Origin of the sequence: Bacillus sp. EKM420B (assembly GCF_011065565.1) — a bacterium.
Taxonomy (GTDB): Bacteria; Bacillota; Bacilli; order Bacillales; family Bacillaceae; genus Bacillus; species Bacillus velezensis.
Window position 1 is genome coordinate 857,952 of record NZ_JAAMNX010000002.1, and the last position, 115,343, is coordinate 973,294.

Consider the following 115,343-nt stretch of genomic DNA (forward strand, 5'->3'; position numbering starts at 1 on the left):
AGCGATGTCTATCTGATGAATCTGGCGGACGGAAGCCTGAAACAGATTACGCCGCACCGCGGTTCTTTCGGTTCCTGCGTGTTTTCACCGGACGGTTCTTATATCGCGATGCTGGGCCATGAGAATGAATTTCGCAATGCGACTTTAGAGAAAGCGTGGCTGTACGACGTGAAAACTGAGCGGCTGTCCTGCCTGACCGATATGCTGGATGTTCATTTGAGCGATGCGCTGATTGCGGATTCAATCATAGGAGGAGTGACGCCCCGGCCGGTATGGGCAAACGACAGGCAGGGTTTTTACGTTCTCGGGAGCGAGCAGGGAAGCACCGGTATTTATTATATCTCGATTGACGGCCTCGTATATCCGATCCGATTAGAAGAAGAGTACGTGAACGGTTTTGCTTTTCATCCCGATCAGAAAAGCTGTATCGCTGTCATTGCCAAACCCGCACAGCCTTCCGAACTTTACAGCATTTCACTTGAAAATGGGGAAGAGAGGCAATTGACATTTGACAATGATCGGTTTATAGAGGAGAGTATCATATCCGTGCCGGAAAAGCTGCAATATGAAACAAAGGACGGGCTGACGGTAAACGGCTGGTTTTTAAAGCCCGCCGTTTTTGAAGAGGGTCAAACATATCCCCTCATTCTATACATACACGGCGGGCCTCACATGATGTACGGCCATACGTATTTTCACGAATTCCAAGTGCTGGCCGCACAAGGATATGCTGTCGTGTATGTCAACCCGAGAGGAAGCCACGGCTACGGGCAGGATTTTGTCAATCGTGTCAGGGGTGATTACGGAGGCGGAGATTACCGTGATGTCATGCAGGCGGTGGATGAAGCCGTTCAGGCGTATCCGTTTATTGACAGCGGCCGTCTCGGTGTGACGGGCGGAAGCTACGGAGGGTTTATGACGAATTGGATTGTCGGACAGACAGGCCGTTTTAAAGCAGCCGTCACGCAGCGCTCCATTTCAAATTGGTTCAGCTTCCACGGTGTCAGCGATATCGGCTTCTTTTTTACCGACTGGCAGCTCGGACATGATTTGTTTGAGGAAGCGGATAAGCTGTGGGATCGTTCTCCTGTAAAATATGCATCCCGCATTTCGACGCCGCTTTTGATCCTGCACGGTGAGCGCGATGACCGCTGTCCGATAGAGCAGGCGGAGCAGCTCTTTACCGCGTTGAAGAAACTGAACAAAACGACGTCGTTCATCCGATTTCCGAAAGCTACGCATGAGCTGTCGAGGAGCGGCCATCCCGAACAGCGGATGAAACGCATCCGTTATATTTGTTCATGGTTTGATGACTATTTGTAAAAATAAAAAAACCAGGCTGTCATGCAGCCTGGTTTTATGATTAAAATACTTGTTCTACTTCAACGACACCCGGTACTTCTTCAAGAAGGGCGCGTTCAATTCCGGCTTTCAGCGTAATCGTTGAACTTGGGCAGCTGCCGCATGCGCCAAGGAGGCGAAGCTTTACAATGCCTTCGTCTACATCAACAAGCTCACAGTCACCGCCGTCACGAAGCAGAAACGGACGTAATTTATCCAATACTTCCTGTACTTGCTCTTTCATTTCAACCTCAGTCATGAGATTCGCTCCTTTCATATACATAAAACCATTATATTCACAGTAACGGTAAAAATCTAATGTTTGGTTTGCAAAGCTGCTTTCTCCATTATAGCATATTTAAACTTGAACATAAAAACCGTTTTTTATACAAAAGCTGCCCCGTCCTTTGTATACTGGTGTAAAGGGGATGATATACATGACAAAGCCGGTTACGCTCAGTGTTTACGGCGCTGAAACGCTTTGCGCAAGCTGCGTGAATATGCCGAGCGCCAAAGATACGTTTGAATGGCTGGAGGCGGCGCTGAAACGGAAATACCCGGAGCAGCCTTTTAACATGCGGTATATTGATATTGACGCACCGCCTCAGCAAAAGGAGACAGAAGAGCTTGCGGAGCGCATCAGAAACGATGAATTTTTCTATCCGCTCGTGCTGGTGGAGGATGTCATTGTGGGGGAAGGGAATCCGCATTTAAAAGATATATATGAAGAAATGGAAAAGCGCGGCTATGTGGCGGGCTCTTAAAAATGGCCGCTGATCGCAATCAGCGGCTTTTTTCTTATCAGCCGTTATGATGCTTGTACATCCATAAAAGGCCTGATTTTAATAAACGGGGCACACGCCCGATGAGCGGACGGTCGTTGACAAGACCGAAGCCCGCTTTTTTTCCGAGTGAACCGAGGACGCCTTTCAGCTTAAATTGCGGCATTGTTTCCGGCAGCTCTTCATTGTTCCAGCGTTTCAGGAGGATCTGCACAATTTGTTCCGCCTGTGCTTCAGCCAGCTGGGCGCTCGGTGCATGCGGCAGGCTCGCGCAATCACCGACGACGTAAACATGCTCATCGCCCGGAAGGTTGTGATGCGGTGTTAAAACGATGCGGCCTTGCGGGTCTTTCTCAGCGTCCAGTTCTCTGACGGCTTTATTCGGCTGAATTCCCGCCGTCCACACGATGGCATCGGCCGATATTCCTTCATCATGATTATAAACGATGCCGTCCTCCACTTTTGTAATATTCGCATTATTGATAATGGTGACGCCGTGTTCTTCAAACCATTTCTGAACGTACTTGCTGAGTCTTTTCGGAAAGCTTGATAAAATCAGGTCGCCCCGGTCAAATAACATAATCTTCAGATCGTCACGGCTCTCTCTTAATTCACTGGCAAGCTCCACGCCGCTTAATCCCGCTCCGACGATAGCGACAGATGCATTGGCGCCGAGGTTGTTCAGCTTTTGATAGGCTTCGCGTGACTGATCAATGGTCTGAATGCTGTAAGTATGTTCCGGCGCGCCGGGCACGTTATGATACTTATCCTCGCAGCCCAGTCCGATCACCGCGTCATCGTAAGAAATCGGTTCGCGGTCATGAAACAGAACCTGTTTGTTTTTCGTGTCGACGGAAGCCACCTCACCGTATTGAACATCCAGATTCGGATGCTCAGGAAAAGACACCCTGATATGATGATCAGAAATCGTGCCGGCTGCGAGCGCATAATATTCTGTTTTTAAGCAGTGATACGGGTTTCTGTCAATCAGCGTGATGGATATATCTGACGGAAGCTGGTTCGGCAGTAAGCGGTGCAGCACCCTCATGTTTCCGTAACCCCCGCCGATCAAGACCAATTTTTTCATAATGATTCCCCTTTTGCCCGAAAAATATGGTAGTCAATGTTGTTACAAAATAACGAACTATGTAAAATAACATCTAGAATTATATCGAATTTGATCTAAAACCACAATAATAGTTTTAAAATAACCTACAAATTGACCAGAAAACACGTAATAGTAAAACCTTTAACCTGAATTAATATGTTACGATAACGTTGAGCGTGAAACCGGATCTTTGACGAATAGAGGAAATTCCGTTAGGATAAGGTACATATGTGAGGTGAAACCGCATGAATCCGATGATTGAATTCTGTGTCAGCAATTTAGCGCGCGGTTCCCAGGAAGCACTTGAGATCTTAGAGAAGGATCCGAACTTGGACGTGCTTGAGTACGGCTGTTTAAGCTACTGCGGAAAATGCATGGAGTCCCTGTTCGCCCTGGTTAACGGCGAAGTGGTCACGGGGGGCACGCCTGCTGAGTTGGTTGACAACATATATACATTCATAGAAGAAAATCCGATGTTTTAATCAGAGGCTCCGAACGGGGTCTCTTTTTTATTGCGCCCCGGGTTTTGGCAAAATAAAAAATTTGTAGACAGCAAAAATAAATATTGTTATCTTAATAAAGACTTTTTTTAAATAAAATTTTAGAGGTGGATTCATTGAATATCGTTTGGGGGCTGCTCGGGGCAGTTGCTATATTAGCCATTGCTTTTTTGTTATCAGAGAAGAAAAGCAAAATTAACCTGCGAACCGTCATTGTCGGTTTATGTTTACAAATGGCCTTCGGATTCATCGTATTAAAGTGGGACGCCGGCCGGGCCGTATTTTTATGGTTCTCAAGCCGTGTGCAGCTTCTCATTGATTATGCGAACGAAGGCATCAGCTTTATTTTTGGCCCGCTGTTAAAAGTGGGCAGCAGCCCGGCTTTCGCGCTGAGCGTTCTGCCGGTCATTATCTTTTTCTCAGCGCTGATTGCCGTTTTGTATCACTTGAAAATCATGCAGCTCATCTTTCGCGTTATCGGAGGCGGACTGTCAAAACTTCTTGGGACAAGCAGAACGGAATCGCTTGCGGCGGCTGCGAATATTTTTGTCGGACAGTCTGAATCACCGCTTGCCATTAAACCGCTGATTGCGGGATTGACCCGTTCCGAGCTGTTTACGATTATGACGAGCGGCCTTTCGGCTGTAGCGGGTTCGACGCTTTTCGGTTACGCCCTGTTAGGCATTCCGATTGAATACTTGCTGGCGGCCAGCTTTATGGCGGCTCCCGCCGGTCTCGTGTTCGGAAAAATGTTAATACCTGAAACGGAAAAAACGCAGACGATAAAAGGCGATTTTAATATGGACGAAGAAGGCGAAGGCGCCGCTAATGTGATTGATGCAGCGGCAAAAGGCGCGTCCACGGGCCTTCAGATTGCTCTAAATGTCGGCGCCATGCTGCTTGCGTTTGTCGCGCTCATCGCCGTAGTGAACGGAATTCTCGGCGGAATCGGCGGCTGGTTCGGTTTCAAACATATTACATTAGAATCCATTCTCGGTTACGTGTTTTCACCGATCGCATTTGTAATCGGCGTTCCTTGGCATGAAGCGCTCGGAGCGGGAAGCTATATCGGACAGAAACTTGTGCTGAATGAGTTTGTCGCTTATTCAAACTTCGGTCCGCATATTGCGGACTTTTCTAAAAAAACGTCTACGATTATCAGCTTTGCGCTGTGCGGATTTGCCAACTTCTCTTCGATTGCGATTATGCTCGGCACACTGGGCGGTTTGGCTCCAAGCCGCCGTTCGGACATTGCGCGCCTCGGATTAAGAGCGGTTATTGCGGGAACACTCGCGAACCTTCTCAGCGCGGCGATTGCCGGCATGTTTATTTAGTAAACGATAAAAGCTCCCTGCATATGCAGGGAGCTTTTATGTATGAAAAACGGGGGATATTTGTATTGTGTCCGAGGGGAAGAGCTTTTATACTAAGTAAAAGAAAAAAAGTTGGAGGCCGATATGAATTCATTCCGTTTTACCAAGATGCACGGTCTTGGAAACAGTTATATATATGTAAATCAATTTGAAGAACAGCTGCCGGAAGAACGGCTGGATGAGATTGCCATTAAAGTGTCCAGCATTCACACGGGCATCGGCTCTGACGGAATGATCCTCATCTGTCCGTCTGAAAAAGCGCCGGTCAAAATGCGGATTTTTAATAATGACGGCTCAGAAGGGAAAAATTGCGGCAACGGCCTTCGCTGTGTGGCAAAGTACGCATACGAACATAAGCTGACAGAAGAAACGTCCTTTTTCATTGAGACGCTTTCAGGTCTTGTGAAAGCAGACATTACGGAAGAAAACGGGATTGTGCGTGAAGTCGCCGTCGATATGGGCGAACCGCGCCTCACCAAAAAAGAGCTGCCGATGCTCGGCAATGAAGATGAACGGACGATCGATGAAACCTTTGTTTTTGGAGAAACGGAGCTTTCCGGAACAGCCGTATCAATGGGAAACCCCCATATTGTTTTTCCGGTTGCGGATATCAATCAAGCGCCTCTTACAACGCTCGGTCCCGTCATTGAAAAAGACCCGAGATTTCCGGAAGGCGTCAATGTCGAATTTGTGGAAACCGTCAGCGCCGATGAACTTCATTTCCGCGTATGGGAACGCGGCTCCGGCATTACACAGGCTTGCGGAACGGGCGCCTGTGCGGCGGCTGTCGCATCCGTATTGAACGGTGTTTCCGAACGAAACCGGGATATCACCGTTCATTTAGCGGGGGGCGATCTTGTGATTAATTGGCAGGACAACGGGCACGTGCTGATGACGGGACCCGCCGAAACCGTATGCAGCGGCGTCTATTATTTGTAAACAGCTCGTTTGAGAAATACGCTTCTCAAGGTTTATAATAGATATCAGCATCCGTTTTTAAAAAAGGAGGTCTACCTATGAGTGTTCCAGTAACCATCACTGAAGCAGCGGCTTTGCATATAAAAGATATGATGAAAGAGCATGAAGAAGAAAACGCGTTTCTCCGTGTGGGCGTAAAAGGCGGCGGCTGCAGCGGCCTGTCTTACGGAATGGGATTTGAGCACGAAAAAGGCGAAAAAGACAGCATGTTTGAACAGCACGGAATCACCGTTTTGGTCGACAGCGAAAGCCTTGATATTATGACCGGCACGATCATTGACTTCAAACAGTCCATGATGGGCGGCGGTTTCACCATTGACAACCCGAATGCCATCGCTTCCTGCGGCTGCGGATCTTCTTTCCGCACGGCCAAAAACGCCGGTACGCCGGAAGAGTGCTAAGGGTCAGCCCGCCATTCTCAGGATGAAAAAATAGGACGTCTTTCTTTTCGATGGCGCTTGCACCATTGTTAAGAAAGGCGTTTCTGTTTAATAAAAGCAAAACCCGCTCAACAGAAGCGGGTTTTGCTTTTTCAAAGAGGTTATTCAATTGTATGTTTCATCGCATTGTACATATTTGCCGTATGTTCATCGGCTTTATCCCGTGACATGCGCAGCCGTTCCGCTGAAGAACCGTATCCGATTTCTAGTTTGCCCTCTTTCAGTCCTTTAAAAATCCCATCAGCGAATTCATCCAGCGGTTCTCCTTGAGTATGCAGCCCTGCTCCGCCTAAATCTGTATTCACCGCCGGAGGCGCAACTTCAATCACTTCTACAGATGAATCAGAAAGCTGATGTCTCAGACTCATTGTAAATGAATGAAGCGCCGCTTTCGTTGCTGAATAGATCGGTGCAATGGCAAGCGGTGTAAAAGCCAATCCCGAAGAGACGTTAATGACAGCCGCATCTTCTTTTCCGGCAAAAAACGGAGCGAACAGCATAGACAGGTGGAAGGGAGCTTCAATGTTCGTTGTGATTTCTTTATTAAAATAGTCCCAATTGTCCTTCGCATCCGCTTTCAGCACATGAAAACGTTGTTGAATCCCCGCGTTGTTTACTAACACATTCACTTCCGGATAATTTTCTTTCACCCAATCAAACAGTGATATACGTTCAGATGGAATACTCAAATCACTGACATAGGTAATAAGAGCCGGGAATGTTTCCTTTGCTTTTTGAAGAGCGTGCTCACGCCGTCCGGTCACGATGACTTTATTTCCCGCTTTTAAAAAACGTTCTGCGAAAGCCAATCCTATTCCGGCATTTCCGCCTGTAATCAGTATTGTATTTCCCGTCAGTTTCATATTAACTCCTCTTTTCCGATTGTTTTTACTTCAACAAACTTACGTCTCTTGAACAGAGCTTTTGATATAACGTGCAATTTTCATTTCAATCCCTTTTAAAGCCTTTGTCATTGACGACATTTCATCCAGTACTGACCGCTTGTGTCTCCTCATCATGTCAAGCCGGAGTTTAATAGGACTCTCTCCTTCAATTACCCAATCAATATATTGCTTAAAGCCTTTGATGGTCATGTGGGTATTTTTTAAACAAATCACGATTTCAAGGAGCGGCATTTGATCTTCTGAAAATAACCGCCGGCTGGCTTCATCACGTTCAATCAGCGGCAGCAGTCCCTTGTTTTCATAATAACGTAACGTTGATTCTGTCATATTACACTTTGCTGCTGCTTCACGAATTGAACAACATGTCTTCGAAAGACCTCCAACAGTATTCTTTCCTTGTCACTGGGTGATGATACGACTTAAACCATGTTTTAAGTCAATAAAAAAATGTGATGAATTCAGACATATGTCATAAAAGGAAATGGGCAGATTTTCAATAGGTTTAGGAGTGACGGCCTTCACAAAAATCCTCAAATCAATGGTTCAAATCGTACTATTTGCAAATTCGGGAAAAAATAAAGGGTATATAGAACTAAAAAATCTGAAAGATATGCTCTTAGTCAACACGTTCTAAAGTCATATTTTTCGAAAGGATATTGATTTTTTGATAGGAATAAACTAAATTGTAAAAGTATAGAATAGTTAATTTATTTTGTAAGAAAAGGATGATAATATGATAGGTCAATTGAGCAATAAAAAAATATTTTTAAGTTCTTTTTTCATCATTTTGATCTGTTCATTACTCTTCCAATTCAGTATTTCAGATAAAGTTCTGCAGTCATATTATTCTTCCGTCGGAGAAAGTACCTACGATATCGGGGAGAAAAGTGTTCGTACGATTGTCATATTTCTGCAAGGGTTTATGATCTTCACAACTTTTGTGGAAATTCTGATAGGCGGATTTCTGTTATTCGTTGCCGCTTTTATTCTCGGTACAAAAAAACCGAAAAAAATATATTTGCTTCTATATACGCTGACTTCTTTAATCTCGGCATTTAAAATGTTGATTCTTTCAGTTGTTAACTACTTAACGGCTGATTCCTCGCTTATATATTCTGCCGGCGGCACCAGCTTGAGTCTGCAGCTGCTGGATCCATTTCTGCTCATATCAATTGCGGCTCTTTATGCTGCCGCAGGAAAACTGACCGATCTCAGTAAAGGCAAGAGAATCATTTTGACTGGATGTTTTGTTTTATTAAAACTCTTTACTATTTTCTTTAATTATTTTATGGCGGATAAAATTTAGCTCGGGAGAGAGTCAATTAAGCTGAATTTTATTATAAATTAAAAAAACAGAGTAGGGAGATGTTATGATGAACTTAGTAAAATCTAATAAAAAGTCTTTCATTTTGTTTGGCGCGGCTCTTGCTGCAGCAACATTGGTTTATGCACTATTATTAACGGGAACTGAATTAAACGTAGCGGCGGCTCATGCATTCTCAGCCAATGCCGAATTAGCTTCGACTCTGGGCATCTCTACAGCAGCAGCTAAAAAAGCAATTGATATTATTGATGCGGCATCAACAATTGCTTCTATCATTTCTCTCATCGGTATCGTTACAGGCGCAGGCGCAATTTCTTATGCAATCGTTGCAACAGCAAAAACAATGATTAAGAAATACGGCAAAAAATACGCAGCTGCTTGGTAAAATCGATCAATAAATAATTGCTCTTTTTGTACAAGCTGCAAAAAGAGCCTCTCTCCCAAATACATATGTAAGGATTGAAAGTATGATAGTCAAACAAATTGCGGCTCTTATCAAATATAATACCCTGTCATCGTTTCGAAAAAGAAAGGAAGATTGGGGCATTCCTCAACTCAACAGCAAACTGCTGTCTGCCATTATTATTTCTCTGTTATGTTTATATCTCGTTTTCCTGGGATGCGGTGTTGTATTCGGGACAAAACTGATTCAGCTGCCCCTCAGCGCATGGGGGCAATTTGTTTTAATCGCCGTTTCACTTGAGCAGCTTTTTTGGGCTGCCGGCTTCTTTAAAGAACATCACAATGCCTTTCTGCTGGATACGCGCAAGGTCATTCATCAATTAAAAAAGGTGCGTTTTTTACAGCTGTTTTCTGTTTTTGCCGGCCAGGCGATCAAAAAAACCATTTTCGTATGGTATCTTTTTGTTTTTCCGGTCTTTTTGTTTTTATCAAGCGCAGGCATGACCGGGTCTGCGGCGATCATCGTATTTTTCTTGGGCTTCGTTTATTTTCTTCTCAATTTATTTTTATCTATGCTGTTTTCTTATGTTGTTTATCTTCTTACAAATATATGGAGCAAATTGTTTTACTTGAAAATCATGAAAGGCATTTTATTCAGCGTCAGCCTGCTGGTTCCGCTTGCAGTCGGGTATGCCGTTTATCTTCTCGTGTTTGGGGAGTATACCGCAAAGGATATTTCAAGCTTTACGGAGTCACCGGCTTTCCGGAACATCCTCATGAATACGCCGTATGTATGGTTAGCATTCCGCTCACATTCCGTGCTCGTTTTCGCTGCGGTGTTTGCGGCCGCCGTCCTTTTAACGGCGGGGATGTTTAAACTGTGGTCGGCCACGCTGAAGAAAATGGACCTTATTCCTTATATGTTTTTGACAAACGCTGATTTTGCGCCAAAGCTGAAATTATATAGAAATAACAAAATATTTCATGCCGTTTTTCAAAAGGATCTGCTGTTTTTATCGAGAATTGACGGGTTTTTTATCAGGAACTTCGGCAGTATGCTGTATTTGTTCATGCTGTTTTTAGGTTTTTGTATTCCGCTTCTATCGCATCACTTTATCGGGTATTCGGCAGCTGCCATCGTGTCTGCGGCGGTTATCATTGCGAACTTTTCGTATCAGCTCGTCGGAGATGCGCTCAAAACAGTATTATCAGTTGACGGGGAAATAAAAAATCAGCATCTGTTTCACCGGAATATCAAACATGCGTGGCAGCTGGTGTTTCCGAAAGTATGTATTTATAATCTCGCCGCTCTTATCTATTCGTTCATCATCACCATTTTGATTACGGTGTTTTTTCCGTCTTCCGCGGCGCTGACGATTTACTTGTTTATTGTGTTTTTATGTTCGGGTTTTTTATACAGTCTTGTCCAGATTTCAAGCACCGCCCTGTATCCTAAGAAAAACTGGGAGCATCTGTACGAAATTGGAGAAGCGGGGAAAGCAAAGACGTATAACAACTTATACAGTTCTTTCATTTTCATTGTGTCGCTTCAAATCGCTGCGATCACGTCCTATTTTATCTATAAAAAGCCGGAACTTGAAACGATGCTTATTCATTCTGCATCAGGTATTTTTGTCCTGTTCACACTATTAAACTATGGAGTCATGTTTCTGTTTCTTCGCAGAATCAATATGGCGGAAAGGTTTGCAAACAATGATTAAATTAGTGAATATACAAAAAAACTATAGTGAAAAACAGGTATTGAAAGATATTTCGTTTGAGGTGAAAAAAGGCTCAATCTATGCTTTGCTGGGGACTAATGGAGTCGGGAAAACAACGACTTTGAAAATCATTTCGGGCCTGCTTAAACCGACTTCAGGCCGCGTCATGATTGACGGCAAGGAACTGGATTCAGAAGAGGGGGGGCAAATATCGGCTGATATCGGTTTTGTGCCCGACCATGCCTTTTTGTATGATTATTTAACGGGAGTCGAATATTTGCGTTTTACAGCGGAGATGTTTCAAGTGCCGTCTCAGCGGACAAATGATTATATAAAGAATATGTTGGAGACGCTGAAGCTTTCTCAAGACGGAAATCAGCTGATTAAAACTTATTCACATGGAATGAAACAAAAATTATCAATTGCGGCAGCGCTCATTCATCAGCCAAAGATATTAATTCTTGATGAGCCGCTGACGGGCATTGATTTAATCAGCGGTAAAACGATACGGACGTTATTAAAGGAGTACGTCAAGCAGGGAAATACGGTCCTGTTATCGACTCACCTGCTGGAGCTGGCCCATTCGCTGTGCGATACGATCGGTATTATACATGAAGGCATTTTTGCGGCGGAGTATCAGTCATCCGAGCATTCATTAGAAGAGATTGAAGAATTGGCTGAGCGTATCTATACATGATGAACCGCATGTTGCCGGCAATCAGAACGTCCGCCATTCCGTTAACCGCGTCATTGCTGTTTTTTTCAGGCGGTGTGATCGCTGCGTTTTTTTCCGATCACTTTGTTTCATCAGCGTCTTACAACGGCTCGTCAGGCGCGGTTGAACTGCTGAAAAACAATGCAATCGCTTGTCTGTTTTTAGCCGCGGGTTTTTTTACCTTTGGGTTGACCTCAATCTTTTATTTATTCACCAACGGGTTTATTTTAAGCGGCTCTATTATAGAAAATCTGCATAGCGGGGTTCCTTTTTATCAGATTTTTTTACTGCTAATTCCTCATGGTATATTTGAAGTTCCTGCGTTATTATTAAGTGGCGCCATTGGTTTTAAGGGCGTTGAATTGGTCATCAGGCTGTGTTTTTCTAAGGAAAAAAAGATAATGGCTTCAATGTTCAGGCATATTGGAATATTGGTGCTGCTTATTATTTGTCTGCTGATCGCCGCTGCCATTATTGAAGCTTACATCACACCAATTTTTAAGTAAAAGGGGCAGAAATCATATGAGAAGTAAATTATCATTAATCGGTGTGCCGATTGTTATGATTATCGGTTATATCATTTCTTTATCCTTTGAGTGGCTGTTTCCTGTTCTTACTTTTGGGGTGGCAGGACTATATCTCTTTATATTTGCTCCGGTGCAAAATAAATTCATTCGTTACATCTTTTTGTTTATTTTTGTGATTAATCTGTTAGCCAGTGCGGCTCTTTATTTCGGTATTTAATAAAAAAATGACATTCATATTGAATGTCATTTTTTTTTCTTCGAGCGGCTCTGCTGCGTGTTAAAATCTGTCGCCGTTGAAAATAGAGTTTTTTACGATTACATAGTCGACATTACGGATGGCTTCGAGTGTATTGCCGCCGGCGTAAGAGATGGAAGATTGCAGATCCTGCTCCATTTCAACCAGCGTGTCCTGTAAAGACCCTTTATGTTCGACATGCATTTTTTTGCCCTCGACGTTTTTCTTTTCGCCTTTTTGAAATTCAGAAGCGGAGCCGAAATATTCTTTGTACAGCTTTCCGTCGATTTCAATCGTTTGTCCCGGTGATTCTTCGTGGCCGGCGAATAATGATCCGATCATGACCATAGACGCGCCGAATCGGATGGATTTCGCGATATCGCCGTGCGTGCGGATGCCGCCGTCAGCAATGATCGGTTTGCTCGCCGCTTTTGCGCACCAGCGAAGCGCGGCTAATTGCCACCCGCCGGTTCCGAAGCCGGTTTTAATTTTTGTGATGCAGACTTTTCCGGGGCCGATTCCCACTTTTGTCGCGTCAGCGCCCGCGCGTTCCAGCTCCCTTACGGCTTCAGGCGTCCCGACATTCCCTGCGATGACAAAGCTTTCCGGGACATGTTCTTTAATAAATTGAATCATGCTGATCACGGCATTGGAATGGCCGTGCGCGATATCAATGGTAATATAATCCGGCACCAGCTCCTGTTCTTTCAGCTCCCGGATGAATTCATAGTCATTTTCCTTCACGCCGACACTGATGGAAGAAATCAGTCCGCGCGCTTTCATATCCCGGACAAAAGCCAGGCGTTTTTCCGGCTCGAAGCGGTGCATGATATAAAAATACCCGTTTTCCGCGAGCCAGGCCGCGATGTTTTCATCTATAATCGTCTGCATGTTGGCCGGTACGACCGGAAGTTTAAATGTGTGTCCGCCCAATGTAACTGATGTATCACATTCAGATCGGCTTTCAACAATGCATTTTGCAGGAATCAGCTGAATATCTTCGTAATCAAATACATTTTCCATATATAACACCCCTAAAAGCGAATAATATAATTAAATAAAATTAAAATGTTCGTCTTTTTATAATGTACTTCGTTTTGTCAGGAATGTCAAATGATTTCATGCTGCCTCATACGCGGTCAGCTTGTCATCCATTTGCAGTTTGGTTATCATAGTAGTATTGGTTGTTGTAAGACATTTGTTACGATAGATAGATTTGCAGAAGAAGGGAGGGGCCGGTGTGGAACAAAAACAGCCCGGGCACAGCCCGAAAGCCCAGAAAATTCAGGACCGGATTATTTTAGGCACGATTTGGGTTGTGTCAGCGCTTGTCATTGCGCTCGTTGTCGGAACCGTCATGAATTATATTTGGATGTTTAAATAAAAAAGAGTCTGTGCCGGTATGACACAGACTCTTTTTTATATTATTTTTCAAACATGCTTGTAGAATGCAGTGGCTGGACGCGCGCTTTCGGGTCCATGTAAGCCTTCGCGTTGTTCACGGCTGTCGGAGCTTCGCCGAAACCGCTGGCGATCAGCTTGACTTTGCCTTCATATGTGCAGATATCTCCGGCGGCAAAGAAGCCTTCAATATTCGTTTCCATCGTGCTTTTGACGACGATGGAATTTTTCTCGATGTCAAGGCCCCAGTTTTTAATCGGGCCGAGAGAAGAAACAAAGCCGTAGTTTACGATCAGGTCATCAATTTCAATGATTTCTTTACGGTCGCCTTTCACTTCTTCGAGAACGAGCTGTTCGATCCGGTCTTCACCGACAAGTTCAGCGGGAACAAACGGTGTCAGCACGTTGACTTTAGAATTATGCAGGTTTTCGACACTGTGCTCATGCGCGCGGAATTTATCACGGCGGTGGATGATGCTGACTTCTTTAGCAATCGGCTCAAGCATGAGCGCCCAGTCAACAGCGGAATCGCCGCCGCCCAGAACAGCAACGCGTCTGCCTGCGAATTGATTGAGATCGTCAATGAAGTAGTGCAGGTTTTTGCCTTCATATTGTTCCGCTGATTCCAGCTCAAGCTTTCTCGGCTTAAATGCGCCGTTTCCCGCGGTGATAATGACCGTTTTTGAATAATGCGTTTCTGAATTCGTGACAAGCTTAAACACACCGTCCGCCTGTTTTTCAACAGATTCGACGGCCTGCTCTAAGCAGATGGTCTGATCGAACTTTGCCATTTGCTCTTTTAAGTTGTTCACAAGTTCCTGGGCGCGGATTTTCGGGAATCCGGCTACATCATAAATATATTTTTCAGGGTACAGCGCGCTGAGCTGGCCGCCAAGCTGAGGCAGGCTCTCGATGATTTTGACGCTCGCCTGTCTCATTCCCCCGTAAAAAGCGGTAAACAGGCCGACCGGGCCGCCGCCGATGACCGTAATATCATAAACCTTTGAATCCTCTTGCATACCAAATTGCCTCCTAATTGAAAATTGTTATTAATTATAACATAGAATTTGAAAGGATGACGAGTGCCGAAAACCGCCCGGCCGCTTCATTCTTGAAAAAAATTGCGGCCGCCGCTAAGATGGGGACAAATTCCAATCTGTTTTTTCCTGAATGTTTTCCGATTCTTCCGGATAGTATGGTGATATGCAGACATGTGCGGTTTTCTAAAAAATTTTATATTTCATTTCATAAAATCCCGCCAATAAGCTGAAGCTAATACAAATGTTGATTTGATTATGCGTCTAACAGCAAAAAAAAGAAGGTGGATGTGATGGCATTGAATAAACCCAAAATCGTGGTTTTAGGTGCAGGTTATGGTGGATTAATGACAGTAACAAGGCTTCCGAAGCATATCGGGGCAAATGACGCCGACATTACTTTGGTCAATAAACACAATTATCATTATGAAACGACATGGATGCATGAAGCGAGCGCAGGAACGCTGCATCATGACCGCTGCAGATATCAAATAAAAGATGTAATCAATGAATCACGGGTCAAATTTGTGCAGGATACCGTAAAAGCGATAGATGTGCAAAATAAAAAGGTGACGCTTTCACAAGGGGACATCCCTTATGATTATCTCGTCATCGGGCTTGGCGCCGTCCCTGAAACATTCGGGATTAAAGGCTTAAAAGAATTCGCTTTTCCGATCGCGAATATTAATACGTCGCGCCAGCTGAAAGACCATATTGAGCTCCAATTTGCGACATACAATACGGAGGCCGAGAAACGCCCTGACCGCTTAACCATCGTTGTCGGCGGAGCGGGCTTTACGGGAATTGAATTTCTCGGTGAACTTGCGAACCGCAAGCCGGAGTTATGCAGATATTATGATATAGATGAAAGCCTCGTCCGGATCGTCTGTGTCGAGGCCGCCCCGACGGTTTTGCCGGGATTTGATCCGGAGCTTGTCGATTACGCCGTTCAATACCTTGAGAGCAAAGGCGTTGAATTTAAAATCGGCACCGCGGTTCAAGAATGCCGCGCAGACGGTGTCACAGTCGGCAAGAAAGATGAAGAGCCGGAAGAAATCAAATCGCAGACCGTTGTCTGGGCCGCGGGCGTGCGCGGACATCCGATCGTGGAGGAAGCGGGTTTTGAAAATATGCGCGGCCGTGTCAAAGTCAACCCTGATCTTCGGGCGCCGGGACATGATGACGTTTTTATTCTCGGCGACAGCTCGCTCTTTATCAATGAAGAGACGGAACGGCCGTACCCGCCGACTGCTCAGATCGCGATGCAGCAAGGAGAAACGGTCGCCAAAAATCTGGGCGGTTTGATTAAAGGAGGCCAGCTTGAAGAGTTCAAGCCTGACATTAAAGGAACCGTCGCCTCCCTCGGTGAGCATAACGCTGTCGGAGTCGTATACGGCAGGAAGCTCAAAGGCATGCCGGCGTCCTTTATGAAAAAGGTCATTGATAACCGCTCGCTATTTATGATCGGCGGGCTGGGCCTGACGCTGAAAAAAGGGAAGTTTAAATTCTTCTGAAAACCCGCAGCCGCGGGTTTTCTCTTCTTTTAAAAAAGAGCGCTATAAAAAGCATGTAAAAGAAAAAAAAGAATGTTTCCGCTTACATAAGTTGTTATGTTACATATTCTGACTTGTTGCTTGACAAGTAAATATGATATATTATCAGAAAATTAAGAAAAAGGGTGGTCCGCATGAAAACGACAGCAAAAAGCACGGCGGCGTGTCCGTTCTGCTCAGGTAAAGGGTATTTTCAATTGCTTCTTGGCGGCTCCGAAACATGTCCCTCCTGCCAGGGAAGCGGCAAAGAGAGACGCTGATTTTTCCAGACGTTGACTTTTTTACCGCCCCCGAGGTACACTGAAAGTGCTGTAGGGGGTGGATGTTTGTGATTAGTTTGCCGGTTGTCCTGATCTCAATCGTACTATTTTTTGTACTGTTTTTCGGCATAGGCTTTCTGTTGAACATGCTGCTTAGAATGTCGTGGATTATGGCTGTTGTCTATCCGATTGTATGCCTTTTCATTATCAGCAATAAAAAGATGATCAGTTACGTGCAGGCGCCGGGGGAATCCTTTCAAAGCCTGTTTCAGCGCATCATGTCATTAGCGGTTGCGGATGTCGTGATTTTGGCGGGCGGACTGGCGGGAGCCATCATGTCAGGTATTGCCATAAAGGCGCTCAGAAAAAGAGGATATCAAATGTTTTAAGCCGCTTTCTTATTCGAGAAAGCTTTTTTTGTGTCGCGGCGCTTTTTGTATAGCACCTCACCGAGTTGGGAACAATGACTCGGAGGAGAGTGATTTCAGATTGACGATAATCAGACGCGTATTCATGATCGTGCTCTTTTTGGGCGCATGCCATGCGACATACTTTTCCATAACCGGTGTTGAAGCAAAGGATCTGACAAATTGGATGACGGAACATCGCGGCGCCGTTTTGAAAAACATCGGCACTCCGTTTCAATCCTTACAGAATCAGCCGGAAAAGAAGGCATCAGGCAGGGTAAAGCCGCTGGAAGAAGCTTTTGACTGGGAGCGCTATCCGTCACAAAAGGTGACGGCCACCGGTTATACCGCCGGAGCGGAATCTACCGGAAAATCTCCGGGTCATCCGCAGTACGGTATTACATATTCGGGCGTGAAGGTCAAACGCGATTTATATTCAACTGTTGCGGCCGATCCGTCTGTTTTCCCGATCGGGACGATTCTGTTTATACCGAATTACGGTTACGGGGTTGTCGCCGATACCGGCTCAAAAATTAAAGGCAGCCGCCTTGACCTCTACTTTGACACCGTCAAGGACGTCTATAACAATTGGGGCAAAAAAACACTTGAAGTCTACATTATTAAAAAAGGGAACGGCACAGTGACCGAGGACGAACTTGTAAAGCTGAACGAAACAAAGTCGCTGCAAGTGTTCAGAAATCAATACAAAACGGTAAAAGAATAAAAACGCTTCAGCATCCGCTGAAGCGTTTTTTAAATAAAGAAATAATCTAAAATCAATGTCAGCACAATACCGGTGACGCCGCCGAAGAACACTTCAATCGGCTGATGGCCGAGCAGCTCTTTCAATTTCTTCTGTTTTTCTTTCTCTTCCGCTTTCTGAAAGTCCTTCGCTTCGCTGACAAACCGATTAAAGTCGATGACCAGTTTATTAATGACTGTCGCCTGTTCACCCGCATGCCGTCTGACACCTGTAGCATCGAACATCGTAATGACGGCGAAAATCGCGGCGACTGCAAACAGGGGCGAGTCCAGTCCCTGTTCCAAAGCGATTCCGGTTGACAGCGCGGTGACGGCGGCGGAATGGGAGCTCGGCATGCCGCCGGTGCTCGTCACAAGAGACCAGTCAAGTTTTTTGGATACGATAAATTGAATAGGCACTTTTACAACTTGGGCAAAAATAATGGCGGCAAAACTCGCCAGTAAAGGAAAATTCATAAGTACATCCATATGCGACATCCTTTCTGTATCTGCTGATTCCGATCGTATCGAAAAACTGCAGAAAACGCCCTTAGTTTGGTAAAATAAAATCAATGAAAAATGTTTTTTCATTATACCACTTTACATAACAAATACCCACATAAGGAGTGTGTACTCATGTTTTATGCATCTGATCAACTGCGGCATCCCGAAACACTGGTCATCGGTCTTTTTCAAAAAAGCACGCTGAACGGATTTACGAAGGAATTGGATGATAAATTGGACGGTCATCTGACCCAGCTGTTAAAGGATGGTGATGTGTCCGCCAAACGCAATCGTGTATCAAAAGTATACCCTCCGGCTGCGACCGGTATGAAACGTATTTATTTTATCGGCCTGGGAAGAGAAGCGGATTATTCGTTTGAGGATACGAAAGAATGCTTTGCACGAGTATTTCAGCAGATTCATCAAGATAAAAAACAGGAAGTTTCCGTGTTGCTCGATACATTCGTCTCCGGGGAAGTGCCTGCCGCCGATGCCGCTCATGCGCTTTCGGAAAGCTGTCTGCTTGCGGTTTACGAAGTGCAGGATTATAAACATAAATCGAATGAGCCGGATCAGGAACTGAAATCAGTCTGCGCCGTGACCGAAGAAGACCTGAGGGAAGTGCAGGCCGGCCTGAACGTCGGCGCGGCATACGGCCAAGGGACGAATTCAGCCCGCACGCTTGTGAATATGCCGGGTAATATGCTGACGGCCACTGATTTGGCGTCATATGCCGCTGAGCTTGCGGCAAAATACGATTTCGAGTGTGAAATTTTAGAAAAAGATGAAATGGAAGAGCTCGGCATGGGCGGGCTGCTTGCTGTTAACAAAGGCTCATCCGAACCGCCGAAAATGATCGTTCTGAAGTATCAGGGCAAAGATCAGTGGGAAGACGTCATCGGCCTGGTCGGTAAAGGAATTACCTTTGATACGGGCGGATATTCAATTAAGCCGAAAACCGGCATCGTCGGCATGAAAAGCGATATGGGAGGGGCCGCCTCGGTATTGGGCGCAATGGAAATTATCGGCGAACTCCGGCCTGAACAAAACGTGCTCGCCGTCATACCGTCTACCGACAACATGATTTCGTCCGATGCCATGAAGCCGGATGACGTCATCGTTTCGCTCAGCGGAAAAACCATTGAGATCCTGAACACCGATGCGGAAGGGCGTCTCGTGCTTGCCGACGGCATCACATACGCCAAGCAGCACGGAGCCTCTGTCCTTGTAGACGTCGCAACGTTAACGGGCGGTGTCATTGTCGCCTTAGGGAACGAAATGACGGGCGCCATGACCAATCACGCCGCGTTTTATGAACAAGTGGCGGAATCGGCGAAAGAATCCGGCGAGCCGATCTGGCAGCTTCCGATTACAGAAAAGGATAAAAAACGGGTGAGAAACAGTCAGATGGCTGATTTGAACAATTCCCCGGGAAGAGAAGGCCACGCGATTATGGCGGGGGCATTCCTTGGTGAATTCGCGGAAAACACGCCGTGGGTTCATCTCGATATTGCGGGAACCGCGACGGCGAATAAAGCGACATGCTTCGGCCCTGCCGGCGCAACAGGCGTCATGGCAAGGACGTTGGCTGTTTTGACTGAGCGGTTTACGCCCGAAAGATAACAGCATCCCGCTGCCTTGATGCAGCGGGTTTTTTGATTTCCAAAATCTTTAGTTGACTAAAGCGCAGAATGTATGTTAACTTTAATTATCTACTACATTAGCAAACTAAAGGATTTTTGGAGGGACTCATCAATGAATGCTGTTGTTGTCGCAGTATTGCTTATGCTCGTCTTAAGCCTGCTGCGTGTCAATATTATTATAGCTTTAATGATCGGCGCGCTTGCCGGCGGGCTGACCGGCGGCTTAGGCCTCGGAGAGACGGTGAAGGCTTTTACGGACGGTCTCGGCGGAAATGCCACCGTCGCGGTCAGCTACGCGCTGCTCGGAGCATTTGCCGCGGCACTGACAAAGACGGGGCTTCCCGATGCAATGGTGGAAGCGTCTGTCAAACTAATCGGAAAAAAGGAAGATTCGCGGAAAAAAGCACTGTCAAAAGTGTTAATCGTACTGATTATTTTAATCATATCCTGTTTCTCGCAAAACGTGGTGCCCGTTCACATTGCGTTTATTCCGGTATTGATTCCGCCGCTTTTAAAAATATTTAACGAACTTGAAATAGACCGCAGGCTGATCGCGTGTGTGATGACATTCGGACTGACTGCGCCGTATATCGTTCTGCCTGTCGGATTCGGACAGATTTTCCAAGGGATGCTGAGAGATAATATGGCGTCCGCCGGTTTAAAGGTGCCGCTCAGTGATATCCCGTATGCTTTAATCATCCCGACGGCCGGGATGGTAGTCGGATTAATTTTATCCGTCATCGTCTTCCGGAAACCGAAGAAATATGAGACGAAGGAGATTGCCGGACTGTCGTCTTCTCCTTATACGAAAAAAAGCATTGCCATTGCCCTGATCTCCATTGCCGTGTCGCTTGCCGTTCAGCTCTATCTGTCACAAGTGCTCGGAGTGGAAGGTATGATCATGGGCGCGCTTGCCGGCTTGTTTACGCTGTTTATCAGCGGAGTCATGAAGCGCAATGAAGCGGATAAGCTGATCACGGACGGCATGATTCTGATGGCTTTTATCGGGTTTGTCATGCTTGTTGCGGCCGGTTTTTCAAATGTATTGAACAAAACAGGCGATGTGGCTTCCTTGGTCAAAGCATCAACAGGCTTTATCGGTCACAGTCAATCATTAGGCGCGCTCCTGATGCTGGTGGTCGGTTTATTAATCACGATGGGAATCGGATCATCATTTGCAACCGTACCCGTCATTACGACCATATTTGTCCCGCTGTGCGCTCAGCTCGGATTCAGCCCGATGGCGACGATCGCCGTAATCGGAGCGGCCGCCGCGGTCGGTGATGCGGGTTCTCCTGCAAGTGACAGTACGCTCGGGCCGACGTCAGGCCTCAGCGCCGACGGACAGCACCACCACATTTGGGATACGTGCGTACCGACATTTATTTTCTATAACATTCCGCTTGTGATATTCGGGTGGATTGCCGCGCTTGTTCTGTAAAAAAGGCTCCCGGAAAGGGGAGCCTTTTTGTATGCTGAGAACATCTTACGCCGGATTTCTGCTGAACCCCGTCGCTTTATGAATAGATCTGTATACGGCAGGCGCGATAGATGCCAATAACAGTGCTAAAATGATATCTTTTATGAAAAACCATATCATGTAAAACCAGGCCATTCCGTAGCTGATCGGAGCATGAAGCCATAATTTCAGCGCAATATACGTATAGGTCGTGCCAATGATATAAATGACGGCGGTACCGATCAAAGAGGCCCATGCATAATGCAGGCGGCCGGGTTTTTTTGTTTTTTCCAGCAGCCATCCGGCTGCAAATGCCGCCGGGATGTAAGCGAGAATAAATCCGCCGCTCTTTCCGATAAACGGCGCAAAGCCTGCTGAGAATTGAGCGAAAACAGGCGCCCCCGCGAGTCCGGCCAATGCGTATACCGTCATTGCAATGGCTGCCCGTCTGGCGCCGAGAAGCATCGCGGCTAACAGACAAAAGAAAGGCTGCAGCGATAACGGAATTCCCGCAACTTGCAAAAAAGGAGCCATTGATGTAATGTTGGCGCCGACGGCCATCAGTGCGGCAAACATGCCGATAAGCGCCATATCGCCCGCACGAAGGTTGCGTTGTTTCATTTGTTTTTCCCCCTTACACTTGTACCAGATTAGCGTAATCGAAGGGTGATTGATTGTCAACAAAGATTTAATATAGGTTTACTAAATGGAGGGAGCCATATGTTTTTCGGGAAAACGAAACAAACAAAACAGTCGGAACGGATTCCGCCAAATCAAAATGTCACAACGAAGTTTCCCGTGCTTCACGCCGGAAATGTTCCTTATTATGAAGATATGTCAAAATGGAATCTGCAAGTGTACGGGCTTGTTGACCGTCCTATGCTGTTAAGCTTTGAAGATATCAAAGCCTTTCCGGAAGCCGAAGTGAAAAATGATATTCATTGCGTCACGGGCTGGTCCCGTCTTGATAATATCTGGCAGGGAATACGCGCCAAAGACATCGCTGAGAAAGCGGGTGTGCACAAAGAAGCGGGATTCGTCATTCTGCACGCTGAAGAGGGCTGGACGGCCAACCTGCCGCTTTCTGATTTTACGCGGGAAACATCCCTGCTGGCATATGCGCATAACGGCGAGCCGTTAACGCCAGAGCACGGCTATCCGCTCAGAGGCGTTTTCCCCCATCTTTATTTTTGGAAAAGCGCAAAATGGCTGCGCGGCATTCAGTTCACAAAGGAAAACCACCCCGGCTTTTGGGAGAAAAACGGCTACCATATGAGGGGAGATCCATGGAAGAATGAGCGCTTTACATGGGATTAAGCCCCTATCCCTATATAGTTCTTAGGTACCTTATTGAAATAAGGTGCTTTTTTTATATCAAAAATCCATTGACTTTGTTTGGCAAAAAACCTATTATTTGAGGTGTCTTTTGATATTGAAAATCATTATCAATAAGGGTAGATAAAGCAATTGCCACAAAGGGGTTGAACACATAATGGACGGAAAACAACAAATAAACCGGGGGTTCGCGCCGGCCGGCCGATACGCGGTTCCGGGCACAGAAGTAAGAGAAATGCGCTCAAAAGGAGGCCGTACGTATCGTATCTTTGTCTCTTTACCTCAGGAAGAACCGCCTGCATCCGGCTTCCCCGTCATATACCTGCTCGATGCGAATTCCGTGTTCGGCACAATGGCCGAAGCTTTGCGGGTGCAAAGCCGGCGGCCTGAAAAAACAGGTGTTGTTCCGGCGGTGATTGTCGGAATCGGCTACCCGACAGATCAGCCGTTTTCCGCCGAACGGCACAGTGATTTTACGATGCCGCTTTCTGAATCAGAATTGCCGGTGCATCCGCGCGGCGCGGCATGGCCCGAACAGGGAGGGGCGGAAGCGTTTCTGGAGTTTATAGAAGAAGAAGTAAAGCCCGCGATGGAGCGGGATTATCCGATCGACAGAGGCAGGCAGACGATTTTCGGCCATTCGCTGGGCGGTCTTTTTGTGCTGCAAGTGCTTTTGACGAGGCCGGACATGTTCCAGACCTATGTTGCGGGAAGTCCGTCAATTCATTGGAACAAGCGTTTTATTCAGGAAAACGCAGAACGTTTGTCAGACCGGCTCTCTGCGGAAAATCTTCAAGTCAGCGTATTGCTGGCTGCGGGAGAAATTGAAAAAACACATAAAAGCAGAATCCCGCAGCACGCAGAGGCGCTGTACGCTTTATTATCCGGATTTGAAGATGATGGAGTCCGCGCTGAATACAGCGAGTTTGAAGGAGAGGGCCATATTTCTGTCCTGCCCGTTTTAATCAGCAGAGCCCTGCGTTTCTGCCTGAATCCGGGAGGGCTGCATACCCCGTATTCGCCCGCATGAGAAAAAACAGGCCCTTCGAACTAAATGCGGCTGATTCTAATTTTCTAATTGACTGCGTGTTTTGATTTGGATATGATTGTCTTGAATCATAATTGATAATGATAATCATTATCAATATAGAAAGGGAATGATAATATGGACGCATTGGGAATGAAAGGGAAAACAGCCGTTGTCACCGGCGCCGCTCAAGGCATCGGGGAAGCAACAGCGCTTGCCCTTGCTGAACAAGGCGTAAATGTGGCAGCTATAGATACAAATGAAGACCTGCTTCCCGGGCTTACTGACAGACTCCGGCAAAAAGGCGTGCAGGCGCAGGGGTTTGCCGCAGATGTATCTGACAGTGCGGCTGTCAATGATATCATCGCTGCCGTTGAACGTGACATGGGGCCTATTGAAATATTGGCGAACGTTGCGGGCGTGCTGCGGCCGGGTCCGGTGCAATCCCTCAGTGATGAAGATTGGGATCACACATTTTCTGTTAATACGACCGGCGTATTTCATGTATCGCGGGCTGTAAGCCGGTACATGATTGAGCGTCAAAAAGGCGCCATCGTTACGGTCGGTTCGAATGCAGCCGGCGTTCCGCGTGCTTCCATGGCGGCTTATGCGGCGTCAAAAGCGGCTGCCGCCATGTTTACGAAATGCCTCGGACTGGAGCTTGCGGCCCATCATATCCGCTGCAACATCGTATCTCCGGGTTCAACGGAAACCGACATGCAGCGGGCGCTGTGGCGGGATGAAAACGGAGCACAGGACGTTATCAGAGGTTCGCTTGATACATATAAAACGGGAATTCCGCTTCAAAAGCTGGCAAAGCCTTCTGATATTGCAAATGCCGTTTTGTTCCTGGCCTCTGAACAGGCAAGCCATATCACGATGCATGATTTATGCGTGGATGGCGGCGCTACTTTAGGCGTTTGATGTAACGAGAAGGAGGGATAATCATGACAAATCAACATGTATTGACGGAAGTGTCTGCAAAAGAGGTGCTGGACGCTTACAAGCCCGGAGCGTTCTTTTTAGCTTCCCCGAAAAGTACGCTCCTTGCAGAAGGTGTGTTTGCAAAAGTGCCGGATGCAGACGCGGAGAATCAGCTGGACTCACTGCCTGAACGTGTGAGACAGACGCTTCTTGAGGCAAAGCAAGCCGGCATCAAACATCCGATTGCGGCCGGCGCCATTCCTTTTGACGGCAGAAAAGCTTCCCGGCTTTTTGTACCGAAGAATGTCCATACGGCAGGCCCGCTTTCGTTTGCGGAATCTTCCACAGAAAAGCCGCAATCCAATACATATGACATCCGTCCCGTTCCGGAGCCTGAGGGCTTTATGAGCGGTGTGGAACAAGGCGTATTCAACATTACGGACGGCCCGCTCAGCAAAATCGTGCTGTCAAGGACGCTTCATCTGACCGCTGAAAAGGATATCGACATTCCTCAGGCCGTCAAGCATTTGGCGCAGCACAACCCGCGCGGCTATACATTCGCTGCGGATGTGACGGGAACGTCAGAAACAAGAAAAACGCTTTTCGGCGCAAGTCCTGAACTGCTGCTGTCCAAAAACGGAACATCGATTCTGTCCAATCCGCTGGCAGGTTCCAGACCTCGCAGCACAGATCCCGCCGAGGATCAGAGAAGAGCGGAAGAACTGCTGCAATCAGCAAAAGATCTGCATGAACATGCCGTAGTCGTGGCCGCCGTGGCCGCCGCCCTAAAACCGTTCTGCCGTGTGCTTGATGTGCCGGAAAAACCGTCACTCATTAAAACTGAGGCGATGTGGCACCTGTCCACCGAGGTAAAGGGAGAGCTGCGTGATCCGTCAACGACATCACTTGAGCTGGCCATCGCCCTGCATCCGACACCCGCGGTATGCGGAACGCCGACGGATGCGGCGAGAGAAGCGATTCAGGATATTGAACCGTTTGACCGCAATTTCTACACGGGAATGGCGGGCTGGTGTGATGCTGAAGGCGACGGAGAATGGATTATTGCACTCCGCTGCGCCGAAGCGGAAACAAGGTCTCTCCGGCTCTTTGCGGGTGCCGGGATTGTCGCCGGATCAAAGCCGCAGGATGAATTGGACGAGACATCGGCGAAATTCCGCACTATGCTCCGGGCGATGGGGCTTTACCAAGATGAGTTGTAAAAAAGGAGGGGACGGATCGTGCTGACTGGATTTACGCCATGGCCGGAAGAATGGGCTGACAAATACCGAAAAGACGGCTGCTGGAAGGGTGAGACGTTCGGAGGAATGCTGAAAGAGCGTGCGGCTTTATACGGAAATCAAACTGCCGTGACGTGTAAAGATGTACATTGGACCTACAAAGAATTAGATGAAAGGGCCGATCGTTTAGCGGCGGGGCTGCATAAGCTCGGAATTCAAAAGGAAGACCGCGTTGTCGTTCAGCTGCCGAATATCGCTGAGTTTTTTGAAGTGATTTTCGCGCTGTTCCGCCTCGGAGCACTGCCCGTTTTCGCGCTGCCTTCTCATAGAAGCAGTGAGATTACGTATTTCTGCGAGTTTGCAGAGGCGAAAGCATACATCATTCCTGATACGCATTCAGGTTTTGATTACAGGGCGCTGGCCAGACAGGTGAAAGACAAACTTCCGGATTTGGCGCATGTCATTGTGGCCGGCGAAGCTGAAGAGTTTCAGGAACTGAGCAGCCTGCATAGAGAGCCTGTTCAGCTGGAAGAGGTAAGCCCGGCGGAAGTCGCTTTTTTACAGCTTTCAGGAGGCAGTACGGGGCTGTCCAAGCTGATTCCGCGAACACACGACGATTACATATACAGTTTGCGCATCAGCGCGGAAATATGCGGCTTGGATCATCACAGCGTTTATTTGGCCGCTCTGCCGACAGCGCATAATTATCCGCTCAGCTCGCCGGGTGTGCTGGGAACTTTATATGCCGGAGGCCGGGTTGTTCTGTCACCGACGCCGAGTCCGGATGACTGCTTCCCGTTAATTGAAAAAGAACGTGTCACGATTACAGCGCTCGTCCCGCCGCTTGCGATGGTGTGGATGGACGCATCCGGTTCACGAAGTGATGATTTATCAAGCCTTCAAGTGCTGCAGGTGGGAGGCGCCAAATTCAGTGCTGAGGCGGCCCGCCGCGTAAAGAGCGCTTTCGGATGCACCCTTCAGCAGGTTTTCGGAATGGCGGAAGGATTGGTGAATTATACGAGACTGGATGATCCTGAAGAAATCATTGTCAATACGCAAGGCAGACCGATGTCACCTTTTGATGAGGTAAGGGTTTTAGACGATGACGGGCGGGATGTCGCCCCCGGTGAAGCGGGACATTTGTTTACACGCGGCCCTTACACGATTCGCGGATATTATAAAGCGCCTGAACATAATGAAAGATCATTCACAGCCGACGGATTTTATCAGACCGGCGATATCGTCAAACTGACGGCGGACGGCTATATCATCGTCGAAGGACGTGCGAAAGATCAAATCAATCGGGGCGGCGAAAAGATTGCCGCTGAAGAGGTGGAAAATCACCTTCTGGCCCATCCTGCCGTTCATGATGCGGCCATGGTTTCAATGCCGGATGATTTTCTCGGAGAGCGGTCCTGTGTGTTCGTCATTCCGAAAGGAGAAGCGCCGAAACCGGGAGAGCTGAAAGCATTTTTACGTGAGCGCGGATTGGCGGCATATAAAATCCCCGACCGGATTGAATTTATCGCTTCTTTCCCGAAAACCGGCGTCGGCAAGGTCAGTAAAAAGGATCTTCGCGAAACGATCGCCCAAAAATTGAAGCCGGCTGAAATCAAACAATCTTAAAAAAGGAAGTGTTTACATTGGCTATACCGTCAATTCCCGCATATGCGCTGCCGACAGCGTCAGATATGCCTGAAAATAAAGTATCGTGGACGCTGAACCCGAAACGCGCGGTGCTTCTGATCCATGACATGCAGAATTATTTCGTCGATGCTTTTGAGAAAGGGAAGGCTCCGATCACGGAGGCGGCTCAGAATATCAAGAAAATAAAAGAGCAATGCAAAGCGCTCGGCATTCCGGTGGTGTACACCGCGCAGCCGGGCAGCCAAGACCCGGCGGACCGCGCGCTGCTGACGGATTTTTGGGGGCCGGGGCTGAAAAGCGGGCCTTATGAAGAAAAGGTCATTCCGGAGCTTGCCCCGGATGATCAGGACATTGTCCTCACAAAGTGGAGATACAGCGCGTTTAAACGGACGAATCTCCTTGACATCATGCGTGAAAGCGGCAGAGACCAGCTCATGATTACGGGAATTTATGCACACATCGGCTGTCTCGTCACAGCCTGTGAAGCATTTATGGATGATATCCAAAGCTTCTTTATCGGAGACGCCGTTGCTGATTTTTCTTCAGAAAAACATAAGATGGCCATCGAATATGCGTCTCAGCGCTGCGCTTACACAGCTTTGACAAACGAAGTGCTGGAGCTGCTGGGCGGCGCGCCGGTTTCTGAAGGAGAAGGGAAGACTTCCGCCGTATTGACAAAAGACCGGGTGCGGGAACAAATTGCGGCGATTCTTCAAGAATCACCGTCTGATATTCCGGATCATGAAGACCTGCTGGACAGAGGCCTTGATTCCGTCAGAATCATGAGCCTTGTCGAACAATGGCGCCGTGACGGAGCTGAAGTGACGTTTGTGGAACTGGCGGAGAACCCGACGCTTGAAGAGTGGTGGAGACTTCTTTCTTCCCGATCTCAAAAAGTCTTGCCGAACGCAGATTATTTATAAAGGGAGAGAATAGAATGCATGATACACAACAGCTGCCTCTGACAGGCGCACAGGCCGGTATCTGGTTTGCGCAGCAGCTTGATCCTGATAATCCGATTTACAATACAGGCGAGTACGTTGAGATAAACGGTGCGATCGATGTGAACATATTTAAAACCGCTCTCGAACGCGTGCTGACGGAAGCTGCGTCATTACACGCCCGCTTCGAAGAGGGAGCAGACGGGCCGAAGCAGATCATCAATCCTCCATTTGAAGCTGCGATCGATGTCATAGATGTGAGTTCAGAAGCTGATCCGAAGCAGGCCGCACTCAGACTCATGCAGACAGATTTGGCTGAGCCCGTTGATATGGCGGCCGGGCCTTTGTTCCGCGACATTTTATTTCAGGCGGGACCGGAACGCTTTTTCTGGTATCAGCGCATTCACCACATTGCGATAGACGGCTACGGTTTTTCACTGCTGGCACGGCGTACGGCGCAAATGTACACCGCAATACGGGAAGGACGTCCGGATAACGGGCGCTCCTTCGGCTCTTTGGAGGAACTGGTAAAAGAAGAACAAGAATACCGCGCGTCTGATCAATTCCTGAAAGATCGGGAATTTTGGATGGAGAAATTTGCGGATGAACCTGATGTCGTCAGTTTGGCAGAAAGAGCGCCGAGAACGTCAACAAGCTTTCGGAGAAGCACGGCTTATCTTTCTGAAACGGCTTTGCAGCATGTAAAAGCGATTCCGAACTGGCATGAAGCCGTCACAGCCGCAGCGGCGGTATATGTCCACCGGATGACAAACGCAGGGGATATCGTGCTCGGTTTACCGATGATGGGGCGGATCGGCTCGATTTCACTGAATATTCCGAGTATGGTCATGAATCTTCTGCCTTTGCGGCTTTCTCTCCGACCGGATATGAATTTTCATGAGGCCGTCAGCCAAGTGGCAAAAGAAATCCGAAACATCCGGCGCCATCAGAAATACCGCCATGAAGACATGCGCCGCGATCTTAAATTGCTCGGAGAAAATCGCAGGCTGTTCGGCCCGCAAGTCAATGTGATGCCGTTTGACTATGCGCTTGATTTCGCCGGAGCGCCAGGTACCGTCCATAACTTATCAGCCGGGCCCGTTGATGATTTGTCAATTAACGTTTACGACAGAGCGGACGGAAGCGGAATGCGTGTGGACTTTGATGCGAATCCGGAAGTGTACAGCGCCGAAGATATTGAAAACCATCAAAAACGATTCCTGCTTCTGCTGGAATCCGCTGTGAAAGACCAGACACAAAAAATCGGCACACTCAACCTTCTGCCTGAAAGTGAACGTCTCTGCGTACTGGAAAGCTGGAATGACACGCGCAAGGCCGGGAAGCAGAAAAGTCTGCCGGAGCTGTTTTACGAACAGGCCGTAAAAACACCGGACCGGCCGGCAATCATCACCGAAAACGAAGAGCTCAGCTATGCCGAATTGAACAAGCGCGCGAACCAGCTTGCCGGCATGCTAAAGGAAAAGGGGCTCGGACCGGAACAATTTGTCGCTTTGCTGCTTCCGCGGTCACAGGAGTTGGCCGTTAGCATGCTGGCCGTTTTGAAAACGGGAGCCGCATACCTGCCGCTTGATCCTGATTTTCCTTCTGAGCGGATCACATACATGCTCAAAGATGCACAGCCTGCATGCCTGATTACAACGATGGAATTATCCGGCCGCATGCCGGAAGACAGTGATGCAAAAAGGATCATTCTCGATGACCCCGATACGGTAAAAACCGTTGCCGCTCAAAATGCTGACTGTCCCGCTCAGGCGGAATGTTCGCCTTTGCACCCCGCTTATATCATCTATACATCGGGTTCAACGGGCAAACCGAAAGGCGTAGTCGTGACATTAAAAAGCGTAAGCAATTTCCTCTTATCCATGAGGGAAATGTTCCCGCTCGGCGCACAAGACCGCCTGCTTGCCGTTACGACTGCGGCGTTTGATATTTCCGGACTTGAGCTCTTCCTTCCGCTCATCAGCGGAGCGGGGTGCGTCATCGCACGTAAAGAGACGATTCAGGAACCGCGGACGCTTGCGAACATGATTCACTCATACGGTATTTCAATCATGCAGGCAACGCCGACATTGTGGCATTCATTAGTCACCAATGAACCGGATTCCCTCCGGGCGCTGCAGGTGCTTGTCGGAGGTGAGGCGCTTCCGAACGCGCTTATGCATGCTCTGCTTGAATCAGGCTGTACGGTGACGAATCTGTACGGGCCGACTGAAACAACAATCTGGTCGGCCGCACAGCCGCTTGCAAAAGACCATACAGCGGCGCCTCCGATCGGAACGCCGATTTGGAACACGCGGGTATACGTGCTGGACGCCGCATTGCAGCCAGTCCCGCCGGGAATTGCGGGCGAGCTTTATATAGCGGGCGAGGGGCTTGCCAGAGGTTATTATAACCGTCCTGATTTAACAGCTGAAAGATTCATTGCCGATCCGTACGGACCCGCGGGCGCGAGGATGTACCGGACGGGAGATCTCGTGCGCTGGCGTGAGGACGGCTCGCTTGATTATATCAGCAGAGCCGATCACCAAATTAAAATCCGCGGGTTCCGGATAGAATTAGGAGAAATTGAGTCAGTGCTGTCGAAATACCCGGGTATTTCGAAGGCCGCCGTCATTGTCCGTGAAGACCAGCCGGGAGATAAGCGGCTGGCGGCTTATGCTGTCGCGGATCAGCCACTTGATATCGGCGGACTTCGTGAATATATAGGCGAAAGTCTGCCGGATTATATGGTGCCGGGCGCGTTTGTACAGCTGAAAGAATTGCCGCTGACGCCGAATAAGAAGCTCGATCGCAGCGCTCTGCCTGCACCTGATTTTTCCGCTGTCCTGTCTGACAGAGGGCCGCGGACGCCGCAGGAAGAAATATTATGCGATCTGTTTGCCGAAGTTCTCGGTCTCGCGCGGGTCGGAATTGATGACGGGTTCTTTGAATTGGGCGGACATTCGCTCTTAGCCGGACGCCTGATGAGCCGGGTCCGGGAGACGATGGGCGCAGAGCTTGGCATCGGCCGTCTGTTTGATACGCCGACCGTTGCCGGGCTCGCCGCACAGCTTGACACCGCAAAGAGTGCGCGGCCTAAGCTCAAGCCGTTTGACCGGCCGGAGCACATCCCGCTGTCATTTGCGCAGCTGCGTCTTTGGTTTCTCTACTGTCTTGAAGGGCCGAGCCCGACTTACAACATTCCGGTGATTGTCCGCATGTCAGGCAAGCTTGACCAATCAGCGCTGAAACACGCCTTTTACGATGTTGTCAGCCGTCATGAAAGCCTGCGCACCGTTTTTCCGGAAAATAAGGGATCATCCCATCAGCTCATTTTACCTGCTGAAGAAGCCCGCCCTGTGTTTACAGTGACACAAGCAGACAAAAACGAGCTCCAAGACATGCTTGCCGCTGCGGCACGATACCGGTTTGATCTCGCTAAAGAGCCGGCCGTCCGGGCTGAACTGTTTGATCTTGGTGACGGCGAATATACGCTGATGGTTCTCCTGCATCACATCGCAGGCGACGGCTGGTCCTTGAATCCGCTCATGCGTGACTTATCCATAGCCTATATCGCCCGGCAAACAGGTGAAAAAGCAGAATGGGCGCCGCTGGCGGTTCAATATGCGGATTATGCGCTTTGGCAGCAGCAGCTTTTAGGCAGCGCGTCTGATTCTGAGAGCTTAATTGCGCGCCAGCTGGATTTCTGGAAGAAAACGCTTGAAAATGTACCGGATCAGCTGGAGCTGCCGTCTGATTTTCCGCGTCCCGCTGAATCAAGCTACAGGGGCGGCGTCATTCCGGTCAACATCGGCCAAGAGCTTCATGCCCGTCTTCTCTCACTTGCCAGAAATCAGCGCGTAAGCCTGTTTATGGTGCTTCAATCAGGGCTTTCCGCACTGCTGACCCGGCTCGGGGCGGGAACCGATATTCCGATCGGCAGTCCGATAGCCGGCCGCAGTGATGACGCATTAGGAGACCTTGTGGGTATGTTCATTAATACACTCGTACTGAGAACCGATACCTCTGGCGATCCGAGCTTTTGTGAGCTTCTTGAAAGGGTCAGGGAAATGAATCTCGCAGCATATGAACATCAGGACGTGCCGTTTGAACGTCTCGTGGAAGAATTGAATCCGGTTCGCTCCCGGTCAAGACATCCGCTGTTCCAAGTGATGCTCGCATTCCAAAATACGCCTGATCCTGTACTCAGTCTTCCTGATATGGAAACAAGCCTGCAAATCAGCAGTGTCGGATCGTCCAAATTTGATTTGACGCTGGAATTGGCTGAACAGCGCCATGACGACGGCACGCTTGCCGGTATTGAAGGCCTGCTGGAGTTCAGTACGGACTTATTCAGAAAAGAAACGGCTGAAGCACTTGCCGGACGCCTGCTTCTTTTGCTCGAAGATGCCGCATCACATCCGGATAAACCGATCGGAAGCTTAACCATTCTTTCTGATGAAGAGCGCCGGAAGCTTTTGCCGGTTAAACAGGCAAAACAGCATATTCAGCCTCGGCAGACACTGCCTGAACTGTTTGAAATACAGGCCGCCGCAAAATCGGATGAAACGGCGGCAGTATTTGAAGAGAGCGGACTCACTTATCAAGAGCTGAATGAAAGAGCCAATCAGCTCGCGCACATGATGATTGCCCGCGGCGTCGGCCCGGAGCAGTTTGTCGCACTGGCGCTGCCGCGTTCTTTAGATATGATTGTCGGGCTGTTAGCCGTCCTGAAGACGGGGGCAGCGTATTTGCCGCTTGATCCTGATTATCCCGCGGACCGCATCGCTTTTATGTTACATGATGCCAAGCCTGTATTTATGCTCACCAATCGTGAAGGCGCAAGTAAGCTCTCTGGCGAAAACGGCATGCACGCCTTCATCCTGGATGATCCGCAGAATAAGGAAACACTTCGGCAATATGCCGTCACGAACCCTGTGAATGCCGACCGGATTCGTCCGCTGAGACCGCTTCACCCGGCCTATGTCATTTACACGTCGGGATCAACAGGTGTGCCGAAAGGTGTCATCATTCCGCACAGCAATGTTATCCGGCTGTTTGAGTCGACGCGGCATTGGTATCACTTTCATTCTGATGATGTATGGACGATGTTTCACTCCTACGCTTTCGATTTCTCTGTCTGGGAAATATGGGGGCCGCTGCTTCACGGCGGACGTCTCGTCGTCGTGCCGCATGACATCAGCAGATCGCCGGAAGCGTTTCTGCATCTCCTCGTGAAAGAGCGAGTGACCGTACTTAACCAAACGCCGTCAGCGTTTTACCAGCTGATGCATGCGGAAAAAGAACACAAAGAGCCGGGGCGTCAGCTCGCACTCAGATATATCATCTTTGGCGGCGAGGCGCTTGAGCTGAGCCGGCTTGAGGATTGGTACAGCCGCCACGCGGACAATCAGCCGGTGCTCGTGAATATGTACGGCATTACGGAAACGACGGTACACGTCAGTTACCTTGAATTAGACAAAAACATTGCCGAACTGAGAGCAAACAGCCTCATCGGCTGCGGCATTCCTGATCTGAACGTATATGTGCTTGATGACCGGCTGGAGCCTGTGCCTCCGGGGATCACGGGCGAAATGTATGTTGCCGGAGGGGGCGTGGCACGAGGCTACTTAGGGCGGCAAAGCCTGACCGCCGAACGCTTTGTGGCTGATCCGTACGGCCCGCCGGGAACGAGAATGTACCGGACAGGGGATTTAGCCCGTCTGCGGACGGACGGTTCTCTTGATTATATGGGCAGGGCGGACCACCAGATTAAAATCCGCGGCTTCCGGATTGAATTGGGGGAAATCGAAGCGGTTCTCGTCAAACATCCGGATGTCGAGGATGCCGCCGCAGTCGTCCGTGAAGACCGGCCGGGAGATAAACGGCTGACCGCCTACCTTGTCCGATCTGCCGGCAGCACTTTGGACACTGGGGACGTGCGCCGGTTTGCCGAAGAAAGCCTGCCGGATTACATGATTCCGTCAGCTTTTGTCCAAATGAATGAACTGCCGCTGACACCGAATGGAAAGCTTGACCGAAAAGCGCTCCCTGCGCCTGACTTCCAAACGGAGGTCACCGGCCGGGGACCGAGAACGCCGCAGGAAGAAATGCTGTGTGAGCTGTTCGCAGAGGTGCTTCATCTGCCGCGTGTCGGTATTGATGACAGATTTTTTGATTTAGGCGGCCATTCTTTGCTTGCGGTTCATTTAATGAGCCGTATTCGGGAAGCGATGGGAGCCGAGCTCAGTATCGGAACATTATTTGAAGCTCCTACGGTGGCAAGCCTTGCTGAAAGACTTGAGTCAGGAACGGGCACAAGCGCGCTTGATGTTCTTCTTCCGCTCAGAACGGCAGGAGAAGAAACACCGTTGTTCTGTGTCCATCCGGCCGGCGGTCTCAGCTGGTGTTATGCCGGGCTGATGTCTTCTTTAGAGGCTGATTATCCGATATACGGCTTACAGGCGAGAGGCATCGGAAAAAAAGAACCGCTTCCGCAAAGCTTAGATGACATGGCGGCGGATTATATTGAAAAAATCCGCACCGTGCAGCCGAAAGGGCCGTACCGTCTGCTCGGCTGGTCTCTCGGAGGGAATGTCATTCAGGCCATGGCGACACAATTACAGAGCCGGGGCGAAGAGGTTTCGCTTTTGGTGATGCTTGACGCGTATCCGAATCATTTTCTGCCGATAAAAAATGCGCCTGATGACGAGGAAGCCGTCATTGCGCTGCTTGCCCTGGGAGGGTACGACCCGGACAGCCTCGGGGATCAGCCGCTTGATTTTGACACCGCGCTGACCATTCTCCGCCGTGAGGGGAGCGCATTAGCCAGCCTGGACGAGTCAGTGATGATGAATCTGAAAGACACGTACGTTAATTCTGTCGGGCTGTTAGGAACATACAAGCCGAAGCCGTTCCACGGAGATGTGCTGTTCTTCAGATCCACGATTATTCCGGAGTGGTTTGACCCGATTGAGCCGGATACTTGGAAACCGTATATTACGGGGAAAATCGAGCGGTATGACCTAGACTGCCGCCATAAAGATATGTGCCAGCCGGGCCCGCTTGCCGACATCGGCGCGATTCTGGCAGAGAAATTAAACGGACGGCGTACAGTCCGGTAAAGAAAGGAAAGAGATGATATGACAAATCCATTTGAACGGGAAGACGGTTCATACCATGTGCTCGTCAATGCTGAAGGCCAGTACTCACTGTGGCCGGCCTATCTGGATGTGCCGGACGGCTGGGAAACCCGCCTGACGAATGAAACCCGCCCCGTTTGTCTCGAATATATTGAAACAAACTGGCGTGATATGAGGCCGGAAAGCCTGAAGCGGGCCGAAGCCGCTAAAATGTAATAAGAAAAGCCTGCCGTTATCTCGGCAGGCTTTTTATGCGGACATCAGCCGTTAAGCTGTGTATGATCACAAAATGTATAAGGGTGGCCTTCTTCATCCGTGCACCATGACTGAGACAGAAAAGCCAAAAAGACCGCGGCCCACTGGTCTGCAAACTGGATTAAAACACCGCCGTCGTGCCACGTTCCGTTATCCTTCTTCCAGCGTGTATCAATTGGGTTTCCCTGATTCATATGAATATTATGCATGCCGTTTGTCGGCTTGAACCCGAAAATCTTATCAGCGCCAGGCTCCGGCCCGAATTTAGAGCCGTAAATATAGACGGTGGCTTTTTCTGATTTGGCTTTTTGCATGTACGTCTCAATAAAGTCATTTAAGTCATTATCCGGACCGGTGACTTCATGCGGGAGGGGCACCATGTTCCGGGGATCAAACAATCCGCCGCGGACATAATCCAGCGCCAGCTCACGGCTGGTTTCATCAATTGGGGTATATCCGTACGGAATGTTCGGCAGCAGGGTGATCGCGCTTGCGTCAAAATGATCGCGTGCCGCATACAGAACCTCTGATTCTTTTGAACTTGACATGACATTGATCGCACAGCGATAGCGCGTATCAGGCTCGCCTAGCACCTCGACTTGAAAATGCGGAGAATCATCATCTGTTTCCCTTTTCATATCTAACACAGTGCCTTTTAATACACCATAGTGCTGAACAGCCATATGAATCCTCCTTTTTCTTCCGGGATATGAACTGATATTCGAGACAGGGGGCCGTTTTTCCTTTTGTGAGAAAGAAAAAAAGACAGCCCGCTGATCAGGCTGTCCTCTTCATCTCTATTAAGCTTTTGCAGCCGAACCTTGCATTGCTTTTTCAGCAGGCACGTAGTCATAGCCTAAGTCTTTGGCTACCGCTTCATACGTGACATGTCCGTTAGCCGTATTTAAGCCCGCTTTAAGCGCAGGGCTGTCTGCAATGGCTTGTGCCGCGCCTTTATTGGCGATTTGAAGCGCGTAAGGAACGGTTACATTCGTTAAAGCGAGCGTAGACGTACGCGGTACGGCGCCCGGCATATTGGCGACAGCGTAGTGAACGACGCCGTGTTTTTCGTAAGTCGGATTATCGTGGGTTGTAATATGATCAACGGTTTCCACAATGCCGCCCTGATCGATGGCAACATCAACAATGACGGAACCCGGTTTCATTTGTTTAACCATTTCTTCCGTAACGAGAGTCGGCGCTTTGGCTCCCGGGATGAGCACGGCGCAGATCAGAAGATCCGCTTCCGCGACGGAATCTGCAATATTTACAGGATTTGACATCAATGTTTTAATCTGATGCCCGAAAATATCATCAAGCTGACGCAGGCGGTCTGCGTTCAAATCGATCATTGTCACATCGGCACCGAGTCCGACAGCCATTTTCGCGGCATTTGTTCCGACGCCGCCACCTCCGATGATCGTGACTTTTCCGCGGGATACACCCGGTACGCCGGCTAATAAAATTCCTTTTCCGCCCTTTGGTTTTTCAAGAAACTGTGCCCCGATCTGCGCGGCCATTCTGCCGGCCACTTCGGACATCGGCGTAAGCAGCGGAAGGGAACGTCCGTCCGTTACCGTTTCGTACGCGATAGCTGTCACGCCTTTTTCTGTAAGCGCTTTAGCTAATTCCGGCTCTGCGGCTAAATGAAGGTAAGTGAACAAGACCAGACCTTGACGGAAATACGCATACTCTTCAGCCAGCGGTTCTTTTACCTTCATGACCATTTCCGCATCCCATACTTGCTTTCTGTCCTCCAGAATTTCCGCCCCTGCTGATACATAATCTTCATTTGTAAAGCCGCTTCCGAGTCCCGCTCCGGATTCCACAAGAACCCGATGGCCGTTTCCGATAAGCTGTGAAACGCCTCCAGGTGTTAATGCCACTCGATTTTCATTGTTTTTGATTTCTTTTGGAACCCCGATAATCATGTCTGTTTCCCCCAATGTTTGTGTGATGCTTCAAGTGTAGCGCGATTTTTGCGAAAATTCTTTGTTTGAAACAGAAAATAAAAAAACACGGATTTGTGAAATTTCACGAACCCATGCTGCGAAGTTTGATATCCAGGTAAATCGTAAACTTCTCATTCACATTTTTTAAGTCGATTTCTGCGATCTGGCTGATTCTTTTCAGCCTGTAATTCAATGTATTGACATGGATGTTAAGCGCTTTAGCGGCGGTGTTGACGTTGCTGTCGGCATCAATAAAATGTTCGAGCGTTTTTACCATATCGGCTTGGTGCTCCCTGTCATACTGCTCAAGCTTTGACAGGGAATAGTTCATATAGCCGCTGTGCTTGCGTTTTTCATCCAACACATCAAGGTACTGATAAATGCCGAGTTCAGAAAAGCTGAAAAGGTGTTTGGTTTCTCTCACAAACCGCTCTTTCGCTTTTAATACGGAGAGCGCTTCCTGATAGGATCGGTAAACGTAAGAAATCGATTCGTAAATACCGCCGATCGCAATCGACGCATCCTCAATTTTATATCGTTCCGTCAGCTGTTTTTGAATATGAAGAGCGAAGTGCTTTAAATCTTTAAAAGGCTGATCGGTTTTCGGCGCGGCTAATAAGATTAATTCATTTGAATCAACAGTCGCCAGCATGACATGAATCTGCTGTGTCGTTTCCTGCAAATATTGCAGCTGCTGTTCCGTCTTTTCAGTCAGCTCATCATGTAAACGGATGATCATGACACTGAACACGGACGGCAGCGCCATTCCGAGCTTATGAAACCCTTCGGCCATCTCGGCTTCCTGATAAATATGGCCTGTCAGCATTTTCCAAAAAAACTCCTGGCCCCGCTCTTCGATTTTCGTTTTGCGGATCTGCAGGTGCAAAAGCTTGTTCCGCACCGCTTTGGCGGCCAGCTGAAGTGTCTTCAGATCTTCGTCATTGAGCTTTTTTTTGATCTCAAGCGCCCAAATAAATCCGAGAACCTGACTGTTTTTCCAGATGGAAATCGCCACGCGGTTGCTTAGGCCCACCTCGTCAATTTCTTTCACTTTGATCGGCTGGTCCGTTTTTAAAAGGGCCGGAATGGTTCCGTCTTTCCACAGTTTGTTTATGACTTTTTCCGGCACCCTCCGCCCGATAATCGTCGACGTCCGGGCCGGATCTGTACAATCGCTGTGCGTGCTGTATGCAAGCAGTTTATGATTAACGTCTTCTATTGTAATGGGGCATTGAAGAACTTCACTGATATGGTCGGCAACATCTTCAAGTCTGTCGAAACTGTACTTAAATGGATCCTTTGGATTGGTCATCTGTATCCCTACTTTTTCATAGCTTCATATCTTGATCTTACCATCTTGCTTTTCAGACTGAAAGGCATCTTTGCAGGGAAATAGACTAGGACAATAAGATCATTCAGTGAAAACGAAAATAATAAGAAAATCATACTATTTTATTTACAAAATGTGTAAATATGACGAAAAATCCAATATATCATAAGACTCATTTTGTAAAATTAAAACAGATTTGTTTGACTGTGCCGATTGGTTGTTTTTATAATAATGACGTTCAAAAAATAAGTGAATTAGCCCATATTTAGGCTGATGACACAGGAGGGTATAAGGAATATGTCTGGATTAATTCGTGTCACACCCGAAGAGCTAAGAGCGATGGCTAAGCAATATGGCGTTGAAAGTCAGGAAGTCATGAATCAGGTTGACCGCCTGAACCGCATGATTTCTGATTTGAAAGGCATGTGGGAAGGTGCTTCAAGTGAAGCATTCGCGGATCAATATGAGCAGCTGAAACCTTCATTTATTAAAATGTCTGAATTGCTTCAAGATGTGAATCATCAGCTCGATCAAACGGCAAATACGCTTGAGTCTACCGACCAAGATATCGCTAACCAAATTCGCGGATAATAAGATGAATGAAGAAACGGAGCGCCTGATTCAATCAAGAAGACGGCGCTCTTTCTATGTAAGGGTGATATGAATATGTATATCGATATTACAATAGATTTAACACATTATAACGGCAGCGTCTTCGATCTCAGATTGTCAGATTACCATTCTGTGAAAAAAGTCATTGATATTGCCCGGCAGGCTCAGCATGTATCCGTTCCGCCGCGTGAAGGCTATTGGATCAGAGTGGTCAATAAAGAAACGGTTTTTTCCGGAGAACAAAAGCTATCTGACTGCGGTATTACGAACGGAGACCGCCTTGAAATTTTATGAAAGGACATGGTGGAATGACAGGTCATAACAGATCTTATTTAGAAACAGAATTAGACGCCGTCCGGGAAGAAACCGAATCAGGCTTCGCGTTCACCTTCCAGCGGGAAAAAATCAAGCTTCTTGACGGGCTGGAAGCGAATGTGATTAAAGATGCCGATCCTTTTTTTCAAAAAGAGGTCTCAGTTTCAGAAGACGAAGTAACCATCACAATCAAACCTCCTTCTTCTTATCAGGCTTTCCGCTATATAAAAGGAAAAGATAAAAAAAGCAGGTGGCAATTTGCCTACCGTCTCGTCCAAGCCGTGAAACAGCATAAGCTGAAACGTCTCAATCTGATTGCCGCCCCTGAAAATATCGTGTTTGATAAAGCGCTGACGCCTTACTTTCTTCATTACGGCGTAAAGGAGAGCCTTCCGCCTTATGAGGAAGATAGAGAAAGGGTGTTAAAAGAGCTCAAAGCCTGTGCGGCGCTTGCAGCTGACGGGGCGTACACCTTCGATGAATATTTGAAGTACAAGGAGACGCTTCATTTCTCTCCTGAGGTGAAAAGCGTGTTAGAGGCGGAGACGATTGAAGAACTGGAAGAAGCCATTCAAACCGCAATTGATTCCCTCGAAGAAAGGGACAAGACATACATAAAACTGCCGAAAAAGAAATGGAAAATCCAAAGATACGCCGGTCTGGCGCTTGCAGTCCTCCTTGTGCCGGCACTTCTTTACTCCTTATACGTTCTGTTTTTCGCCCAGCCGAAGCAAGAGGCAATTACGGAAAGCAACCGCTATTTTTTAAATCAGCAGTACAGCAAAGTCATTGACACACTCGCTAAATACGATGCGGAAAGCCTCCCGGAATCTGTGCAGTACGAGCTTGCTTCCTCTTATGTGGCAGTTGAAAATCTGAGGGAAGAACAGCGGAAAAACATCGGGAATCTGGTCACGCTGCAATCAGACCCGAAGCACTTCCTTTATTGGATTGATATCGGCAGAGGGGAAAATGAAGAAGCCATCAAAATCGGCCGTAATCTTGAGTACAACCCGTACATCTGGCTCGGACTTACAAAATATAAACAGCAATTATTAGCGGATGACAGTATGAAAGACGACGAAAAGCAAAAAGAACTGGACGCCGTGGAAAGCGAGCTTGCGAAGGCAAAAAAAGAGGCGGAGGAGCAGCATAAAGAAGCGGAGGAAAACGGTGACACCGCCGAAGCTTCCGCCGGACAGGATGAAAGCAAACAAGACAAAGCGAAAGATAACAAAGAGAACGACAAGAAAGATGAGAAAAAAGATGAAAAAAAATAACAGCACACATCAAATGGCCGCAGGTAACGATCAGGCTGTCAGGAGGTTCGCCATATGAGTCTGTTATGGGTCTTTTACCGAGAGCACGTACAAAAGATTCAGCTGTCTGAACTCCCGCCGTCTCAGCCGATTACGATCGGTCCGGATATGAAAGATACAATCACGGTCGGCACACTTCCGTTACGGCAAAACGCCGCAACCCTTTATCGGAAAGAAACAGATCGTTATGATGTTTTCCTGGGAAATAACTGTGCCGGCGAATTGACAATAGGAAATGAAATGCCCTGCCGGATTGAAGAAGAGACGATGCGGCTTCTGCTCACCCCTGACCAGGAAGAATCCTCCGTGTATTTTATCGGCGGGAAGGATGAGATCGTTTTCTCATCAGAAACAGAGGAAGCGGATATATACAAAGAGCCGTCCTCCGCTCAAACAGGGGCTTTTTATCTGCGAAAGTCGGGAGGATGCTGGTCTGTCGTTCCTGATGGCCAGGAAGTTTATGTGAACGGAAAGCTTGCAGAAGCTCCCGAAAGGCTCCGGACGGGAGATGAGCTGCTGTGGAATTTTCTGCGTGTGAGGCTGACGGAGGACGACCTTTTAGAAATCGTTCATCACGAAAAGCTTCAAGCCGATTTAACCAAAACGGTAAAACCAAGCACCGAAATGAAAAAGAAATACCCGCAATATCGAAGAACGCCGCGCATGGTCTACGATCTTCCCGAAGACCGCGTTTCATTCAGTTTTCCCTCGCAGGAAAGCGAACAGAATAACCGGGGGCTGTGGCTCGTCATTCTGCCTCCTGTGGTCATGCTGATTGTAATGGGGGTTGTCGCCATTATACAGCCGAGGGGCATATTCATCCTTGTCTCTTTGGCGATGTTTATAATGACTCTCATTACGTCCACCGTGCAGTATTTCCGTGAAAAAAACCAGCGGAAAAAACGGGAGGAAAAACGGGAGCGTGTGTACAAGCAGTATTTAGAAAGCAAACGGAAAGAGCTTCAGACGCTGTCGGAAAAACAGCTGCACGTGCTGACGCATCATTTTCCCCCGTTTGAAAAAATGAAATATTTAACTTCTGAAATCAGCGGCCGCATTTGGGAGAAATCGCTGGAAAGCAGGGATTTTCTGATGCTTCGGCTCGGAACGGGCACGGTCCCGTCAAGCTACGAGATTTCAATGAGCGGCGGAGACCTGGCGAACCGTGATGTGGATGACTTGATGGAGCAGTCGCAGCACATGCAGCGTGTGTATAAAGACATCCGCCATGCGCCCGTGACCGTTGATTTACAAGAAGGGCCGATGGGGCTTGTCGGGAAACCTCAGATCGTCAAAAATGAAATTCATCAGCTGATCGGCCAGCTCGCGTTCTTCAACAGCTACCATGACCTGCGATTTGTCTTTATCTTTCATGAGGACGAATATAAGGAATGGGAATGGATGAAGTGGCTGCCGCAATTTCAGCTGCCTCATATGTATGCGAAAGGATTTATTTACAATGAACAGACGCGCGATCAACTGTTATCGTCCATTTACGAGCTGCTGCGGGAGCGGGATTTGGAAGAGGATAAAGAAAAAAAGATCTTTCAGCCGCATTTTGTCTTTGTCATCACAAATCAGCAGCTGATCGCAGAGCACGTCATTTTAGAATACATCGAAGGCCGGCATGAGCATCTCGGCATCTCGGCAATCATCGCCGCGGAAACGAAGGAAAGCCTGGCAGAAAACATTCACACCCTCGTCCGCTACATTAATGAAGATGAGGGAGACATTCTCATTCAGCAGAAAAAAGCGGTGCAGATCCCGTTTAAGCTGGACAGGCATGAACGGACAAACAACGAGCGGTTTTCCCGGACGCTTCGGACATTGCATCATCAGGTCGGAATGACGAATTCCATTCCTGAAACGGTCTCATTTCTCGAGCTGTTTCATGCGAAGGAAGTAAAAGAAATCGGTATCAGGCAGAAGTGGGAGACAAGTGAGTCTGCAAAATCGCTGGCTGTTCCGATCGGCTATAAAGGAAAAGACGACATCGTCTATTTAAACCTGCATGAAAAAGCGCACGGGCCGCACGGATTGCTGGCGGGAACGACCGGCTCCGGGAAAAGTGAATTTCTGCAAACGTATATCCTGTCATTGGCCGTTCACTTTCACCCGCATGAAGCGGCGTTTTTGCTGATTGACTATAAGGGCGGAGGAATGGCGCAGCCGTTCCGCAAGATGCCGCACCTTCTCGGGACCATCACGAATATTGAAGGAAGCAGAAACTTCAGTATCAGGGCGCTTGCATCCATTAAGAGCGAGCTGAAAAAACGGCAGCGGCTGTTTGATCAATATCGCGTCAATCACATCAATGATTATACAAAGCTGTATAAACAGGGAGAAACGGATATTCCGATGCCGCACCTGTTTTTGATTTCAGATGAATTTGCCGAGCTGAAAAGCGAAGAGCCTGACTTTATCAGGGAGCTTGTCAGCGCGGCCCGCATCGGACGGAGCCTTGGTGTGCATTTAATTCTCGCCACGCAAAAGCCGGGCGGCATCATTGACGACCAAATATGGAGCAACTCACGCTTTAAGGTCGCGCTGAAAGTGCAGGATGCAAGTGACAGTAAAGAAATCCTGAAAAACAGTGATGCGGCGAATATTACGGTCACCGGACGCGGCTACTTGCAAGTCGGAAATAACGAAGTGTATGAGCAGTTCCAGTCTGCCTGGAGCGGCGCCCCTTACATGGAAGATGTATACGGCACCGAGGATGACATTGCCATCGTTACCGATACCGGCTTAATTCCGCTGTCTGAGGTGGATGCGGATGATGCGGCGAAAAAAGACGCCCCGGCAGAAATAGAAGCCGTAGTCGAAGAAATCGAGCGGATTCAAAATGAAATGGGCATTGAAAAGCTGCCGAGCCCGTGGCTTCCGCCGCTTGCCGAACGTATCCCGCGCACGCTTTACCCCGCGCAGGAAAAAGACCGCTTCTTCATCGCCTGCGTTGATGAGCCTGATCAGCAAAGACAGGCGCCTCTCGCTTACACGATGATGGATGACGGCAACATCGGCATTTTCGGCTCATCCGGCTACGGCAAGTCAGTGGCTGCCATCACCTTCCTGATGAACTTCGCGGAAGGATACACGCCGGAAGAGCTTCATATGTACATCTTTGACTTCGGAAACGGCACGCTTCTGCCATTGGCAAAGCTTCCGCACACCGCAGACTATTTCTTAATGGATCAAATGAGAAAGATCGAAAAATTCATGATCCGCATCAAGGAAGAAATCGAGCGGCGGAAACGGCTGTTCAGAGAAAAAGAAGTCAGCCATATCAAAATGTACAATTCGCTCAGTGAAGAAGAGCTGCCGTTTATATTTATCACAATTGACAATTTCGACATCGTCAAAGATGAAATGCATGAATTAGAAACGGAATTTATCCAGATTTCACGCGACGGGCAAAGCTTAGGCATTTACTTCCTGCTGACCGCAACGAGGGTAAACGCCGTCCGCCAGTCGCTGTTAAACAACATAAAAACGAAAGTCGTCCATTATTTAATGGATCAGTCAGAAGGATACTCCATTTACGGGCGTCCGCCGTTCAGTCTCGAACCGATCCCGGGCCGCGTCATGATCCAAAAAGAAGAACTGTATTTCGCGCAAATGTTTCTTCCGGCTGAAGCGGAAAATGACCTCGAGATGTTCCAGGCGCTGAAAGCCGATGTCAAAGCTTTAGCTGAGCGCCACGCCGGAACAGCCGGTCCAGACCCGATTCCGATGCTTCCGGATATGCTGACGGCCGGCGAATTTTCACTCCGTCTCGGCCCGAAACAAGAACCGTTCCGCATTCCTGTCGGGCTTCATGAGGAAAAGGTCAGCCCTGTGTACTTTGATCTGGGTAAAAATAAACATTGTCTCATTTTGGGCCAGACACAGCGTGGAAAAACAAATATCCTGAAAGTGATGCTGAATCACCTGCTGCGTGAAGGTGCGGAACGGGTCGGGCTGTTTGACTCGATTGACCGCGGACTGTCGCAGTATGCGCAGGAAACAAAGGTCAGCTATCTGGACACAAAAGAAGACGTCCGGCAGTGGATCGAAACGGCAGAAGCCATTTTCACGGAGCGCGAAGCTCAGTATACGCAGGCCGTCAAAAATGGCGATGTGCACAAACTCAGTTTCTCTCCGGTCGTGTTAATGGCCGACGGCATTACAAGATTCCAGCAGACGATCGACACCGCCATACAGGACAAGCTGGCGATGTTTATGAAATCTTACGCGCATGTGGGCTTCAGTTTTATCCCGGCGGGCAATCACAGCGAATTCTCAAAAGGCTATGATTCCTTAACGACGGAAATGAAACAGATCCGCCACGCGATGCTGCTTGTGAAAAAATCCGAACAAAATGTCATTCCGCTGCCTTACCAAAGGCAGGAACCGGACATTCAGCCGGGCTTCGGCTATTTGGTTGAAAACGGGAAGGAGCAAAAAATCCAAATACCTTTATGTTCAGCGGAAAGGGAGGCCGTCAGATGACCGAACAACGAAAAAGCCTGATCAAATTAATAGCCGCGGTCGTCATCATTCTGCTGCTGCCGGTGCTGTTTTTCCGGTTTATCGGCGATGACCCGGGAAAACAAAAAATCAACGCCACCCGCCAAATCGCAGTCGTGAATGAAGATATGGGCTTACAAACAGATGAAAATGAGGAAGAGGAATCCGTCCATTTCGGCAAAGAAGTAGCGGCCGCTCTCGGCGGCCGTCCGGATTATTCATGGACGGTTGTCAACAGGAGCGCGGCTGAAAACGGTCTGGCGGCTAAGAAGTATGACGCCGTCGTTTACATTCCATCCGATTTTTCAAAAGACATCTTAAGCTATGACAAGGAGCGTCCGCAAAAAGCCACGCTGACATTCAATATCCAAAGCAACCTGAACGCCGTCAACAAAGAAAAGGTGCAGCGTGAGCTTGAAGACGCCCAAAAATCAATGAATAAAAAAATGTCGGCATTATATTGGAATTTCGTCTCACAAAAAGTGAACAATGTCCGAGGCGATTTTGACAAGATCGTCAATAAAGAATCAGAGTTTCAAAACGTCATGTACAACTTTTACAAGCCGAGCTCCAATGACTTGGCAGGTGAAATCAAACGGCAAAAAGACCTAATTGACGAACTGAAAAAATCAATGAATGAAGCGCAGGGCGCGGCAAAAGAAAAATTGACCTCGGCAGATGAAGCCAAAACCACGCTCAAAGACTTTGCCGACACGGTCGAGCGCTACAAACAATATCAAGAAAATCAGAAAAAACTGCTGATGGCCGCGCAGGAACAAAATCAAAAGCAAATCACAACCGGATTGAACGCCATTAAAGCACAGCAGGCCGCCAACCAGTTCAGCACGATGATGAGCGGGCTCTCTTCAGGCATAAATCGGGCGCAGACACAGCTTGACCAGACGGGATCGGCTCTTTTGGCCGCCCAACAGGTGAGAGAAGCGCAGATTCCTGAGCAGGAACGCGGGATGGCGAATATTCAATCCAATTTACTGGACAATTATTTGACTCAATATAAAGCGCAAGCAAGATTTGAAACACTGAACAGCATCCAAACCCTTATGAAAAGGGATCGGCCGGCATTAACCGTTCCGGAAAAGGACCCGGGGGATGACGGCTCGGATGACCCGAATGAAGAAGAAAAACCGGAAGAAGAAAAACCCGGCGATCTGAAAATTGACCTTGACGATCAGCGTGAAGAATTAAAACGCATCTCTGCTGAAATCAATCACATTTCTGACGGATTAAAAGAACCGGAAAAAGAAAATCCGGACCCTGAAAAACCGGGCCAAGGCGATGACGGTGAAAACTCCGGCGATACCGATCCGAATAACGGAACGAATCCCGGAGAAGACGGAAAAACGGAAGACGGCACAAAAGAAGAGCAGCCTGCTTCCGATAACACAGGCGATCAGGAGCCAAAAACCGTCCAGACCGCGACAGCCGCTGAAAACGTCACTCCGCCTGCTGATGAGCCGGCGGACGATCCGAACGATTCTGAAGGGGACGGCGGCACGGATATATCTGAGGCGAAAGAAAGGCTGAATCAAGCCGCAGAGCGCATTCAGCAAATTGAAAAAGAGCTGGAAGAGAAACAGCAGACTCATAATGAAGAACTGAAAAAACGTCTCGATGCTCTTGATGAAGAAATCCAAGGCCTTAAAGATCAGATTGCCAAAGTTGAAAAACGGGCAGATAAATTAAAGGAAAATCTGGAAGAATTGAAAGAAACGAGAAAACAAGACTTCAATACCGTTTACAGAATGATTGTAAGAACAGAACAGAACATTCTGAACTACCCGTCATTGGATAGCGGCCGCAAATCTTCTCTTGAACAGATGTTTGCCGCTGACATCAATACAAAAAAGATATCCGATTTAATGAGTTACTATAATGATTTATCCCTGTATGAGGCGACACTCTATCACTCTCTTGACGCGGGCTCGCTGCCTGATGTGAAAAACCGGGTGCTGAAAGCCCAGCAAGGTGAAGTCCAAACCGTTCTCGCCATCAAACCGGAAGAAACGGCAAGCTGGGAAAATCTGAAAAACAACAAAATGCAGACAGACGAAGACATCAGCAATTTCATTAAAGGCATGACCGAATTCTCGGATAACTACAGCTCGTATATCAGAGATGAGCAAGCCGGGGTGCTCAATGAGCTCGCCAGCATTTCAGACAGCGCGGCGAAAGCATCCGATCAGCTGGCTGAAGGCGCTGTGCAGGAAGCGGCCGCGTTCAGCGGAGACGGATTAACCGGAACGATGGCGCTCGGCGCTCAGGATACCGTCGGCCGCGAAGTCCTGCAAATGTCTGACACGATGGGCCATCTGTCAGAACGCCAGTCCGGCATCATCAGCTATACCGACAATATGCAGCAAAGCGTAAATGACGTCCAGCAAAAAGCTGACACCTTAAACAGCAACTGGGGCAAAAACGTCGATTCCACGAAATTGATCAGAAATGACGTGTACGGCATTTTAGGGAACGCGCTCGTTGACGGACAGGAAAACGGCTACGTTTACGATTATCTCGCCAACCCGCTTAAAATCAGCGGAGAGGTGCCGGAAGACCGGATTCAGAATGTTCCGCCGGTCGTCATTTTGGTGATCGTCCTGATCAGCAGTCTTCTGATCGGCTATTTCAGCTCGTATTATCAGCAGGCGCCGCTTCTTGTCAAAGGCGCGCTCTTTGGGATTTTAAACATTATGGTCGGATTGATGATCAGTCTGTTCGGTCTGAATATCTACTCGCTTCCGGACGATCAGACGATTAAATGGTCAGTCTTTACGATTCTCTTGCTTGCGGCGAGTTCAGCTTTTATCCGGGCAGCCTTTGTCTTCAGCTCAATTACCGGATGGATCGCATCATCAGCGCTCATTCTCTTTTATGTGGCGCCTTTGATCGACCTGATTATGCCGAACTTCACCTTTGACAGTCCGGTTTCGAAAGTCTATATCGATATTCAATACGGAACGGGCCATCTGTTTGCGATGGGGGTAACGGTTCTTGCGATCATTACGCTGATTGCGGCGGCGCTTCCGCTCGTCATTCGGCTGTTTGCGGAAAAAACGGAGGAAAGTGATCAGTCTTATGAGGCGTAACATGTTCATGGAAAAAGGATTGCTGCTGTTTGCTCTCTCCTTTTTCCTTTTCCTTCCCCAAGCCGCAGCCGCGAATGAGGAAAATACTGATGTCAAGCCGAATGAATATGAAAAGAAAGACATTGAAATTCGTACGGACTACCTGCACGACGATGCCTACTCCGAGGAAAAAACGGCGCTTCCGAAAGAACAGAAGGATATCACATTTGATCAGCCGTCCGAAAACCCGGATGACAAACTGATATCAAATCTGTTTACATCGTCAGACACGGAGCCGAATACGATCAAAGCGCAATCGAAACAACTCGGTATCACATTTGCCGAGCCTGCGGTGCGGCATACCTCGGCAGATATGGAAACGGAAGAGAAAAAGACTTCTTATCTGCTTCCTGTTATTTATGCCGTCTTGATCCTCCTCGGGATTGCGGCAATGATCTATCTGATCCCGAAAGTCACGGCGCAGGAAAAGGCAAGGCGGTAAACGGATCGCTTGTGTTTGCGGGAAGACAGCCCGTAAAATAAGAAAAAAAGGAGGAGTTTCATGCAGTTTTTTCTTATAACAGGCGCGTCAAAAGGCTTGGGCCGGGCGCTTACGGAACAGGCGCTTCAAGAAGGAGCCGAAGTCGCCGCGCTTTCAAGAACGATAAGCGGGGAAAAGCGCGAGGGGCTGACAGAATACAGTGTTGATTTAACCGATCTCGCAGATACCGGGCGGCAGATGAAGGCGATTCTTGATCAAGCAGAGGAGAAGGGGTACTCCTCCGTCACACTGATCAACAATGCCGGAATGGTGGAACCGATCAAGCGGGCGAAAGAGGCTTCCGCCGAAGAATTGAACCGCCATTACACCCTTAACCTGACGGCGCCCGTTTTGCTCAGCCAAATGTTCACAAAGCGTTTCGAAGCGTTCAGCGGCACCAAAACAATTGTCAACATCACATCGGGCGCGGCGAAAAATCCTTATAAAGGCTGGAGCGCGTATTGCAGCTCAAAAGCGGGGCTTGATATGTTTACGAGAACATTCGGGTTTGAACAGGAAGATGAAGAGCTGCCGGTCCGCATGATCTCATTCTCGCCGGGAGTGATGGATACAGACATGCAGTCGGTCATCCGTTCTTCGTCAAAAGAAGATTTCCATGACATCGAACGGTTCCGCAATCTGAAAGAAACGAAAAACCTCAGAAGTCCTGAATACATCGCCGGCGTCATTCACTCACTGATCGCGGGCGAGCCGGAAAACGGACGGATATACGATATCAAAGAATTTTTGTAGAGCAGCTTTCACGCTGCTCTTTTTTTGTTTGTACAATCACTTAGGGGTCCGGCGGCATATGATGAATGAAACAACATATAAGGGGTATAAGAAATGTATCAGATGAATTGAGTTTCTCCTCGATTTATGTTAGGATTCTAAAAATATATGAAGGAGGGGTTTCCATGAGAAATGTAACGTTAATGGATGTCTTCACCCATCCAATCGCACAAAAGTATTTACAGCGTTCCGGTGTCGCCCATGCGATCGCCTGCGCGTTTCATGCATACCGTCTTGCCGTAAAAGCAGGTGTCAGCCCGGATCTGGCGGCGAAAGCGGCGTTACTGCATGATGTCGGCCATTATGAATGGTACACAGACGGCAAATGGGATTATGAAAAGTACAGAAGAAACGATATCCATGCCATTAAAGGCGCGGAACGGGCGCATAAGCTGCTCATCCGGCTCGGTGAAGAACCGAAAGCGGCGAAGGACATTGCGCTGGCGATTCTGCTTCACACCGATTCCTATCTGCCTGAAGGCGAACTGGACAAGAATACGCTCCAGCAAATCGTGAAACAAGCGGATGAACTCGATGAAGAACCCGGCGGACATCACCATTACCGCCAAATGGATCACACGGCCGCGCTCAAACAAATCCAAAAGCTTGATCAGTTAATTGACCGAGCCCAATATCCCATAAGAAGCTCAGTCTAGGCCACTCATGCGGCCTTTTCCGCTTACATAACTCCGCATGCTCACTAACACCTTTTCCGCTCCGATAGACGTACTGTGTCAAAGCCTTTGTCCGCTGCATATGCTGAAGGAAAACATAGTAAAGGGGATCAGCGAAAATGGCCCATCAAGGAAGCCCGCAAATCGTCTCGTTAGTGGATCCTTACGTTTATCAGACCATCCATAAGCTTATCGGCTCAAGGTTTATCATTCAAACCGTCAGACGCATTGTCAGAGGACGGCTGATTGATGCCACTCCGGATCACATCGCCATTGAAGAGACGCATGACCGTGTATTTTATATCAGAAACCGCCATGTGGTTTCCGTCATGCCTGATTATACCGAACGCGTGTAACAGCCCGAAAAGGCGCAAACCGGAGGCGGCACTATAGAACCCCGGTGCGTCTTCTTTTTTGAGATACATAGATGCACGGCGGCTTTTTTTGGTACAATCACAGTACAAGTTCACACGACAATAGGAGGAAACCGCTTGTTGAAATCAAAGGTCCATTTTTGGACGCTGCAAATTTTGCTCGTTTTGCTCATTATTTACGTATCAACGAAAGTCTCGTTTATATTTCATCCGTTTTTCGGTTTTATCACCACTCTGTTTTTTCCGATTTTGATCTCGGGCATTTTGTTTTTCATTTTTAATCCGATCGTGCGCCTGCTTGAGAAAAAAATCCCCCGGACATTGGCGATCCTGCTCATTTATCTCGTTTTCATCGGCCTGATTGCCTTTATGTTCACCGCCATCGGGCCGATTGTGGCTTCCCAGGTCACGGGGCTGATTAACAATTTCCCTGATTACATTCATCAGATTCAAGTCTTGACGGCGCAATTATCCCATTCCAAATGGTTTACGTGGATGATGACGCAGGATTATGTGTCGATAGAAAAAATCCAGCAGTCTCTGACGGGATTTTTACAAAGCCTTCCGCAAAATATTACGGCAAGCCTGTCGGCCGTGTTCGGCGTCGTTACGAATATCACGCTTGTCGTGATCACTGTTCCGTTCATTTTGTTTTATATGCTGAAGGACGGCCGGCGGTTTCCGCTCTTGGCGGTCAAAATCCTGCCTTCTTCCTACCGGGCGGAAGGTCGGAAAATATTTAACGACTTATATGTCACATTGGCCGCCTATTTCCAAGGCCAGCTGCTGATTTGTCTCTTTGTCGGAACGGCATGTTTTATCGGATATTGGATCATCGGCCTGCCGTATGCGTTAATTCTCGGGATGGTGATCGCCGTCACCAATATCATTCCGTACCTGGGGCCGTTTCTCGGGGCGGCGCCCGCGGTGATTATCGCGTTTATGGATTCGCCGGCTAAGGCGCTCTTTGCCGTTATTGTTGTCGTTGTCGTCCAGCAGCTTGACGGGAACCTGCTTTCTCCGCTTGTGATTGGGAAACGGCTGAATACCCACCCGCTCACCATTATTCTTCTGCTTATCGGAGCGGGCAGTTTCGGCGGCATTCTCGCAATGATTCTGGCCGTGCCGGTTTACGCGGTTTTAAAAGCTTTCGTCTTAAATATCGTCCGGCTTATCAAACTTCGTCAGCGGTCAAAGCTCGAAGACAGCCGCAAGCCGAAATAAAAACGGGCACAACTCCCGGTGCAGCGCATAAAATGCTGTAAAGAAAAGCGGAGGTGTGGGTATGCCTGCAATTGTGGGACCGATTTATATTATGAGTTTAGCCGGAGACGCTGCGGCGAGCTTCGGTGACGTGTTTGCCATTTCTCCCAAAGCCGTTGACCACTCAGGCGCGGGGGCAGGGGCGTTTCATTCCGGAGATTTTGTCAAAATTACTAATAAATTCAGCAAAACGCGCTTTGAAGACATCGATGTGTTTGACGAACCTGATTGGTTTAACGCGTGACAGCCTCCTTTTAGGAGGCTGTCGCTTTTATGTAGTATAATAGAATCAGTCTTTATAAAAGGGGAATGTTTTATGAAAATCAGAAAAGCGAATATTACCGTGCAGTCCGGAATGATCGGTGATGTATATCTGCATGAAAATAAAAAAGAACAGCATACCCTTGTAGCCGTTCCGGAACTTGAGTGGAGCACGATCATTTCCTATGAGGAAGAGAAAAAGGCGCTGGCGCAGCGGCTTTTACAATCATTCAGCAAGCTGATTGAAGAAGAACCCGCCGGAGAGCTCGCCGGCAAGATCTCCCATTGGGTGGCTGAAATGTAACGAAAACGGTTTACCGCATCCCGTCCGGGGCGATAATTGTAAAACAAGCTGGGAGGGACAGGCCGATGAGCGACAAAACGGTTGACCTTTATTTACAGCAGGGGATGTACGGTCCTTTGCAGACGAAACCGGATGAACGCCATTTATTTTTAGGCTCGCTGCGTGAAAGAGTCATCATTGCCCTGACGAAGGGACAGGTGCTGCAAAAGCAGCCGTATGAAGAAGTGAAACAGGCGCTGAAAAGCCGAAAAGACGCGGTGCTCTATATAAACGGAAGGCTCCCGTATCATGCTTATTCACCATATATGAAGCTTGCCGCACTTGCCGGTGTCCGAAGCTCCGTCATCTCGGACCTTCAATTCGAAACGCCGCTCGGCCTGGTTTTTGCCGCCGATTATGCCGTGAACCTTGACGGCATTTACGTGCAGGATGACATTTTTCAGCGCTCACTCCTGAAATCTTAAAAGGGCAAAACACCGTTTGTCAATTTACAATGCCAATTCACTTACAAGTGGAGATAGGATATAATGGTTTTCATATGAATGGCGGGGAGGCCGGCTATGAAAAAAGCATTTATATGCATTGATTATACGAATGATTTTGCAGCTGAGAACGGGGCATTAACTTGCGGAGAACCCGCGAGACAGATTGAAGATACGATTGTCAGTTTGACGCAAGTATTTATAGAAAACGGTGATTACGTTGTCTTTGCGGTAGATTCGCATGATGCAGACGATGACTTTCATCCCGAGACACGCCTGTTTCCTCCGCATAATATCAACGGCACGGAGGGCAAAGAGCTGTACGGAAGGCTATCGCCTCTTTATGAGAAACATAAACACGCAAAAAACGTAAATTATATGGAAAAAACGAGATATTCTGCTTTTGCGGGAACGGATTTAGAGCTGAAACTGCGGGAACGGCAGATCACTGAGCTGCATCTTGCGGGCCTGTGCACCGACATCTGCGTTCTTCACACGGCGGTTGACGCCTACAACAAGGGCTTTCAGATCGTCATTCATCAAAACGCTGTGGCCAGCTTTAATCCGGAAGGGCATGAATGGGCCCTGTCCCATTTTAAGAACAGCATCGGAGCGCAAGTGGCAGAGTAAGGAAGGGGAAAACAATTTTGGTGGAGCATGGTTTTAAAGACGACAGTTTGTCTTTACATACAGATCTTTATCAAATTAATATGGCCGAAACGTACTGGAGAGACGGCATTCATGAGAAAAAAGCGATTTTTGAGCTTTTTTTCAGAAAGCTTCCCTTTGAAAACGGCTATGCGGTATTTGCGGGCTTAGAAAAAGCAATCGAATACTTGGAGAACTTCAAATTTACCGACAGCGATCTGAATTATTTAAAAACGGAATTGCACTATGCTGATGATTTCATTGATTATTTACGGGATCTTTCTTTTACCGGATCTCTTTACAGCATGAAAGAAGGCGAGCTCGTTTTTAACAACGAACCGATTATGCGGGTCGAAGCGCCCCTGATTGAAGCGCAGCTGATTGAGACGGCTCTGCTTAACATTGTGAATTACCAAACATTAATCGCCACGAAAGCGGCCCGCATTAAAGGCGTTGTCGGTGACGAAGACGCCCTCGAATTCGGAACGCGGCGCGCCCATGAAATGGATGCGGCCATGTGGGGAGCGAGAGCGGCTTTGATCGGCGGCTTCAGCGCGACGAGTAATGTAAGAGCCGGAAAGCGTTTTAATATACCGGTATCCGGCACGCACGCTCATGCGCTCGTACAAGCGTACCGCGATGAATATACGGCATTTAAGAAATATGCGGAGACCCACAAAGACTGCGTATTTCTCGTAGATACGTACGATACGATCCGTTCGGGCATGCCGAATGCGATTAAAGTCGCAAAGGAATTCGGCGACCGGATCAACTTCATCGGCATCCGCCTGGACAGCGGGGACTTGGCGTACCTGTCAAAAAAAGCGCGTGAAATGCTTGATGAAGCGGGTTTCACAGACGCAAAGGTCATTGCTTCAAGCGATCTTGATGAGCACACGATATTAAACCTGAAATCCCAAGGAGCGAAAATCGATACGTGGGGCATCGGCACGAAGCTGATTACCGCATACGATCAGCCGGCTCTCGGCGCGGTTTACAAACTTGTCGCCATTGAAGAGGACGGCAAACTGACCGACACCATTAAAATTTCGTCAAACCCTGAAAAAGTGACAACGCCGGGAAGAAAGAGAGTATACCGGATTATCAACAAGCTGAATCACCACTCGGAAGGTGATTATATCGCGCTTTATGACGAGCGGGTAAATGATCAGAAACGCTTAAAAATGTTCCATCCCGTCCACACGTTCGTCAGCAAATTCGTCACTGATTTCTATGCGAAAGACTTGCATGAGCCGATCTTTGAAAACGGCGTTTTATGCTATGATAATCCCGAAATTACCGACATCCAGCAATACGTGCAGGATAACCTCAAACTTCTGTGGGAGGAATACAAACGGATCAGCAAGCCGGAAGAATATCCGGTCGATTTAAGCGAAGACTGCTGGAGCAACAAGATGCAGCGGATTCATGAAATCAAAAGCAAGCTGAAACGGGAACTTGAATAGAAGACAAAGCGGCCTTTCCTTTCTCTGGAAAGGCCTTTTTGTTGTGATAATATTTTTCACATTTAGACAAATTTCGTCAAGTTATTTGATATACTTATGTTCGAAGGCCGCATCTAAGGGGGTAAATGAATGAAGGTGTTTGTTGCGAGACAGCCTATCTTCAACAGAAACGAACAGGTTGTTGCTTATGAACTTCTTTACCGGGAGAGCGAAGAGAACCGCTATTCGGCCGCGGACGGAGATAAAGCTACGACGGATCTCATTATTAACAGCTTTATCAACATCGGAATCGAAAAGCTGACTGAGGGGAAACGCTGCTTTGTGAATTTTACAGAAAGCCTGATGTTTTCAGATCTCCCTACCTCCTTTGATCCTGACCAGCTTATTATCGAAATTCTTGAGGACATACCGATCACTCCGGCGCTCATCTCAAGATGCAGACAGCTGAAGAAATTAGGATATACATTAGCACTTGATGATTTTTACGCCATCAATCCGGAAAATGAAGAGTTAGTGGAACAGCTGATGAAATATATTGATATTTTAAAAATCGACTTTTTGCAATCCTCGCGTCTGGAGCGCAAAAAAATCATTCAGACGTACAGCTGTAAAAGTCTGATTTATTTAGCGGAGAAAGTGGAGACGAGAAAAGATTATAAACAGGCGGCCATAGACGGCTTTCACCTGTTTCAAGGATATTTTTTCAGTGAACCGCGTGTCATCAGCGGAAATGATCTGACGTTTCATTTTCATTCTTACTACCAGCTTTTAAGCGAATTAAACAATGACCAGCCTAATATACAGCGCGTGACGGAATACATAGAGCGGGACGTCAGCTTATCGTATCAGATTCTGCGTTTTTTAAATGGATCGCAAACAAGGCTGAAAAAAAAGATAGACAGCATCCAGCAGGCCATCATGATGCTCGGGCTGAATGAGATTAAGCGCTTGATTTACATTCTTTCATTCAGAGATTTAACGGCGAAAAGCCACTCAAGCCAAAAAGAAATCATTAAGATTTCCTTAATCAGGGCCAAACTGTGCGAACTGCTGGCGAAAAGAACCGGAAGGCCCCAGCCCTCTTCTTACATGCTGATCGGCATGTTTTCGCTCATCGATACGCTTCTCCACAGGGAACTGGAGGATATCATCAAAGAACTGCCTTTAATCGATGAAGTCGGACAGGCGCTGCTCGGTTATGAAAACGATTATTATAAGATGCTCGCGCTCGTCAAAGCCATTGAATGCAACAACTGGGACTGTGACGAGTGGGGAAAAGAACTGAACAAAGAAGAAGCGTATGAATGTTACTTACAGGCGATCGAATGGTGCCGGCAGCTGATCGATTGAGCCGCTTTAAGCCGACCACCTGAGGGCGATGATAAACCGGCTTTGCTCTCTGATCAGACTGACACGGATGCCGTCGGGATTATACGTCACGTCAAAGTCATTTTTGATGCCGGTCTGCTTAATGAGCCGCTTGACCGCTGCGGTGTCAGATGATTGCGCTGCGGTGAGGATGCTGCGCGCAAGCTCTTTTGACGCCGACAGCCGCGCAAGGAGCAGGCGCGCATCCTCCAGCATGCCCGCAGCTTCTTTTGCGGACGCTGTCAAAATATCTGCGTGAACCGGGGCACTGGGCGCTGGATGCCGGTATGGCGCGGCGAAAACAGGGCAGCATGGATACACATAATGCATACGGCGGCCTCCTTCCTGAGAAAACATTCGTTATACATGAGTATAGGCGGCGTGATAACGAGTTATGACATGCAAAAAGACCACAATGCGGGGTTGCGGTCTTTTCGGTGTTTGTCGGTGGTTATGCGACGCTGTTCGCCCATTCTGTTTTGAAATTGTGACGGCAGGGACTATAGTCCCTGCCGGTTTGTCGGAAAACCGTTGAAAAAACAGCAGAACCGCCAGATTGGTCTGCTTTATCCTAAACGTCTGCCTTTATGGTAGTTATATAGTCCTGTTCGCTAAATGCCCTGTTCGGGACTATGGGATTACCATAGTTTGCGGTGTCACGCAGATACTTTTACACATACTTTTCGGTGAAAAATCCCGCAAAAACGTTTACACTATTAGTAACAGATCAAATACCTAGGACTCGTTCACCATACACAATTCATTGATCTTTCAAAAAAAGGAGTGTGGAAACGGTGGAAAACAAATTAGAAGAAGTAAAGCAATTATTATTCCGACTTGAAAATGATATCAGAGAAACAACCGACTCATTACGAAACATTAACAAAAGCATTGATCAGCTCGATAAATTCTCATATGCAATGAAAATTTCTTAAAAAGACTTGGAAACAAGTCTTTTTTTTGTGCATTTTTTATCCATTTCATGGATAAAGTATTATACGATTGTTAAAAAACGAAAAACCTGCTGTCTTTCATCACCTGCATTTAGTAAAATAGAATGGGAGGGTGAAGACAATTATTGAGCAAATGTGTTTAGATGCCGAAACGATTAAAGAGAAGATGAAGGAAATTGTGGAGGAGAAAATAAATAATCCACATTTAAAAGACACCCTTCAGACTTTTATAAATGAAAAAAATCATTTTGCTTTTGGTGTTCTTGCATTTAAGCATTATGTGGCTTTCGATGGTGAGCATTATTCGGATATTACGTTATTAGCTTCAGGAATTGAATTGTTAATTTTAGCTTTTGATATTTTTGACGATATAGAGGATGAAGATAACTTGGATAAGGAATGGATGAAGATAGATCAATCTATCTCTTTAAATGCAGCCACTTCTCTTTATTCAATAAGTCTTCAAGTGATTTGTGAGCTTAAAACGAACTCCGATTTTCCCCGGCTTGCTATGAAATATGCTTTAAATGCAATGCAAGGTCAGCATAATGACCTCGAAAATTTCCCCGAAACTGAAGACGAATGTCTTCAAATGATTAAACAAAAATCAGGCTCGCTTACTGCAATGTCAGCTGTATTAGGAACAATGCTTGCAAATGGGGAGTTTAACGAAGAAATTGAGAATTATTCTTATAAAATTGGAATTGTTAAACAGATTGAAAATGATTATTATGGTCTTTTTAATAAAAATCGTAGTGATATCAGAAAGGGAAGAAAAACATTAATTCTGTTGTATCTAAAGCGAAGATTTAATGCTGCTTCAGAAAAAATCTTGGATTTAATGAATGCAGAAGCAAGTTACCATTCATTCCTCATTGATAATAAAAAAAGCCTTGAAGACCTGCTATTTGATGCAGGAGTTAGCCAGTATGTTTCAATGTTAATTAAAATGTACGAGGAAGAAATTACGACAAGTATAAAAGATTTAAATATAATGTTAGAACTTTAATGGAGGAAATTACAGTGAAGCAAGATATCGTACATTATCTTATGGAAAATCCACTTGTACTTACAAAGTTAGCGTGTGGGGAAGCTAGTTTAATAGGAGTTCCGGATAAACTGTTACCTGCCATTGTTGAGATTTTTGAAAGAGACTTAAGTCAATCAAAAAAATGCAGGGGAATTTTTTGGGAACAATGATTGAGAGAGTGAGATCTATTGAAAAAATTCATTAGAAATTTTTCGATTGTATTGTTATTCGTCAGTCTCTTTTACGTCGCTCATATTATATATTTTACTCAAAACGGAATTTTGGTAGGAACCTATGTGGTTGAAAACAATAACCATGAATTGCAGGTTGTAAAACTCTCCAAGTCTACGTATGGTAAATATATGGGCTTAAAAGAGGGAGACAGGATAATTGAAATAAGCGGAAAAACACCGACAGAAGAGAATATAAGAGGTCAATATCTAGCGAAAGCTGAACATATGAAAATAATAAGGGGTAATAGTAAAATAGACTTACATAATACTGAGTTTATTTCCTTAAATAGCTCTTATAGTTTTTTTATCTATATTATCCCATGCATATTATTTGCTTTAAGCATGTTATGCATTTTTTATATTTATAAAGTTAACAGAGTAAAAGATACTTATTCAGCCTATATTTTGATTATTTTTTTATTGTGTACATCCATTGCATATTTAAGCGCAGGTGGAGTAACTAGAGGATATGAAATAAACAGATATATTAACCTTTTTACATTTTTGAACGTACCTGTATTATACTTTCACTTTTTGTATCAATACTTTAAAGAATTAAAATTGAAATTTTCAGCTGGTTATGTTGTGTCTACTCTCTATATATTGCCGGTTATTAATATAATAATCGAGATATTCCAGAAGCATTTTGCCTTCCAACTTGTTACGAATATTAATTTAGTAACATTTTTTTTGGAAATGATGGTCGTCTATACATCCATTATTTTTTATGGACTAGTCTACCGAAAAAAGGATCACTTTTATTTGCTGAAAGTGTTACTTATATCTAATACCATAGCCTTTTTTCCGTTTACAGTATTTTATATTATACCTGAGGTGTTGTTCGGACAGTATATTTATTCTGCTATAGTTACGGCACCATTTTTAATAATTATTCCATTAGCTTTAGTCTATCAATTCGTGGTCAATAAAATCTACGATATAGACTTCTTGTTGGGCAGAATCAGGTACTATGGTTTCCTTTCCATTATTCCGACTATTGGAGTTGTATGGCTGAATATATTATTCGACAGCAAGGGGAATAACTTTAACATTATTCAAATCACTGTATATGTATTTTTGATTTTTTTAGCGGTATTTTATATTAAGGAGTTATTAGACTACAAATTTCGCCTGAAACGTTTTTCAGAAAAATATAATTATCAAGACAGCATTTATAAATATACACAGCTTCTTAAAAGCGTATCAGCTTTAAATCAAGTGTTTATGAATTTGAAAAAGACTATTTTGGACGTCTTGCCTGTTAGTAAAGCTTATATATTTGAAATCAATTCTGACGGAGACATTCTGTATTTTGATAAACAGAACAGTGAACCGAACTGGCAGCCGTATAAAAAAGAATTTGATAAAGTCACATCAGAGATTGGCAAGATTTTTGAAGTAAATCAAGGTTTTCTGATGAAGATTGGAGAAAGAGGGGCAAACTCATACGTTCTGCTTTGTTTGTCGAGCATTAATACTCCGAGACTGACAAGAGATGAGATATCTTGGTTAAAGACATTGTCTTTTTATACAAGTGTTTCGATGGAAAACATATTGCAGATCGAAGAACTCATGAACCATTTACAAGACCTGAAACAACAAGGCTCAAACCCGGTCTGGCTCAAAAAGCTGATGTTTACGATCGAGGAAAAGCAGCGGTCGGATTTGGCCCGGGATCTGCATGATTCGGTGCTGCAGGATTTGATTTCTTTGAAGCGTCAGTGTGAGCTGTTTCTGGCTGATTTTAAAAGAGAAGAGCCTTGCCAGTTAGAGGTGCAGGACAAGCTTCATCAGATGAATGAGCAGATGTCGGATGTTATTTTGATGACCCGGGAGACGTGCCATGAGCTTCGTCCTCAGCTGCTGTATGATTTGGGTCTGGTCAAGGCGGTATCCAAGCTTGCCGCACAGCAGCAGGAGCGTGCGCCGTTTCATATCCGTCTGAATACAGGCCGGTTTACGGCGGCGCTGGATTTGGATACGCAGCTGAATTTGTACCGCATTATTCAGGAATTTCTTTCGAACGCCATGAAGCATTCACAGGCGAATGAGGTGCTGATTATGCTGATCAGCATTCAAAATAAAGTGATTCTGCATTATGAAGACGACGGTGTCGGCTGCAATCAGGAAGAAGGCGGCGGACAGTCGATGAGCATGGGTCTTTCGGGTATTAAGGAACGCGTCCGTGCGCTTGACGGACGGATGAAAATCGACACAAGTGAAGGAAACGGTTTTAAAGCGGATATTGAAATGGAATTGTAACCAATTTATCACCAAATCGACTTGGCAGAAGCCAAGTCTTTTTAATAAAATGGAAATGAGTGAGTAAAAGGGAGGAAACCATGAAAAAGATACTAGTGATTGATGATCATCCGGCTGTCATGGAGGGCACCAAGACGATTCTGGAAACGGACACGAATCTTTCTGTCGATTGCCTCAGTCCTGATGCCAGTGAACAATTCGTTCTCCGGCATGATTTTTCAGCTTACGATCTCATATTAATGGATTTAAATCTGGGTGATGACATCAGCGGCATAGAGCTTTCCAAGAAAATCTTAAAAGAGAATCCTCTCTGTAAAATCATTGTCTACACAGGCTATGAGGTTGAAGATTATTTTGAAGAATCCATCCGCGCGGGCCTGCATGGCGCCATCAGCAAAACCGAATCTAAAGAGAAAATCATGCAATACATATATCACGTGCTCAACGGACAGATTTTAGTTGATTTCTCCTATTTCAAACAGCTGATGACCCAGCAAAAAACAAAAACGTCTTCTTCCCCTCAAAGTGAGCAGGATCGGTTAACCCCGAGAGAGCGCCATATTCTCCAAGAGGTCGAAAAAGGTTTGACCAATCAGGAAATCGCAGATGCGCTTCACTTAAGCAAGCGGTCGATTGAATACAGCCTGACATCCATTTTTAATAAGCTGAATGTCGGCTCCCGTACTGAAGCGGTGCTGATCGCCAAGTCAGATAACGTACTATAAATCTTGAAGGGAGAATGACCTATGAATCTGAACAATACATTGCTCGGCGCACTCGGTATTGAAATCACTGAAAACACGCCGGAGAGATGCGTGGCGGTGATGCCGGTGGATAAGAGGACGGTGCAGCCTTTCGGATATCTGCATGGGGGCGCGTCAGCAGCGCTGGCGGAGACTGTTGCAAGTGTGGGGGCCCAGCATTTTATCGACCGGTCGAAACAGGCGTGTGTCGGGCTTGAGATTAATGCCAATCATTTAAAGTCCGTGAAAGAGGGCGGAACGGTCACGGCGATAGCGGAACCCGTTCACACAGGCAGGGCAACCATTGTGTACGGGATTAACATTTTCGATGAACGAGAAAGGCTGATCTGTGTCTCCCGCTGCACGCTGGCTGTTATAACAAAATAAACAAACAGCCGGAACCCTGAATCGTCCGGCTGTTTGTTTTTACAAATATGAATCTTCTTTTCGTTTGATCACAAAGTTTCTGATCCCTTTGTAATCATCCTGAACGCTTCTTTTATCAAGCGCCGCTCCCGAATTGTACGCGGCCCTGCATATGAGGTGCGCTCCGACCGGCGCCGTCAGCAGGATAAAAATGATGCCGAGCAGTATTTTTACAGAAATTTCTCCGGTCAGCATCCACAAGTAGCCTAACACCCCGAGCAATACCAAATTAACGCCGAGTGTCGAGCCTTTTGAAGAGGCGTGGGCGCGCGTATACACATCAGGAAGTCTGAGTGTGCCGAAAGACGCGACCAGGCAGATCAGCGATCCCATCAGAATACAAACGGCGACGGCCCATTTAACGATTTCGATCATTTTCGATAATCTCTCCTTTCTCCAAAAACTTAGCAAAGGCAATCGTGCCGATAAACGATAAAATGCCTAGCAGCAGAATGATGTCCAAAAAGGCCGATGTGTTTAAGAGAATGGATACAAGCGCGGTCATGGCAATCAGATTAATGCCGATCCCATCAAGCGCGACGACCCGGTCCGGTATCGTTGGCCCTTTCATGACGCGAATGACGTACAGAAGAGTCGAAACCGCCATAATGCCGAGTGATAATTGCAGAATAAACGTAAACATCAGCGGCTCACCTCCTGAATGGCTTTCTCAAAAGAGACGCGGATGTCATGGATCGCTTTCTCCGCATCTTCAATGTCCATGGCGTGTATATAAAGAATCGACCGGTCATCGGAAATATCCATCACGAGCGTACCCGGTGTTAAAGTGATTAACAGCGAGAGCAGCGTGATCTCCCAATCCTCCGTCAATTCCGTCTTAAACGCGAAAATGCCCGGGCGGATGTTCAGTTTCGGCGATATAACGGTTTTCAGCACGCTGACATTGGCCAAATATAATTCCTTTATAAAGATCAGCGCCAGTCTGATGACCGACCATATTTTCCAAATGTAAAACGGCCGCGAGAAGAAGCGCCGGAAAAAAAACAGCGCCGCCAAGCCCGCGATAAATCCGGTTATAAAACCCGCCGTGCTGAGGCTGTTTGTGAGAAACATCCAGCAAACAGCGAGAAGAACATTTAATAATAGTTGAAAAGCCATGCCATCTACTCCTTCAAAACAGCTTCAATGTATTTTTCCGGATTCAGCAGATTCTCAGCCGTCTGATTGACATACGGCGAAACCCATTCGGTTCCGAGCCCGAACAGAAGCGACAAAAGGAGAAAAGCGGCTGCCGGATAAAGAAGTCCTTTTGCGGACCGTCCGCCTGCGCCGGGGATTTCTTTTTCTTCCCCCCAAAAAGCCGTCGTAAAAACCTTCAGCACAGAATAGAGCACAAGCAGGCTTGATAAGAGAATCAATACGGAAAACAATGTTTCCCCCTTATCGAACCCGCCTTCCGCGATCTTCAGCTTGCCCACAAATCCGCTGAACGGCGGGATGCCGGCCAAAGATATGGCTGAAATAAAGAACATCCATCCTAAAACGGGATAACGGGTGATCAGTCCGCCCATTTTATGCAGGCTGGCAGTGCCTGTCAATGCGATAAGCGTGCCGGCAAGCATAAACAGCGCTCCTTTAATCAGCATATCGTGAATCAAGTAATAAACCGCTCCTTGAATGGAGGCCGGCGTGTTCATCGCAATGCCGAACAAAATCACGCCGACGGCTGTAATAATATTGTAGATGACGATTTTCATGACATCCGAAAAGGCGATAGATCCGATTACGCCGAATAGCACCGTCAGCATCGCAAGCCACATCATCAATTGGTGGGTAAAGCCCGTATCGTGAATAAAGATCAGGGTGAATACTCTTAAAATGGCATACAGGCCGACTTTCGTCAAAAGAGACCCGAATAAAGCCGAAATTGCAGCCGGCGGGGCGTAATAAGAGCCCGGCATCCAGAAATACAGCGGGAATATCCCGCCCTTTAAACCGAAAACGACGAGAAGAAGGACGCCGATCACGGTTATCAGCCCGGTCTGGCCCGATTCGCTTATTTTTACGCTTAGATCAGCCATATTCAGCGTGCCCGTCACCGCATATAAGTAACCGACGCCGATGACAAAAAACGCGGATGACACAATGTTAAACACGATATACTTCAATGATTCTCTTAATTGAATTTTCGTTCCGCCAAGCACGATCAGCATGTAGGACGCGATAAGCAGAAGCTCAAAAAAGACGTACATGTTGAACAGGTCACCCGTCAAAAACGCTCCGCTTACGCCGGCCAGAAGAAACTGCACCCCTGAATAATAGAAAGCGCGCTCCCTTTTTTCTCCGATGGAGCGGAAGGAGTACAGGATGACGAGCAGCCCGATTATGGCGGTTGTCAAAACAAGCAGTGCGGCGAGCTGATCCGCGGCGAGCACAATGCCGTACGGCGCTTTCCAGCCGCCGAGTGTCAGCGTCTGAATCCCGTGTGTGAAAACCGTCTGAACGAGAGCGGCGCTGATGACGATGGAGACACAGGAAGCGGCAGTGCTGAATATCCGCATCAGCATCACGTGCCTGTTCATAAAAATCAGCAGCACTGCGGCAAGCAGCGGCACCAGAATAGGCAATATCACAAAGTTATTCATGTTGATCATTTCCCCTCATTCGATCCATATCGTCCGTTTTCAGTTCCTGATAGGCGCGAAACGCCATCACAAGCAGGAAGGACGTGACGCCGAACGAAATAACGATCGCCGTCAGTATGAGTGCCTGCGGCAGCGGATCGACAAACGATGTGCTTTTTCCGCCCAGTATGGGAGGAGCGCCTTTTTTCAGTCCGCCCATGGTCAGGAGCAGCAAATGGACGCCGTGGCTCAAAAGCGCGGTGCCGATAATCACGCGCAGCAGACTTTTAGAAAGCAGCAGGTAGGTTGCCGCCATAAACAAAATACCGGCAATGACAGACATTAAGATTTCCACTATTCTTCCTCTCCAATCGTTTGAATAATGGTCATCGTCACGCCGACAACAACGAGATACACACCTAAATCAAACAAAGTGGCCGTCGCAAGCTCCGTATTCCCGAGCACCGGGAGATGAAAATGGCCGAATGTATGGGTGAGAAAGGGCGCTCCGAATAAGAACGAACCTGCACCCGTTGCAATCGCGATAAGCAGACCCGCGCCCGCCACATAAATAAAATTGACGGGCAAAATCAATTTGACGGTTTTTAAATCAAAGGCCAAAAGCAGCAGCACGATGGCCGAAGACGTAATCAGTCCGCCGACAAATCCTCCGCCGGGAGCGTTATGCCCCGATAAGAATAAATAGAAAGAGAAAAGCAGAATGATAAAAGATACAAGCTTCGTTGCCGTCTGAAGGATGATGTCGTTTGTTTTTTGCTGTCTCAACGCTCTTCTCCCTCCTCTTTTACTTTTGTTCTGATCATGCCGTAAATCCCGAGTGCGGCGATCGACAGCACCGTGATTTCAAACATCGTGTCAAATCCCCTGAAATCAACGAGGATGACGTTGACGATATTGTTTCCTCCCCCGAGCTTATGGCTGTAAGCGGTGAAAAAGGAGGAGATGCTGTCTTTTGTTTTTTCGCTGGAAGACGCGATTCCGAGCATTGTCACGATGACGCCGACACCGAGAGAAATGATAAAATTCGTCATCCGGAATGTTCTTGTCTTCTTTTTCCGCCGCATTTTCGGCAGATGGTAAAAACAAAGAAGAAACAAGGCGACGGATATCGTCTCAATGACGAGCTGCGTGAGCGCCAGATCGGGCGCTCTGAAAATCACGAAAAACAGCGCGAGTGTGTACCCGACAACACCGAGTGAGATAATGGCCGTCAGCCGTGATTTGGCGAACACAGTCGCAATCGTTGCGCTCACCATAACGAGGGACAGCACGATTTCATACAAGCCGATCTCAGCCATGCCTTTCGCTGTTATGGAAAAGCCGCCTTTCATGACGAACGCCGCTCCGATGAGAATGATAAACGACGTAAAGATATACAGCAGATAATCCCGCAAAAATCCGGTCATATAAGATGACGTCAGCTGGTAAGATTTTTTTTCCATACTGCCCATCACCGCATCGTAAAGCTTGTTCAGCGTCAGTTTTTTCGGAAACAGACCGTACAGACGCTCCCATTTAGACAGCGTTACGTAACCGATCGTGCCGACAATGATGATGCCGAGGGTCATCATTACCTCAGCCGTCACCCCGTGCCACTGGGAAATATGGACATGGAATGTATCTCCGCCGGTTAACAGAGCCGGATAAATGGAGTTCATCGCCGGTTCAATCAGGCTGTAAGACAAAACGTTCGGGGCAAAAAACAGACTGACGGCGCAAGCGGCAAGAATCACCGGTGAAATCAGCATGCCGAGCGGAGCTTCATGCGGCGTCTTTTCAAGCTGATCCGTTTTGCGCGCGCCTCTGAACGTTCTGAAAAACAGCTTCATGCTGTAGATGAAAGTGAAGACGCTCCCGATCCATGCGAAAACGGGGAACAGCACGCCCCACGTATCCAGGCTGAAAATATCTGCATGAGCAATCCGCAGCATACTTGTAAAGAACATTTCTTTACTTAAAAAGCCGTTAAACGGAGGGAGGCCTGCCATGGAAAACGTTCCGATCAGTGAAACGGTAAACGTTACCGGCATGAGCGCCATCAGGCCGCCGAGCCTGCGGATATCCCGCGTTCCCGTTTCATGGTCGATAATGCCGACCGCCATAAATAAACTTCCTTTAAAAGTAGCATGGTTAATTAAGTGAAACACAGCCGCGGTGACAGCCGCCGTAAAATACTCTGAATGCTGATAATGAAGCGCGGCGGCTCCTGCGCCGAACATCGATACAATCATACCGAGCTGGCTGACTGTGGAAAATGCCAGAATCGCTTTTAAATCGGTTTGTTTAATCGCATTAAAGGAAGCCCATACCATCGTGATCAGACCGACTGAGGCAACCGTCCAAAACCAGACGGGTGAAAAAGCAAAAACCGGACTGAATCTGGCAATCAGATAAATACCCGCTTTCACCATTGTAGCCGAGTGCAGATAGGCGCTGACAGGAGTCGGCGCCTCCATGGCATCAGGCAGCCAGATATAAAACGGAAACTGCGCTGATTTCGTAAAGGCCCCCAATAACAGGAGAACCATCGCCGGAATAAAGAACGGATGGCCTGCGATAATATGCACCTGGTTGACCATTTCCCTGATACTGAAAGAATCCGTCATCAGATACAGCAGGATAAAGCCGCCGAGCATGCACAGCCCGCCGCCGACGGTAATCAGCAGTGATTTTTCCGCCCCGTAGCGTGATTTCTTCCGCTTATGCCAATACCCGATTAATAAGAAGGATGACAGGCTTGTCAGCTCCCAGAACATATAAAGCACGATGACGTTATCGACGAGCACAACGCCGAGCATCGCGCCCATAAACATCAGCAGGTACACATAAAAGGGGCCGAGCTTTTCTTTGTCCTTCGATAAGTAAAAAATACTGTAAAGCGTCACCAAAGAGCCGATGCCCGTAATCAGTAAAGCGAATAACAGCCCGAGTCCGTCAATATAAACGGTATAGTTAATACCGAGGGACGGAATCCATTCGGCCGCATACCGGACGGTTTCTCCAGCCATTGTGACAGGGAGCTTGCTGATAAAGTAAACAAACAGCACAACGGGCACTATCAGCACAAACCAGCCTGTATGGACTTGTTTTACCCGTTTATAAAGAAAGGGAACGATAAATGCAAATAAAAAAGGCGCCAAAATCGCGAAATGTAACAGCTGCAACAGAAGACCTCCTTTGCTTGTTTTTTCATCAAGCAACTGCTTTATGTAAGAATGAATCAATCAATTCACGGTCATAGGACCCAGTACAAATTATATCGCACTTTTTTTTACCCTGCTACGGCATAATGTATTCCTCTTTGTGTTTTTGTGGTCTTTTGAACCCAAAATAAATTTATCAAATATCCGGATCTTTGTATATACATTTCTTTTTCAGATCAAGCTTTACAAAAGGAGCTGGTCAGATGAAGAGAAAGGCGGCGGCCTGTATTGGAATATTTTGTTCTATTATTGCAGGAACATTCATAGCGGATGATTTCTGCAAAACGTTGCAGCAGACGGAGGCAGATGATTGGGAGCGTTTTTTTCTCGGTGCGGAATACGCAGAAGACAAGCTGAGTGCGGCTGAATCAATGCAAACGCCGTTTCAGCCGCGTGAGTATATCAGAATCGTATATAGATGAAAAGAGTTCCGGCACCAGGGTGCGGAACTCTTTTTGTGTCACAATCAGCGTTTTCCTTTAATATAAGGGATGCCGTTGGCTTTAGGCGCATCCGCTCGGCCGATGAAGCCGGCAAGCGCGAGAATGGTCAGAATGTAAGGAGCCATCAGCATGTATACATTCGGAATGTCTTTGAACAGGGGCAAAAGCGAGCCGATAATGCTCAAACTCTGCGCAAACCCGAAGAACAGCGCAGCCCCGAGCGCGCCGATCGGATGCCATTTGCCGAAAACAAGCGCGGCGAGAGCGATAAAGCCTTGCCCGGAAATGGTGGAGTGCGTGAAATCAAGCGCGATCGTGGAAGCATACACACCGCCGCCGAGCCCGCCGAACAGCCCGCTGATCATGACGCCGATATAGCGCATGCCGAACACGTTGATTCCCATCGTATCGGCCGCCATCGGATGTTCCCCGACAGAACGGATGCGGAGGCCGAACGGCGTTTTGAATAAAATAAACCAGGAAACAAAGGCCAGTACGATGGCTAAAATCGACGTATAATATACGTCAGAAAAGAAAATCTTTCCTAAAACCGGAATATCGCTTAACACGGGAATGTTCGTTTTGTAAAAGGGCTCCGGGATTTTATCAGTCTGCGCTTTTCCGTAGATCAGCTTGACGATAAACAGTGTTGCTCCTAACGCGAGCATATTGATCGCCACACCGGTTACCGTCTGATCGGCGCGGAAAGAAACCGCGGCAGCCGCGTGGATCAGTGAGAACAGTCCGCCGGCAATCATAGCCGCAGCCAAGGCGAGCCACGGAGCGGCGGCGCCAAGCTCGCGTCCGAAAAATAAGTTGAACATGACGCTTGTAAAGGCGCCGATAATCATCAGTCCTTCAAGACCGATGTTGACAACCCCCGATCTTTCAGAAAACACGCCGCCGAGAGCGGTTAAAATAAGCGGAGCCGCATATACGAGTGTTGCCGGGACAATAATGGATAAAATCTGCAGGAAGTCCACTTACTTCGCCCCCTTTTTCTTCAATTTATCAAGGATGAGACGGATGGCGTAGCTTGATGCCACAAACAAAATAATAATGGCGATGACGATGTCAACGACTTCAGAAGGCACCCCGGATTCAATCGGCATATTTAATGCCCCGACTTTAAGGCCGCCGAGAAGACATGCCGCCAGAACAACGCCGATTGCCGTGCTGCCGCCGAGAAGCGCAACCGCAATGCCGTCGAAGCCGACGCCGGTAAAGGCGCCCTTAACCGCCGCATATTGAAAGGTTCCGAGTCCTTCCATCGCGCCGGCAAGCCCTGCGAAGGTGCCGGAAATCATCATGGCGTACATCATATTTTTTCTGACGCTCATTCCGGCGTATTGTGCGGCGTGCTGGTTAAAGCCGACAGCCCGGAATTCAAATCCGCTTTTTGTTTTATGAATGATAAACCACATGAGGACTGCGGCAAACAGAGCGATCAGAATGCCCCAGTGAAGGCGGGAGTAATCTGTCAGCTGCTCTAAAAACGGCGAGCGGAGCGACGCGCTTTCATGAATTTTGTCTGTTTTGTCCCGGTGGTCCGTCATGACATCGGAAATGAGATAATTGGTTAAATGAAGAGCGATATAATTCATCATGATCGTGACAATCACTTCGTGGACAAAAAAACGGGCTTTTAAAAATCCGGGAATCAGGCCCCAAATGCCGCCCGCAGCCGCAGCCGCCAATAACGAAAGCGGAAGGTGGATGTAAGCGGGGGCGTCAAAGGAAGCGCCGACCCACACCGCGGCGGTCCAGCCGACAAGGAGCTGTCCTTCAACCCCGATATTAAACAGGCCGGTCCGAAATGCGAATGCCACGGCCAATCCGGACAAAATATATGGCGTAATCTGCCGGATCGATTCCCCGATGTAATACACTTCACCGAAAATGCCGCTCCAAAGAGCCGAATACCCGCTTACGACATTGTAGCCGCTGGCGAGCATGATGACCGCACCCGCAGCTAATCCAAGGATGATCGCAATCAGCGGCACAGCCAGATGAGAAAGTCGATTAATCATGTGTTTTCCCCGCCTCCATTTGCTTACTACCCGCCATTAAAAGTCCGAGCTCCTGCTCGTTTGTTTCAAGCGGATTGACGTTTGCGATGATGCTGCCTTCAAAGATGACGGCGATGCGATCGCTGAGATTCATTATTTCATCAAGTTCAAAAGATAACAGAAGCACCGCTTTACCGGCATCACGCTGCTCAATGAGCTTTTTATGGACGAATTCAATCGCGCCGACATCGAGCCCCCGCGTCGGCTGGGCGGCAATTAATAGGTCGGGATTTCTGTCCACTTCCCGGCCGATAATGGCCTTTTGCTGATTCCCCCCGGAGAGAGCGCGCGCAGGCGTATATTCATCAGGTGTTCTGACATCGTATTCTTCAATCAGGCTTCGCGCTTTGTCATAAATCGTGTGTTTATTTAATATGCCGAAAGAAGAGTAGGGCTTTTGGTAATAACTTTGCAGTACGATATTTTCTCCGATCGGAAAATCAAGGACGAGCCCGTGTTTATGCCTGTCCTGCGGAATATGCCCGATTCCTGCTTCAGTGACTTTCCTGGGCGGCATGTTTTGGAGCTGTTTGCCGTTTAACATGATCGTGCCGGCATTTGTTTTTCTGAGACCTGTAATGGCTTCAATTAATTCAGACTGGCCGTTCCCGTCAACGCCCGCAATGCCGACGATTTCACCGGCTCTGACAGAGAGGGAGAGCTGTTTGACCGCCTCAACGCCGCGCGCGTCTTTCACCGTTACATCAGAAAGCGAAAGCACTTCTTGTTTCGGTTCGGCCGGCTGTTTATCCGTCTTGAATGACACTTCGCGTCCGACCATAAGGCTTGCCAGTTCATCTTGATCCGTATGTGCGACATCAAGTGTTGTAATGCCTTTTCCTTTCCGGATGATGGTGACACGGTCGCAGACTTCCATAATCTCTTTTAATTTGTGGGTGATGAGGATAATTGATTTTCCTTCATTGACAAGATTTTTCATAATCTGAATCAGTTCTTGAATTTCGTGCGGAGTCAGCACCGCGGTCGGCTCGTCAAAAATGAGAATGTCGGCGCCCCGGTAGAGGGTCTTTAATATTTCCGCCCGCTGCTGCATACCGACGGAAATATCGGCAACTTTGGCTTCGGGATCAATGTGCAGGCCGTAACGGTCGGAAATATCGCGCACGTCCCGGGCGGCGCGCTGTCTGTCAATTCGGCCGAAAGTTTTCGGCTCTTTTCCGAGAATGATATTTTCTGAGACGGTGAAGGTATCCACAAGCATAAAATGCTGGTGCACCATCCCGATGCCGAGATCGTTGGCTTTGTTCGGACTGTTGATGTGAACGCGTTCGCCACGCACCCGGATCTCGCCTTTTTCCGGCTGATACAGGCCGAATAAAACGTTCATGAGTGTCGATTTTCCGGCGCCGTTTTCACCGAGAAGGGCGTGTATTTCGCCTTTTTTTACTTGAAGCGTGACGTCATCATTGGCGACGATTCCGGGAAATTCCTTGCGTATATTAAGCATTTCAATGATATAATCCACCGATTTGTCGCTCCTTTTCAGAGATACTTTGATGAGAAAGAGCTTGGCAAAAGAAAAGCTGCAAGAGATGCAGCTTTTCCTTCACCGCTCTTTTCAAAAAAGAGAGGGGATAAGCACGGAAGTCTCCTTATCCCCTGGTTCTTACTCAGCCTTGAAGGATTTCAATTCTTTTTCAGTTGAAGGGATCACGAGTCCGTCCGCGATTTTCTTCTTCCAATCGTCTGTTGCTTTGATGATATCGTCAGAAAGGTTCTCCTTGTGATCCGAGATGCCGACTGCATCTTGCGCCAAACCGTATGTTAATGTTTTGCCGCCCGGGAATTTACCGTCGCTCGCTTTTTTCGTTAAGTCCTCCACGGCAGTATCCACTTTTTTGACCATTGATGTGAGAGTGACATTGTCTTTTGTTCCTTTGACTTGGCCTTCCGCATACTGGTCTTTATCGACACCGATAACCCATACGTTCCGCTTCGGATCTTCTTTTTTCAGATTTTTCGCTTCTGTGAAGACGCCCGTTCCCGTTGCGCCGGCCGCGTGATAAATGACGTCAACGCCTGATTTGTACATGCTTTCAGCCGTCGCCTTGCCGACATCGGCTTTGTCAAACCCGCCCGCATATTTCACTTCGACGGTCGCTTTCGGATTTGCGGCTTGTACACCCGCGCGGAAGCCGATTTCAAATTTTTTGATCAATTCGGACTCCATTCCGCCCACGAATCCGACTTTTCCCGTTTTGCTCGATAGCGCAGCGGCCGCTCCCACGAGGAATGAACCTTCCTGCTCCTTAAATGTAAGGCTCGCCACGTTGTCTTTTTTGACAACGGCGTCAATGATCGCAAAATTTGTGTCTTTGCGCTGATCGGCGATTTCGCTGATGGAATCCTGCATCAGATACCCGACGCCGTAAATCAGGTCAAAGTGTTCCCGCGCTAATTTATTTAAGTTCGTTGTATAATCTGCATCTGATTTTGATTGAAGATAGTCAAAACCGCTTTTGCCTTTTGTAAGCCCGTTGTCTTTTCCGAATGCCTGGATGCCTTCCCAGGCGGACTGGTTAAATGATTTGTCATCAACACCGCCGATATCCGTTACCATGCCGACGGTAAAGTTTTTGCTGCCGGAGCCGTTTGCTTTGTCACTTGAACCGCATGCGCTTAATATGGTTCCGGCCGCTGCAATGAGCGCCATCGCCATTCCGATTTTGCGTTTTTTCAAAGATATAACCCCCCTGTAAAATATGGCTGTGCCGTTCAATTCAGACTTGAGTCCCCGTGCCGGATGCAGAATCGAAAAAACTTTCTGATAATAATGATGAGACGTCTCTCTTTTTCCCGCCTTGAGCGGCTGTCTCTTCCGGGTTCGGGACTTATGACTTATCTGAAAAGATCTGCTAACCAATCATAATTTATCATTTTACCCGCCATAAATAAATAGAAATTTGCTTATTTTTTAAAAAATATCAATTTTATGAATCGGCTTCCTCATCTGGTTAAAACAGAGGAGGATCAGCCGAGTCATTATCCTTATATAGCATATCAAAAAGGAATCTCAAGCCTTTTGTCACGGGATATGACAGTAAAAAAGCACCGTTCACAGCGAAACGGCGCTTTTTGACATTATAAATATTGTTTGATGCTGCTGACATTGCCGGTGTTGATATGATATTGAAAGACGGGTCTGCCGATCGTGCCGTACGCCATCTCTACATTCAGCACTTGTATGTCTTCCAGAAATTTAAGGTATTTCCGGATGGAGACTTGCGAGATTTCAGTATGCTTGGCGAGATCTTCCGTGGTAAAAGAGCCGTCGCCGAAAGACTCAATGCTCGCCCAGATGAGTTTAAGCGTGCTCTTTGTCAATCCCTTCGGAAGGTGAACCTTTTCCGCCGCTTCTTTCTTTTGAAAAAGCTCGGCATCCAATTCTTTCTGTGTCATGCTTCTGTGTGATTGATAAACTTTCTGCTTGCGTCTGTAGTCGGAAAGAGCGGTTTGAAAGCGGTCAAATTCAAATGGTTTGATTAAATAATCGACGGCGCCGTACCGAAGCGTTTTTTTAATGACGTCCAGCTCGCTTGCGGCCGAAATGACGATGACATCAACCGATTCATTCTGCTTGCGGATTTCCGTTAAAAGCTCAAGCCCGTTTTTTCCCGGCATGTAAATGTCAAGAAGGATGAGATCGATATGATGCTCGCTCAGCACGTGCAGCGCGCTTTGAAAGGATGATGCGATCCCTTTCAGCTGAAATCCTTCAATCTGGCTGAGATAGCGTTTATTTAATTCACCCACCATGGGGTCGTCTTCAACTATGAGTACATTAATCATCATTTTCCTCCTTCGGTTCATACGGAATGCGAAGACTGAAAGTCGTTCCTTCATTCTTTTCACTTGTCACAATCATATGGCCTTTTAAATTTTCTGTTGCCTGCTGGGTGAAATAGAGGCCGAACCCCCGGTTTGTCCCTTTCGTGGAATAACCTTGTTCAAAAATACGGGCTTGGTCTGCCGCAGACATTCCGGCTCCCGTGTCCGTAATCTCTATATCAAGCTGGCGATCCTGAAACCGCATCGAGCACGTAATGTTTTTTTTCGGCATCTGCGCCACCGCGTCGAGCGCGTTGTTTAACAGGTTTCCGATAATCGTAATGAGCTCATGGATGACGGCCGGATCCGCCGCATTCGGAATCAGGCTGCCGAGCTGAATGTCCAGATCAGCGCCCTGCTCGCGTATGTAGCTTTGTTTTCCCAGAAGAAACCCTGCGAGAACCGGACTTTTGACATCACTTATAATCTCGCTTGTTTCCGTCTTCTGCTGAATGGCAATGTCTTTAATGTAAGTGCCGAGATCATCGTATTCTTTTAACTGGACAAGCCCTAAAATGACATGAAGCTTATTCATGAATTCATGAGACTGGGCTCTTAATGCGTTTGCATACATTTTAACACCGGACAGCTGTTCTGCTAAATGTTTGACCTCCGTTTTGTCTCTGAACGTGGCGATCGCTCCGACGGTTTGTCCTTTCAGATGAATCGGAACTTCATTAAAGACCAGCTCAAGTCCGTTAATGCGGATATCTCTGTCCTGAAGCGGTTTTTTCGTTTCAATCACCTGTTTCAGCCGGCTTTTCGGGAGAATATCGTTCACATCTTGATCGACCGGATTAGTCGGAATACCCATTTTAATAAAAAGCCGTTTCGCCTCTGCATTGGCAAGCTTAATTTTTCCCCGCGCGTCAACCGCCAGGATGCCTTCCTTCGTTGATTCGAGCATGGCGCTCCGCTCTTCCAGGAGGGTGGCGATTTCATAAGGCTCAAGACCGTACATAATGTTTTTGACGGTGCGGGCGACAATCACGGCTCCGATTACGCCGACAAAAATACTTACGCAGATGATGAAATAAAGCGGTCTCAAACTGTGGCTGACGACATCCTGTATTTTGTTAAGCGAAATTCCGACCGAAACGACGCCGACTTGTTTTTTATCTTTTCCATAGATCGGTACGAAGGCTCTCATGGATTTTCCGAGAGTTCCCGCTGATGTGCTCGTTTTGATATGGCCGTGCAACGCCGGCTGTTCGTCTCCGCCGGTGAATTTCTTCCCGATTTTATTTGCGTCGGGGTGGGTGAGGCGGATGCTGTTCATATCCATCACCACGACAAATTCGGTTCCTGTCGTATGCTGGACATCCAGTGTATAATTCCGGAGCTCTTTCAGCCCTTTTCTTGTTTGCAATGCCTGCGCGACACTCGGTGTTTCCGCGACCAGCTTTGCGGTGCGCAGCGCGGTTGTCCGTTCTTCTTCTTTCACGCGGTCTGCGGTCTGGACGCTGATCGTGAAAAAGGTGATACAAAGTGCGATAAGGACGACAATACAGACGAATATCGTTAATCGGGTTTGCAATTTTAATGTTTTTTTCATAACAGCCTTCCTTACGTTTATCATTCCCGCGTTCTACTTTACTCCGAAAAAGCCGGTTTGTGAAGATCAGGCCCTTATTTCGTAAAAGTGAGGAAAAATGGAATTTTTTATCTTGTCAATGTGTTTTAAGTCCTCCATAATAAGTGAGGTAGATTACAGAAAGGGACTTTTTATATGAAAAATACTTATTGGACGGGTTATTTTCCGCTCGTTGCGATTCTGCTTTTTAGTTCGTCATTATCCATTTCTACCTCGCTTTATGTCATGAAGATACTTCAGACGCTCGGCATGTATCAGGGGATGCTGGATTATTTCTCTGAGAAAGGGATCAGACTGGCGCTTTTTGCAGCGTTCGCCCTTGTGTATTTTATGCTTTTTTCGGCTTTGAAGCTGATTGCAAACACAGTGACAGAGCTGTCTCTTTTGTTTTTCACAAATGACCCTGAAGGGGACAATCTGAAAAAAATCAGATTAGGCTCTTTAATTTATGTAGGCGGAGGAATTCTTTCCTTTGCGCTCGTGCAGAATGGTTTTTGGATTGCGGCGTTATTTGCCGTTGTTACGCTCGTTTATTTGATTTTCATGGTGTACAGAATCTATTCTACACTCTCGATTGTTTCGCTGATCGGTTTTATATTGCTTGAGATTCTGTTTTGGTTTACTTTTGTTATCGGTATTTTGTACATCTTTATCAAGCTTTATAATAGCATAATGGCTAGCTTACCTGTGTAAGCTAGCCATTTTTGTTAAGACAGAAATCTGTTTTTGATCTCAGGGGAGGGGAGCATGCATGCTTCCCTTTTTCCGAACCATTTGTAACGGCGCCGGGCGATGAAAGAATAGGCTCTGTCCCTGAGGGGGCGGGGCACTGCAAAAAAAATTGCTGACAGCCGCCAGGCTCCGCGGAGATGACGGGAAACCTTTAACACGGCTGCGGATTTTTTGTATATCCGCCCGTTTTCGATAAAAATCATGCTGTCAAATTGTTCTGTCGGAAGTCCTTCTGATGCCAAAAGCTCCCGGGCGGTATCTGATTGCAATGATGCAAATGAGATTTTGCCGGCCGGATCGCGTTTAATGATGAATTGAACGGCGCCGCTGCATAAGTTGCAGACGCCGTCAAACAAAAGCACGCGGTCCGGAAGCTGAGCTGGTTTCAAAGCGGATCCCCTCCGTTATCTTTAATAAGCTGCCTGCAGCGTGTTTTTCCAGATCGAAAGCTGAGGGCTTGCGTCATGAAGGTATTCGACGCTTGACGGTGTATCCTTGCCGACCCATACCCCCATCGTATAAGCATCCGTCAGGCCGACAAACCACATATCGTGATAGTCATTTGACGTTCCTGATTTTCCGCCGACGTACGGAGCTTTAAAGTTCGCTTTCTTTCCTGTTCCGCTTTTGACGACGGCTTTCATCATTTCTTTGATCTGCATGTTGGTCCGCACGCTGAATACCTGCGCCGGCTCATCTTTCCATTTTAATATCGTTTTTCCTTTTAAATCAGTCACTTTTGTAATCGCGTGACTCGGCGTATAAACGCCGTTGTTGCCGAACGTGGTGTACGCATTGGTCATTTCAAGCGGCGTCATGCCGTTTGTAAAACCGCCCAGCGCCGCAGGCAGACGGTAATCCGCGCTGACCAGCTTCGCGAAATGAAACGGTTCAAGGTAGCTGAACGCCTTATTGACGCCGACGCGGTCCATGATTCTGATGGCCGGTGTGTTGTACGAGTATTTAAACGCCGTTTCCAGGGTAACCGTGCCGTACGTGCGGTTATTATAGTTCTGCGGGCAGTAATCCGCACTGCAGAATTTGCTTGCGTCAATCTTGCTGTGCGGCGTTGCGCCGGTCTTTTCAATGTAAGGTCCGTAATCAAGCAGCGGCTTAATGGATGAACCGGGCTGTCTGTATGCTTGATAGGCGCGGTTGAAATCATATTTATGATAATCTTTCCCGCCTGAAAGCGCGATAATCTGATGTGTCTGATGATTAATCACGGCCGCTCCGCCCTGGACGCCTGCATACGGCAGATTTTGATTCACTTGGGCGACGACTTGGTTTTGCATATACGGATTCAGCGCCGTATAAATCTTCACGCCGTCTTTTAACAATGTGCTGACTCTGTCGGAAAGCTCACTCTGTATTTTTTGTTTCGCCTTTCCGGAAGCTTTTTCAAGACGTTTGTCATAGCCTTCGGATGAGGAAACAAGCTGTGTGAATTCATCATTTACATAGGAAACATAGTCAGGATATTTATTTGTTTTTTCGTTTATATCAAGCTTGATCTTTTCCTTTTCGGCTTTTTTCAGCTGTTTCCCGGATATAACGCCTGCTTTTTTCAATCCGTTAAGCAATCTGACTTGTCGTTTTTTCGTATAATCAAAATGCTTGAGAGGATCATATAATGTAGGGTTATTAGGAATGGCGCAGATAAAGGCCATCTCTCCCAAAGTGAGAGATTTCAGCGGCTTGCTGAAATAAAATTGTGCCGCTGAACCGACACCGTATACGCCGTTATTAAAATAAATTGTATTTAAGTAGCCTTCTAAAATCTCATCTTTGCTGTATTTTTTCTCAAGCTGATAGGAATAGGCCAGCTCCGTCAGTTTTCGGCTGAAGGTGCGTTCATGGCTTAAATACACATTCCTTGCCAGCTGCTGGGTGATGGTGCTGGCGCCCTGGTCAATTTTATGATCTTTGAAATTGGAGGCGGCCGCCCTGACCATCCCCATAAAGTCAAACCCTTTATGCTCATAAAAATGGCGGTCTTCAGAGGTTAAAAACAGCTGTTTTACCTCATTCGGTATTTTATTAAAGGGCACGATCACGCGGTTCTCATGATCGCTGACAATCTCAGAAACAAGGCTTCCGTCCCTGTCATACATGTAACTGTTTTGAACCAGGTTGATCGCTTTTAAGTCAATATGTTTATCGAGCACCTGATCAAAAGGCTTGATTTGTTTTACCTCTTTGCCGGAAGCAATAACTGTAAATGCACACAACGGGATAATGCCGAGCAGCAAAATCCATCCGATTATTTTACGTACCATGGTCACTCTCTTTTCTCCTGATTTCTAGCCATATCGTATCATTCTTTTAAGAATACGAGAAGGTTAAATTTAGAAGAAATCGTGATCGCTGCCGGTCAGCCCGCATTTGACGCTGTATCCTTTTGCAGATGTCCCGCTATCCATAAAAGCCCCGCGCCTATTAAAAAGAGAAAGGCGGTGACGTAGAAAGCAGCCGAAATAGAAAAACCGCTTGAGACCGCACCTCCGAGCAGAGGGCCGAGCACGTTTCCGAGAAAACGAAAGCTGACGTTATAGCCGAGCACCTCTCCCTGGATGCTGCCCGGCGCCCTGACGCGGATCGCGGCCGTAATGCAGGGGAGCGTGCCGCCCATGACCATGCCGAACAGAAATCTGAAGACTAACAGAATGGAGAGGGAGGAGGCGAGCGCCTGCGGAATGAAAAACACCGCTGAGGCAATCAAAAGCACGATTAAGATCCGGCTGTGGCCGAAGCGGTCGCCGAAGTCCCCCCATTTCCGGGCAAGCAATAAGCTTCCGAGTCCGGTTGCTGAAAACGCCATTCCGGAGAAAAAGGCTAAATTAACAGGTCCGTGCAGCTCATTGACATATAAAGCGAGCAGCGGCTGGATGCTGAAATTGCCGGTCTGCACGATCATGGTAAGCACCATCATCGCCCAAAGCGCGGGCTGGTGAAAAATATAGGAGAGCACCTGTTTTCTGGAATAGGTTTTCCGCTTGTTTTGTTTCTCGCCGAGCGGCTGCTCATTCACCTGAAATAAAACGAGAAGCACGGATACGAAAATAACAAAAGACGTAATAAAAAATGTGTACGTAAACCCGAAGCTGTCAGCGAGCAGCCCGCCCAGCATCGGTCCGAATAAAGTGCCTGACACCTGACCCATCTGCAGCGTGCCGAGCGTTTTCCCGGCAGTCTCTTTCGGCGTCTGCGCCGAAATCATGGCAAGCGATGTCGGAACAAAGCCTGTTACAAGACCCATAAGCAGCCGGAGGACAAACAGCTGATAAACCGATGTCACAAACCCCATCAATAAAATGCTGACGGCAATGCCGGTGCCTGTAATCAAAAGAATTTTTTTGTAGCCGCGCTTATCGCCGAATCTGCCCCAAAACGGGGAAATCACAAACGCCATTAAAAACGTGACGCCGAACACATACCCGCTCCATCTCTGCACATACCCGCCCGAATGGGGGCTGATCGTTTCGATATATAACGAAAGAAACGGAACAATCATGGTCATGCTGGCGGAAATAAAGAAATTTGTAATCCAAATGACGACGAAGTTCTTCTTACGGACAGAAATAACATCACCTTCTTTACTTTTCGTGTGTCTAATCATTAGTATATAGGAATGAATCCGGTATTTGTATTTTCGATGCGGATATAGGAAAATTCATTATTTTTAGAAAATGAAGAAAGTTTCAGAGGGGAAACTGATATACTATCATAAAATATCATTTTTGATCGGAGGAAAGGCAGGTGTAAAAAAAGTGGATCAGCGCAGTCTGCTCATTATTGATTTTGAATTTACGATGCCTGACGGAAAATACAGCCCGCAAAATTTCTTTCCTGAGATAATTGAAGCGGGGATTGTCAAGACGGTGAATGATGAAGTGACTGAAACGTTTTCGAGTTATATCAAACCGAAAAAATTTCCAAAGCTGACGAAACGATGCAAAACCTTTCTGAACATCACCCAAAAAGACGTGGACGGCGGAATCACGTTTAATGAATTCATCCGCAAATTAAATGAGCTTGATCCTGATAAAAACTGCACGATCGTCACCTGGGGCAATATGGATATGAAAGTGTTAAAGCAAAATTGCATGTTTAACCACATCCCTTTTCCGTTCAAAGGAGAACTTCGGGATCTGTCCCTTGAATACAAAAACTTCTTCGGCGACAGAACATTGACCGGCCTTTGGAAAGCGGCGGAAGAGTATGGCGATAAAGGAACGGGCACGCATCACAAAGCGCTGGATGATGCGCGGACGACATACAAATTATTCAAGCTTGTCGAGCGGGATAAACAATATCTTGAAAAACCGAAACCTCCGACGATCGGTGATCGCGTCGATCTGACTGAACTGTTTCGCCGGGCCACATAAAAAAACCCAATCATGCCGACTGGGTCAAGTTCTTTTAAAATAGTCACGCTCTAACGCGGCCAAGTTGGCGAGCGAACGTTCCGCCCATTCTGAGCCGTCCGCTGTAAGCTGATCTTTCAGCCGGGCAGACGCCGCTTGTAAGGAAGCCGTATAATCAGGAACTTCGCCATCAAACGGTTTGACCATCTGATGCGGTATGTTTGTCTGTTCCCCGAATGCAAGCGCTCTTCTTTCATGAAAGAACGGAACATCCGCCTGCTTCGGATGATGAAGATCTCCTTGAGCGGGATGCGTCAGAACGGCTTTAATTTTCACTAAATAGTGATTGGGCCTGACGTCTGTCACTTCCCCTATGTATGCTCCTGTTTTATAAAACCCTTTTACGATTGTGCCGATTTCAAACGAATTCATAGCGTTCACCTCTCTCTAGTTATTCTATAAAAGATCAACGCGGTTGGCTAGTGAACAGCTGCCGGAAGCCTGACTGAAGCCGTTGTGCCCGAGTGCTCGCCGCTGGTGAAATAGACGGAGCCTTCATGATGCTGAATAATCGAGAATGTCACGGTAAGCCCGAGCCCGGTGCCATTCGTTTTCAGCGTATAATACGGTTTGCCGAGTTTCTGCAGTTCTTCATCGGACATGCCGATTCCGTTATCCGTAATCTGAATGAGAATCATCTCTTCCTGTTTTTGGACGGAGACCTCGATTCGGCCGTTTTCAGAGGGCACGGCTTCAATACTGTTTTTAATCAGATTAATGAAGGCCTGTTTCAGTTTTTTTACATCGCCGAACACATATAAATCAGGCTCGCTTTGAACAGTCACGGTCACCGATTTAAAATTGGCATAAGACTCCATTAAGGAACCTGTTTCCTTTACGAGCAGAGAAATATCAAACTTTTCTTTTTCATAGTCATCCTGCTTCGCCATATCAAGATAATTCGTAATGATCGTCTGAGCCCGGTCGAGTTCGGACAGCACAAGTTTCTGATATCCGGAGTGGGATTTGTCCTGAAGCTGCTCGCCGCTGAACAGCAGCTGCACAAAACCTCTGACGACCGTAAGCGGATTGCGGACTTCATGGGCGACGCTTGCCGCAAGCTCGCTGACGACGGCCATTTTTTCTGAGTGAATCAGCCTTGCCCGCATGGACGCATTCTCATCAATGATCTCAATCAAATAAATGCACAGCAAAAGGGCGCTGACTTGAAAAAAAACGGATACTGCCGCCTCATAATAAACGGAAGATAGATTTTGAAAATTGAAAATATTGGTCGCGGAATAGATGAAGACAGATGCGGTTAATAAGGCGGTTTCAGTGCAGCCGATGAGAAGAGCGAAAAGCAGTTTCTTCCGCTTTGAGAAAAAAGGCCATTTCGTTTGGAGCTGGATAGGGATGATGATTAAAAAAGGAATTAAGGATAAGAAAAAAAGAGCGGAAGGTTCAAACCATATGAGCTGAAAAAAAACGGATGCCGCCCCTGCGGCAAGTCCTGCTGCGGTACCGGAATAAAGCAGGCAGACGATAATGGGAATCAGCTGCAAACCGTAACGGACGGAATGAAGCTCCTGGATGGGAAAAGCCGTACATAATAATGAAGATGACGCTGCAAATACGGCGACCAGCAGGCGGTTCGCTCTCGGCACAAGCAAATCGGGCTTGCTGAGCCAGAAGACTTGATAAAGAAAAATAGGGAATAAAATAAAAGAGAAGTGAAGCAGGTAATCCTTTACAATCTCCATTTATGCGAAATCCTTTCCTATGTAAATATGAATCTATTATAACATCTTTACCGGCAAAAAAAGTATATATTTCTCTAAAGCGAACGCCCTTATCTCGTCTGATAAAGGCGTTCTTTCCGCTGCTAAGCGAGCGCTGCTTTCATTCTCTCAAGCCCTTCTTTTACGGTTGCGGCTGAACAGCCGACATTAAGTCTCATAAATCCTTCGCCGCCCGGTCCGTATTTCGTTCCCGGCTCTAATATGATTTTCCCTTTTTGGAGCATTCTTTCTTTGAGCTCGGCATCCGAAAATCCGTATCCGCTGAAATCCATCCAGATCAAATAGGAAGCGTCAGGTTTCATCATGCGGACTTTCGGCAATTCTTTTCTTAAAAAGTCCTCAGCCAATTTCATATTCCCTTCAATGTAAGGAATCAGCGCGTCAAGCCAAGGGCCTCCCTTTGTATAAGCCGCTTCGATTGCTGCAACCGCAAATGTGTTGAGGCTGGAAATCCCGTTCTGATGCAATGCGGCGGAGAATTTCGCCCGCTTATAACGGTCGGGAATGATAATGGCGGATGCCTGAATGCCGGCAATATTAAACGTCTTGCTCGGCGCGACACAAGTAACGGAAATCCGCGCAAACTCCTCAGACAAAGAAGCAAAAGGCGTATGCGGCTTTCCGTACAGCATCAAGTCGGAATGTATCTCGTCAGAAACGACGGTGACGTTATGGGCGGCGCACAGCGATCCGAGCTTCATAAGCTCATCCCGGCTCCACGCTCTGCCGGACGGATTGTGGGGATTACAAAGAATCATCAGCTTGACCTCAGAATCGTTCAGCTTTTTCTCAAGATCCTCAAAATCCATGCAGTAGACGCCGTTTTCTTCCCGTAATGGGTTATGTAAAACCTGCCGTTTGTTTTCCTTGATCATCTGATAAAAAGGCGTATACACCGGTGATTGAATCAACACCGGATCGCCCGGTTCGGTAAAGGCTTGTACTGCCATGCTGATTGCCGTGACAACTCCGGGACTGAACGTGATGCTTGCGGGATCGGGCCGGTAGCCGTGCCGTGTCTCAAGCCATGAAGCGACGGCTTCTCTTGTGTTTTCGTCAGGAGACGTATAACCGAATATGCCGTGGTCAAGGCGGGCTTTTAAGGCGTCAGTGACCGCTTCGGGAGCGCGGAAATCCATATCGGCAACCCACATCGGAAGTGCATCCGATACGCCGAATAACGCTTCCGCCTTGTCCCATTTCACCGATTGTGTGCCAAGACGGTTTTCTCGAAGATCAAAGTTCATGTATGTCACTCCTGTAGTATCATTATTTTGCACAGCGTATCTATGATAAAATAGATTTGCAAACTTTATTATAAGCGGTGATGAAAATGGAAGAAAGCCAAGCGGTCATGGAAATGATGAAAATCATTGCCAAGTGGGACCCGTTTAAATATGGAGAAGATTTTTATGAGACAGAAGCCGTCGACATCGTTCAGGCCGTCTACAGTGAAGACCGTGCCGACAAGCTGGCAGCAGCCATTCAGGATATCTTTGAGGCTTCATTTGAGCAAAAGCTTCCGATCGAAGGCTGCCAAAAGGCCGCCGAGCAGCTTCTGTTCATAAAAGAAAGCAGTTCCTGCACCCCTTAAAAACCGGCGGTTCCGCCGGTTTTTTTATTGAATAAATTCAAAAATCCGCTCCGAAACAAACTCCGGGCGCTCTTCGGGTACGAGGTGTCCCGTATCCTTGAGTGAATACAGAATGGAATCCGGCAGGTCGTCATGAAGCCGTTTTCCGACTGAGACCGGAACGACACGGTCTTCTTCTCCCCATATTAAAAGAGCGGGGTTTTGCACTTTCTTCAAATCCTCGGGCTCTAAATCGCCCTCCCTGTGTCTGATGAACCTTGTCATCGCTTTGAAAATCTGGCGGTCTGTAAATGGTTTTTCGTAACCGTCAATCATTTCCTGATCGATAAGCGTCCGGTCGTGAACGACATTTAACAGGTTTTTCAGCACACCGTCTTTTGAAAGCCAATACTTAAGATACAGGTCAAAACAAGGGAGGTGCGTCCCGAATATAATCGACGGGTGCGAGCGCTTTAAATACCCCGAGCTGCACAGCAGGACGATTTTAGAAAAAAGCTCGGGTCTGAGAAGAGACGCGGATAAGGAAATCTGGCCGCCCATCGAATGGCCGATGAGTGCGGCCCGGCTGATACCGAGCTTTTCCAGAAGTCCGATCAGAAGCTTGGCGAGGTTTGCGTAAGTATATACGAAAGTCCGTGACTTTTCCGATTGCCCGAAAGGAGGCAGGTCAACGGCGATAATATCATAATGGTTTCTGAGCAGCGGGATCAGTTTTCTGAAGCTGAATGCCGAAGATAAAAAACCGTGTACGCAGACGAGTGTCTGTCTGCCGGGATTTTCATAATGCTCGTAATACAGCTCAACTCCGTCTATCGCGGCCCGTTTAATCGGTGAAACAGCTTCCATGAGAGCCTTCGCCGTCCTTTCTTTGTTGTAATGTAAAGGCTTTTTTGATTGTCAGATTTTAGCTCTGGTTTCTTTCGGGTTTTTCTTAGCATTTGTCGAAAATCGTGATATAATGTCATGAAGATTTTTGATAATGCAAAGGTGTGAAACGTATGAAGCTGACCGAAAAAGAAACAGAAATATTAGAAATTTTAGACGAAAACAGCCGCGTTGATGCGGAAACGATCGCGAAAATGGCGAACATTCCCGCCGAAGAAGTCAAAAGCATCATTGAAAAGCTTGAAAAGGAAAAAGTCATCATTGATTATGCGGCGATGATCGACTGGCGCAAAGTCGACGGTTTGGAAGGCGTCACGGCGATGATTGACGTAAAAGTCACTCCGAAACGGAATGTCGGCTTTGATGAAGTCGCTGAACGGATATACAGATTCCAGGAAGTTGAATCAGTGTACCTGATGTCAGGGGTTTATGACTTATCTGTCGTTATTCGCGGCAATACGATGTCAGACGTGGCAAGCTTCGTTTCTGAAAAATTGTCCACCCTTGAGTCCGTCGTTTCCACGACAACGCACTTTATCCTGAAAAAATATAAGCATGACGGCAAAGTCTTTGAAAGCGGAGACGATGACAAAAGAATCGTGGTGTCTCCGTAAATGGAAACGAAGACTTCTTATTTATCTGACTACGTGCAGCAGATTAAACCGTCAGGCATCCGCAAATTCTTTGATCTGGCTGCTACGATGGAAGGCGTCATTTCATTGGGAGTAGGAGAGCCTGACTTTGTGACGGCCTGGAACGTGAGGGAAGCGAGTATTCTTTCTTTAGAACAGGGTTATACGGCTTATACGGCAAATGCGGGTCTTTATGAACTGAGAGAAGAAATCAGCCGCTATTTAGATCAGCGGTTCGGCCTGAGTTATTCGCCTGACAGTGAACTGATCGTTACGGTAGGGGCAAGCCAGGCGCTTGATCTTGCTGTCCGTGCCATTATGAATCCCGGAGAGGAAATGTTAATTCCCGAACCGTGTTTTGTCGCATATGAATCACTCGTGACCCTGACGGGGGCGAAGCCGGTGCCGATTCAGACTGTAGCTGCAAAAGGTTTCAAAGCATCATCAGCCGATTTTGAAGCGGCCCTGACGGACAAAACAAAAGCGCTGCTTCTATGCTCGCCGTCAAATCCGACTGGTTCCGTCTATTCGAAAGAAGAGCTTGAATCCATCGCTTCCTTCGCTGAAAAACACGACTTGATCGTGCTTGCCGATGAAATTTATGCCGAACTGACATATGATGAGCCTTTCACGAGCATGGGGGCCATCCGCGGCATGAAGGAGCGGACGATTTTGATTTCAGGTTTCTCCAAAGCATTTGCCATGACGGGGTGGAGACTCGGATTTACGGCGGCGCCTCCCGTGATCAGGGATGCCATGCTCAAAATTCATCAGCACGCGATGATGTGTGCGCCTTCCATGGCTCAGTACGCGGCGCTTGAAGGGCTGAAAAACGGTCAGGAAGACGTCGAAAGAATGAAAAAAAGCTATCGGAGACGCCGAAACCTGATTGTGGAAACATTGAACGAGATCGGACTCGGCTGCCACCACCCCGGCGGAGCGTTTTACGCCTTTCCTTCCATTCAATCGACCGGCATGAGTTCAGAAGAATTCGCGGAACAGCTGCTCATTGAAGAAAAAGTAGCCGTCGTTCCGGGGAATGTATTCGGCCCGAGCGGCGAAGGCTACATCAGATGTTCCTATGCGACATCCATTGAGCAGATTCAGGAAGCGCTCGTCAGAATCAAACGGTTTGTTGAAAAAAGGGCATAAAAAAAGATACGAACCCGGTTCGCATCCAAATAAAAGGGGGGAATACTAGAAAGCCTTCGTAATCATAGTATACCCCCTTTACCTGTGCTTAAACATGATGATGTAAAAAAGTTCTCTTTGCGAAAAACAAACTTGTATGATATAATTTTAAATTGCGTATAATCTGTATTTAATTTAACTTAGGAGTTGTTATGAATGGCAGCAAAATTTGAAGTGGGCAGTGTTTACACTGGTAAAGTAACAGGATTACAAGCGTATGGTGCGTTTGTTGCATTAGATGAAGAAACTCAAGGACTTGTTCACATTTCTGAAGTCACTCACGGTTTCGTAAAAGACATTAATGAACACCTTTCTATCGGTGACGAAGTACAAGTAAAAGTACTTGCAGTTGACGAAGAAAAAGGCAAAATCAGCCTTTCTATCCGTGCGACTCAAGCGGCGCCTGAAAGAAAAGAAAGCAAACCAAGAAAACCGAAAGCGGCACAAGTTTCTGAAGAAACATCTGCTCCGCAAGGTTTCAACACATTGAAAGATAAGCTTGAAGAGTGGATCGAACAGTCCAACCGCAAAGACCTTATCAAAAAATAACCATCAAAAAAAGCACCGGATATGTATGTTCGGTGCTTTTTTTATGTTTATCTGACTTCAGGATTTGCCGCTTCCTCGCGGGATGTTTCTTCGTTCGGCTTAAACAGCAGGCCGAGATTGATCAGACCGGCGATGCCGACAAGACCGTAAATAATCCGCGACAGAGCTGATCCTTGGCCGCCGAAGATGGCTGCTACTAAATCAAATTGGAAAAATCCGATCAGTCCCCAGTTAATAGCGCCGATAATCGTTAATACGAGACAGATACGCTGAATAACACTCATGTAAACAACCTCCTCTATGAATTCGTGAAACAGTTATAGATTGTGACAAAGCAAAGAATCTATGCATACTACATTCTCTGCCGTGTAAATCACACACTGTCTCAAGCTGTACAAGTGCCTTTCCCGGGAAGCCGCTGTCTGTAAACCGTGTGATGTGTGCCGTCAAAAAAGCGGATTGCTTTACATTGAACGTCAACTTTCTGCATAATATAAATCCAAAGGAGGAGATGTCATGCAAAACTTTACATATTGGAATCCGACCAAATTGATTTTCGGAAAGGGAGAGGTCGAAAAACTTCCTGAAGAAATCAAGCCGTACGGAAAGAACGTACTGCTCGTATACGGAGGCGGCAGCATTAAGCGCAGCGGTCTTTATGATCAAGTAACCGAACTGCTGAAAAAAGCCGGAGTTACCGTACATGAATTGGCAGGCGTAGAGCCGAATCCGCGTGTCTCAACGGTGAACAAAGGTGTTGCGCTCTGTAAAGAAAACAGCATCGATTTCTTATTGGCCGTCGGCGGCGGAAGTGTCATTGACTGCACGAAAGCCATCGCGGCGGGCGCTAAATATGACGGCGACGCGTGGGATATCGTCACGAAAAAACACCAGCCGAAAGAAGCGCTGCCGTTCGGAACAGTGCTGACACTTGCGGCGACCGGTTCAGAGATGAACTCCGGATCAGTCATCACAAACTGGGAGACACAAGAGAAATACGGATGGGGGAGCCCGCTCGTTTACCCTAAATTCTCTATTCTCGATCCGGTAAACACCTTTACCGTTCCGAAAGACCACACTATTTACGGCATGGTCGATATGATGAGCCATGTGTTTGAACAATATTTCCACCACACGTCAAACACGCCGTATCAGGACCGGATGTGTGAATCGCTTCTGCGCACGGTGATTGAAACAGCGCCGAAGCTGATCAATGATCTGGAGAACTACGAGCTTCGTGAGACGATTTTATATACAGGCACGATCGCATTAAACGGAATGCTGTCAATGGGCGCAAGAGGGGATTGGGCCACACACAACATCGAGCATGCGGTATCAGCGGTTTACGATATACCGCACGCCGGAGGTTTAGCGATTCTGTTCCCGAACTGGATGAGACATGTGCTCAAAGAAAATCCGGCCCGCTTTAAACAGCTTGCCGTCCGTGTTTTCGATATTGACGAGACAGGCAAATCAGATGAAGAGATCGCACTTGAAGGAATCAGCAGGCTGTCTGATTTCTGGACGAGTCTTGGCGCTCCGAACAGACTCGCTGATTATGATATTTCTGATGAGAAGCTGGATACGATTGCAGATAAAGCGATGGCAAACGGAGCATTCGGACAGTTCAAGTCACTGCAGAAAGAAGATGTGCTTGCGATACTGAAAGCATCATTGTAATAACATAAAGGGGGGCGGCCGGATTGGCAGCTCCTTTTTTTCTGTGTTATAGTAATTCCCTTACGATTTTTTTGGAGGTCATGATAAATGGAGAACTTTACGTACTACAATCCGACGAAACTGATTTTCGGAAAAGGTCAAATCGACCAATTGAAAAAAGAGCTGAAGCAATACGGGAAAAACGTGCTGCTTGTTTACGGAGGCGGCAGCATTAAGCGAAACGGCCTGTATGACCAAGTAACAGGCATCTTAAAAGAAGAAGGCGCAACCGTTCATGAACTTGCGGGCGTTGAACCGAACCCGCGTCTGGAAACGGTAAATAAAGGAATTGAGCTGTGCAGACAGCATGAGATTGATTTCCTTCTCGCAGTCGGCGGCGGAAGTGTCATCGACTGTACAAAAGCGATTGCGGCCGGTGCGAAATATGACGGCGACGCATGGGACATTTACAGCAAAAAAGTAACGGCGCAGGACGCGCTCCCGTTCGGCACGGTGCTGACGCTTGCGGCGACAGGCTCTGAAATGAACCCTGATTCCGTTATCACAAATTGGGAAACAAACGAAAAATTCGTATGGGGCAGCAATGTCACTCATCCGCGTTTCTCCATTTTAGATCCAGAGAATACTTTCAGCGTTCCGGAAAACCAAACCGTATACGGCATGGTGGATATGATGAGCCACGTATTTGAACAATACTTCCACAATGTTGAAAACACGCCGCTTCAGGACAGAATGTGTTTTGCGGTCCTTCAGACGGTAATTGAAACAGCGCCGAAACTTTTGGAAGACCTTGAGAACTATAAGCACCGCGAAACGATTTTATACGCGGGTACGATCGCATTAAACGGCACGCTGCAAATGGGCTATTTCGGCGATTGGGCTTCCCATACGATGGAGCACGCCGTATCAGCGGTTTATGACATCCCTCACGCAGGAGGACTTGCGATTCTGTTCCCGAACTGGATGAGATACACGCTTGATACGAATGTAGACCGTTTTAAAAACCTCATGCTTAATATGTTTGACATTGATACTGAAGGCAAAACGGATAAAGAAATTGCGCTTGAAGGAATCGATAAATTGTCCGCATTCTGGACAAGCCTCGGCGCGCCGTCCCGCCTTGCGGATTATGACATCGGTGAAGACAAGCTTGAGCTGATCGCAGACATCGCCGCAAAAGAAATGGAATACGGCGGATTCGGCAATTTCCAAAAACTGAACAAAGATGACGTACTTGCCATCTTAAAAGCGTCACTGTAAGATCACATTCCAGGCCGGAGTGGTTTTCAAGCTGCAGATGTAACCGTTTTGGGAGTCCCTCTTTCCGGATTTTCTATTAGTTCATTAGGAGCAAGTGAAACACCCTTTGCCATGAGACAACTATGGAAATCGTTTCGTATCACATGATGCGGCTTTGACTCCCTGTTTCTGTACATTTAGCAGAAAAGGACCAATTAACTTTGTGATTGCCTGTCATCTGTTTACACGCAATCTAAATCATGAAGATGAAGAGCCGCGAATTTAAAAAAGGGGCGCTGATTCAATCAGCGCTCCTTTTTATGCATTTTGTGTACTAAGGTCCCGCTGCGCCCCCATATAGCTTCCCATTAAGTTTTGATAACCGGGAAGATGACTGGAGATTAATGCGCCAAAACCTTCAACGTCGTTGCGCCAATCACGCTGTAACTCGCATGCTGCGCTGAACCAGTTCATAAGCTGCGCGCCGCCATGAGCCATACGGGTTAATGAAGCATCTGCTACTTGCTTATTAAACGTCCCCGAAGCATCTGTCACAACAAACACTTCGTAGCCTGCTTTAATGGCAGAAAGCGCAGGAAAAGCAACGCAGACGTCTGTTACCACCCCCGCGATAATCAGCTGTTTTTTGCCGGTCGCTTCAATGGCTTTAACAAAGTCTTCATTGTCCCATGCGTTAATTTGTCCGGGACGGGCTATTTTTGGCGCATCAGGAAAGAGATCAGCGAGTTCTTGCATGAGCGGTCCGTTGGGTCCATTTTCAAAGCTGGTTGTTAAAATAACCGGTAAATCAAAGAATTTAGCCGTATCACCGAGAGCCAATACATTGTTTTTAAATTCATCAACGCCATAGTCACGCACGAGACCGGAAATAAGGCCGGTTTGATGGTCAACTAAAAGCACGGCAGCATCATCTTTTGAAAGACGGGAATAAAGATCAGACATTTTATCATCCTCCTTGAATTAAGGCAAGTCAGTTTGTCAATGGAAAACGGTAAATCTATTCATATGCTGTATAGATAGAAAGTTATTTCTGAGGTGACTTTTCGTGAGGGTGATGATCCTTCAATTAATCCGGAACGGGAACCGGAGCATGATCAATCCAATGGATGAACTGTTGTAAATAGCGTTGAAGATAACGTTTTGTTTGTTCATCCGTAAGTATGTTTTGAGCGGAATCAATTTTCTCATGGACTTGCGAAATCAGCATTTTTTGAAAGGGCAGAACATTGACTTGCATAGCTTCGAGTACTTCTCTCATTTGCATTTGACCAAAAGAGGTGCCGAACCCTCCGGGGGTTGCGCCGATTAAGCCAACCGGTTTTCTGTTTAAAACAGAAGAGGTCCGCGGTCTCGATGCCCAGTCCAATGCATTTTTTAATACCCCCGGAATTCCGGAATTGTACTCTGGACTTACAATGATGACGCCGTCAACGTCTCGTATATCAGCTCTAAAGGATGTTACGGAGTCTGGTGCTCCGGCGATTTCTAAATCTTCGTTAAAAAAAGGAAGACTGTCTATTTCAACCCAGCGAAATTGAGCCGCATTATCGAAGTCAATCAATGATTGAGCAATCACTCGATTATACGAGTTTTTTCGTAAACTTCCACAAATAAGACCAATGGTTTTAGTCATAAAATCACCTCCCGATTTAAAATTATTTTCATCTTAACATGATACCCCAAATATAGACACTATTTTTAAAAATGGACATTTATTACTTAATATACCTGCACGGCATCCTCTCAAGAGGAGTACTATATAAAAAGAACCGTCCCATCGGTATTGGCGATGGATGTCAACCTGCTCCAAAGTAAAGGTGATACGTTCCTGGATCACCAACATTCGATTCGTTACTTCTTTCACGATTATTACAAATATAACCATTTCGAATCCGGGATATTGTATAAAAAATGAACGCATCTTTAGCGCAAATCCCGTATTCATCATGCCTTCTTCATGACTTGATTTAGAGGTGGAGTTCATATAAAGTGGAAGAGAAAACAATTCACCGTGATGGAGGGACAAGCAAATGACGCATGTACGCTTTGATTACTCAAGAGCGTTACCTTTTTTCAATGAACATGAACTTACATACGCACGTGATTTCGTAAAAACGGCACACCATAATATCCATGAAAAAACAGGCGCCGGAAGCGACTTTTTAGGCTGGGTGGACCTCCCTGAAAACTATGATAAAGAAGAATTCGCGCGCATTAAAAAAAGCGCTGAAAAAATCAAATCAGATTCAGACGTGCTTCTCGTCGTGGGTATCGGCGGTTCATACTTAGGCGCCCGCGCGGCGATTGAAGCGCTCAATCATTCTTTCTATAATGTTCTGCCGAAAGATAAGCGCAAAAACCCTCAAGTTATCTTTATCGGCAACAATATCAGCTCAACTTATATGAAAGATGTTATGGACCTTTTGGAAGACGCTGATTTCTCTATCAATGTCATTTCTAAGTCAGGCACGACGACGGAACCTGCAATCGCTTTCCGGATTTTCCGCAAACTTCTTGAAGAAAAATACGGAAAAGAAGAAGCGAAAGCGCGGATTTACGCGACAACAGATAAAGAGCGCGGCGCTTTAAAAACGCTTTCTAATGAAGAAGGCTTCGAATCATTCGTTATTCCTGATGATGTCGGCGGACGTTTCTCCGTTCTGACTGCGGTAGGCCTTCTGCCGATTGCGGTAAGCGGGGCTGATATCGATGAAATGATGAAAGGCGCTCTTGATGCAAGCAAAGACTTTTCCAGCTCGGAATTAGAAGAGAACGCGGCTTACCAATACGCCGTCGTCCGCAACGTTCTGTATAATAAAGGAAGAACCATTGAAATGCTCATCAACTATGAGCCTGCGCTGCAATACTTTGCGGAATGGTGGAAGCAGCTCTTCGGCGAAAGTGAAGGAAAAGATGAAAAAGGCATCTATCCTTCTTCCGCAAACTTCTCAACAGACCTTCACTCTCTCGGTCAATACGTGCAGGAAGGCAGACGCGATCTGTTTGAAACCGTATTAAACGTTGAAAAACCGAAGCATGAGCTGACAATTGAAGAAGCGGAAAATGATCTCGACGGCTTAAATTACTTAGCCGGCAAAACGGTCGATTTCGTCAATAAAAAAGCGTTCCAAGGTACGATGCTTGCCCATACAGACGGAAAAGTACCGAACTTAATCGTCAACATTCCGGAGCTTAACGCATATACATTTGGATATCTCGTCTATTTCTTTGAAAAAGCGGTGGCGATGAGCGGTTATCTGCTCGGAGTCAATCCGTTTGATCAGCCGGGTGTTGAAGCCTATAAGGTGAATATGTTCGCGCTTCTCGGCAAACCGGGCTTTGAAGAGAAAAAAGCAGAGCTTGAAAAACGCCTTGAAAAATAAAAAGAAGGGCTGGCCCTCAGCATGACGGGTCAGCCTTTTTTAAACCGTGAAAGGTGTGATGATGAATTGATGCGGCTTTTATGTAAGCATGTCTTCATTTCCGTCTGTTCCGCCGCTATCGTCTATTCGGCACTAAAACTGTCTCCTGAATCCCTCTTGCAAACCATCCTGTTTTTCGCTTTCCCTCTCGGCTTGTTTACGGACATGGTCCGGCTGAAACTGAAGATTGGCCGGATGCATACGCTGATCACGAAGTGCTGTCTCTATGCCGCCGTTTTCTATATTTCAACGGAAGCCGTTCTCTCCGCAATTGTGACGTATGTTCTGATTGAATGCGCCGTCACCTCTTTTCAGCGTCTGTCTGCCGCTCCCGGTTCTTCCCGGACGCCGTATGAAGATGCCGCAGAGCGGGGACGCTAAAGACAAAAAGGAGCATATGCACATGATCAGCATACCATCTTCACTTGAAGGGCAATCGTTTTTACTCCGCGAATTGGAACTGGTGATGAAACCGATCGGTTATACCATCGGAGGCGGCTGGGAGTATGACCGCGGGTTCTTTGATTACAAAATTTCCGATCAGGACGGCTATTTATTTCTCCGTATCCCTGTTGAAGCAAATAAGGGACACCTGGATGAACGGGGGGCCGCCGTTACAATCGGCACACCCTTTTTGCTCAGGCACGTTTATCAGCAGGAAACGGATGATGCAGCAGGCGGCGGTGTTTTTGAAGCATTATTCAACCAATTCTCCGAGCCGAAACGGCGGGATGCGGCAATTGACCGCTCATATACAGATATCGGCATCTCGCTTGTGAAAGAGCTGGAAGACGTCCTGCTGCATTAAAGAGCCAAAAACAGATCAGTATCGAGCACCTGGTATGACAGGGGAGGGGTCAGCATCGGCCCCTCTTCTTTTTGTATGCCGATGATCGTGGTACTCCGTTTGAGATAATAGAGCGCACAGTCATGATAAGATGAGCCCTTCAGTTCCTCGGGGACGGGAATGATGCGCACCTTTTTCTCCAGCGTCAGATCTGACAGCGTTTGCGGTTTGGCAAGCTGCAGCTTGACCCGGTAATGCTCAAACATCACCCGGCTCGACAGGCGTGATGTGCACAGAATCTTATTGGCTCCTGCGCGCTCGGCGTTTTTGACATACCGTTCCGTTAAAATTTCTACGATACAATAAACGGACGGATGCAGCCCTTTGATGGCGAGAAGCGTTAATACCGACAGCATATCAGCTTCGGATTCATTTTTCTGCTGATCCGCTGTCAGAATGACGGTATCGGCTTCCGTAATATTCGCTTTATTGAGCGTGCTGTCATCAGCGGCATGTCCGCGGATGAAATGGACGTTTTCAATAAGCGGCCCTTCCCTTAATGAATCATCAATCAGGACGACAGTTTTTGACGGTGCGATGTGCTGCAGTTCTTTCAGCAGCATATGCGATTTTTCATTCCATCCGATAAGAATGACGTGCCCCTTGCCTTTAAAGGCGACCTTCCCTTCGACATAGCGGTGCTGTTTGCTGAATACGGCTGAAGAAAGCGTGGCGAAATAGGCGGTCACAAAACTCGCTCCGCTTAATACAAGCACCATGCCGGCAATCTGCCCGAGCGGCGTCTGCGGAACGTAATCGCCGTAGCCGACTGTGGCCACCGTAATAACCGCCCACCAAACCCCTTCAAACACAGACGTGAATTGCTTCGGTTCGAGCATGTAAATGAGTTGGCCGAATAATAAGATCAAGGCGATAATGATCAGTCCGATCCGAACATATAACGGCCATCTCAGCCAGGAAATAAATATACGGTTTGATTTCATTCGTCCGGCTCTTCTTTCGACAGAGAGATGGATAAAATCTGCTTAATAATGGTATTTAGTTTTTCGTCCAGCTGTTCCTGGCCGTATGAGTCACGCGCATGTCTGATTAAATCGGCCGTCTCATCTTCAAACTGAATGAGAGGTTCGTCGTTTTCCGATTCATTATAGAGCTGGATGAAGGCGTCAAGCCCTTCGTTCATTCTGTCTATCGCATTGCTCAGCTGTTCTTTTTCGCCATTTGTCACTTTCATGTCGATCACACCTGTATCTTTTTTTATACAGTATGTCCCAGTTCGTTTGATGTCTTTCAAAATTCGCCGAAAACATATTCACCCTTATTTTTTCATATGATAAAGAAAGCTGACCGAAAAAGGGTGAGTCAAATGACGGTCATTCAAAAACTGCTGGCGGCGCTGGCCGGAGCGCAGCTGCTCGCTTCGGCGGCCGTATTGCTTATTTTCGATTTGAATGGATACAATCACATGTCCGGCGGATTTTCATGGCTTGTTTTTGCAAAAGAGACCGCAGGCACGTTTCCGTTTTACATCGGAATGGCCGGGTGTATCCTCATCATGCTCGGAGGATTAATTCCTGTCAGAAAAAAGAAGCGGATTTCTGTACAGGAAAGCGGGCAATCATTAAAATAATATATAAGCAGATCGTACGATATAAGAGAAAAAGGAAGAGGATAATATGCTGTTTATCTTTTTAACAATTGCTGCATTGGGATTGTCGTTTTGGGCACAATTTAAAGTGAAAAGCAATTTTCAGAAATACTCAGATGTGGAAGCCTCCAGTCAGCGGACGGGGGCGGAAACGGCAAGACGGATTCTTGATATTAACGGTTTATATGATGTGCCGGTAGAACCGGTAAGAGGCACTTTAACAGACCATTACGACCCGACGGAGCGGGTGGTGCGTTTATCTGAGCCGGTATATTACGGCCGCTCCATTTCCGCCATTTCCGTCGCTTCCCATGAAGTCGGACATGCTTTGCAGCATCAGGAATCATACGGCGCGCTTGTGCTGAGGCACAAAATTTTTCCGGTCGTCAATTTTGCCTCGGGGGTTGCCCCTCTGCTTTTCTTGGGCGGGATGCTCCTGGGCAGCTTGAACTTAATCGGACTCGGCATTATTTTGTTTTCGGCCGCTGTTTTTTTCCAGCTTGTCACACTGCCTGTCGAGTTTAATGCCAGCGCGAGGGCGAAGCGGATTATCGTGTCGGAAGGATTCATTCGCAACAGTGAAGAACACGGCGTGAATAAAGTGCTGAACGCCGCCGCGCTGACGTATGTGGCTGCGGCGCTCGTTTCATTATTCGAGCTGCTTCGTTTTGTGATGATTTTCTTAAATGGTCGTGATGAGAATTAACACGAAGGAGGTGGCCCCTTACCGTTTGCGGTAGGGGTTTTTTTGCTTATATTAAAACTGATTCTCATTATGCTGTTAATCGGATTAACGGCCATCTTTGTCGCTGCGGAATTTGCGATTGTCAAAATCCGCGGTTCAAAAATCGCGGAGCTGGTTGAAACCGGAGACAGCCGGGCGCTCGCGGCGCACAGGGTGATTTCAAATCTCGATGAATATTTATCAGCGTGCCAGCTCGGCATTACGATTACGGCGCTCGGACTCGGCTGGCTCGGTGAACCGACGATTCAGCGGCTTCTTCATCCTGTTTTCAGCCTGATCGGAATGCCGTCATCTATTACGCACGTCGTCACGTTTATTGCGGCGTTTATCGCCGTCACGTATCTGCACGTCGTCATCGGAGAGCTTGCGCCGAAAACGATATCCATTCAAAAAGCCGAAGCCGTCAGTCTGTGGACGGCGAAACCGCTCATTCTGTTTTATAAAGTGATGTATCCGTTTATTAAGCTGTTAAACGGCTCAGCCGGATTTTTGGTCAAGCTGTTCGGTTTTCATTCGGTGAAAGAACATGAGGTCGTGGTCAGTGAAGAAGAATTGCGGCTGATTTTGTCCGAAAGCTATAAAAAAGGTCAAATCAATCAATCTGAATTCCGTTACGTCAATAAAATATTTGAATTCGATAACCGGGTCGCCAGAGAAATCATGGTGCCGCGCACCGAAATCGCCGCCATCTCGCTTGAACAGTCAGTTGATGAAGCCATACATTTGATCATCAACGAACGGTATACGCGATATCCGGTTATTAAGGAAGACAAAGATCACATTCTCGGCATTATTAACAATAAGGATTTATTTAAAGCGTATTTTCTCGGCCGCTCCATTGAATTAAAAGAAATGATGCGCCCGGTCATCAGAGTCATTGAAAGCATCCCTGTTCAGGAGCTTTTGCTCCGCATGCAGAAGGAGCGGATTCATATGGCGATTCTCGTTGACGAATACGGCGGCACGGCGGGACTTGTGACCGTCGAAGACATATTGGAGGAAATCGTCGGGGAAATCCGTGATGAATATGACCAGGATGAAATGCCCCACATCGTCAAAAAAGGCGAACACCATTATGTGATGGACGGCAAGGCGCTCATAGAAGAGGTGAATGATCTCCTTGATATCGCCATCGAAAATGAAGACATTGACACGATTGCCGGCTGGCTCTTAACACAAAAAATGGAGCTGAAAAATGGTGATGTGTTTCATGCCGAAGGGTGTGAATTTAAGGTGCTGGAAGCGGAAGACCATCATATCCGCTTCGTTGAAATTAAAAAAACTGATTTCTGAGCCTCCTGCTTTTGCAATGAGGCTTTTTTTATGGAAAAAAATGCTTCTTCGTCCCGCTTCTTCATATGCTGTAAAGAAAGGAGTGTCGGTATGAAAACGGATTGGTGGAAAACGGCGGCCGTCTATCAAATTTATCCCCGAAGCTTTATGGATTCGAACGGGGACGGAATCGGCGATATTAACGGCATCAGAGCAAAGCTTCATTACATAAAAGAGTTGGGGGCGGATGTGATTTGGCTTTGTCCCGTTTTTGACTCGCCGGGCGCGGACAACGGCTACGATATTCGGAATTATAAACAAATTGCCGGCGAATTCGGGACGATGGAGGATTTTGACAGGCTCCTTGCGGATGTCCATGCGCTCGGCATGAAGCTGATTATAGACCTTGTCATCAACCATACAAGCGATGAGCACCCTTGGTTTATCGAATCACGCTCAGCGAAAGATTCCGAAAAACGGGACTGGTACATCTGGAGAGACGGAAAAAACGGCAAAGAGCCGAATAATTGGGAAAGCATTTTCGGCGGATCAGCGTGGGAATATGATCAAGAGACCGGCCAGTATTACCTGCACCTGTTTGACAAAAAACAGCCTGATTTAAATTGGGAAAACGAAGCGATGAGGCAGTCCGTTTATGAGATGGTCCGCTGGTGGCTTGATAAAGGCATAGACGGCTTCCGGGTGGATGCCATTTCTCACATTAAGAAAAAAGAAGGGCTCCCTGATATGCCGAACCCGGACGGTCTCCCGTACGTCCCGTCTTTCCCGTATCATATGAATGGGGAAGGCATAATAAATCTCTTAAAAGAGCTGAAGCGGGAAACATTTTCGCGCTATCCGATCATGACGGTCGGCGAGGCGAACGGAGTGGCGGCTTGGGAGGCGGCTGATTGGGCCGGTGAAGAAAACGGCGTCTTTCAAATGATTTTTCAATTTGAACATCTCGGCCTCTGGGATACGGAAGATGATCAAAGCATCTCCATTCCGGCGCTTAAGCGCGTCTTGTCCGACTGGCAGAACAGCCTTGAAGGGAAGGGATGGAACGCGTTATTTATGGAGAACCATGATCAGCCCCGTTCCGTTTCGGTATGGGGTGACGAACGGTTTTTGACAGAAAGCGCCAAGGCACTCGCCGCGATGTATATGCTGATGAAAGGCACGCCGTTTATTTACCAGGGACAGGAGCTCGGCATGACCAATGTTTCGTTCCCATCCATTGAAGATTATGATGACGCCGCAATTAAATATCTGTATGAAAAAGAGACGTCCCGCGGCGTTCCGCATGAACAAGTGATGAAGATCATCTGGAAGAAGGGCCGGGATAATTCACGGACACCGATGCAATGGAGCGGTGAGGCGAACGGCGGGTTTTCTGATGTTTCTCCGTGGCTCGGAGTGAATCCGAACCACACATGGCTGAACGCCGCATCACAATTGCAGGATGAAACATCCGTATACCATTTCTACAGACGGCTGATCGCCCTCAGGAAAGAACATGGCGTATTGATCAGCGGAACTTATGAATTGCTGCTTCCGAATGACCGGCAGATTTATGCCTATCTAAGAAAAAACGGAACAAAAACCGCCCTGATCATCACAAATCTGTCCCGAACCCCCGCTTTATACAGGCATCCCGGTTATCCGCTTGACTCCGATTCTCTCGTGCTTGCAAACGCGGAAACAGAAGCGCACCGCCATGTGACATCCTTTCTGTTAAAGCCTTATGAGGCCCGCGTGTATATATGGTGAAAAACTTCAGTCCCGAGGCTGAAGTTTTTTGTGATCTGCGTTTATCATCGCGATCCGACAGGAAAAGACAAATACAGAAACGAATATGGGAAAGGAAGAGAAAAAGAAAGGAGGCATTCATATGCTGAAAAAATTGCAGATTCAAACAAACAAAAGGGATGAAATGATCGACATCACACATGAAGCCGAATTGTTTCTCCGCGAAACAGGCGTAAAAAACGGTTTGGCGCTCATATACTGTCCACATACCACCGCCGGCATTACCATCAATGAAAATGCCGACCCGGATGTGAAAAGGGATATGCTCCGCAGGTTTGACGAAGTGTATCCGTGGGAGCACGAACTGGACCGGCATATGGAGGGAAATACGGCGGCACATATGAAAGCGAGTACAACCGGCGCCTCTCAGCATGTCATCATAGAAGACGGGCGCCTGATACTCGGAACATGGCAGGGCGTTTATTTTTGCGAATTTGACGGTCCGCGAAACAGAACATGTTATATCAAAATACTGGCTGAAACGGAGGAAAACAAATGAGTGAGTGGATGGGTCCATTATCATTAACAAAGCCCGTCATTCAGGCCCCGATGGCCGGCGGGCTGGTCACGCCGCGTCTGGCTTCGGCGGTATCAAATGAAGGGGCGCTCGGAAGCCTCGCTTCAGGATACGTCAGCCCGCAAGCGCTTGAAAAACAGCTTATCGAGATGAAAGAGCTGACGGACCGCTCCTTTCAAGTAAATCTTTTCGTCCCGGAAGAAAGACAGATGCCTGAGGCGGAACTTGTTGAAAAATGGAAAGCCCGCATTCCGAGGGCAAAAGACGCTAAGCCGTTCTCTGATCTGAAAGAAGAATGGAATGATTTCGAGGAAAAAGCGGAGCTTCTGATCCGTTACGGAGTCAAAGCGTGTTCATTCACCTTCGGCCTGCCGCCGGAAGAAACGGCGGAAAAGCTGAAGAAAAGCGGTTGTTTCCTTTTCGGCACAGCGACAACGCCGGAGGAAGCGAAGGCTTTTGAAGAACGGGGAATGGACGCCGTTATCCTTCAGGGAATAGAAGCCGGCGGGCATCGCGGGTCGTTTCTGCCGGTTAAAGGAGAACCGGCTCTCGGCCTTATGGCGCTGATTCCGCAGGCTAAAGACGCGCTGGATATCCCGGTGATTGCGGCAGGCGGCATTTTTGACCGCCGCGGGGTGCAGGCGGCCCGATGTTTGGGTGCGGACGGCGTTCAAGTAGGAACACCGTTTCTCCTTTGTGAAGAAAGCAGCGCCTCACCGGCATACCAAAAAGCCATTGCCGAATCAAAAGGAGCCGATACGCGGCTGACCACCCTGTTTTCGGGAAAACAGGCGCGGGGGATCGTGAATCAGTTCATGAAAACATATGAAGCTGACGAGGGAAAAACGCTGCCTTATCCGCTGCATAATACGCTGACAAAGCCGATGCGCGGGCACGCGGCTCAATCAGGAGACGCGGAGTATATGTCTTTATGGGCCGGCCAGTCCGCCGCGAAACTTGAAGGGCCGACAGACGTGAAAACCGTTTTGGACGGATTGTGCGAATCATAATCCAGAAATCGTGAGGTGATGGATGATGAAGATTCTTCAAATGTCCTATAAAAAAAGAGGGATTATTGAGTTTGTCTTTGAAGATTTTCCGCATTCCAAAGTCACCATGGCGCCGATTAAAGGGTATTACTTTGTCCGCGCCATTAAATGGAGCAGACGGGACAGAGCCGTCACCCGCCATGATTTAGAGAAGTTTGAATGGGCTGCAAACCAAGCGCTCGGCACGACGGCTTTTTACCGGAAAAGAAAAGCATTTCACATCCCATCGTCACAATGACAGACGATGGGATTGTTTTAATGCATGATCTGATAAAGCGCGGGTGCATCAAGCCTTGTTGCCTGGTTAAGCAGATAAGCCGGCTGCACGGCATTTTTTTTTCTTAAAGAATTCAATCTCTGGATGATTTGTTCAGCGGTCAGAATCCCGAGACCATGGGCGAAATATTGATCATTCCCCATCACAATGACATTTTCTCCCCGCCACTGAGCCTTTGCAGGGTTAAAATCAGGATTTTTAAAATATAAACAATCTCCCCGTAAAAAGTGGCTGCCGGTTTCCGTGTAGATCGGCAGGTGCTCATAGTGCCAGTCATACAAAGTGATATCCCGGAAACGCCGGTTAAACCGTTCTTCACCGATTGTCTTTAAGACGGCCAGATAATAAATCACAACAATGGCGGTAGCGCATTCAAATGCGTAAAACGCCCCGTTTTCAATAATGTCCCGAATCGCTTTTGAAGCGGGAATCCTGTACTTCAGCTCCAGGGCTCCTTCCGGCGTCAGTCTCCAATAAGCCGTATTTCCGTATGTTTTGGCGAAAGTTGCAAATTTCACACCTGATCCGTGCAATTCTCTTGCGGCTTCCACAATATGGCGGCGCAGCCGCACCTCGAACATCAGTTCAGCAATCGACCCGTAATCGAATTGTACGGGAGAATTGAGCAGGTCATTTATATACGGAACAAGGCTTTCTTCCGTCTGCCAGTTCGCGATGTCCTGAGGCCGAAGCACTTGGCCGGATATGATAATCATCTGCGCGCCCCCTATCTTTTTTTATAAGATATGCAGGAAGCTTGGGCAATGAAAATCAAGTCATAAAAAAGGAGGAAATGTTAACAAAATGTGAAGACTGAGCCGATATATAAGGTATCACACTTGAGGGAGCAGCTTAATATGAAAAAATTCATTAATTGGTGCACAAAGGCATCGATTTCACGTAAATTAATCATTTCATTTATCGTGATCTTAATCATACCGATTCTCGTGTTAGAATTCAGTTCATACCATACGGCGAGCAATTCGCTGGATGATCAGATTTCAGGCAACGCGAAAAATAACATCGAATCTTTTAACACAACCATTACAAATGATATCGGCGCAAAAGCAAAGGCGATTGAATTTTTCAGTGAAACGTTAAAAGGGTCATCCTTCTCAAAGAAAAACATGTCTGCTCTTGAAGAAAAGTTCGGGCAATACACGTCTATTCATAAGGACGTAGCCCGCATTTACGGAGGTACGGAAGACGGCAGCTACGCACAGGCGCCGAAGGAAAATACTCCGGCCGATTACGATCCGAGAACACGCACTTGGTATAAAGACGCTGTGAAGGCCGGCGGCACGCTCGTTGTCACCGACCCTTACACCGCGGCAAGCGACGGCAGCATGGTCATTACCGTGGCAAAGCAGATGCAGGACGGAACTGGCGTAGTGGCCATGGATATTACGATTGACCAGCTGCTGAAGCAGATGCAGGGAATCAAAATCGGGCAAAAAGGATTCGTGTTTATCACGTCCAAAAATAAAACCTATGTCGCGCATAAAGACCACAAACCGGGCGATAAAGTTTCAACCCCGTGGCTGAATGAGGTATACAGCAAAGACAGCGGCATTATTTCATACAAGCTCGATGATCAAAATAAAAAAATGGCGTTTACGACAAATAAACTGACCGGGTGGAAAATAGAGGGGAGCATGGAGCTCACCGAAATTAAAGACGCCTCACAACCGGTGCTGACGATGGGGATGATTGTCCTTGCAGCATCCATTATCATCGGGGGAATTTTAATTCTGTTGATTGTCAGATCCATTACGTCACCGCTGAAACGGCTTGTCCGCTCTTCTAAACAAATCAGCGGCGGAGACTTGACTGAAACCATTGATATCCGCTCGAAAGATGAATTGGGCGAACTCGGCGCGAGCTTTAATGAAATGGGAGAATCTCTGCGCGGACTGATCAGCGCGATCCAAAACTCTGTCGACAACGTGGCCGCGTCATCGGAAGAGCTGACCGCTTCAGCTTCGCAGACAAGCAAAGCGACGGAACATATTACAATGGCCATTGAGCAGTTCTCAAACGGAAACGAAGAGCAAAGCGAAAAAGTCGATTCAAGCTCAGCCAAGCTGAATCATATAAATGACGGACTCGCCGCCGTTTCCCGCACATCATCATCCATTACGGAAGCATCTAAACAATCGAAGGAAGCTGCCGGCACCGGGGAAGAATATGTGCAGCAAACCGTCGGGCAGATGAATCTCATCAATCAATCGGTCCAGCAGGCGGAAGCGGTTGTAAAAGGTCTTGAGGCCAAATCAAAAGACATCACTCATATTTTAAGAGTCATCAACGGTATTGCCGATCAGACAAACCTGCTTGCTTTAAATGCAGCCATTGAAGCGGCAAGAGCGGGTGAATACGGGCGGGGCTTTTCAGTGGTTGCGGAAGAAGTGAGAAAGCTTGCCGTCCAATCCGCCGGTTCTGCCAAAGAGATTGAAAAACTCATTCAGGAAATCACGGCTGAGATTAATACATCGCTTCACATGTTCACATCCGTTAATGAAGAAGTTCAATCCGGACTTGCCGTAACGGACCGCACGAAAGAAAGCTTCCAGAATATCTTCGGCATGACGAACGACATCGCCGAGAAGCTTCAATCGATGAACGGCACGGTTGAACAGCTGTCAGACAGCTCTCAGCACGTTTCAGCCGCAGTGACGGATATTGCGGACGTATCACGGGAAAGCGCAGCAAGCATTCAGGATATTGCCGCATCCGCAGAAGAACAGCTTGCATCAATGGAAGAAATCAGCACATCCGCCGATACGTTGGCGCAAATGGCCGAAGAACTGCGGGAATTAACGAAACAATTTAAAATCAACTAGTAAAAAAGGACGCTTTCCAGGTGGAAGGCGTCCTTTTTTATAGTGACAGCCGGATAATTAAATAAAAAGTCTTACATACAAAGGGAGTACATAGAACTATTTTTCATTTATGACTTAATTTTCAATGTAATAAAAAGGGAGTCGGCCGATATAAACAGTAAATGATTGAAAGAGGTTTACAAAATTGAAAAAAACAGCAAAAAAAATCGCCAGAAAATCAATAGCCAAAAAACTTATTATTTCATTTTTACTGATCTTAATTATTCCGGTAGCAGTATTGGCTGCCGGCGCCTACCGTTCGGCGGCTTTATCCGTTGAAAAGCAAATGATGGAAAGCGCCGAAGGAAATGTGCAAATCTTAAACAATATGATTGATGACCGGATCGGAATGTTTACAAAAAGCTCAGCATATTTCAGCGAATGGGCGACAAGCGCTAAATTTAAAGAAAAAAACCAAACGGAAATGCAAGAAAGGTTCAAACAGTTTATTGAAAGCAATGATAAAGCGTCCGCCATATTTTCAAGCAGCAAGGAAGGAACGTTTACCCGTTATCCGCATGCCGATATGCCGGCCGATTTCAATCCGCTTGAAAGAAGCTGGTATCAGGAAGCCATGGAGAATAAAGGCCAAACCATCATCACGGACCCTTATGAGTCCATCTCAAACAAAAAGATGGTCGTCACCATGGCCCGCGCGGCGCAAGACGGATCAGGCGTCGTCGCCATTGATATAAAAATCGACGATCTCATCACGATGACAAAAGAAGTGAACATCGGAAAAGAAGGATACGCCTTTATCCTCAGCAAAAATAAAAAAGCCGTTGCTTACAGTGATGAAAAAGCCGGCGCGGCGGTATCGGGAAAATGGGTTGATACATTATACAGCGGGCAAAAAGGCGACTATGAATATACGCTGAACGGGAAAGCGAAAAAAATGGCGTACGTGACCAATGAAGCGACGGGCTGGAAGATCAGCGGAACCATGTCCGTGGATGAAATCAAGGATGCGGCAAGACCGGTTCTGACTCTGGCCGTTATCATATTGGCGATAGCCATCGCCGCAGGGATGATTTTCATTTATTTTGTCATCCGCTCAATTACCAAACCGTTAAAACGTCTCGTAGCTTCAGCGGAAAAAATCAGCAGCGGGGATCTGACGGAAACCATTGATGTCGGCTCTCAAGATGAGCTCGGCGTGCTCGGTAAAAGTTTTAATCATATGACAGATTCACTCCGTTCGCTTATTCAGGGAATTCAGGACTCTGTTGAACATGTCGCTTCTTCCTCAGAGGAGCTGACGGCTTCGGCTGAGCAGACGAGCAAAGCAACGGAACATATCACCCTTGCGATTGAACAGTTTTCTAATGGAACGGAAGACCAAAGTGAGAGTATTGATAAAGCGACAGCACAAGTGAATGAGATGAAAGACGGGCTCAGCGATCTGGCGGAAGCGGCAGCCGTGGTGACGGAAACGTCAATTGAATCGGCGGAGATATCCGGCGCCGGTGAGCGGCTTGTCAAGAAAACAGCCGGCCAGATGGGCGCCATTGACCAATCCGTAAGTAAAGCGGAGCAAGTCGTACAAGGGCTTGAACTCAAATCGCAGGACATCACCAGCATTTTGCGCGTCATTAACGGCATTGCGGATCAAACGAATCTCCTTGCTTTAAATGCAGCCATTGAAGCGGCAAGAGCGGGAGAATACGGACGCGGTTTTTCAGTCGTTGCCGAAGAAGTGAGAAAGCTTGCCGTCCAATCCGCCGATTCAGCGAAAGAAATCGAATCCTTAATTCATGAAATCGTCAAAGAAATTCATACTTCGCTCGGAATGCTGGAATCCGTCAATCACGAGGTGAAAAGCGGACTTCAGTTAACGGACGAAACGGAAAAAAGCTTCCGGGACATTTCCGCTAAAACAAATCAGATTGCCGGTGAACTGCAAAATATGAATGCAACCGTGGAACAGCTTTCTGCCGGATCTCAGGAAGTATCAAACGCTTCAGAGGATATCGCGGCAGTCTCCAGACAAAGCGCGGCCGGCATTCAGGACATCGCGGCTTCAGCTGAAGAGCAGCTTGCGTCCATGGAGGAGATCAGTTCCTCAGCCGTCACGCTGGAAAAAATGGCGGAAGAATTACGCGAACTGACAAAGCGTTTTAAGATAAACTCTTAATTAAGTCTAAAAGACTAATTTTGAAATAGGTAAAAAGTATGTTTCGTTATATTTCTTCTTTTTGGATGTGTATATTTACCCATAATTGCCGATATGAAGGGTAAACACGCAAGAGGAGATATAGCAGATGAAAAAAATTGTGCAAATCATCAAGCAGAGATCGCTTACAAGAAAACTGCTCATTTCTTTTTTGGCCATTCTCATTCTTCCTATTTCAACGCTGGCTTTTATCGCCTATCAATCGGCGGTTAGCACGCTTGACAGGCAGATGATGGGAAGCGCACTAGATAATGTGCAGCAGATTAACGATATGATCAACACAAGCATCAGCCAAAAGGAAGACGGAACGGCATATTTCAGCGACTGGCTCACAAAGGATCGGTACAAGCCGAAAAACCAATCGCAAATTACCGATAAATTCACAGAGTACATGAAGATCAATAAAGACGTGGAATCCATCTATACGAGTGACACGGAAGGACATTTCACACGGTATCCGGATCTGCAGATGCCTAAAGGATATAATCCGCTTGAAAGAGACTGGTATAAAAAGGCCGTGGAAAATAAGGGGAAAGTTGTTGTAACAGATCCCTACCGTACGGCTTCCACCAATACGATGGTCGTGACGGTCGTTCAGCAGACGAAAGACGGCTCAGGGGTCGTCGCCATCAATATGAAAATCGATGAGCTTCTGAAAACGACAAAGAAAGTGAACATCGGAAAATCAGGCTACGCTTTTATCCTGACGAAAGACAAAAAAGTGGTCGCCCACCCGAACCGTGCGTCAGGCACAGTATTAAACGGGGAGTGGGCTGAACAGCTGTTCACCAGCAAAAAAGGTGATTTTCAATACAAATACGACGGCCAGGAAAAGAAAATGGCTTATGATACGAACGGGCTGACAGGCTGGAAGATTACCGGAACGATGTATCTGGACGAAATTCATGAAGCGGCTTTGCCGATCCTTCATCTGTCCCTGCTCGTTCTCGTATTAGCGATTGTCATCGGAACCATCGTCATGGTGCTGATTATCCGTTCAATCACAAAACCGCTCAAGCAGCTTGTGACATCATCGAAACAGATCAGTGAAGGCGACTTAACAGAAACGATCGAAATTCAGTCAAAAGATGAATTAGGCGAGCTGGGCAAAAGCTTTAACAATATGGCCGCTTCACTCAGGTCTCTCATCCATGCCATTCAGGATTCCGTGAATAACGTCGCATCTTCCTCAGAAGAGCTGACGGCTTCAGCGGAGCAGACAAGCAAGGCAACGGAACATATCACATTGGCGATCGAACAATTTTCTAACGGAAATGAAAGCCAAAGTGAAAATATTGAAAGCGCGGCGGAACATATTTACCAAATGAACAGCGGACTTAAAGATATGGCGAAAGCATCTGCCGTCATTACCGAATCCTCCGCCACATCAGCGGAAGTCGCCAATTCAGGCGGAAAGCTCGTCCACCAGACGGTCGGCCAAATGAACGTCATTGACCGGTCAGTGAAAGAAGCTGAACAAGTGGTGCGCGGACTTGAAACAAAATCAAAAGACATTACAAACATTCTCGGTGTCATTAACGGAATCGCTGATCAGACAAACCTTCTTGCGCTGAATGCGGCAATTGAAGCCGCGCGTGCGGGTGAATACGGCCGGGGCTTCTCAGTCGTCGCCGAAGAGGTCAGAAAACTTGCGGTCCAGTCTGCCGATTCAGCGAAAGAAATCGAAAGCTTAATTATAGAAATCGTCAACGAAATCAATACATCTCTCGGCATGTTCCAATCCGTCAACAAAGAGGTGGAGAGCGGTCTGGATATTACGAATCAGACCGAAACGAGCTTCAAACGGATTTCTGAAATGACGAACCAGATCGCCGGAGAAATTCAAAATATGAATGCGACGGTAGAACAGCTGACAGCAGGATCACAGCAGATTTCAGGAGCTTCTGAGCAAATCGCGTCCATCGCAAAAGAAAGCTCCGCCAGCATTCAGGATATCGCGGCCTCTGCCGAAGAACAGCTGGCCTCAATGGAAGAAATCAGTTCGTCTTCGGAAACGTTATCCCAAATGGCGGAAGAATTACGTGATATGACGAAACGATTTAAAATAGATTAATAGGTCATAGAACACCCAAATGTGCTGTTTGGGTGTTTTTTTTAGTTTTTTTAATAAATCTTTTGTCCTATCTGACGATATTAGATTTAGCTTTTCAAAGAAGGAGACTGAAAAAATGAAACAACTGATACATTGGATCAAACAGCCATCCATCAGCAAGCCGCTGATCGCGGCATTTTTAGCCGTATTGGTGCTTCCGGTCGGCATACTCGCCTACTTCAGCTACCAAACGGCGGGGAGTACATTAGAAAGCGAACTGACCCACAGCGCTCAGGGAAATGTCAGCGAATTGAACAGCGTGCTGGAAAACATGCTCGAAGGCAAGCTGAAAGCGATTGACTACTACAGCGAATCAATCACAAAGGAAAAACTGAACACGAAAAATAAATCGGCACTGCTCGACAAAATGAAGCAGTATGTCACCGTAAATGGCGATGTCGCGTCAATTTACGCCGCGTCTCGCGACAAAGCGTTTGTGAAATATCCGTCCGCTGACATGCCGTCCGATTATAATCCGCTCACGCGCGAGTGGTATACAAAGGCGGTTGAAAAAAGCGGGCAGCCGGTGTTTACCGAGCCTTATAAAGACGCTGCAACCGGACAGACGGTCGTTACGATTGCCCAGCAGACAAAAGACGGATCAGGCGTTGTGGCGCTTGATATTAATCTGGGCGACCTGCTGAACGCTTCCGAACGCGTCCAGATCGGTCATAAAGGATTTGCCTTCATTACAACGGGGGATAAAAAATACATCGCCCATCCGACTATAAAAGCGGGAACGGAAGGCTCCGGAGAGTGGACGAAAGAAGTATTTTCCAAATCAAGCGGATCGTTTGAATACATGTTTGAAGGACAGCAGAAGAAAATGGCCTTCACGACAAACAAACTGACGGGCTGGAAAATCGCCGGCACATTTTTTGTCAGTGAGATCCATGACGCAGCCTCGCCTGTCATGAAAATGGCGCTGATCATCCTGGCGGTTTCTCTTATCGTCGGCGGTATTTTAATCTTCTTTATCATTCGCTCGATTGCAAAACCGCTCAAAAAACTTGTTTCGACATCAGCTAAAATCAGTGACGGCGATTTAACGGAAGTCATTGATATCAAGTCAAAAAATGAATTCGGGCAGCTCAGCCAAAGCTTCAATGAGATGTCGGCCTCACTCCGGTCTGTCATCGGCGTCATCCAATCATCCGTCGAACATGTCGCTTCTTCATCCGAAGAGCTGACGGCATCCGCCGGACAGACAAGCAAGGCGACAGAGCATATTACACTGGCGATTGAACAATTCTCAAACGGAAACGAATCACAAAGCGAGAAATTGGAAGAAAGTGCTGATCACCTTTCCCAAATGAATGCCGGCATTGCCGAGACGGCGAATGTATCGGCGGAAATCACTGAATCCGCCATCCAAACCTCTGAAACGGCCGGAAGCGGAGAAGAATTAGTGGCGAAAACGGTAGGCCAGATGAAAACAATTGATCGTTCCGTACAGCAGGCGGAATCGGTCGTAAAAGGGCTGGAAACAAAGTCGCACGACATTAAGAGCATTCTCAACGTCATTAACGGCATTGCCGATCAAACAAATCTGCTTGCCTTAAACGCTGCCATTGAAGCAGCCAGAGCAGGCGAATACGGGCGGGGCTTCTCCGTCGTTGCGGAAGAAGTGAGAAAGCTTGCCGTACAATCAGCCGGCTCCGCAAAGGAAATCGAAACGCTGATTCAGGAAATCGTCAAAGAAATCGCCACATCGCTTTCCGTATTCCAAGCGGTGAATCAAGATGTGAAGGAAGGCCTCGATATTACGGATCAAACGGCCGAAAGCTTCAAAAAAATCTCAGAAATGACGACTCAGATTTCAGGCGCCTTGCAGCATATGAACGGAACGCTTGAGAAGCTTGCAGCCGGGTCGCAAAATGTAACAAACGCGGTGGAGGACATTACCTCAGTCGCCAAAGAAGGGTCCGCCGGCATTCAAGACATCGCCGCCTCAGCTGAAGAGCAGCTGGCCTCTATGGAAGAAATCAGTTCATCCGCCGAAACGCTTGCGCATATGGCTGAAGAACTGCAGCAGGTCACACGGAAATTTACGATTCAGTCTGAAGACGAAGAACAGCTGTAGCGAGCTGTTTCTTTTCCTCATCTGAAAAAAGCGATACACTAGTATAAAAGAAGGGAGTGGCAGTGATGAGATTAGAAGGCAAAAAAGTCATAGCGCTTGTCAGTGACGATTTTGAAGACTTAGAGCTTTGGTATCCCGTCTACCGGCTGAGAGAGGAAGGCGCGATCGTTCATTTAATAGGAGAAGAAGCGGGCCGTTCATACAAAGGAAAATACGGCGTGCCCGCGACGGCGGATTACGATTTTAAGAGCCTGATTATTCAGGAGTATGACGCCGTGCTCGTGCCTGGCGGCTGGGCTCCTGACAAACTGCGAAGATATCCCGAAGTTTTGGACATCATCCGTACGATGAACGAGCAGAAAAAGCCGATCGGCCAGATCTGTCATGCGGGCTGGGTGCTCATATCTGCCGGAATTCTCGCAGGAAAAAAAGTAACGAGCACGCCCGGCATCAAAGACGACATGACAAATGCAGGGGCACAGTGGCTGGATGAAGCAGTCGTAACTGACGGCCACATTGTATCAAGCCGTCGCCCGCCCGACCTTCCGCAGTATGCAAAAGCGTTTGCTGACCTGTTAGCGTCCAAATAAAAAACATCCGCCCGAATCGGGCGGATGTTTTTAGTTTTGATCGGCGGGAAAGACAATTCCGATTTGTTTTCTCGCTTCTTCCATAATGCTTGCCGTAATGAAAGAACGTTCAAACGTATTTTCGGAAGACTCCCGCTGTCCGTTTCGAAGGAGATTGATGAATTCAGCCGTTTCGTAGTACATCGACGGTTTCAGATCAGGGACTGAAATGTCTTCCGTCCGGCCGTCACGATAGCGGATTTCCGCCCGTTCCGGTCCGTGAATGCTGTCCAGAACGATCGTGCCGTCTTCACCCTGAATTTCCGCCGGGGCAAACGAATTTGAGATTTTCGAATGCATCAGCACCGCTTCAAATCCGTCGTATGACAGAATGACCGTGCCTTCGCCGTCAACGCCGGATGAGAGTTTATGACCGGTCGCAATGACGTTTTTCGGTTTACCGAACAGGACGACGGCCGGATAAATGCAGTACACGCCGATGTCCATTAACGAACCGTTCGATAATTCAGGCTTAAACGCGTTAAGCACCGTACCGTTTTTATATGCATCATATCGTGATGAATATTGGCAGTAGCTTGCCGTGAATCTCCTGACGGGTCCGATTTTATGTAAGTGGTGTTGAAGCATGCTGAAGTTCGGCAGGAACGTCGTTTTCATGGCTTCCATCAAGAGAACGCCGTTCGTTTTGGCTGCGTGAATCATTTCATCCGTTTCCCTCGCGTTAGACGCAAACGGTTTTTCGCACAGTACATGCTTGCCGTGTTCCATAAAAAGGACCGCCTGCTCTTTGTGAAATGCATTCGGGCTGGCGAGATACACCGCGTCATAGGCTTCGCTTTCCGCCATTTCTTTCAGGCTGGTGAAATAATGAGCAGCGCCGTGTTTGCCGGCGAATTCCGCCGCACGTTCCTCAGTTCTGGAATAAACCGCCGTTAACTGAAAATCATCAATAGCAGAAGCCGCCTCCAGAAATCGTTCTGTAATCCAATTCGTTCCGACTGTTGCAAATCGAATCATTGCTATCGCTCCTTCTATGTATTGGCTTACATTATAGCTTTTTTTCTGAGAAACATAAATGGAAAAAAGGCTGGCAGCTAAAGAGATAGGAAAAATTCCCATAGAGACCGGTTATTATTTTTCATTACAGGAACGATAGTGTACAATTTAAGTAAAATACATATGATGGAGGAACAATAGTGGAAACATTGCAAACATGGGGCGGCAGATTTAAACAGTTTTTCTTAGACAATAAATTTGTCTTGTTTTTGCTTGTATTGCTGCTCATCGGTCTCAATATCCTTGTCTTTATGAAGACATCATTTATTTTCACACCTATTATCGTCCTGCTCAAAACGATTGCGCTCCCCGTCATTTTGACAGGAATTGTTTATTATCTGCTTAATCCGATCGTAGATATATTGGAAAAAATAAGAGTGAAAAGAGTCTATTCCATCCTGCTCCTTTACCTCATTATTATAGGGCTGATTTCGATTACGGTCGTTTCAATTATCCCGTTTTTAAAGGAACAGATCATGAGCCTGATCGACAATCTGCCGAAATATGTGGATATCGTTGAAGATCAGACGAAAAGCCTGATCGGAAGCGATTTTGTAAATCAGGCGCAAAAGACGATGAATATCAACATTTCCGATCTCGCTAATAAAGTATCGGCGCAGGCGGCGACAATTGCAAACAGCACATTTACCGGAGTCGGGAATTTTATCGGCGCGCTGACTGAAGTGATTATTTCGATTGTGACCGTGCCGTTTATTCTGTTCTATTTGCTGAAAGACGGCAAAAAACTGCCGATTTATATCTTAAAGTTTGTGCCCACCCGTCTGAAAGAACAAACGTATACGATGCTTAGTGAAATGAACCACAGATTAAGCTCCTATATCAGAGGACAGGTCATCGTCAGCTTCTGTATCGGGTTTTTATTATTTATCGGCTATCTGATTATCGGACTTGATTATGCGTCACTGCTTGCGGTCATTGCCGCTTGTACGAGCGTTGTTCCGTATTTAGGGCCGACCATTGCCATCACGCCGGCGATTATTATCGCGTTGGTCACTTCGCCACTTATGCTGCTGAAGCTTGCGATTGTCTGGACCGTTGTCCAGCTCGTGGAAGGAAAATTAATTTCTCCGCAGATCATGGGGAAAAATCTTCACATTCACCCGATTACCATCATCTTTGTTCTTTTAACCGCCGGAAAGCTGTTCGGGGTTGTCGGCATTATTTTAGCCATCCCGGGGTATGCGGTCATCAAAGTGGTCACGACCCATCTGTTTGATTGGTTCAAAATGCGCTCGCATTTATATGAAGAAGAAAAAAATGATGCTGTATCGAAGTCATAAAATCGGAACGGACATGATATTTATTATAAGACAGGCTTTCCTTCAAAGGAGAGCTTCTCTTTTGTAAATGATGAATGAAGGGAAGAATGGGATGACACTATGGGAGATGTTCACAGCAGCCGTTTTGGGAATCGTCGAAGGGCTGACGGAGTACGCGCCGGTTTCTTCCACGGGACATATGATCATAGCGGATGACATTTGGCTGAAATCCGGAAGCCTGATGAATCCGGAAGCCGCCAATTCCTTCAAAGTGGTAATTCAGCTCGGTTCGATTCTGGCGGTGGCCATTGTGTTTAAGGATCGGATATTACATTTACTCGGCTTCAAAAAAAACGTC

General features: G+C 47.2%; 114 protein-coding genes (2 of these 114 cut by a window edge). 75 read left to right on the top strand and 39 right to left on the bottom strand.

From position 1 onward, the window contains the following. Window positions 1–1,323, top strand: the 3' portion of a protein-coding gene (locus G9F48_RS09345; protein ID WP_165409392.1) for a S9 family peptidase. 654 nt of this gene lie to the left of the window's left edge; only the last 1,323 of its 1,977 coding nucleotides appear in the window; the start codon falls outside the window, past its left edge; the stop codon is at window positions 1,321–1,323. Between the two features lie 40 nt (window positions 1,324–1,363). Here the strand turns inward: G9F48_RS09345 and G9F48_RS09350 are convergent, their stop codons facing one another. Beyond that, window positions 1,364–1,699, bottom strand: coding sequence for a NifU family protein (locus tag G9F48_RS09350; protein ID WP_169510385.1), 336 nt, complete (start codon window positions 1,697–1,699; stop codon window positions 1,364–1,366). A gap of 79 nt (window positions 1,700–1,778) precedes the next feature. On the opposite strand from G9F48_RS09350, the gene G9F48_RS09355 reads away from it, so the two are divergent. Then, window positions 1,779–2,105, top strand: coding sequence for a YuzD family protein (locus G9F48_RS09355; RefSeq protein ID WP_017419453.1), 327 nt, complete (start codon window positions 1,779–1,781; stop codon window positions 2,103–2,105). 37 nt (window positions 2,106–2,142) lie between these two features. Here the strand turns inward: G9F48_RS09355 and G9F48_RS09360 are convergent, their stop codons facing one another. Continuing rightward, a complete protein-coding gene (locus G9F48_RS09360) occupies window positions 2,143–3,210 on the bottom strand; it encodes an NAD(P)/FAD-dependent oxidoreductase (protein ID WP_109567173.1) in 1,068 nt (355 codons plus the stop codon). A 266-nt stretch (window positions 3,211–3,476) separates the two neighbouring features. On the opposite strand from G9F48_RS09360, the gene G9F48_RS09365 reads away from it, so the two are divergent. The 4 genes from G9F48_RS09365 to G9F48_RS09380 all read left to right on the top strand — a co-directional run bounded on the left by G9F48_RS09365 (window position 3,477) and on the right by G9F48_RS09380 (window position 6,483). Beyond that, a complete protein-coding gene (locus tag G9F48_RS09365; RefSeq protein ID WP_007408721.1) occupies window positions 3,477–3,713 on the top strand; it encodes a YuzB family protein in 237 nt (78 codons plus the stop codon). A gap of 134 nt (window positions 3,714–3,847) precedes the next feature. Next, on the top strand, window positions 3,848–5,065 hold the full coding sequence (locus tag G9F48_RS09370; RefSeq protein WP_024085753.1) for a NupC/NupG family nucleoside CNT transporter: 1,218 nt from the start codon (window positions 3,848–3,850) through the stop codon (window positions 5,063–5,065). Window positions 5,066–5,188: 123 nt separating this feature from the next. Next, on the top strand, window positions 5,189–6,043 hold the full coding sequence (gene dapF, locus G9F48_RS09375) for a diaminopimelate epimerase (protein WP_109567172.1): 855 nt from the start codon (window positions 5,189–5,191) through the stop codon (window positions 6,041–6,043). 77 nt (window positions 6,044–6,120) lie between these two features. Beyond that, the gene (locus tag G9F48_RS09380) at window positions 6,121–6,483 is read left to right on the top strand and encodes a HesB/IscA family protein (protein WP_003151967.1); all 363 of its coding nucleotides are present in this window, start codon (window positions 6,121–6,123) and stop codon (window positions 6,481–6,483) included. 140 nt (window positions 6,484–6,623) lie between these two features. Here G9F48_RS09380 and G9F48_RS09385 read toward each other — a convergent pair whose 3' ends face one another. Both G9F48_RS09385 and G9F48_RS09390 read right to left on the bottom strand, forming a co-directional pair. Further along, window positions 6,624–7,385: an SDR family oxidoreductase gene (locus G9F48_RS09385; protein ID WP_109567171.1), complete on the bottom strand. Its 762-nt coding sequence runs from the start codon at window positions 7,383–7,385 to the stop codon at window positions 6,624–6,626. 39 nt (window positions 7,386–7,424) lie between these two features. Beyond that, entirely contained in the window at window positions 7,425–7,781 is a 357-nt protein-coding gene (locus G9F48_RS09390) for a MerR family transcriptional regulator (RefSeq protein WP_274596864.1), read from the bottom strand. Between the two features lie 379 nt (window positions 7,782–8,160). Between G9F48_RS09390 and G9F48_RS09395 the strand changes: the two genes are divergently transcribed. The 6 genes from G9F48_RS09395 to G9F48_RS09420 all read left to right on the top strand — a co-directional run bounded on the left by G9F48_RS09395 (window position 8,161) and on the right by G9F48_RS09420 (window position 12,333). Continuing rightward, window positions 8,161–8,733, top strand: a complete 573-nt coding sequence (locus G9F48_RS09395) for a hypothetical protein (RefSeq protein ID WP_146275425.1) — start codon at window positions 8,161–8,163, stop codon at window positions 8,731–8,733. Window positions 8,734–8,800: 67 nt separating this feature from the next. Beyond that, on the top strand, window positions 8,801–9,136 hold the full coding sequence (locus G9F48_RS09400; protein WP_003151973.1) for an uberolysin/carnocyclin family circular bacteriocin: 336 nt from the start codon (window positions 8,801–8,803) through the stop codon (window positions 9,134–9,136). 82 nt (window positions 9,137–9,218) lie between these two features. Then, window positions 9,219–10,874 (top strand): hypothetical protein, encoded by a 1,656-nt coding sequence (locus tag G9F48_RS09405; protein WP_031378396.1) that lies wholly within the window; start codon window positions 9,219–9,221, stop codon window positions 10,872–10,874. Beyond that, complete coding sequence (locus G9F48_RS09410; RefSeq protein ID WP_109567377.1) at window positions 10,867–11,571, top strand: ABC transporter ATP-binding protein; 705 nt, start codon at window positions 10,867–10,869, stop codon at window positions 11,569–11,571. The genes G9F48_RS09405 and G9F48_RS09410 overlap by 8 nt, the downstream gene beginning before the upstream one ends. Beyond that, window positions 11,568–12,095, top strand: coding sequence for a stage II sporulation protein M (locus G9F48_RS09415; RefSeq protein ID WP_146284138.1), 528 nt, complete (start codon window positions 11,568–11,570; stop codon window positions 12,093–12,095). Before G9F48_RS09410 ends, G9F48_RS09415 begins: the two co-directional genes overlap by 4 nt. A gap of 16 nt (window positions 12,096–12,111) precedes the next feature. Beyond that, window positions 12,112–12,333, top strand: a complete 222-nt coding sequence (locus G9F48_RS09420; RefSeq protein ID WP_003151978.1) for a DUF5970 family protein — start codon at window positions 12,112–12,114, stop codon at window positions 12,331–12,333. Window positions 12,334–12,393: 60 nt separating this feature from the next. Here the strand turns inward: G9F48_RS09420 and guaC are convergent, their stop codons facing one another. Continuing rightward, window positions 12,394–13,374 carry a GMP reductase gene (guaC, locus tag G9F48_RS09425; protein WP_031378398.1) on the bottom strand — a complete coding sequence of 327 codons (981 nt, stop codon included), beginning with the start codon at window positions 13,372–13,374 and terminating at the stop codon, window positions 12,394–12,396. A gap of 217 nt (window positions 13,375–13,591) precedes the next feature. On the opposite strand from guaC, the gene G9F48_RS09430 reads away from it, so the two are divergent. After that, window positions 13,592–13,735, top strand: coding sequence for a hypothetical protein (locus G9F48_RS09430; protein ID WP_003151982.1), 144 nt, complete (start codon window positions 13,592–13,594; stop codon window positions 13,733–13,735). 40 nt (window positions 13,736–13,775) lie between these two features. Here the strand turns inward: G9F48_RS09430 and yumC are convergent, their stop codons facing one another. Continuing rightward, window positions 13,776–14,771 carry a ferredoxin--NADP reductase 2 gene (gene yumC, locus G9F48_RS09435; RefSeq protein WP_003151984.1) on the bottom strand — a complete coding sequence of 332 codons (996 nt, stop codon included), beginning with the start codon at window positions 14,769–14,771 and terminating at the stop codon, window positions 13,776–13,778. Between the two features lie 311 nt (window positions 14,772–15,082). Here yumC and G9F48_RS09440 point away from each other — a divergent pair, with 311 nt between their 5' ends. From G9F48_RS09440 to G9F48_RS09455, 4 genes are all read left to right on the top strand, one after another. Then, window positions 15,083–16,303, top strand: a complete 1,221-nt coding sequence (locus G9F48_RS09440) for an NAD(P)/FAD-dependent oxidoreductase (protein ID WP_007408709.1) — start codon at window positions 15,083–15,085, stop codon at window positions 16,301–16,303. Window positions 16,304–16,476: 173 nt separating this feature from the next. After that, window positions 16,477–16,602, top strand: a complete 126-nt coding sequence (locus tag G9F48_RS09445; RefSeq protein ID WP_007408708.1) for a YuiA family protein — start codon at window positions 16,477–16,479, stop codon at window positions 16,600–16,602. Window positions 16,603–16,670: 68 nt separating this feature from the next. Then, entirely contained in the window at window positions 16,671–16,991 is a 321-nt protein-coding gene (locus tag G9F48_RS09450; protein WP_003151989.1) for a YuiB family protein, read from the top strand. Window positions 16,992–17,091: 100 nt separating this feature from the next. Beyond that, window positions 17,092–17,733 (top strand): 3D domain-containing protein, encoded by a 642-nt coding sequence (locus tag G9F48_RS09455; RefSeq protein WP_003151990.1) that lies wholly within the window; start codon window positions 17,092–17,094, stop codon window positions 17,731–17,733. 29 nt (window positions 17,734–17,762) lie between these two features. Here the strand turns inward: G9F48_RS09455 and G9F48_RS09460 are convergent, their stop codons facing one another. After that, a complete protein-coding gene (locus tag G9F48_RS09460; RefSeq protein WP_165409393.1) occupies window positions 17,763–18,239 on the bottom strand; it encodes a divergent PAP2 family protein in 477 nt (158 codons plus the stop codon). 147 nt (window positions 18,240–18,386) lie between these two features. Between G9F48_RS09460 and G9F48_RS09465 the strand changes: the two genes are divergently transcribed. Together G9F48_RS09465 and G9F48_RS09470 are read left to right on the top strand one after the other, a co-directional pair. Further along, window positions 18,387–19,877: a leucyl aminopeptidase gene (locus G9F48_RS09465; protein ID WP_003151992.1), complete on the top strand. Its 1,491-nt coding sequence runs from the start codon at window positions 18,387–18,389 to the stop codon at window positions 19,875–19,877. A 132-nt stretch (window positions 19,878–20,009) separates the two neighbouring features. After that, window positions 20,010–21,338 (top strand): Na+/H+ antiporter NhaC family protein, encoded by a 1,329-nt coding sequence (locus G9F48_RS09470; RefSeq protein WP_025650207.1) that lies wholly within the window; start codon window positions 20,010–20,012, stop codon window positions 21,336–21,338. A 45-nt stretch (window positions 21,339–21,383) separates the two neighbouring features. Here the strand turns inward: G9F48_RS09470 and G9F48_RS09475 are convergent, their stop codons facing one another. Beyond that, the gene (locus G9F48_RS09475; RefSeq protein WP_003151994.1) at window positions 21,384–21,977 is read right to left on the bottom strand and encodes a biotin transporter BioY; all 594 of its coding nucleotides are present in this window, start codon (window positions 21,975–21,977) and stop codon (window positions 21,384–21,386) included. 99 nt (window positions 21,978–22,076) lie between these two features. Here G9F48_RS09475 and G9F48_RS09480 point away from each other — a divergent pair, with 99 nt between their 5' ends. The 8 genes from G9F48_RS09480 (at window position 22,077) to G9F48_RS09515 (ending at window position 35,826) form a co-directional block, all read left to right on the top strand. Next, window positions 22,077–22,673, top strand: a complete 597-nt coding sequence (locus G9F48_RS09480; RefSeq protein ID WP_012118333.1) for a sulfite oxidase-like oxidoreductase — start codon at window positions 22,077–22,079, stop codon at window positions 22,671–22,673. 175 nt (window positions 22,674–22,848) lie between these two features. Continuing rightward, window positions 22,849–23,721 (top strand): alpha/beta hydrolase, encoded by an 873-nt coding sequence (locus G9F48_RS09485; RefSeq protein WP_165409394.1) that lies wholly within the window; start codon window positions 22,849–22,851, stop codon window positions 23,719–23,721. Between the two features lie 135 nt (window positions 23,722–23,856). Beyond that, window positions 23,857–24,642, top strand: coding sequence for a 2,3-dihydro-2,3-dihydroxybenzoate dehydrogenase (locus G9F48_RS09490; RefSeq protein WP_165409395.1), 786 nt, complete (start codon window positions 23,857–23,859; stop codon window positions 24,640–24,642). A gap of 23 nt (window positions 24,643–24,665) precedes the next feature. Then, complete coding sequence (gene dhbC, locus G9F48_RS09495) at window positions 24,666–25,862, top strand: isochorismate synthase DhbC (RefSeq protein WP_165409396.1); 1,197 nt, start codon at window positions 24,666–24,668, stop codon at window positions 25,860–25,862. 18 nt (window positions 25,863–25,880) lie between these two features. After that, a complete protein-coding gene (locus G9F48_RS09500) occupies window positions 25,881–27,506 on the top strand; it encodes a (2,3-dihydroxybenzoyl)adenylate synthase (RefSeq protein ID WP_165409397.1) in 1,626 nt (541 codons plus the stop codon). A 17-nt stretch (window positions 27,507–27,523) separates the two neighbouring features. Then, window positions 27,524–28,450 (top strand): isochorismatase family protein, encoded by a 927-nt coding sequence (locus G9F48_RS09505; protein ID WP_003152006.1) that lies wholly within the window; start codon window positions 27,524–27,526, stop codon window positions 28,448–28,450. 14 nt (window positions 28,451–28,464) lie between these two features. Further along, complete coding sequence (locus tag G9F48_RS09510) at window positions 28,465–35,592, top strand: amino acid adenylation domain-containing protein (RefSeq protein ID WP_165409398.1); 7,128 nt, start codon at window positions 28,465–28,467, stop codon at window positions 35,590–35,592. An 18-nt stretch (window positions 35,593–35,610) separates the two neighbouring features. Next, entirely contained in the window at window positions 35,611–35,826 is a 216-nt protein-coding gene (locus G9F48_RS09515; RefSeq protein WP_109567161.1) for an MbtH family protein, read from the top strand. Window positions 35,827–35,870: 44 nt separating this feature from the next. Here G9F48_RS09515 and G9F48_RS09520 read toward each other — a convergent pair whose 3' ends face one another. The 3 genes from G9F48_RS09520 to G9F48_RS09530 form a co-directional block, all read right to left on the bottom strand. Further along, the gene (locus G9F48_RS09520) at window positions 35,871–36,548 is read right to left on the bottom strand and encodes a YukJ family protein (protein ID WP_109567160.1); all 678 of its coding nucleotides are present in this window, start codon (window positions 36,546–36,548) and stop codon (window positions 35,871–35,873) included. A 117-nt stretch (window positions 36,549–36,665) separates the two neighbouring features. After that, a complete protein-coding gene (gene ald / locus G9F48_RS09525) occupies window positions 36,666–37,796 on the bottom strand; it encodes an alanine dehydrogenase (protein WP_003152011.1) in 1,131 nt (376 codons plus the stop codon). 103 nt (window positions 37,797–37,899) lie between these two features. Next, complete coding sequence (locus G9F48_RS09530; RefSeq protein ID WP_156735725.1) at window positions 37,900–39,129, bottom strand: PucR family transcriptional regulator; 1,230 nt, start codon at window positions 39,127–39,129, stop codon at window positions 37,900–37,902. A 315-nt stretch (window positions 39,130–39,444) separates the two neighbouring features. Here G9F48_RS09530 and G9F48_RS09535 point away from each other — a divergent pair, with 315 nt between their 5' ends. The 16 genes from G9F48_RS09535 (at window position 39,445) to G9F48_RS09610 (ending at window position 57,140) form a co-directional block, all read left to right on the top strand. Beyond that, window positions 39,445–39,738 carry a WXG100 family type VII secretion target gene (locus tag G9F48_RS09535; protein WP_003152013.1) on the top strand — a complete coding sequence of 98 codons (294 nt, stop codon included), beginning with the start codon at window positions 39,445–39,447 and terminating at the stop codon, window positions 39,736–39,738. A gap of 75 nt (window positions 39,739–39,813) precedes the next feature. Continuing rightward, window positions 39,814–40,053, top strand: a complete 240-nt coding sequence (locus tag G9F48_RS09540) for an EsaB/YukD family protein (protein ID WP_003152015.1) — start codon at window positions 39,814–39,816, stop codon at window positions 40,051–40,053. A 14-nt stretch (window positions 40,054–40,067) separates the two neighbouring features. After that, the gene (gene essB, locus G9F48_RS09545; protein ID WP_165409399.1) at window positions 40,068–41,354 is read left to right on the top strand and encodes a type VII secretion protein EssB; all 1,287 of its coding nucleotides are present in this window, start codon (window positions 40,068–40,070) and stop codon (window positions 41,352–41,354) included. Window positions 41,355–41,408: 54 nt separating this feature from the next. Next, window positions 41,409–45,884: a type VII secretion protein EssC gene (gene essC / locus G9F48_RS09550; protein WP_165409400.1), complete on the top strand. Its 4,476-nt coding sequence runs from the start codon at window positions 41,409–41,411 to the stop codon at window positions 45,882–45,884. Next, window positions 45,881–49,006 (top strand): type VII secretion protein EsaA, encoded by a 3,126-nt coding sequence (esaA, locus tag G9F48_RS09555; protein WP_165409401.1) that lies wholly within the window; start codon window positions 45,881–45,883, stop codon window positions 49,004–49,006. The genes essC and esaA overlap by 4 nt, the downstream gene beginning before the upstream one ends. Window positions 49,007–49,013: 7 nt before the next feature. Further along, complete coding sequence (gene essA, locus G9F48_RS09560) at window positions 49,014–49,487, top strand: type VII secretion protein EssA (protein WP_165409402.1); 474 nt, start codon at window positions 49,014–49,016, stop codon at window positions 49,485–49,487. 60 nt (window positions 49,488–49,547) lie between these two features. Then, a complete protein-coding gene (locus G9F48_RS09565; RefSeq protein WP_165409403.1) occupies window positions 49,548–50,279 on the top strand; it encodes a (S)-benzoin forming benzil reductase in 732 nt (243 codons plus the stop codon). Between the two features lie 164 nt (window positions 50,280–50,443). Beyond that, the gene (locus G9F48_RS09570; RefSeq protein ID WP_003152022.1) at window positions 50,444–50,974 is read left to right on the top strand and encodes an HD domain-containing protein; all 531 of its coding nucleotides are present in this window, start codon (window positions 50,444–50,446) and stop codon (window positions 50,972–50,974) included. A gap of 137 nt (window positions 50,975–51,111) precedes the next feature. Continuing rightward, window positions 51,112–51,348, top strand: a complete 237-nt coding sequence (locus tag G9F48_RS09575) for a DUF2642 domain-containing protein (protein ID WP_003152023.1) — start codon at window positions 51,112–51,114, stop codon at window positions 51,346–51,348. Between the two features lie 135 nt (window positions 51,349–51,483). Next, on the top strand, window positions 51,484–52,590 hold the full coding sequence (locus tag G9F48_RS09580) for an AI-2E family transporter (RefSeq protein WP_165409404.1): 1,107 nt from the start codon (window positions 51,484–51,486) through the stop codon (window positions 52,588–52,590). A 61-nt stretch (window positions 52,591–52,651) separates the two neighbouring features. Then, window positions 52,652–52,873: a spore germination protein gene (locus G9F48_RS09585; protein WP_003152026.1), complete on the top strand. Its 222-nt coding sequence runs from the start codon at window positions 52,652–52,654 to the stop codon at window positions 52,871–52,873. 72 nt (window positions 52,874–52,945) lie between these two features. Next, entirely contained in the window at window positions 52,946–53,194 is a 249-nt protein-coding gene (locus G9F48_RS09590) for a YueH family protein (protein WP_003152028.1), read from the top strand. Window positions 53,195–53,259: 65 nt separating this feature from the next. Next, window positions 53,260–53,658, top strand: coding sequence for a YueI family protein (locus tag G9F48_RS09595; RefSeq protein ID WP_003152031.1), 399 nt, complete (start codon window positions 53,260–53,262; stop codon window positions 53,656–53,658). 96 nt (window positions 53,659–53,754) lie between these two features. Beyond that, entirely contained in the window at window positions 53,755–54,306 is a 552-nt protein-coding gene (locus G9F48_RS09600; protein ID WP_080130030.1) for a cysteine hydrolase family protein, read from the top strand. A 17-nt stretch (window positions 54,307–54,323) separates the two neighbouring features. Beyond that, window positions 54,324–55,790 (top strand): nicotinate phosphoribosyltransferase, encoded by a 1,467-nt coding sequence (locus G9F48_RS09605; RefSeq protein WP_014305722.1) that lies wholly within the window; start codon window positions 54,324–54,326, stop codon window positions 55,788–55,790. Window positions 55,791–55,919: 129 nt separating this feature from the next. Beyond that, on the top strand, window positions 55,920–57,140 hold the full coding sequence (locus G9F48_RS09610; protein WP_003152038.1) for an EAL and HDOD domain-containing protein: 1,221 nt from the start codon (window positions 55,920–55,922) through the stop codon (window positions 57,138–57,140). 6 nt (window positions 57,141–57,146) lie between these two features. On the opposite strand, the gene G9F48_RS09615 is transcribed toward G9F48_RS09610, so the two are convergent. Beyond that, the gene (locus G9F48_RS09615; protein WP_014305721.1) at window positions 57,147–57,488 is read right to left on the bottom strand and encodes a hypothetical protein; all 342 of its coding nucleotides are present in this window, start codon (window positions 57,486–57,488) and stop codon (window positions 57,147–57,149) included. 464 nt (window positions 57,489–57,952) lie between these two features. On the opposite strand from G9F48_RS09615, the gene degQ reads away from it, so the two are divergent. The 6 genes from degQ to G9F48_RS09645 all read left to right on the top strand — a co-directional run bounded on the left by degQ (window position 57,953) and on the right by G9F48_RS09645 (window position 62,766). Further along, window positions 57,953–58,093, top strand: a complete 141-nt coding sequence (gene degQ / locus G9F48_RS09620; protein WP_003152043.1) for a degradation enzyme regulation protein DegQ — start codon at window positions 57,953–57,955, stop codon at window positions 58,091–58,093. Window positions 58,094–58,244: 151 nt separating this feature from the next. After that, window positions 58,245–59,120, top strand: coding sequence for a polyprenyl synthetase family protein (locus G9F48_RS09625; protein WP_026092320.1), 876 nt, complete (start codon window positions 58,245–58,247; stop codon window positions 59,118–59,120). A 14-nt stretch (window positions 59,121–59,134) separates the two neighbouring features. After that, window positions 59,135–59,311 carry a competence pheromone ComX gene (gene comX / locus G9F48_RS09630; RefSeq protein ID WP_044052947.1) on the top strand — a complete coding sequence of 59 codons (177 nt, stop codon included), beginning with the start codon at window positions 59,135–59,137 and terminating at the stop codon, window positions 59,309–59,311. A gap of 18 nt (window positions 59,312–59,329) precedes the next feature. Continuing rightward, a complete protein-coding gene (locus tag G9F48_RS09635) occupies window positions 59,330–61,636 on the top strand; it encodes a sensor histidine kinase (RefSeq protein WP_165409405.1) in 2,307 nt (768 codons plus the stop codon). Between the two features lie 80 nt (window positions 61,637–61,716). Further along, complete coding sequence (locus G9F48_RS09640; RefSeq protein ID WP_003152052.1) at window positions 61,717–62,361, top strand: response regulator transcription factor; 645 nt, start codon at window positions 61,717–61,719, stop codon at window positions 62,359–62,361. A 21-nt stretch (window positions 62,362–62,382) separates the two neighbouring features. Further along, a complete protein-coding gene (locus G9F48_RS09645) occupies window positions 62,383–62,766 on the top strand; it encodes a hotdog fold thioesterase (protein WP_007613430.1) in 384 nt (127 codons plus the stop codon). A 39-nt stretch (window positions 62,767–62,805) separates the two neighbouring features. Here G9F48_RS09645 and mnhG read toward each other — a convergent pair whose 3' ends face one another. Genes mnhG through G9F48_RS09680 form a run of 7 tightly spaced genes read right to left on the bottom strand, consistent with a single transcriptional unit; the run spans window position 62,806 to window position 68,575 of the window. Continuing rightward, window positions 62,806–63,180 (bottom strand): monovalent cation/H(+) antiporter subunit G, encoded by a 375-nt coding sequence (gene mnhG / locus G9F48_RS09650; RefSeq protein WP_003152056.1) that lies wholly within the window; start codon window positions 63,178–63,180, stop codon window positions 62,806–62,808. Then, window positions 63,164–63,448 carry a Na(+)/H(+) antiporter subunit F1 gene (locus G9F48_RS09655; protein ID WP_003152057.1) on the bottom strand — a complete coding sequence of 95 codons (285 nt, stop codon included), beginning with the start codon at window positions 63,446–63,448 and terminating at the stop codon, window positions 63,164–63,166. The genes mnhG and G9F48_RS09655 overlap by 17 nt, the downstream gene beginning before the upstream one ends. Beyond that, window positions 63,448–63,924, bottom strand: coding sequence for a Na+/H+ antiporter subunit E (locus G9F48_RS09660; RefSeq protein WP_077722767.1), 477 nt, complete (start codon window positions 63,922–63,924; stop codon window positions 63,448–63,450). The genes G9F48_RS09655 and G9F48_RS09660 overlap by 1 nt, the downstream gene beginning before the upstream one ends. A 5-nt stretch (window positions 63,925–63,929) precedes the next feature. Beyond that, a complete protein-coding gene (locus tag G9F48_RS09665; RefSeq protein ID WP_045208748.1) occupies window positions 63,930–65,411 on the bottom strand; it encodes a Na+/H+ antiporter subunit D in 1,482 nt (493 codons plus the stop codon). Further along, window positions 65,404–65,745 (bottom strand): Na(+)/H(+) antiporter subunit C, encoded by a 342-nt coding sequence (locus G9F48_RS09670; RefSeq protein ID WP_003152063.1) that lies wholly within the window; start codon window positions 65,743–65,745, stop codon window positions 65,404–65,406. The genes G9F48_RS09665 and G9F48_RS09670 overlap by 8 nt, the downstream gene beginning before the upstream one ends. Then, window positions 65,745–66,176, bottom strand: a complete 432-nt coding sequence (locus G9F48_RS09675) for a Na(+)/H(+) antiporter subunit B (protein WP_165409406.1) — start codon at window positions 66,174–66,176, stop codon at window positions 65,745–65,747. Before G9F48_RS09675 ends, G9F48_RS09670 begins: the two co-directional genes overlap by 1 nt. Continuing rightward, entirely contained in the window at window positions 66,173–68,575 is a 2,403-nt protein-coding gene (locus tag G9F48_RS09680; protein ID WP_165409407.1) for a Na+/H+ antiporter subunit A, read from the bottom strand. Before G9F48_RS09680 ends, G9F48_RS09675 begins: the two co-directional genes overlap by 4 nt. 242 nt (window positions 68,576–68,817) lie before the next feature. Between G9F48_RS09680 and G9F48_RS09685 the strand changes: the two genes are divergently transcribed. Beyond that, complete coding sequence (locus G9F48_RS09685; RefSeq protein WP_146275399.1) at window positions 68,818–69,036, top strand: hypothetical protein; 219 nt, start codon at window positions 68,818–68,820, stop codon at window positions 69,034–69,036. 44 nt (window positions 69,037–69,080) lie between these two features. Here the strand turns inward: G9F48_RS09685 and nupQ are convergent, their stop codons facing one another. The 6 genes from nupQ to malK form a co-directional block, all read right to left on the bottom strand. Continuing rightward, window positions 69,081–70,040: a guanosine ABC transporter permease NupQ gene (nupQ, locus tag G9F48_RS09690; RefSeq protein ID WP_077722763.1), complete on the bottom strand. Its 960-nt coding sequence runs from the start codon at window positions 70,038–70,040 to the stop codon at window positions 69,081–69,083. Then, a complete protein-coding gene (locus G9F48_RS09695; protein ID WP_165409408.1) occupies window positions 70,041–71,087 on the bottom strand; it encodes an ABC transporter permease in 1,047 nt (348 codons plus the stop codon). Then, entirely contained in the window at window positions 71,080–72,612 is a 1,533-nt protein-coding gene (locus tag G9F48_RS09700) for an ABC transporter ATP-binding protein (protein ID WP_015387787.1), read from the bottom strand. Before G9F48_RS09700 ends, G9F48_RS09695 begins: the two co-directional genes overlap by 8 nt. Before the next feature lie 141 nt (window positions 72,613–72,753). Continuing rightward, window positions 72,754–73,827, bottom strand: coding sequence for a BMP family lipoprotein (locus G9F48_RS09705; protein ID WP_165409409.1), 1,074 nt, complete (start codon window positions 73,825–73,827; stop codon window positions 72,754–72,756). 401 nt (window positions 73,828–74,228) lie between these two features. After that, window positions 74,229–74,936 carry a response regulator gene (locus G9F48_RS09710; protein ID WP_003152077.1) on the bottom strand — a complete coding sequence of 236 codons (708 nt, stop codon included), beginning with the start codon at window positions 74,934–74,936 and terminating at the stop codon, window positions 74,229–74,231. Then, window positions 74,929–76,530 (bottom strand): malate sensor histidine kinase MalK, encoded by a 1,602-nt coding sequence (gene malK / locus G9F48_RS09715; RefSeq protein WP_015387789.1) that lies wholly within the window; start codon window positions 76,528–76,530, stop codon window positions 74,929–74,931. The genes G9F48_RS09710 and malK overlap by 8 nt, the downstream gene beginning before the upstream one ends. A 174-nt stretch (window positions 76,531–76,704) precedes the next feature. On the opposite strand from malK, the gene G9F48_RS09720 reads away from it, so the two are divergent. Next, entirely contained in the window at window positions 76,705–77,262 is a 558-nt protein-coding gene (locus tag G9F48_RS09720; protein WP_007408662.1) for a YufK family protein, read from the top strand. 14 nt (window positions 77,263–77,276) lie between these two features. Here G9F48_RS09720 and G9F48_RS09725 read toward each other — a convergent pair whose 3' ends face one another. The 3 genes from G9F48_RS09725 to G9F48_RS09735 all read right to left on the bottom strand — a co-directional run bounded on the left by G9F48_RS09725 (window position 77,277) and on the right by G9F48_RS09735 (window position 80,920). Continuing rightward, window positions 77,277–77,690 carry a thiol-disulfide oxidoreductase DCC family protein gene (locus G9F48_RS09725; protein WP_003152080.1) on the bottom strand — a complete coding sequence of 138 codons (414 nt, stop codon included), beginning with the start codon at window positions 77,688–77,690 and terminating at the stop codon, window positions 77,277–77,279. Between the two features lie 21 nt (window positions 77,691–77,711). After that, window positions 77,712–79,586, bottom strand: a complete 1,875-nt coding sequence (locus G9F48_RS09730; protein ID WP_014305709.1) for a transglycosylase domain-containing protein — start codon at window positions 79,584–79,586, stop codon at window positions 77,712–77,714. An 89-nt stretch (window positions 79,587–79,675) separates the two neighbouring features. Then, entirely contained in the window at window positions 79,676–80,920 is a 1,245-nt protein-coding gene (locus G9F48_RS09735) for a multidrug efflux MFS transporter (RefSeq protein ID WP_238785814.1), read from the bottom strand. Between the two features lie 151 nt (window positions 80,921–81,071). Here G9F48_RS09735 and kapD point away from each other — a divergent pair, with 151 nt between their 5' ends. Further along, window positions 81,072–81,689, top strand: coding sequence for a 3'-5' exonuclease KapD (kapD, locus tag G9F48_RS09740; protein WP_003152084.1), 618 nt, complete (start codon window positions 81,072–81,074; stop codon window positions 81,687–81,689). A gap of 24 nt (window positions 81,690–81,713) precedes the next feature. Here kapD and G9F48_RS09745 read toward each other — a convergent pair whose 3' ends face one another. The 3 genes from G9F48_RS09745 to G9F48_RS09755 form a co-directional block, all read right to left on the bottom strand. Then, window positions 81,714–82,100, bottom strand: coding sequence for a kinase-associated lipoprotein B (locus G9F48_RS09745; protein ID WP_003152087.1), 387 nt, complete (start codon window positions 82,098–82,100; stop codon window positions 81,714–81,716). 47 nt (window positions 82,101–82,147) lie between these two features. Beyond that, complete coding sequence (locus G9F48_RS09750; protein ID WP_003152088.1) at window positions 82,148–83,431, bottom strand: sensor histidine kinase; 1,284 nt, start codon at window positions 83,429–83,431, stop codon at window positions 82,148–82,150. A 122-nt stretch (window positions 83,432–83,553) separates the two neighbouring features. After that, window positions 83,554–84,717 carry a MalY/PatB family protein gene (locus tag G9F48_RS09755; RefSeq protein ID WP_165409410.1) on the bottom strand — a complete coding sequence of 388 codons (1,164 nt, stop codon included), beginning with the start codon at window positions 84,715–84,717 and terminating at the stop codon, window positions 83,554–83,556. Window positions 84,718–84,803: 86 nt separating this feature from the next. On the opposite strand from G9F48_RS09755, the gene G9F48_RS09760 reads away from it, so the two are divergent. Then, the gene (locus G9F48_RS09760; protein ID WP_003152094.1) at window positions 84,804–85,064 is read left to right on the top strand and encodes a DUF1871 family protein; all 261 of its coding nucleotides are present in this window, start codon (window positions 84,804–84,806) and stop codon (window positions 85,062–85,064) included. A gap of 24 nt (window positions 85,065–85,088) precedes the next feature. Here the strand turns inward: G9F48_RS09760 and G9F48_RS09765 are convergent, their stop codons facing one another. After that, the gene (locus G9F48_RS09765) at window positions 85,089–85,910 is read right to left on the bottom strand and encodes an alpha/beta fold hydrolase (RefSeq protein ID WP_003152096.1); all 822 of its coding nucleotides are present in this window, start codon (window positions 85,908–85,910) and stop codon (window positions 85,089–85,091) included. A 152-nt stretch (window positions 85,911–86,062) separates the two neighbouring features. Between G9F48_RS09765 and G9F48_RS09770 the strand changes: the two genes are divergently transcribed. The 3 genes from G9F48_RS09770 (at window position 86,063) to yugI (ending at window position 88,321) form a co-directional block, all read left to right on the top strand. Then, a complete protein-coding gene (locus G9F48_RS09770) occupies window positions 86,063–86,563 on the top strand; it encodes an Lrp/AsnC family transcriptional regulator (RefSeq protein WP_003152098.1) in 501 nt (166 codons plus the stop codon). Next, window positions 86,564–87,733, top strand: a complete 1,170-nt coding sequence (locus tag G9F48_RS09775; RefSeq protein WP_165409411.1) for an aminotransferase — start codon at window positions 86,564–86,566, stop codon at window positions 87,731–87,733. Between the two features lie 195 nt (window positions 87,734–87,928). Next, a complete protein-coding gene (gene yugI / locus G9F48_RS09780; RefSeq protein WP_003152102.1) occupies window positions 87,929–88,321 on the top strand; it encodes a S1 domain-containing post-transcriptional regulator GSP13 in 393 nt (130 codons plus the stop codon). A gap of 47 nt (window positions 88,322–88,368) precedes the next feature. Here yugI and G9F48_RS09785 read toward each other — a convergent pair whose 3' ends face one another. Beyond that, a complete protein-coding gene (locus G9F48_RS09785) occupies window positions 88,369–88,605 on the bottom strand; it encodes a DUF378 domain-containing protein (RefSeq protein WP_003152104.1) in 237 nt (78 codons plus the stop codon). Window positions 88,606–88,837: 232 nt separating this feature from the next. Here G9F48_RS09785 and G9F48_RS09790 point away from each other — a divergent pair, with 232 nt between their 5' ends. Together G9F48_RS09790 and G9F48_RS09795 are read left to right on the top strand one after the other, a co-directional pair. Further along, on the top strand, window positions 88,838–90,001 hold the full coding sequence (locus tag G9F48_RS09790) for an iron-containing alcohol dehydrogenase (RefSeq protein WP_007408652.1): 1,164 nt from the start codon (window positions 88,838–88,840) through the stop codon (window positions 89,999–90,001). Window positions 90,002–90,088: 87 nt separating this feature from the next. Continuing rightward, window positions 90,089–91,261, top strand: a complete 1,173-nt coding sequence (locus G9F48_RS09795; RefSeq protein ID WP_003152109.1) for an iron-containing alcohol dehydrogenase — start codon at window positions 90,089–90,091, stop codon at window positions 91,259–91,261. Between the two features lie 297 nt (window positions 91,262–91,558). On the opposite strand, the gene ycaC is transcribed toward G9F48_RS09795, so the two are convergent. Together ycaC and G9F48_RS09810 are read right to left on the bottom strand one after the other, a co-directional pair. Next, window positions 91,559–92,203: an isochorismate family cysteine hydrolase YcaC gene (gene ycaC / locus G9F48_RS09805; RefSeq protein ID WP_003152112.1), complete on the bottom strand. Its 645-nt coding sequence runs from the start codon at window positions 92,201–92,203 to the stop codon at window positions 91,559–91,561. Between the two features lie 124 nt (window positions 92,204–92,327). Beyond that, window positions 92,328–92,894 (bottom strand): NADPH-dependent FMN reductase, encoded by a 567-nt coding sequence (locus tag G9F48_RS09810; RefSeq protein WP_003152115.1) that lies wholly within the window; start codon window positions 92,892–92,894, stop codon window positions 92,328–92,330. 397 nt (window positions 92,895–93,291) lie between these two features. On the opposite strand from G9F48_RS09810, the gene G9F48_RS09815 reads away from it, so the two are divergent. From G9F48_RS09815 to G9F48_RS09825, 3 genes are read left to right on the top strand one after another with little or no spacing between them, the layout of a single operon-like run. Beyond that, window positions 93,292–94,644, top strand: a complete 1,353-nt coding sequence (locus G9F48_RS09815; RefSeq protein ID WP_014472188.1) for a glucose-6-phosphate isomerase — start codon at window positions 93,292–93,294, stop codon at window positions 94,642–94,644. 21 nt (window positions 94,645–94,665) lie between these two features. Then, window positions 94,666–95,064, top strand: coding sequence for a hypothetical protein (locus tag G9F48_RS09820; RefSeq protein ID WP_003152119.1), 399 nt, complete (start codon window positions 94,666–94,668; stop codon window positions 95,062–95,064). Window positions 95,065–95,086: 22 nt separating this feature from the next. Further along, window positions 95,087–95,491 (top strand): YugN-like family protein, encoded by a 405-nt coding sequence (locus G9F48_RS09825; protein WP_165409412.1) that lies wholly within the window; start codon window positions 95,087–95,089, stop codon window positions 95,489–95,491. Here the strand turns inward: G9F48_RS09825 and G9F48_RS09830 are convergent. Together G9F48_RS09830 and G9F48_RS09835 are read right to left on the bottom strand one after the other, a co-directional pair. Then, window positions 95,488–96,474 carry a potassium channel family protein gene (locus G9F48_RS09830; protein WP_003152122.1) on the bottom strand — a complete coding sequence of 329 codons (987 nt, stop codon included), beginning with the start codon at window positions 96,472–96,474 and terminating at the stop codon, window positions 95,488–95,490. The two genes, G9F48_RS09825 and G9F48_RS09830, sit on opposite strands and share 4 nt — an antisense overlap. Beyond that, window positions 96,471–96,725, bottom strand: coding sequence for a protein mistic (locus G9F48_RS09835; RefSeq protein ID WP_003152123.1), 255 nt, complete (start codon window positions 96,723–96,725; stop codon window positions 96,471–96,473). Before G9F48_RS09835 ends, G9F48_RS09830 begins: the two co-directional genes overlap by 4 nt. A 132-nt stretch (window positions 96,726–96,857) precedes the next feature. On the opposite strand from G9F48_RS09835, the gene G9F48_RS09840 reads away from it, so the two are divergent. The 7 genes from G9F48_RS09840 (at window position 96,858) to G9F48_RS09870 (ending at window position 102,769) form a co-directional block, all read left to right on the top strand. Continuing rightward, entirely contained in the window at window positions 96,858–97,121 is a 264-nt protein-coding gene (locus G9F48_RS09840) for a hypothetical protein (protein ID WP_014305698.1), read from the top strand. A 46-nt stretch (window positions 97,122–97,167) separates the two neighbouring features. Further along, window positions 97,168–97,845 (top strand): zinc metallopeptidase, encoded by a 678-nt coding sequence (locus G9F48_RS09845; protein WP_003152125.1) that lies wholly within the window; start codon window positions 97,168–97,170, stop codon window positions 97,843–97,845. A 42-nt stretch (window positions 97,846–97,887) separates the two neighbouring features. Then, window positions 97,888–99,177 carry a hemolysin family protein gene (locus tag G9F48_RS09850; RefSeq protein ID WP_103526669.1) on the top strand — a complete coding sequence of 430 codons (1,290 nt, stop codon included), beginning with the start codon at window positions 97,888–97,890 and terminating at the stop codon, window positions 99,175–99,177. A gap of 90 nt (window positions 99,178–99,267) precedes the next feature. Beyond that, a complete protein-coding gene (locus G9F48_RS09855; protein ID WP_165409413.1) occupies window positions 99,268–100,926 on the top strand; it encodes a glycoside hydrolase family 13 protein in 1,659 nt (552 codons plus the stop codon). Between the two features lie 121 nt (window positions 100,927–101,047). Then, entirely contained in the window at window positions 101,048–101,464 is a 417-nt protein-coding gene (locus G9F48_RS09860) for a secondary thiamine-phosphate synthase enzyme YjbQ (protein ID WP_102422034.1), read from the top strand. Further along, window positions 101,461–102,492, top strand: coding sequence for an NAD(P)H-dependent flavin oxidoreductase (locus G9F48_RS09865; RefSeq protein ID WP_103526672.1), 1,032 nt, complete (start codon window positions 101,461–101,463; stop codon window positions 102,490–102,492). The genes G9F48_RS09860 and G9F48_RS09865 overlap by 4 nt, the downstream gene beginning before the upstream one ends. A gap of 25 nt (window positions 102,493–102,517) precedes the next feature. Beyond that, window positions 102,518–102,769, top strand: coding sequence for a hypothetical protein (locus G9F48_RS09870; protein ID WP_070082269.1), 252 nt, complete (start codon window positions 102,518–102,520; stop codon window positions 102,767–102,769). A gap of 17 nt (window positions 102,770–102,786) precedes the next feature. Here G9F48_RS09870 and G9F48_RS09875 read toward each other — a convergent pair whose 3' ends face one another. Continuing rightward, window positions 102,787–103,524 carry a protein-glutamine gamma-glutamyltransferase gene (locus tag G9F48_RS09875; RefSeq protein WP_043867366.1) on the bottom strand — a complete coding sequence of 246 codons (738 nt, stop codon included), beginning with the start codon at window positions 103,522–103,524 and terminating at the stop codon, window positions 102,787–102,789. Between the two features lie 141 nt (window positions 103,525–103,665). Between G9F48_RS09875 and tlpB (G9F48_RS09880) the strand changes: the two genes are divergently transcribed. The 5 genes from tlpB (G9F48_RS09880) to G9F48_RS09900 all read left to right on the top strand — a co-directional run bounded on the left by tlpB (G9F48_RS09880) (window position 103,666) and on the right by G9F48_RS09900 (window position 112,649). Next, window positions 103,666–105,651, top strand: a complete 1,986-nt coding sequence (tlpB, locus tag G9F48_RS09880) for a methyl-accepting chemotaxis protein TlpB (RefSeq protein WP_165409414.1) — start codon at window positions 103,666–103,668, stop codon at window positions 105,649–105,651. 184 nt (window positions 105,652–105,835) lie between these two features. Further along, window positions 105,836–107,824 (top strand): methyl-accepting chemotaxis protein TlpB, encoded by a 1,989-nt coding sequence (gene tlpB / locus G9F48_RS09885; protein WP_165409415.1) that lies wholly within the window; start codon window positions 105,836–105,838, stop codon window positions 107,822–107,824. 127 nt (window positions 107,825–107,951) lie between these two features. Further along, window positions 107,952–109,937: a methyl-accepting chemotaxis protein TlpB gene (tlpB, locus tag G9F48_RS09890; RefSeq protein WP_003152139.1), complete on the top strand. Its 1,986-nt coding sequence runs from the start codon at window positions 107,952–107,954 to the stop codon at window positions 109,935–109,937. 115 nt (window positions 109,938–110,052) lie between these two features. Next, window positions 110,053–112,059 (top strand): methyl-accepting chemotaxis protein TlpB, encoded by a 2,007-nt coding sequence (gene tlpB / locus G9F48_RS09895; protein ID WP_165409416.1) that lies wholly within the window; start codon window positions 110,053–110,055, stop codon window positions 112,057–112,059. A gap of 65 nt (window positions 112,060–112,124) precedes the next feature. Beyond that, window positions 112,125–112,649: a type 1 glutamine amidotransferase domain-containing protein gene (locus tag G9F48_RS09900; protein WP_003152143.1), complete on the top strand. Its 525-nt coding sequence runs from the start codon at window positions 112,125–112,127 to the stop codon at window positions 112,647–112,649. A gap of 30 nt (window positions 112,650–112,679) precedes the next feature. Here G9F48_RS09900 and G9F48_RS09905 read toward each other — a convergent pair whose 3' ends face one another. Next, window positions 112,680–113,666: a Gfo/Idh/MocA family protein gene (locus G9F48_RS09905; RefSeq protein ID WP_165409417.1), complete on the bottom strand. Its 987-nt coding sequence runs from the start codon at window positions 113,664–113,666 to the stop codon at window positions 112,680–112,682. Between the two features lie 179 nt (window positions 113,667–113,845). On the opposite strand from G9F48_RS09905, the gene G9F48_RS09910 reads away from it, so the two are divergent. Then, on the top strand, window positions 113,846–115,006 hold the full coding sequence (locus G9F48_RS09910) for an AI-2E family transporter (RefSeq protein WP_014305691.1): 1,161 nt from the start codon (window positions 113,846–113,848) through the stop codon (window positions 115,004–115,006). A 91-nt stretch (window positions 115,007–115,097) separates the two neighbouring features. Beyond that, a protein-coding gene (locus G9F48_RS09915) for an undecaprenyl-diphosphate phosphatase (RefSeq protein WP_165409418.1) crosses the window boundary here: on the top strand, window positions 115,098–115,343 show its beginning. 585 nt of this gene lie beyond the right edge of the window; the window shows 246 of its 831 coding nt (coding positions 1–246); the start codon lies at window positions 115,098–115,100; its stop codon lies off the right edge, out of view.

Excerpts from the sequence above, each read along its gene's own strand:
- G9F48_RS09355 (WP_017419453.1), top strand. The coding sequence starts at position 1,779 with ATGACAAAGCCGGTTACGCTCAGTGTTTACGGCGCTGAAACGCTTTGC.
- G9F48_RS09360 (WP_109567173.1), bottom strand. The coding sequence starts at position 3,210 with ATGAAAAAATTGGTCTTGATCGGCGGGGGTTACGGAAACATGAGGGTG.
- G9F48_RS09365 (WP_007408721.1), top strand. The coding sequence starts at position 3,477 with ATGAATCCGATGATTGAATTCTGTGTCAGCAATTTAGCGCGCGGTTCC.
- dapF (WP_109567172.1), top strand. The coding sequence starts at position 5,189 with ATGAATTCATTCCGTTTTACCAAGATGCACGGTCTTGGAAACAGTTAT.
- G9F48_RS09380 (WP_003151967.1), top strand. The coding sequence starts at position 6,121 with ATGAGTGTTCCAGTAACCATCACTGAAGCAGCGGCTTTGCATATAAAA.
- G9F48_RS09385 (WP_109567171.1), bottom strand. The coding sequence starts at position 7,385 with ATGAAACTGACGGGAAATACAATACTGATTACAGGCGGAAATGCCGGA.
- G9F48_RS09395 (WP_146275425.1), top strand. The coding sequence starts at position 8,161 with ATGATAGGTCAATTGAGCAATAAAAAAATATTTTTAAGTTCTTTTTTC.
- G9F48_RS09400 (WP_003151973.1), top strand. The coding sequence starts at position 8,801 with ATGAACTTAGTAAAATCTAATAAAAAGTCTTTCATTTTGTTTGGCGCG.
- G9F48_RS09405 (WP_031378396.1), top strand. The coding sequence starts at position 9,219 with ATGATAGTCAAACAAATTGCGGCTCTTATCAAATATAATACCCTGTCA.
- G9F48_RS09410 (WP_109567377.1), top strand. The coding sequence starts at position 10,867 with ATGATTAAATTAGTGAATATACAAAAAAACTATAGTGAAAAACAGGTA.
- G9F48_RS09415 (WP_146284138.1), top strand. The coding sequence starts at position 11,568 with ATGATGAACCGCATGTTGCCGGCAATCAGAACGTCCGCCATTCCGTTA.
- G9F48_RS09420 (WP_003151978.1), top strand. The coding sequence starts at position 12,112 with ATGAGAAGTAAATTATCATTAATCGGTGTGCCGATTGTTATGATTATC.
- guaC (WP_031378398.1), bottom strand. The coding sequence starts at position 13,374 with ATGGAAAATGTATTTGATTACGAAGATATTCAGCTGATTCCTGCAAAA.
- yumC (WP_003151984.1), bottom strand. The coding sequence starts at position 14,771 with ATGCAAGAGGATTCAAAGGTTTATGATATTACGGTCATCGGCGGCGGC.
- G9F48_RS09440 (WP_007408709.1), top strand. The coding sequence starts at position 15,083 with ATGGCATTGAATAAACCCAAAATCGTGGTTTTAGGTGCAGGTTATGGT.
- G9F48_RS09445 (WP_007408708.1), top strand. The coding sequence starts at position 16,477 with ATGAAAACGACAGCAAAAAGCACGGCGGCGTGTCCGTTCTGCTCAGGT.
- G9F48_RS09460 (WP_165409393.1), bottom strand. The coding sequence starts at position 18,239 with ATGGATGTACTTATGAATTTTCCTTTACTGGCGAGTTTTGCCGCCATT.
- G9F48_RS09465 (WP_003151992.1), top strand. The coding sequence starts at position 18,387 with ATGTTTTATGCATCTGATCAACTGCGGCATCCCGAAACACTGGTCATC.
- G9F48_RS09470 (WP_025650207.1), top strand. The coding sequence starts at position 20,010 with ATGAATGCTGTTGTTGTCGCAGTATTGCTTATGCTCGTCTTAAGCCTG.
- G9F48_RS09475 (WP_003151994.1), bottom strand. The coding sequence starts at position 21,977 with ATGAAACAACGCAACCTTCGTGCGGGCGATATGGCGCTTATCGGCATG.
- G9F48_RS09480 (WP_012118333.1), top strand. The coding sequence starts at position 22,077 with ATGTTTTTCGGGAAAACGAAACAAACAAAACAGTCGGAACGGATTCCG.
- G9F48_RS09485 (WP_165409394.1), top strand. The coding sequence starts at position 22,849 with ATGGACGGAAAACAACAAATAAACCGGGGGTTCGCGCCGGCCGGCCGA.
- G9F48_RS09490 (WP_165409395.1), top strand. The coding sequence starts at position 23,857 with ATGGACGCATTGGGAATGAAAGGGAAAACAGCCGTTGTCACCGGCGCC.
- dhbC (WP_165409396.1), top strand. The coding sequence starts at position 24,666 with ATGACAAATCAACATGTATTGACGGAAGTGTCTGCAAAAGAGGTGCTG.
- G9F48_RS09510 (WP_165409398.1), top strand. The coding sequence starts at position 28,465 with ATGCATGATACACAACAGCTGCCTCTGACAGGCGCACAGGCCGGTATC.
- G9F48_RS09515 (WP_109567161.1), top strand. The coding sequence starts at position 35,611 with ATGACAAATCCATTTGAACGGGAAGACGGTTCATACCATGTGCTCGTC.
- G9F48_RS09520 (WP_109567160.1), bottom strand. The coding sequence starts at position 36,548 with ATGGCTGTTCAGCACTATGGTGTATTAAAAGGCACTGTGTTAGATATG.
- ald (WP_003152011.1), bottom strand. The coding sequence starts at position 37,796 with ATGATTATCGGGGTTCCAAAAGAAATCAAAAACAATGAAAATCGAGTG.
- G9F48_RS09530 (WP_156735725.1), bottom strand. The coding sequence starts at position 39,129 with ATGACCAATCCAAAGGATCCATTTAAGTACAGTTTCGACAGACTTGAA.
- G9F48_RS09535 (WP_003152013.1), top strand. The coding sequence starts at position 39,445 with ATGTCTGGATTAATTCGTGTCACACCCGAAGAGCTAAGAGCGATGGCT.
- G9F48_RS09540 (WP_003152015.1), top strand. The coding sequence starts at position 39,814 with ATGTATATCGATATTACAATAGATTTAACACATTATAACGGCAGCGTC.
- essB (WP_165409399.1), top strand. The coding sequence starts at position 40,068 with ATGACAGGTCATAACAGATCTTATTTAGAAACAGAATTAGACGCCGTC.
- essC (WP_165409400.1), top strand. The coding sequence starts at position 41,409 with ATGAGTCTGTTATGGGTCTTTTACCGAGAGCACGTACAAAAGATTCAG.
- esaA (WP_165409401.1), top strand. The coding sequence starts at position 45,881 with ATGACCGAACAACGAAAAAGCCTGATCAAATTAATAGCCGCGGTCGTC.
- essA (WP_165409402.1), top strand. The coding sequence starts at position 49,014 with ATGGAAAAAGGATTGCTGCTGTTTGCTCTCTCCTTTTTCCTTTTCCTT.
- G9F48_RS09565 (WP_165409403.1), top strand. The coding sequence starts at position 49,548 with ATGCAGTTTTTTCTTATAACAGGCGCGTCAAAAGGCTTGGGCCGGGCG.
- G9F48_RS09570 (WP_003152022.1), top strand. The coding sequence starts at position 50,444 with ATGAGAAATGTAACGTTAATGGATGTCTTCACCCATCCAATCGCACAA.
- G9F48_RS09575 (WP_003152023.1), top strand. The coding sequence starts at position 51,112 with ATGGCCCATCAAGGAAGCCCGCAAATCGTCTCGTTAGTGGATCCTTAC.
- G9F48_RS09585 (WP_003152026.1), top strand. The coding sequence starts at position 52,652 with ATGCCTGCAATTGTGGGACCGATTTATATTATGAGTTTAGCCGGAGAC.
- G9F48_RS09590 (WP_003152028.1), top strand. The coding sequence starts at position 52,946 with ATGAAAATCAGAAAAGCGAATATTACCGTGCAGTCCGGAATGATCGGT.
- G9F48_RS09595 (WP_003152031.1), top strand. The coding sequence starts at position 53,260 with ATGAGCGACAAAACGGTTGACCTTTATTTACAGCAGGGGATGTACGGT.
- G9F48_RS09600 (WP_080130030.1), top strand. The coding sequence starts at position 53,755 with ATGAAAAAAGCATTTATATGCATTGATTATACGAATGATTTTGCAGCT.
- G9F48_RS09610 (WP_003152038.1), top strand. The coding sequence starts at position 55,920 with ATGAAGGTGTTTGTTGCGAGACAGCCTATCTTCAACAGAAACGAACAG.
- G9F48_RS09615 (WP_014305721.1), bottom strand. The coding sequence starts at position 57,488 with ATGCATTATGTGTATCCATGCTGCCCTGTTTTCGCCGCGCCATACCGG.
- G9F48_RS09625 (WP_026092320.1), top strand. The coding sequence starts at position 58,245 with ATGTGTTTAGATGCCGAAACGATTAAAGAGAAGATGAAGGAAATTGTG.
- G9F48_RS09640 (WP_003152052.1), top strand. The coding sequence starts at position 61,717 with ATGAAAAAGATACTAGTGATTGATGATCATCCGGCTGTCATGGAGGGC.
- G9F48_RS09645 (WP_007613430.1), top strand. The coding sequence starts at position 62,383 with ATGAATCTGAACAATACATTGCTCGGCGCACTCGGTATTGAAATCACT.
- mnhG (WP_003152056.1), bottom strand. The coding sequence starts at position 63,180 with ATGATCGAAATCGTTAAATGGGCCGTCGCCGTTTGTATTCTGATGGGA.
- G9F48_RS09655 (WP_003152057.1), bottom strand. The coding sequence starts at position 63,448 with ATGTTTACGTTTATTCTGCAATTATCACTCGGCATTATGGCGGTTTCG.
- G9F48_RS09660 (WP_077722767.1), bottom strand. The coding sequence starts at position 63,924 with ATGGCTTTTCAACTATTATTAAATGTTCTTCTCGCTGTTTGCTGGATG.
- G9F48_RS09665 (WP_045208748.1), bottom strand. The coding sequence starts at position 65,411 with ATGAATAACTTTGTGATATTGCCTATTCTGGTGCCGCTGCTTGCCGCA.
- G9F48_RS09685 (WP_146275399.1), top strand. The coding sequence starts at position 68,818 with ATGAAGAGAAAGGCGGCGGCCTGTATTGGAATATTTTGTTCTATTATT.
- G9F48_RS09695 (WP_165409408.1), bottom strand. The coding sequence starts at position 71,087 with ATGATTAATCGACTTTCTCATCTGGCTGTGCCGCTGATTGCGATCATC.
- G9F48_RS09710 (WP_003152077.1), bottom strand. The coding sequence starts at position 74,936 with ATGATTAATGTACTCATAGTTGAAGACGACCCCATGGTGGGTGAATTA.
- malK (WP_015387789.1), bottom strand. The coding sequence starts at position 76,530 with ATGAAAAAAACATTAAAATTGCAAACCCGATTAACGATATTCGTCTGT.
- G9F48_RS09720 (WP_007408662.1), top strand. The coding sequence starts at position 76,705 with ATGAAAAATACTTATTGGACGGGTTATTTTCCGCTCGTTGCGATTCTG.
- G9F48_RS09735 (WP_238785814.1), bottom strand. The coding sequence starts at position 80,920 with ATGATTAGACACACGAAAAGTAAAGAAGGTGATGTTATTTCTGTCCGT.
- G9F48_RS09745 (WP_003152087.1), bottom strand. The coding sequence starts at position 82,100 with ATGAATTCGTTTGAAATCGGCACAATCGTAAAAGGGTTTTATAAAACA.
- G9F48_RS09750 (WP_003152088.1), bottom strand. The coding sequence starts at position 83,431 with ATGGAGATTGTAAAGGATTACCTGCTTCACTTCTCTTTTATTTTATTC.
- G9F48_RS09755 (WP_165409410.1), bottom strand. The coding sequence starts at position 84,717 with ATGAACTTTGATCTTCGAGAAAACCGTCTTGGCACACAATCGGTGAAA.
- G9F48_RS09760 (WP_003152094.1), top strand. The coding sequence starts at position 84,804 with ATGGAAGAAAGCCAAGCGGTCATGGAAATGATGAAAATCATTGCCAAG.
- G9F48_RS09765 (WP_003152096.1), bottom strand. The coding sequence starts at position 85,910 with ATGGAAGCTGTTTCACCGATTAAACGGGCCGCGATAGACGGAGTTGAG.
- G9F48_RS09770 (WP_003152098.1), top strand. The coding sequence starts at position 86,063 with ATGAAGCTGACCGAAAAAGAAACAGAAATATTAGAAATTTTAGACGAA.
- G9F48_RS09775 (WP_165409411.1), top strand. The coding sequence starts at position 86,564 with ATGGAAACGAAGACTTCTTATTTATCTGACTACGTGCAGCAGATTAAA.
- yugI (WP_003152102.1), top strand. The coding sequence starts at position 87,929 with ATGGCAGCAAAATTTGAAGTGGGCAGTGTTTACACTGGTAAAGTAACA.
- G9F48_RS09785 (WP_003152104.1), bottom strand. The coding sequence starts at position 88,605 with ATGAGTGTTATTCAGCGTATCTGTCTCGTATTAACGATTATCGGCGCT.
- G9F48_RS09790 (WP_007408652.1), top strand. The coding sequence starts at position 88,838 with ATGCAAAACTTTACATATTGGAATCCGACCAAATTGATTTTCGGAAAG.
- G9F48_RS09795 (WP_003152109.1), top strand. The coding sequence starts at position 90,089 with ATGGAGAACTTTACGTACTACAATCCGACGAAACTGATTTTCGGAAAA.
- ycaC (WP_003152112.1), bottom strand. The coding sequence starts at position 92,203 with ATGTCTGATCTTTATTCCCGTCTTTCAAAAGATGATGCTGCCGTGCTT.
- G9F48_RS09810 (WP_003152115.1), bottom strand. The coding sequence starts at position 92,894 with ATGACTAAAACCATTGGTCTTATTTGTGGAAGTTTACGAAAAAACTCG.
- G9F48_RS09815 (WP_014472188.1), top strand. The coding sequence starts at position 93,292 with ATGACGCATGTACGCTTTGATTACTCAAGAGCGTTACCTTTTTTCAAT.
- G9F48_RS09820 (WP_003152119.1), top strand. The coding sequence starts at position 94,666 with ATGACGGGTCAGCCTTTTTTAAACCGTGAAAGGTGTGATGATGAATTG.
- G9F48_RS09825 (WP_165409412.1), top strand. The coding sequence starts at position 95,087 with ATGATCAGCATACCATCTTCACTTGAAGGGCAATCGTTTTTACTCCGC.
- G9F48_RS09830 (WP_003152122.1), bottom strand. The coding sequence starts at position 96,474 with ATGAAATCAAACCGTATATTTATTTCCTGGCTGAGATGGCCGTTATAT.
- G9F48_RS09835 (WP_003152123.1), bottom strand. The coding sequence starts at position 96,725 with ATGAAAGTGACAAATGGCGAAAAAGAACAGCTGAGCAATGCGATAGAC.
- G9F48_RS09840 (WP_014305698.1), top strand. The coding sequence starts at position 96,858 with ATGACGGTCATTCAAAAACTGCTGGCGGCGCTGGCCGGAGCGCAGCTG.
- G9F48_RS09845 (WP_003152125.1), top strand. The coding sequence starts at position 97,168 with ATGCTGTTTATCTTTTTAACAATTGCTGCATTGGGATTGTCGTTTTGG.
- G9F48_RS09855 (WP_165409413.1), top strand. The coding sequence starts at position 99,268 with ATGAAAACGGATTGGTGGAAAACGGCGGCCGTCTATCAAATTTATCCC.
- G9F48_RS09860 (WP_102422034.1), top strand. The coding sequence starts at position 101,048 with ATGCTGAAAAAATTGCAGATTCAAACAAACAAAAGGGATGAAATGATC.
- G9F48_RS09865 (WP_103526672.1), top strand. The coding sequence starts at position 101,461 with ATGAGTGAGTGGATGGGTCCATTATCATTAACAAAGCCCGTCATTCAG.
- G9F48_RS09870 (WP_070082269.1), top strand. The coding sequence starts at position 102,518 with ATGAAGATTCTTCAAATGTCCTATAAAAAAAGAGGGATTATTGAGTTT.
- G9F48_RS09875 (WP_043867366.1), bottom strand. The coding sequence starts at position 103,524 with ATGATTATCATATCCGGCCAAGTGCTTCGGCCTCAGGACATCGCGAAC.
- tlpB (WP_165409414.1), top strand. The coding sequence starts at position 103,666 with ATGAAAAAATTCATTAATTGGTGCACAAAGGCATCGATTTCACGTAAA.
- tlpB (WP_003152139.1), top strand. The coding sequence starts at position 107,952 with ATGAAAAAAATTGTGCAAATCATCAAGCAGAGATCGCTTACAAGAAAA.
- tlpB (WP_165409416.1), top strand. The coding sequence starts at position 110,053 with ATGAAACAACTGATACATTGGATCAAACAGCCATCCATCAGCAAGCCG.
- G9F48_RS09900 (WP_003152143.1), top strand. The coding sequence starts at position 112,125 with ATGAGATTAGAAGGCAAAAAAGTCATAGCGCTTGTCAGTGACGATTTT.
- G9F48_RS09905 (WP_165409417.1), bottom strand. The coding sequence starts at position 113,666 with ATGATTCGATTTGCAACAGTCGGAACGAATTGGATTACAGAACGATTT.